Origin of the sequence: Actinoplanes subglobosus, assembly GCF_042650585.1 — a bacterium.
Lineage (GTDB): Bacteria > Actinomycetota > Actinomycetes > Mycobacteriales > Micromonosporaceae > Actinoplanes > Actinoplanes subglobosus.
Map to the genome: position 1 here is coordinate 669391 of NZ_JBHSBL010000017.1, position 113547 is coordinate 782937.

General features: G+C 69.9%; 108 protein-coding genes and 1 pseudogene (2 of these 109 cut by a window edge). 47 read left to right on the forward strand and 62 right to left on the reverse strand.

Features of this window, described 5'->3' with window-relative positions:
• The 4 genes from ACFO0C_RS21085 to ACFO0C_RS21100 form a co-directional block, all read left to right on the forward strand.
• Positions 1-1495, forward strand: the end of a protein-coding gene (locus ACFO0C_RS21085; RefSeq protein WP_378068350.1) for a sensor histidine kinase. Its footprint begins 1937 nt before the window's first position; 1495 of the gene's 3432 nt are visible here — the last part of the coding sequence; the start codon falls outside the window, past its left edge; its stop codon occupies positions 1493-1495.
• On the forward strand, positions 1492-1896 hold the full coding sequence (locus ACFO0C_RS21090; RefSeq protein ID WP_067706828.1) for a roadblock/LC7 domain-containing protein: 405 nt from the start codon (positions 1492-1494) through the stop codon (positions 1894-1896). Before ACFO0C_RS21085 ends, ACFO0C_RS21090 begins: the two co-directional genes overlap by 4 nt.
• Before the next feature lie 131 nt (positions 1897-2027).
• Entirely contained in the window at positions 2028-2405 is a 378-nt protein-coding gene (locus ACFO0C_RS21095; protein WP_093619370.1) for a DUF742 domain-containing protein, read from the forward strand.
• A 1-nt stretch (position 2406) separates the two neighbouring features.
• Positions 2407-2994: a GTP-binding protein gene (locus tag ACFO0C_RS21100; RefSeq protein ID WP_183222624.1), complete on the forward strand. Its 588-nt coding sequence runs from the start codon at positions 2407-2409 to the stop codon at positions 2992-2994.
• Positions 2995-3132: 138 nt separating this feature from the next.
• Here ACFO0C_RS21100 and ACFO0C_RS21105 read toward each other — a convergent pair whose 3' ends face one another.
• The 6 genes from ACFO0C_RS21105 to deoC all read right to left on the reverse strand — a co-directional run bounded on the left by ACFO0C_RS21105 (position 3133) and on the right by deoC (position 10662).
• Complete coding sequence (locus ACFO0C_RS21105) at positions 3133-3837, reverse strand: HAD family hydrolase (protein ID WP_378068351.1); 705 nt, start codon at positions 3835-3837, stop codon at positions 3133-3135.
• A gap of 177 nt (positions 3838-4014) precedes the next feature.
• Positions 4015-6486 carry a transposase gene (locus ACFO0C_RS21110; protein ID WP_378068352.1) on the reverse strand — a complete coding sequence of 824 codons (2472 nt, stop codon included), beginning with the start codon at positions 6484-6486 and terminating at the stop codon, positions 4015-4017.
• A 31-nt stretch (positions 6487-6517) separates the two neighbouring features.
• Complete coding sequence (locus ACFO0C_RS21115; RefSeq protein WP_378068353.1) at positions 6518-7381, reverse strand: DNA primase; 864 nt, start codon at positions 7379-7381, stop codon at positions 6518-6520.
• Between the two features lie 92 nt (positions 7382-7473).
• A complete protein-coding gene (locus tag ACFO0C_RS21120; protein ID WP_378068354.1) occupies positions 7474-8310 on the reverse strand; it encodes an aldehyde dehydrogenase family protein in 837 nt (278 codons plus the stop codon).
• On the reverse strand, positions 8303-9727 hold the full coding sequence (locus ACFO0C_RS21125) for an aldehyde dehydrogenase family protein (RefSeq protein WP_378068355.1): 1425 nt from the start codon (positions 9725-9727) through the stop codon (positions 8303-8305). The genes ACFO0C_RS21120 and ACFO0C_RS21125 overlap by 8 nt, the downstream gene beginning before the upstream one ends.
• 5 nt (positions 9728-9732) lie before the next feature.
• Entirely contained in the window at positions 9733-10662 is a 930-nt protein-coding gene (gene deoC, locus ACFO0C_RS21130; RefSeq protein WP_378068356.1) for a deoxyribose-phosphate aldolase, read from the reverse strand.
• A 60-nt stretch (positions 10663-10722) separates the two neighbouring features.
• On the opposite strand from deoC, the gene upp reads away from it, so the two are divergent.
• On the forward strand, positions 10723-11355 hold the full coding sequence (gene upp, locus ACFO0C_RS21135; protein WP_378068357.1) for a uracil phosphoribosyltransferase: 633 nt from the start codon (positions 10723-10725) through the stop codon (positions 11353-11355).
• A 140-nt stretch (positions 11356-11495) separates the two neighbouring features.
• Here upp and ACFO0C_RS21140 read toward each other — a convergent pair whose 3' ends face one another.
• Complete coding sequence (locus tag ACFO0C_RS21140) at positions 11496-11984, reverse strand: NUDIX hydrolase (protein ID WP_378068358.1); 489 nt, start codon at positions 11982-11984, stop codon at positions 11496-11498.
• Positions 11985-12242: 258 nt separating this feature from the next.
• On the opposite strand from ACFO0C_RS21140, the gene ACFO0C_RS21145 reads away from it, so the two are divergent.
• Genes ACFO0C_RS21145 through ACFO0C_RS21155 form a run of 3 tightly spaced genes read left to right on the forward strand, consistent with a single transcriptional unit; the run spans position 12243 to position 18404 of the window.
• On the forward strand, positions 12243-14372 hold the full coding sequence (locus ACFO0C_RS21145; RefSeq protein ID WP_378068359.1) for a bifunctional glycosyltransferase/CDP-glycerol:glycerophosphate glycerophosphotransferase: 2130 nt from the start codon (positions 12243-12245) through the stop codon (positions 14370-14372).
• A complete protein-coding gene (locus ACFO0C_RS21150) occupies positions 14365-17700 on the forward strand; it encodes a CDP-glycerol glycerophosphotransferase family protein (protein ID WP_378068360.1) in 3336 nt (1111 codons plus the stop codon). Before ACFO0C_RS21145 ends, ACFO0C_RS21150 begins: the two co-directional genes overlap by 8 nt.
• A 17-nt stretch (positions 17701-17717) precedes the next feature.
• Positions 17718-18404 carry a GOLPH3/VPS74 family protein gene (locus tag ACFO0C_RS21155; protein ID WP_360327448.1) on the forward strand — a complete coding sequence of 229 codons (687 nt, stop codon included), beginning with the start codon at positions 17718-17720 and terminating at the stop codon, positions 18402-18404.
• Positions 18405-18445: 41 nt separating this feature from the next.
• Here the strand turns inward: ACFO0C_RS21155 and ACFO0C_RS21160 are convergent, their stop codons facing one another.
• Positions 18446-20095 carry a phospho-sugar mutase gene (locus tag ACFO0C_RS21160; RefSeq protein WP_378068361.1) on the reverse strand — a complete coding sequence of 550 codons (1650 nt, stop codon included), beginning with the start codon at positions 20093-20095 and terminating at the stop codon, positions 18446-18448.
• 23 nt (positions 20096-20118) lie between these two features.
• Entirely contained in the window at positions 20119-22056 is a 1938-nt protein-coding gene (locus ACFO0C_RS21165; protein ID WP_378068362.1) for a serine/threonine-protein kinase, read from the reverse strand.
• Positions 22057-22262: 206 nt separating this feature from the next.
• Here ACFO0C_RS21165 and ACFO0C_RS21170 point away from each other — a divergent pair, with 206 nt between their 5' ends.
• Both ACFO0C_RS21170 and ACFO0C_RS21175 read left to right on the forward strand, forming a co-directional pair.
• Positions 22263-23828 carry an acyl-CoA mutase large subunit family protein gene (locus ACFO0C_RS21170; protein ID WP_378068363.1) on the forward strand — a complete coding sequence of 522 codons (1566 nt, stop codon included), beginning with the start codon at positions 22263-22265 and terminating at the stop codon, positions 23826-23828.
• 217 nt (positions 23829-24045) lie between these two features.
• Positions 24046-25302 carry an amidohydrolase gene (locus ACFO0C_RS21175; RefSeq protein ID WP_378068364.1) on the forward strand — a complete coding sequence of 419 codons (1257 nt, stop codon included), beginning with the start codon at positions 24046-24048 and terminating at the stop codon, positions 25300-25302.
• Positions 25303-25477: 175 nt separating this feature from the next.
• On the opposite strand, the gene ACFO0C_RS21180 is transcribed toward ACFO0C_RS21175, so the two are convergent.
• Positions 25478-26410: a DUF4349 domain-containing protein gene (locus ACFO0C_RS21180; RefSeq protein ID WP_378068365.1), complete on the reverse strand. Its 933-nt coding sequence runs from the start codon at positions 26408-26410 to the stop codon at positions 25478-25480.
• Between the two features lie 107 nt (positions 26411-26517).
• On the opposite strand from ACFO0C_RS21180, the gene ACFO0C_RS21185 reads away from it, so the two are divergent.
• The 3 genes from ACFO0C_RS21185 to ACFO0C_RS21195 all read left to right on the forward strand — a co-directional run bounded on the left by ACFO0C_RS21185 (position 26518) and on the right by ACFO0C_RS21195 (position 28838).
• A complete protein-coding gene (locus ACFO0C_RS21185; RefSeq protein ID WP_378068366.1) occupies positions 26518-27150 on the forward strand; it encodes an MBL fold metallo-hydrolase in 633 nt (210 codons plus the stop codon).
• Between the two features lies 1 nt (position 27151).
• On the forward strand, positions 27152-28027 hold the full coding sequence (locus tag ACFO0C_RS21190; RefSeq protein WP_378068367.1) for a hypothetical protein: 876 nt from the start codon (positions 27152-27154) through the stop codon (positions 28025-28027).
• 73 nt (positions 28028-28100) lie between these two features.
• Positions 28101-28838 carry an SCO6745 family protein gene (locus ACFO0C_RS21195; RefSeq protein ID WP_378068368.1) on the forward strand — a complete coding sequence of 246 codons (738 nt, stop codon included), beginning with the start codon at positions 28101-28103 and terminating at the stop codon, positions 28836-28838.
• Here the strand turns inward: ACFO0C_RS21195 and ACFO0C_RS21200 are convergent.
• Entirely contained in the window at positions 28795-30294 is a 1500-nt protein-coding gene (locus tag ACFO0C_RS21200; protein ID WP_378068369.1) for a methionine--tRNA ligase, read from the reverse strand. The two genes, ACFO0C_RS21195 and ACFO0C_RS21200, sit on opposite strands and share 44 nt — an antisense overlap.
• Before the next feature lie 217 nt (positions 30295-30511).
• Between ACFO0C_RS21200 and ACFO0C_RS21205 the strand changes: the two genes are divergently transcribed.
• Positions 30512-31474 (forward strand): GNAT family N-acetyltransferase, encoded by a 963-nt coding sequence (locus tag ACFO0C_RS21205; protein WP_378068370.1) that lies wholly within the window; start codon positions 30512-30514, stop codon positions 31472-31474.
• On the opposite strand, the gene ACFO0C_RS21210 is transcribed toward ACFO0C_RS21205, so the two are convergent.
• Positions 31471-31932, reverse strand: coding sequence for a gamma-glutamylcyclotransferase (locus tag ACFO0C_RS21210; RefSeq protein WP_378068371.1), 462 nt, complete (start codon positions 31930-31932; stop codon positions 31471-31473). The genes ACFO0C_RS21205 and ACFO0C_RS21210 overlap by 4 nt on opposite strands.
• 87 nt (positions 31933-32019) lie before the next feature.
• Between ACFO0C_RS21210 and ACFO0C_RS21215 the strand changes: the two genes are divergently transcribed.
• Entirely contained in the window at positions 32020-33420 is a 1401-nt protein-coding gene (locus tag ACFO0C_RS21215; protein ID WP_378068372.1) for an NAD(P)H-quinone dehydrogenase, read from the forward strand.
• Here the strand turns inward: ACFO0C_RS21215 and ACFO0C_RS21220 are convergent.
• Positions 33398-34039, reverse strand: coding sequence for a DedA family protein (locus ACFO0C_RS21220; RefSeq protein ID WP_378068373.1), 642 nt, complete (start codon positions 34037-34039; stop codon positions 33398-33400). The genes ACFO0C_RS21215 and ACFO0C_RS21220 overlap by 23 nt on opposite strands.
• Positions 34040-34375: 336 nt before the next feature.
• Between ACFO0C_RS21220 and ACFO0C_RS21225 the strand changes: the two genes are divergently transcribed.
• From ACFO0C_RS21225 to ACFO0C_RS21235, 3 genes are read left to right on the forward strand one after another with little or no spacing between them, the layout of a single operon-like run.
• Entirely contained in the window at positions 34376-35926 is a 1551-nt protein-coding gene (locus tag ACFO0C_RS21225; protein ID WP_378068374.1) for a circularly permuted type 2 ATP-grasp protein, read from the forward strand.
• 12 nt (positions 35927-35938) lie between these two features.
• On the forward strand, positions 35939-36877 hold the full coding sequence (locus tag ACFO0C_RS21230; protein WP_378068375.1) for an alpha-E domain-containing protein: 939 nt from the start codon (positions 35939-35941) through the stop codon (positions 36875-36877).
• Positions 36874-37740 carry a transglutaminase family protein gene (locus ACFO0C_RS21235; protein WP_378068376.1) on the forward strand — a complete coding sequence of 289 codons (867 nt, stop codon included), beginning with the start codon at positions 36874-36876 and terminating at the stop codon, positions 37738-37740. The genes ACFO0C_RS21230 and ACFO0C_RS21235 overlap by 4 nt, the downstream gene beginning before the upstream one ends.
• 16 nt (positions 37741-37756) lie before the next feature.
• On the opposite strand, the gene ACFO0C_RS21240 is transcribed toward ACFO0C_RS21235, so the two are convergent.
• The 5 genes from ACFO0C_RS21240 to ACFO0C_RS21260 all read right to left on the reverse strand — a co-directional run bounded on the left by ACFO0C_RS21240 (position 37757) and on the right by ACFO0C_RS21260 (position 44080).
• Entirely contained in the window at positions 37757-39502 is a 1746-nt protein-coding gene (locus tag ACFO0C_RS21240) for an acetyl/propionyl/methylcrotonyl-CoA carboxylase subunit alpha (RefSeq protein WP_378068377.1), read from the reverse strand.
• Positions 39503-40066: 564 nt separating this feature from the next.
• Positions 40067-40681 carry a Maf family protein gene (locus ACFO0C_RS21245; protein WP_378068378.1) on the reverse strand — a complete coding sequence of 205 codons (615 nt, stop codon included), beginning with the start codon at positions 40679-40681 and terminating at the stop codon, positions 40067-40069.
• Between the two features lie 254 nt (positions 40682-40935).
• Positions 40936-42075: a S8 family serine peptidase gene (locus ACFO0C_RS21250; RefSeq protein WP_378068379.1), complete on the reverse strand. Its 1140-nt coding sequence runs from the start codon at positions 42073-42075 to the stop codon at positions 40936-40938.
• Between the two features lie 1319 nt (positions 42076-43394).
• A complete protein-coding gene (locus ACFO0C_RS21255) occupies positions 43395-43796 on the reverse strand; it encodes a hypothetical protein (protein ID WP_378068380.1) in 402 nt (133 codons plus the stop codon).
• An 86-nt stretch (positions 43797-43882) separates the two neighbouring features.
• The gene (locus ACFO0C_RS21260) at positions 43883-44080 is read right to left on the reverse strand and encodes an acyl-CoA carboxylase subunit epsilon (protein WP_378068381.1); all 198 of its coding nucleotides are present in this window, start codon (positions 44078-44080) and stop codon (positions 43883-43885) included.
• A gap of 101 nt (positions 44081-44181) precedes the next feature.
• Here ACFO0C_RS21260 and ACFO0C_RS49040 point away from each other — a divergent pair.
• From ACFO0C_RS49040 to ACFO0C_RS21275, 3 genes and pseudogenes are all read left to right on the forward strand, one after another.
• Positions 44182-45471: pseudogene (locus ACFO0C_RS49040) on the forward strand (protein kinase domain-containing protein); the annotation flags it as partial.
• Between the two features lie 1378 nt (positions 45472-46849).
• Positions 46850-47068: a hypothetical protein gene (locus ACFO0C_RS21270; protein WP_378068383.1), complete on the forward strand. Its 219-nt coding sequence runs from the start codon at positions 46850-46852 to the stop codon at positions 47066-47068.
• 23 nt (positions 47069-47091) lie between these two features.
• On the forward strand, positions 47092-47835 hold the full coding sequence (locus ACFO0C_RS21275; RefSeq protein WP_378068384.1) for a M50 family metallopeptidase: 744 nt from the start codon (positions 47092-47094) through the stop codon (positions 47833-47835).
• Here ACFO0C_RS21275 and ACFO0C_RS21280 read toward each other — a convergent pair.
• A complete protein-coding gene (locus tag ACFO0C_RS21280; protein ID WP_378068385.1) occupies positions 47832-49394 on the reverse strand; it encodes an acyl-CoA carboxylase subunit beta in 1563 nt (520 codons plus the stop codon). The genes ACFO0C_RS21275 and ACFO0C_RS21280 overlap by 4 nt on opposite strands.
• Positions 49395-49518: 124 nt before the next feature.
• Between ACFO0C_RS21280 and ACFO0C_RS21285 the strand changes: the two genes are divergently transcribed.
• From ACFO0C_RS21285 to ACFO0C_RS21295, 3 genes are read left to right on the forward strand one after another with little or no spacing between them, the layout of a single operon-like run.
• The gene (locus tag ACFO0C_RS21285; protein WP_378068386.1) at positions 49519-50310 is read left to right on the forward strand and encodes a hypothetical protein; all 792 of its coding nucleotides are present in this window, start codon (positions 49519-49521) and stop codon (positions 50308-50310) included.
• A gap of 22 nt (positions 50311-50332) precedes the next feature.
• Complete coding sequence (locus ACFO0C_RS21290; RefSeq protein WP_378068387.1) at positions 50333-51154, forward strand: biotin--[acetyl-CoA-carboxylase] ligase; 822 nt, start codon at positions 50333-50335, stop codon at positions 51152-51154.
• Between the two features lie 4 nt (positions 51155-51158).
• A complete protein-coding gene (locus ACFO0C_RS21295; protein WP_378068388.1) occupies positions 51159-51713 on the forward strand; it encodes a PH domain-containing protein in 555 nt (184 codons plus the stop codon).
• On the opposite strand, the gene ACFO0C_RS21300 is transcribed toward ACFO0C_RS21295, so the two are convergent.
• Genes ACFO0C_RS21300 through ACFO0C_RS21310 form a run of 3 tightly spaced genes read right to left on the reverse strand, consistent with a single transcriptional unit; the run spans position 51677 to position 53571 of the window.
• Positions 51677-52234: a GtrA family protein gene (locus ACFO0C_RS21300; RefSeq protein ID WP_378068389.1), complete on the reverse strand. Its 558-nt coding sequence runs from the start codon at positions 52232-52234 to the stop codon at positions 51677-51679. The genes ACFO0C_RS21295 and ACFO0C_RS21300 overlap by 37 nt on opposite strands.
• Positions 52235-52271: 37 nt before the next feature.
• Positions 52272-52826 carry a GtrA family protein gene (locus ACFO0C_RS21305; protein WP_378068390.1) on the reverse strand — a complete coding sequence of 185 codons (555 nt, stop codon included), beginning with the start codon at positions 52824-52826 and terminating at the stop codon, positions 52272-52274.
• A complete protein-coding gene (locus tag ACFO0C_RS21310; RefSeq protein ID WP_378068391.1) occupies positions 52807-53571 on the reverse strand; it encodes a sigma-70 family RNA polymerase sigma factor in 765 nt (254 codons plus the stop codon). The genes ACFO0C_RS21305 and ACFO0C_RS21310 overlap by 20 nt, the downstream gene beginning before the upstream one ends.
• A 312-nt stretch (positions 53572-53883) precedes the next feature.
• On the opposite strand from ACFO0C_RS21310, the gene ACFO0C_RS21315 reads away from it, so the two are divergent.
• Together ACFO0C_RS21315 and ACFO0C_RS21320 are read left to right on the forward strand one after the other, a co-directional pair.
• On the forward strand, positions 53884-55689 hold the full coding sequence (locus tag ACFO0C_RS21315; protein ID WP_378068392.1) for a phosphoenolpyruvate carboxykinase (GTP): 1806 nt from the start codon (positions 53884-53886) through the stop codon (positions 55687-55689).
• A gap of 156 nt (positions 55690-55845) precedes the next feature.
• Positions 55846-56616, forward strand: a complete 771-nt coding sequence (locus tag ACFO0C_RS21320; RefSeq protein ID WP_378068393.1) for an isoprenyl transferase — start codon at positions 55846-55848, stop codon at positions 56614-56616.
• 1425 nt (positions 56617-58041) lie between these two features.
• On the opposite strand, the gene otsB is transcribed toward ACFO0C_RS21320, so the two are convergent.
• Positions 58042-58848 (reverse strand): trehalose-phosphatase, encoded by an 807-nt coding sequence (gene otsB / locus ACFO0C_RS21325; protein WP_378068394.1) that lies wholly within the window; start codon positions 58846-58848, stop codon positions 58042-58044.
• Between the two features lie 277 nt (positions 58849-59125).
• Here otsB and ACFO0C_RS21330 point away from each other — a divergent pair, with 277 nt between their 5' ends.
• From ACFO0C_RS21330 to ACFO0C_RS21345, 4 genes are all read left to right on the forward strand, one after another.
• Positions 59126-60538 (forward strand): PhoH family protein, encoded by a 1413-nt coding sequence (locus tag ACFO0C_RS21330; RefSeq protein ID WP_378068395.1) that lies wholly within the window; start codon positions 59126-59128, stop codon positions 60536-60538.
• Positions 60539-60735: 197 nt separating this feature from the next.
• Complete coding sequence (locus ACFO0C_RS21335) at positions 60736-61425, forward strand: aggregation-promoting factor C-terminal-like domain-containing protein (RefSeq protein ID WP_378068396.1); 690 nt, start codon at positions 60736-60738, stop codon at positions 61423-61425.
• Positions 61426-61544: 119 nt separating this feature from the next.
• Positions 61545-62267 carry a S1 family peptidase gene (locus ACFO0C_RS21340; protein WP_378068397.1) on the forward strand — a complete coding sequence of 241 codons (723 nt, stop codon included), beginning with the start codon at positions 61545-61547 and terminating at the stop codon, positions 62265-62267.
• Between the two features lie 44 nt (positions 62268-62311).
• The gene (locus ACFO0C_RS21345) at positions 62312-62929 is read left to right on the forward strand and encodes a rhomboid family intramembrane serine protease (protein ID WP_378068398.1); all 618 of its coding nucleotides are present in this window, start codon (positions 62312-62314) and stop codon (positions 62927-62929) included.
• Positions 62930-63363: 434 nt separating this feature from the next.
• Here the strand turns inward: ACFO0C_RS21345 and glpX are convergent, their stop codons facing one another.
• Positions 63364-64401, reverse strand: a complete 1038-nt coding sequence (gene glpX / locus ACFO0C_RS21350) for a class II fructose-bisphosphatase (protein ID WP_378068399.1) — start codon at positions 64399-64401, stop codon at positions 63364-63366.
• 90 nt (positions 64402-64491) lie between these two features.
• Between glpX and ACFO0C_RS21355 the strand changes: the two genes are divergently transcribed.
• Positions 64492-65052 (forward strand): DUF4245 domain-containing protein, encoded by a 561-nt coding sequence (locus tag ACFO0C_RS21355; RefSeq protein ID WP_378068400.1) that lies wholly within the window; start codon positions 64492-64494, stop codon positions 65050-65052.
• Here ACFO0C_RS21355 and ACFO0C_RS21360 read toward each other — a convergent pair.
• The 4 genes from ACFO0C_RS21360 to ACFO0C_RS21375 are packed head-to-tail and all read right to left on the reverse strand — an operon-like array spanning position 65049 to position 67510.
• The gene (locus ACFO0C_RS21360) at positions 65049-65252 is read right to left on the reverse strand and encodes an exodeoxyribonuclease VII small subunit (RefSeq protein WP_378068401.1); all 204 of its coding nucleotides are present in this window, start codon (positions 65250-65252) and stop codon (positions 65049-65051) included. The two genes, ACFO0C_RS21355 and ACFO0C_RS21360, sit on opposite strands and share 4 nt — an antisense overlap.
• Complete coding sequence (gene xseA, locus ACFO0C_RS21365) at positions 65252-66478, reverse strand: exodeoxyribonuclease VII large subunit (protein ID WP_378068402.1); 1227 nt, start codon at positions 66476-66478, stop codon at positions 65252-65254. Before xseA ends, ACFO0C_RS21360 begins: the two co-directional genes overlap by 1 nt.
• Before the next feature lie 9 nt (positions 66479-66487).
• Entirely contained in the window at positions 66488-67009 is a 522-nt protein-coding gene (locus ACFO0C_RS21370; protein WP_378068403.1) for a hypothetical protein, read from the reverse strand.
• 9 nt (positions 67010-67018) lie between these two features.
• Positions 67019-67510: a hypothetical protein gene (locus ACFO0C_RS21375; RefSeq protein WP_378068404.1), complete on the reverse strand. Its 492-nt coding sequence runs from the start codon at positions 67508-67510 to the stop codon at positions 67019-67021.
• An 11-nt stretch (positions 67511-67521) separates the two neighbouring features.
• On the opposite strand from ACFO0C_RS21375, the gene ACFO0C_RS21380 reads away from it, so the two are divergent.
• Entirely contained in the window at positions 67522-68565 is a 1044-nt protein-coding gene (locus ACFO0C_RS21380; RefSeq protein ID WP_378068405.1) for a 4-hydroxy-3-methylbut-2-enyl diphosphate reductase, read from the forward strand.
• On the opposite strand, the gene rmuC is transcribed toward ACFO0C_RS21380, so the two are convergent.
• Positions 68558-69691, reverse strand: a complete 1134-nt coding sequence (gene rmuC / locus ACFO0C_RS21385; RefSeq protein ID WP_378068406.1) for a DNA recombination protein RmuC — start codon at positions 69689-69691, stop codon at positions 68558-68560. The two genes, ACFO0C_RS21380 and rmuC, sit on opposite strands and share 8 nt — an antisense overlap.
• A 54-nt stretch (positions 69692-69745) precedes the next feature.
• Here rmuC and ACFO0C_RS21390 point away from each other — a divergent pair, with 54 nt between their 5' ends.
• Positions 69746-70537 (forward strand): pentapeptide repeat-containing protein, encoded by a 792-nt coding sequence (locus tag ACFO0C_RS21390; protein WP_378068407.1) that lies wholly within the window; start codon positions 69746-69748, stop codon positions 70535-70537.
• Between the two features lie 126 nt (positions 70538-70663).
• Here ACFO0C_RS21390 and ACFO0C_RS21395 read toward each other — a convergent pair whose 3' ends face one another.
• From ACFO0C_RS21395 to ACFO0C_RS21420, 6 genes are all read right to left on the reverse strand, one after another.
• Positions 70664-71203, reverse strand: coding sequence for a hypothetical protein (locus tag ACFO0C_RS21395; RefSeq protein WP_378068408.1), 540 nt, complete (start codon positions 71201-71203; stop codon positions 70664-70666).
• Between the two features lie 23 nt (positions 71204-71226).
• Positions 71227-73764, reverse strand: a complete 2538-nt coding sequence (valS, locus tag ACFO0C_RS21400; RefSeq protein ID WP_378068409.1) for a valine--tRNA ligase — start codon at positions 73762-73764, stop codon at positions 71227-71229.
• A 41-nt stretch (positions 73765-73805) separates the two neighbouring features.
• Positions 73806-74300 (reverse strand): methylated-DNA--[protein]-cysteine S-methyltransferase, encoded by a 495-nt coding sequence (locus ACFO0C_RS21405; protein WP_378068410.1) that lies wholly within the window; start codon positions 74298-74300, stop codon positions 73806-73808.
• 143 nt (positions 74301-74443) lie between these two features.
• Complete coding sequence (locus ACFO0C_RS21410; protein WP_378068411.1) at positions 74444-75904, reverse strand: DNA-3-methyladenine glycosylase 2 family protein; 1461 nt, start codon at positions 75902-75904, stop codon at positions 74444-74446.
• A 60-nt stretch (positions 75905-75964) separates the two neighbouring features.
• Positions 75965-76885, reverse strand: coding sequence for a hypothetical protein (locus ACFO0C_RS21415; protein WP_378068412.1), 921 nt, complete (start codon positions 76883-76885; stop codon positions 75965-75967).
• Between the two features lie 4 nt (positions 76886-76889).
• On the reverse strand, positions 76890-77258 hold the full coding sequence (locus tag ACFO0C_RS21420) for a peptidase inhibitor family I36 protein (RefSeq protein ID WP_378068413.1): 369 nt from the start codon (positions 77256-77258) through the stop codon (positions 76890-76892).
• Positions 77259-77511: 253 nt separating this feature from the next.
• On the opposite strand from ACFO0C_RS21420, the gene ychF reads away from it, so the two are divergent.
• The 4 genes from ychF (at position 77512) to ACFO0C_RS21440 (ending at position 79650) form a co-directional block, all read left to right on the forward strand.
• Positions 77512-78597, forward strand: coding sequence for a redox-regulated ATPase YchF (gene ychF / locus ACFO0C_RS21425; RefSeq protein ID WP_378068414.1), 1086 nt, complete (start codon positions 77512-77514; stop codon positions 78595-78597).
• 92 nt (positions 78598-78689) lie between these two features.
• Positions 78690-78929 (forward strand): hypothetical protein, encoded by a 240-nt coding sequence (locus ACFO0C_RS21430; RefSeq protein ID WP_378068415.1) that lies wholly within the window; start codon positions 78690-78692, stop codon positions 78927-78929.
• Positions 78926-79321: a hypothetical protein gene (locus ACFO0C_RS21435; protein WP_378068416.1), complete on the forward strand. Its 396-nt coding sequence runs from the start codon at positions 78926-78928 to the stop codon at positions 79319-79321. The genes ACFO0C_RS21430 and ACFO0C_RS21435 overlap by 4 nt, the downstream gene beginning before the upstream one ends.
• A 38-nt stretch (positions 79322-79359) precedes the next feature.
• Positions 79360-79650 carry a DUF1905 domain-containing protein gene (locus ACFO0C_RS21440; RefSeq protein ID WP_378068417.1) on the forward strand — a complete coding sequence of 97 codons (291 nt, stop codon included), beginning with the start codon at positions 79360-79362 and terminating at the stop codon, positions 79648-79650.
• A gap of 6 nt (positions 79651-79656) precedes the next feature.
• Here ACFO0C_RS21440 and ACFO0C_RS21445 read toward each other — a convergent pair whose 3' ends face one another.
• Complete coding sequence (locus ACFO0C_RS21445; protein WP_378068418.1) at positions 79657-80154, reverse strand: GNAT family N-acetyltransferase; 498 nt, start codon at positions 80152-80154, stop codon at positions 79657-79659.
• 62 nt (positions 80155-80216) lie between these two features.
• On the opposite strand from ACFO0C_RS21445, the gene ACFO0C_RS21450 reads away from it, so the two are divergent.
• Positions 80217-80819 carry a TetR family transcriptional regulator C-terminal domain-containing protein gene (locus tag ACFO0C_RS21450; RefSeq protein ID WP_378068419.1) on the forward strand — a complete coding sequence of 201 codons (603 nt, stop codon included), beginning with the start codon at positions 80217-80219 and terminating at the stop codon, positions 80817-80819.
• 215 nt (positions 80820-81034) lie between these two features.
• On the opposite strand, the gene ACFO0C_RS21455 is transcribed toward ACFO0C_RS21450, so the two are convergent.
• Together ACFO0C_RS21455 and ACFO0C_RS21460 are read right to left on the reverse strand one after the other, a co-directional pair.
• Positions 81035-81655, reverse strand: a complete 621-nt coding sequence (locus tag ACFO0C_RS21455; RefSeq protein ID WP_378068420.1) for a phosphoesterase PA-phosphatase — start codon at positions 81653-81655, stop codon at positions 81035-81037.
• Positions 81656-81888: 233 nt separating this feature from the next.
• Positions 81889-82338 (reverse strand): MarR family winged helix-turn-helix transcriptional regulator, encoded by a 450-nt coding sequence (locus ACFO0C_RS21460; protein ID WP_378068421.1) that lies wholly within the window; start codon positions 82336-82338, stop codon positions 81889-81891.
• Between the two features lie 199 nt (positions 82339-82537).
• Here ACFO0C_RS21460 and ACFO0C_RS21465 point away from each other — a divergent pair, with 199 nt between their 5' ends.
• Genes ACFO0C_RS21465 through ACFO0C_RS21475 form a run of 3 tightly spaced genes read left to right on the forward strand, consistent with a single transcriptional unit; the run spans position 82538 to position 85074 of the window.
• A complete protein-coding gene (locus tag ACFO0C_RS21465; RefSeq protein WP_378068422.1) occupies positions 82538-83461 on the forward strand; it encodes a G5 domain-containing protein in 924 nt (307 codons plus the stop codon).
• Positions 83462-83509: 48 nt separating this feature from the next.
• The gene (locus ACFO0C_RS21470) at positions 83510-84343 is read left to right on the forward strand and encodes a nucleotidyltransferase domain-containing protein (protein ID WP_378068423.1); all 834 of its coding nucleotides are present in this window, start codon (positions 83510-83512) and stop codon (positions 84341-84343) included.
• Positions 84340-85074: a Type 1 glutamine amidotransferase-like domain-containing protein gene (locus ACFO0C_RS21475; protein WP_378068424.1), complete on the forward strand. Its 735-nt coding sequence runs from the start codon at positions 84340-84342 to the stop codon at positions 85072-85074. The genes ACFO0C_RS21470 and ACFO0C_RS21475 overlap by 4 nt, the downstream gene beginning before the upstream one ends.
• A gap of 131 nt (positions 85075-85205) precedes the next feature.
• On the opposite strand, the gene ACFO0C_RS21480 is transcribed toward ACFO0C_RS21475, so the two are convergent.
• On the reverse strand, positions 85206-85385 hold the full coding sequence (locus ACFO0C_RS21480) for a hypothetical protein (RefSeq protein WP_378068425.1): 180 nt from the start codon (positions 85383-85385) through the stop codon (positions 85206-85208).
• A gap of 260 nt (positions 85386-85645) precedes the next feature.
• Here ACFO0C_RS21480 and ACFO0C_RS21485 point away from each other — a divergent pair, with 260 nt between their 5' ends.
• The gene (locus ACFO0C_RS21485; RefSeq protein ID WP_378068426.1) at positions 85646-86542 is read left to right on the forward strand and encodes a hypothetical protein; all 897 of its coding nucleotides are present in this window, start codon (positions 85646-85648) and stop codon (positions 86540-86542) included.
• A 9-nt stretch (positions 86543-86551) separates the two neighbouring features.
• Here ACFO0C_RS21485 and ACFO0C_RS21490 read toward each other — a convergent pair whose 3' ends face one another.
• Entirely contained in the window at positions 86552-86914 is a 363-nt protein-coding gene (locus ACFO0C_RS21490; RefSeq protein WP_378068427.1) for a PH domain-containing protein, read from the reverse strand.
• 24 nt (positions 86915-86938) lie between these two features.
• Positions 86939-87250, reverse strand: coding sequence for a 4a-hydroxytetrahydrobiopterin dehydratase (locus tag ACFO0C_RS21495; RefSeq protein WP_378068428.1), 312 nt, complete (start codon positions 87248-87250; stop codon positions 86939-86941).
• A 184-nt stretch (positions 87251-87434) separates the two neighbouring features.
• Between ACFO0C_RS21495 and ACFO0C_RS21500 the strand changes: the two genes are divergently transcribed.
• Entirely contained in the window at positions 87435-87860 is a 426-nt protein-coding gene (locus ACFO0C_RS21500) for a (deoxy)nucleoside triphosphate pyrophosphohydrolase (RefSeq protein WP_378068429.1), read from the forward strand.
• Between the two features lie 3 nt (positions 87861-87863).
• On the opposite strand, the gene ACFO0C_RS21505 is transcribed toward ACFO0C_RS21500, so the two are convergent.
• Entirely contained in the window at positions 87864-89399 is a 1536-nt protein-coding gene (locus ACFO0C_RS21505) for a long-chain-fatty-acid--CoA ligase (protein ID WP_378068430.1), read from the reverse strand.
• A 101-nt stretch (positions 89400-89500) separates the two neighbouring features.
• Here ACFO0C_RS21505 and ACFO0C_RS21510 point away from each other — a divergent pair, with 101 nt between their 5' ends.
• Genes ACFO0C_RS21510 through ACFO0C_RS21520 form a run of 3 tightly spaced genes read left to right on the forward strand, consistent with a single transcriptional unit; the run spans position 89501 to position 92624 of the window.
• On the forward strand, positions 89501-90130 hold the full coding sequence (locus ACFO0C_RS21510) for a TetR/AcrR family transcriptional regulator (RefSeq protein ID WP_378068431.1): 630 nt from the start codon (positions 89501-89503) through the stop codon (positions 90128-90130).
• Positions 90127-91539, forward strand: a complete 1413-nt coding sequence (locus ACFO0C_RS21515; protein WP_378068432.1) for an aldehyde dehydrogenase family protein — start codon at positions 90127-90129, stop codon at positions 91537-91539. Before ACFO0C_RS21510 ends, ACFO0C_RS21515 begins: the two co-directional genes overlap by 4 nt.
• On the forward strand, positions 91536-92624 hold the full coding sequence (locus ACFO0C_RS21520) for an alcohol dehydrogenase catalytic domain-containing protein (RefSeq protein WP_378068433.1): 1089 nt from the start codon (positions 91536-91538) through the stop codon (positions 92622-92624). Before ACFO0C_RS21515 ends, ACFO0C_RS21520 begins: the two co-directional genes overlap by 4 nt.
• 61 nt (positions 92625-92685) lie before the next feature.
• Here ACFO0C_RS21520 and ACFO0C_RS21525 read toward each other — a convergent pair whose 3' ends face one another.
• The 12 genes from ACFO0C_RS21525 to ACFO0C_RS21580 all read right to left on the reverse strand — a co-directional run bounded on the left by ACFO0C_RS21525 (position 92686) and on the right by ACFO0C_RS21580 (position 104191).
• Positions 92686-93279, reverse strand: coding sequence for a TetR/AcrR family transcriptional regulator (locus ACFO0C_RS21525; protein WP_378068434.1), 594 nt, complete (start codon positions 93277-93279; stop codon positions 92686-92688).
• Positions 93276-94475, reverse strand: a complete 1200-nt coding sequence (locus tag ACFO0C_RS21530) for an acyl-CoA dehydrogenase family protein (protein ID WP_378068435.1) — start codon at positions 94473-94475, stop codon at positions 93276-93278. Before ACFO0C_RS21530 ends, ACFO0C_RS21525 begins: the two co-directional genes overlap by 4 nt.
• On the reverse strand, positions 94475-95455 hold the full coding sequence (locus ACFO0C_RS21535) for a phosphotransferase family protein (RefSeq protein ID WP_378068436.1): 981 nt from the start codon (positions 95453-95455) through the stop codon (positions 94475-94477). Before ACFO0C_RS21535 ends, ACFO0C_RS21530 begins: the two co-directional genes overlap by 1 nt.
• Positions 95452-96228 carry an SDR family oxidoreductase gene (locus ACFO0C_RS21540; RefSeq protein WP_378068437.1) on the reverse strand — a complete coding sequence of 259 codons (777 nt, stop codon included), beginning with the start codon at positions 96226-96228 and terminating at the stop codon, positions 95452-95454. The genes ACFO0C_RS21535 and ACFO0C_RS21540 overlap by 4 nt, the downstream gene beginning before the upstream one ends.
• Positions 96225-96971, reverse strand: a complete 747-nt coding sequence (locus tag ACFO0C_RS21545; RefSeq protein WP_378068438.1) for an SDR family oxidoreductase — start codon at positions 96969-96971, stop codon at positions 96225-96227. Before ACFO0C_RS21545 ends, ACFO0C_RS21540 begins: the two co-directional genes overlap by 4 nt.
• A 44-nt stretch (positions 96972-97015) precedes the next feature.
• A complete protein-coding gene (locus tag ACFO0C_RS21550; protein ID WP_378068439.1) occupies positions 97016-98284 on the reverse strand; it encodes an ABC transporter substrate-binding protein in 1269 nt (422 codons plus the stop codon).
• A complete protein-coding gene (locus tag ACFO0C_RS21555; protein WP_378068440.1) occupies positions 98281-99306 on the reverse strand; it encodes a branched-chain amino acid ABC transporter permease in 1026 nt (341 codons plus the stop codon). The genes ACFO0C_RS21550 and ACFO0C_RS21555 overlap by 4 nt, the downstream gene beginning before the upstream one ends.
• Positions 99303-100181 (reverse strand): branched-chain amino acid ABC transporter permease, encoded by an 879-nt coding sequence (locus ACFO0C_RS21560; RefSeq protein ID WP_378068441.1) that lies wholly within the window; start codon positions 100179-100181, stop codon positions 99303-99305. Before ACFO0C_RS21560 ends, ACFO0C_RS21555 begins: the two co-directional genes overlap by 4 nt.
• 1 nt (position 100182) lies before the next feature.
• Positions 100183-100902, reverse strand: a complete 720-nt coding sequence (locus ACFO0C_RS21565) for an ABC transporter ATP-binding protein (RefSeq protein WP_378068442.1) — start codon at positions 100900-100902, stop codon at positions 100183-100185.
• Positions 100903-101127: 225 nt separating this feature from the next.
• Positions 101128-101835, reverse strand: a complete 708-nt coding sequence (locus ACFO0C_RS21570) for an ABC transporter ATP-binding protein (protein WP_378068443.1) — start codon at positions 101833-101835, stop codon at positions 101128-101130.
• 127 nt (positions 101836-101962) lie between these two features.
• Positions 101963-102616, reverse strand: a complete 654-nt coding sequence (locus ACFO0C_RS21575; RefSeq protein WP_378068444.1) for an alpha-ketoglutarate-dependent dioxygenase AlkB — start codon at positions 102614-102616, stop codon at positions 101963-101965.
• Between the two features lie 9 nt (positions 102617-102625).
• The gene (locus tag ACFO0C_RS21580) at positions 102626-104191 is read right to left on the reverse strand and encodes an MFS transporter (RefSeq protein ID WP_378068445.1); all 1566 of its coding nucleotides are present in this window, start codon (positions 104189-104191) and stop codon (positions 102626-102628) included.
• An 89-nt stretch (positions 104192-104280) separates the two neighbouring features.
• On the opposite strand from ACFO0C_RS21580, the gene ACFO0C_RS21585 reads away from it, so the two are divergent.
• Positions 104281-105048: a TetR/AcrR family transcriptional regulator gene (locus tag ACFO0C_RS21585; protein WP_378068446.1), complete on the forward strand. Its 768-nt coding sequence runs from the start codon at positions 104281-104283 to the stop codon at positions 105046-105048.
• A gap of 50 nt (positions 105049-105098) precedes the next feature.
• Here the strand turns inward: ACFO0C_RS21585 and ACFO0C_RS21590 are convergent, their stop codons facing one another.
• The 8 genes from ACFO0C_RS21590 to ACFO0C_RS21625 all read right to left on the reverse strand — a co-directional run.
• Positions 105099-105680 carry a GNAT family N-acetyltransferase gene (locus tag ACFO0C_RS21590; RefSeq protein WP_378068447.1) on the reverse strand — a complete coding sequence of 194 codons (582 nt, stop codon included), beginning with the start codon at positions 105678-105680 and terminating at the stop codon, positions 105099-105101.
• A 21-nt stretch (positions 105681-105701) separates the two neighbouring features.
• A complete protein-coding gene (locus ACFO0C_RS21595; RefSeq protein ID WP_378068448.1) occupies positions 105702-106658 on the reverse strand; it encodes a succinate dehydrogenase/fumarate reductase iron-sulfur subunit in 957 nt (318 codons plus the stop codon).
• Positions 106655-108550 (reverse strand): fumarate reductase/succinate dehydrogenase flavoprotein subunit, encoded by a 1896-nt coding sequence (locus tag ACFO0C_RS21600; RefSeq protein ID WP_378068449.1) that lies wholly within the window; start codon positions 108548-108550, stop codon positions 106655-106657. The genes ACFO0C_RS21595 and ACFO0C_RS21600 overlap by 4 nt, the downstream gene beginning before the upstream one ends.
• A gap of 11 nt (positions 108551-108561) precedes the next feature.
• A complete protein-coding gene (locus tag ACFO0C_RS21605) occupies positions 108562-109353 on the reverse strand; it encodes a hypothetical protein (protein ID WP_378068450.1) in 792 nt (263 codons plus the stop codon).
• 191 nt (positions 109354-109544) lie between these two features.
• Positions 109545-111002: a TldD/PmbA family protein gene (locus tag ACFO0C_RS21610; RefSeq protein ID WP_378068451.1), complete on the reverse strand. Its 1458-nt coding sequence runs from the start codon at positions 111000-111002 to the stop codon at positions 109545-109547.
• Positions 110999-112435 carry a TldD/PmbA family protein gene (locus ACFO0C_RS21615; protein WP_378068452.1) on the reverse strand — a complete coding sequence of 479 codons (1437 nt, stop codon included), beginning with the start codon at positions 112433-112435 and terminating at the stop codon, positions 110999-111001. The genes ACFO0C_RS21610 and ACFO0C_RS21615 overlap by 4 nt, the downstream gene beginning before the upstream one ends.
• Before the next feature lie 31 nt (positions 112436-112466).
• On the reverse strand, positions 112467-113078 hold the full coding sequence (locus tag ACFO0C_RS21620; RefSeq protein WP_378068453.1) for a Uma2 family endonuclease: 612 nt from the start codon (positions 113076-113078) through the stop codon (positions 112467-112469).
• A gap of 10 nt (positions 113079-113088) precedes the next feature.
• A protein-coding gene (locus ACFO0C_RS21625; protein WP_378068454.1) for a S9 family peptidase crosses the window boundary here: on the reverse strand, positions 113089-113547 show its 3' portion. 1308 nt of this gene lie beyond the right edge of the window; the window shows 459 of its 1767 coding nt (coding positions 1309-1767); its start codon lies off the right edge, out of view; it ends in the stop codon at positions 113089-113091.

Here is a 113547-nt window from a genome sequence, read left to right on the forward strand (position 1 = left end):
CGGCACCGTCGCCGAGGTGGGCCTGCCTGTCTCCGTCCTGGCCGCGGCGGCTTCCGCCCAGGTCCAGGGTCGCGGCGGCGCGTTCGACGGTGGCCCCGGCTCCGGCCTTCCGGGCTTCGGCGAGCCGCTGGCCCTGGAGAGCGGCTACCCGGGCTCCAACGGGTCGAACGGCGGCAACGGGTTCAACGGCGCCGTCCCGGCGTGGTCGGACCTCACCGGTGCGGCCCCGGCCGGCTTCGGTGGGTTCAACGGCGGCGGCTTCAACGGCAACGGCAACGGCTCGGCCAACGGGTTCCACGGTCCGCGCAGCAACGAGGTCATCCCGCCGCTGCCGTCCGGCCCGCAGGGCTTCGCCGGCCTGGACGAGCTCGCTCAGCGCCGCAACGGCGGAGACTTCCGCCCGGACGGTGACATCAACGGCTTCGGTACGACGATCCCGCGCCAGCTCCCGGCCAACCCGGAGAGCCAGGGCCGGAACGCGTTCATGCCGCCCGTCTCGGCACCGCCGGTCCCGCCGATCTCGGCGCCTCCGGTGTCGCCGGCCCCACCCGTCTCGGCCTCGCCGTACTCGGGCCCGATCGAGCCGGTCTCGGCCTCCCCGGTCTCCGGGATGCCGCTGGACCAGCGCAACTCGTTCGCCTCGGCACCGCCGGCCTGGCCGCCGGTCGCCGCGGAGCGCGAGCCCGCCACCCCGCACGTGCCGGAGAGCCTGGCCGCCGCGCTCGACATGACTGCCGAGATCCCGCGGTTCCGCCCGGAGAACTTCGAGGCGCAGCCGCACGTGGCACGGCCGGCCAACCCGCAGACGGCTCCGGTTCCGGCGTCGCCCGCGCTGCCGGCCACACCGGACCCGGCGGAGGCCCAGGCCACCGCCGCGGCGCAGATGGCCTCGGCCCGGGAGGGCGCTACCCCGTTCGCGGACGAGACCATGGAACTGCCGATCTTCCGGGAGCTGGAGTCGGCGTGGTTCACCACGACGACGCCCGGAAACGAGGTTCCGGCCCGCCCCAAGGTCTCCGGTGTCGGCGACGAATCAGTCGTCTCGCAGCGGATCCCCACCGGCGAACCGACCCGCACCGCGGGTGTGCCGCAGCAGGCGGCGTCACCCGAATCCCGCACCCTTGACCCGGCTACTGTTGGTGCCCCGGCCGCGGCGGCGGCCGGATACAGCAACGGTGGCGCTCCGGCGGCCAACCCCTGGCGGACCGCCGCTGACGACGGCTGGCAGGCGGCCCGTGCGGCTGCCGAGACGCCGGTCGAGGTCACCACAACGGCGGGCTTGCCGAAGCGCACGCCGATGGCTCAACTCGTCCCCGGCGGTGTCGACCGGGGCGGTAACTCCGTCCAGCGCCGTACGCCTGAGGGGGTTCGCGGGCTACTCTCCGCGTACCACCGTGGCGTTCAGCGCGGTCGCACCAAGGAACAATCGACCAACCTGGAGGACACTCCGGGAGGGCAGCAGCCCTCGCAGGCTGGCAAGGAGCATGAGGCATGACATCCACGCAGGATCTGGGTTGGCTTCTGGCCAACTTCGCTGACCGCGTTCCCGGGGTCGCGCACGCGATCGCCGTCTCCGCCGACGGGCTGCTCCTGGCGTCCTCGCGGGACCTTCCCCGGGACCGCGCCGACCAGTTGGCGGCCATCGCGTCCGGCCTGGTAAGCCTGACGCAGGGCGCCGCACGATGCTTTGAGGGTGGCGCCGTCCTCCAGACGGTCGTCGAGATGGACAACGGTTTCCTGTTCCTGATGTCCATCTCCGACGGCTCGTCCTTCGCGGTGCTCGCGGCGCGCAGCTGCGACGTCGGGCAGGTCGGCTATGAGATGGCTCTCCTGGTCGACCGGGTCGGTGAGGCTCTGACTCCCGCGCCGCGCTCGGCGGCCGGGGTGCTGGGCTGAAGCGGTAGTGGGCCGGGGACATCCAGCGGTTTGTCTGGGGTTTTACGGCCCGAGTAAGCTCAGCCGGCTACTGGTAAAAGCTTTGATAACCAATACACTTCGAGGGGCCGAGGGAGGGGTTGACGGTGACGATGCCTGAACGCGATGAGCCGACCGGCGCGCTGGTCAGGCCGTATGCCGTGACCCGCGGTCGGACCCGGCCGAAGCTTGAGATAGCGCTGGAAGCGCTGGTCGAGACAACCGTGCGCGGGCGTTCCGGAATGGGCCGCGGGCAGGGTGGAAGCGAGCATCAGTACATCGCGGCGATGTGCGACGGCGGCCGAGTTCAGTCGCTGGCGGAAATCGCCGCACGCATGCAACTGCCGCTCGGTGTGGCACGTGTGATCGTCGCGGACATGGCCTCTGACGGCCTGGTCGCTGTGTACGAGCCCACCTCGCTCGAAGACGAGACCGACGCGGTAGGCACGGAACTGCTGGAAAGGGTGCTGAGTGGACTTCGCAGGCTCTGACATGTCGCACCGTCCCGCTGCGGGACGCGTGACATCGGCGAAGATTGTCATCGCCGGTGGCTTCGGCGTCGGTAAGACGACGCTGGTGGGGTCGGTCTCGGAGATCACCCCACTGACCACTGAGGCGATCATGACCTCGGCCGGTGTGGGTGTCGACGACAACCGGCAGGTGCCGGGCAAGATGACGACCACCGTCGCCATGGACTTCGGCCGGATCAGCATCGACCGTGACCTGATCCTTTACCTGTTCGGCACGCCTGGCCAGACGCGGTTCTGGTTCATGTGGGACGAGTTGGTCCGGGGTGCCATCGGTGCGGTGGTCATGGTGGACACGCGTCGGCTCGCCGACTGCTTCGCCGCCATCGACTTCTTCGAGCACAGGCGCTTGCCGTACCTGGTGGCGATCAACTGCTTCGACGGCATGCAGTACCACAACGCGCAGGACGTGCGGGACGCTCTGGCGATCTCGTCCGACGTGCCCGTGGTGAGCTGCGACGCCCGTAACCGTGAATCGACGAAGAACGTCCTCATCTCGCTCGTCGAGTATGTGCTGACGATGCGTCGGACGCGGGCCACGGCTCCGGCCTGATCGAGCAGTAACACCCACCCAGCAGGTGCTCCGCTCCTAACGAAGCGGTCGAAAGCCCCGCTCTGGTCCACCGGACACCGGTCGGCCGGAGCGGGGCTTTCGCGCGCTTTCCGGCCGACCGCCATCGTATAGGAGCGATCACCCGTTGTCATGACTCGATCCCAGTAGACGGATCAGGTCATCGATCTCGTCGATCCGGTGATCAGGCAGGTAGGTGTCCGGATCGGTGCGCAGGCCGCCCACTCCCGGGTAGGCAGCGTTCGTCACCAGCACCGGGCGCATGCCGACCCGCAGGGCACCGTCGTGCTCCCGGCTCCCGCCGTCACCGACGAACCAGCACTCGCCGGGCGTCACACCCAGGCGGGCGGCGGCAGTCGCGTACAGCCGGGGGTCGGGTTTGCGGTGCCCCTCCCGCCAGGAGAAGACCGGGGCGTCGATCCGGGGCGCGTAGGCGGTGCCGGACCACGCCTCGCACAACTCGCTGGAGCAGTCACTGATGAGCCCCAGGCGGTAGTTGTGGGTTCGGAGGTGGTCGAGTACCGCGAGGGCGCCGTTACGGGGTGTACGCACCTTCTCAGCGCCCGCGTGGTGGACCGCTACCGCCCGATCGAGCCGCTCGTCGCCCGGATCGGTGCCGCACTGGCGCGCGATCGTGCGGAGAGTGTCGCGGGTGCTGCCGTAGGCGCCGACGATCCGTTCCGGGAAGCTCGTGGTCATCGCGGTCCAGAACCGGTCCCGGTCCACGCCGAGGGCGTCCGCCGTGGCCTGGAACGCCCCCTTCCGGAGCAGTTCGGCGGAAGGGTCGGTCAGAGTCCCGAAGAAGTCGAAGATGATCGCGCGCATCCCGCCATCATCAACCCCGCCAGGCGCACCCATCAGTCCCGAGATCACCGCACCCCACCACGAAAGCCCTCCGCCGCGGGGTTGGGTGGCGGCACATCCGCGGTGCGGAGGACATCTGAACGCGGAAGGCCGCTCCCCCCGAGGGGTAGCGGCCTTCCGCGTCGGTGTACCGGGTGGTCAACGACCGCCGTAGCCCGCGTTGTTGTTGCGGTACTCGTCGGCGGGCTGGCCGTCTCGGCTGAAGTCCCAGCCGCCGGCGGCCTCGCGGCCCGGGCGGCCACCCATCGCGAAGCCGCCGATCTCCTGCCCGCGGCGCCAGCCACGGAAGTAGCCGGTGGTGTGCGCGGCGATGGATGCGGCGTCCCGGACGATCCGGAGCGGGCGCTCCTCACGCAGCGGGGAGCCGGGGACCAGGTTGGCCTGGGGCACCCGCTTCGGCAGACCGGCCGACGTCTCCGCGGCGACGGCCGGGGTGGCCGCTTTCTGTGCGGCGCGCCAGCCACTGTCGTTCGGGTTGGACCAGTTGACGTCGCCGGACTCGGGGGCGCCGCCGGTGAACCACGCCGACCGGGCCGCCGCGAAGATCAGCAGGTCGCCGTCGCTGCTGTCGGCCGCGACCGGCGGCGCGGCGCTGCGGTCCAGAGCGGTGATCCGGGGCGGGCGCTCGTCGTCGACGACCCGCAGCGGCGGGGTGCCGCCGATCTGGTCGAGGCCGGGAAGGCGGGCCCGGCCGCTGCTGTTGCGCGCCTGATCGACCAGGCGCAGCGCCGGCTCCTTGGGCATCTGGAGCGGGGCCGGCTCATCCGGCATGTCCTGCCACGGCGGGCGGACCCGGCCACCGGTCGGCGAACTGACCGAGGCGGCCGCCGGCGACGGCCGCGACGAGGTCGGCCGGCTCGGCAACTCCGACGACCGCGAGGGGAGGTCGGAACGCGAGGGGAAGTCGGACCGCGACGACAGGTCGGATCGCGACGACAGGTCGGATCGCGACGAGAGGTCGGATCGCGACGAGAGATCGGACCGGGACGGGAGGTCGGAACGCGACGGGAGGTCGGAACGGGAGGGCAGGTCGGAACGGGAGGGCAGGTCGGAACGGGAGGGCAGGTCGGGGCGCACGGCCTCGTCCTTCTCACTGTTCATCAACGGCCAGTTGGCCCGCGAGCCGGGCTCCGCGATCTCCTGCACCGGCCGCTGGTTCGGCATCGGGAGGCTGAAGTCGGTGGGGCCGGCCGCCGAACCGTTGGCGGCGGGCTGCCGGGTGGACGGGCGCGGCGGGATGACCGTGCGCTGGCGCTCGGCACGGGCCCGGGTGAGCTCTGCGTTGGACAGCGTCGCGCGGAACGGCTCGCCGGCGTCGGCGGGGCTGGAGCCGGCGGGTTGCACGGACGACGGCACGGCCGGGTTGCGCGAACCCGGGACCGGGCGGGAGCCGGGCGTGATCGGCGTCATCCCGGGCGGGGGCGGCGGCACCGAGACCGGGCGGTTGAGCGGGCTGCCGGCACGGCCGGGCAGTCCGTTGGCGGCGGCCGGGGCCATCGGCGGCGGGCCGATCGGGTCGGGCGCCACCGGCGGGGCGGTCATCGGGTTCGGGACGGCCGGGCCGCTGCCGATGGAGGACGGCTCGGGACGGCCACGGCGGCCGAACCGGGAGCCGTTGTCACCACTGGGAACCGGCTGCAGCGGGGCGGGCTCGGGGCCACGGCGGGTGCTGCGACGGCCGACACCGGTGCTCTGGGCCGGCGGGGTGGCCCGGGCGGCGAGCGTGCCGACCAGGGCGGTGCAGGCGGCGTCGCACGAGCGGACGGCCGCGATCGCCTGGCGGACCGCCTCGGCGGCGGCCGGGGCGAGAGACTTGTTGACGCCACCCCGGCGCGGCGACTCGCTGATCGCCACGTGCAGGGCGGTGACGGCGGCGATCAGCTCGCTCTCGCTGCCGGCGCCGGCACGGGCCAGCTCAGCGGCGATCTCCCGGAGGAGGTGTGTCGGGTCGCCGGCCCGGCCGGTCAGACGGCCGGGCTCGGGGACCGCGTCGAGAACGGCGAGCGCCAGGTGGTGCGCGGGATCCGGATAGGCGCGGAGGGCGGCCGGGTACAGCTCGCGGAGCACCTCGCGCAGGGCGACGGCCGCGGAGTTGCGCCCGACCAGCATGGCCACGTGCGCCGCGAGGACCGGCTTGTAGCTGACCAGCTCGCGCGGTGCCGGAAGGGTCACCGCGGCGATCGCGCCGGCCTGGAGGGCCCGGGCCAGGCCGACGGCCCGCCGGGCCGCCAGCGGCGCGGAGATCTCCTCGGGGGAGTCGTCGTCGGAGAAACGCTCGGCGAAGTCGTCGGCGTCGTCGTCGTCGACCACCACCAGCGGCCGGCCGGCCGCGGTGAGGAGTGAGGTGACGACGTGGTCATCGCTGTCGGCGGCGACCGCCGCGTCGCTGAAGCCCGTCGTCCGTTCCACGAGAAGCGTTCCCAGCAGGGAGTATCCGGCCGGGTCGTCGCTGATCTCATGGACGCCGAGCAGCCGGCCTGCGTCGTCCACCACGGCGATGGTCAGTGGCGCGGCCGTGGCCGAACGCACCGAATCATCAGCCGACGCCAGACCGCAGTACACGCGCACGAGCGCCACGGCGTCGTCCTCCTCCCCGGGGGTGCCTCTCAAGGGCCAAGGATTGATAGTCCCTGGTAATCGGTCAGTCACGCCAGTCCACAGCGGCAGAGATCTTTCCGATCACGGAGCGCCAGCCCAGACTCGCCTGCTGTGCCCCGATCTTCTTCAGGCGGCGACGCCCGAAGAATCCGCCCATGCCGCCCTGCTCAGCGGTCCGGAGGGATTCGTCGAGGTCGTCGAGCGGCGAGCCGGGCGCCAGTGCCAGGATCACCGGTTTGATGCGGAGCGCGTAACCGAGGTCACGGGCCACCTCGCCGGCGTTGATGAGCAGCGGCAGATCCCATGTGTCGTGACCGCCGCGCAGGTTTTCCACCACGAGGTCGAGCTCGTAGCGGTCCTCCGGCTGCGGGTCGATGTCGCTCGACTGTACCCGCTCGGCCAGGTCACCCCAGGTGTCCAATTGTGCGAGATCGTGCGGAGCACCCGAACGAAGGAAGGAGACGAGCGATTCGGCGCTCTTGAACGCGAGCAGTCGGCCCTTGTGGCTCAGGAACATGGGCACTTCTTCGTCGTCCGCCTGGGCGGCCGGCTCGTCCTCGAAGTCGGCCGGGTCGGGCTCCTCGGCGGATTCGCCCTTGCCGTCGGCGTCCTCACCCTCGGCGAGGAGCGCTTGGTACTCCTCGTCGACGATGACCTCTTCCTCGTCCTCCTCGGCACGGCGCTTGCGGGCCTCGAAGGGGTCGTCCTCATCGATCTGGATCTCGGTCGGCGTGAGCTCGGACGCCTTCCGGTACGCCCGGAGGGTCAGGCCCACCCCACCCGGCAGGGCGATCTCCACCGGCTCGATGCGGACTTGATCCCAAAGCTCCCGCCCGGAAGACCCCTCGGTCGAGGACTTCTCCGCCACCGGCGCGGACGCCTCGGGCTCGTCGGACTGGCTGGTCACGGTGACCTCCGGGTGATCTGGGGGTGGTGGGACGGGTGACTCTGGGCACACACCCTAGTCGGCAACGCTGTGTGACAGCGTCCCCGGTGGGTTCAGTAGCCCTTCGGATGCCATACCGTCTTCGTCTCCAGCAGTGCGGTCATCGGCCGCAGGCCCGGATCGGCGGTGAAGTCGGTCGCTGCCCGGGGCCGGATCACCCTCTTCAGGGTCCCGGCGGCGGCCCGCTCGAGCTCGGCTGCCAGGTCCGGATGATCGACGCCGGTCAGGTCGAGCGCGTTCACGTCGTCGTGCGAGGCGAGCCACGGCGCGGTCTCGGCGTAGCGCCCGGTGAGCAGATTCACCACGCCGCCCGGCACGTCGGAGGTGGCCAGCGCCTCGGCCAGGGTGATCGCCACCTGCGGGCCGGCGGCGAGGACCACCGTAGTGTTCCCGGTCACGATCGCCGGGGCGATCACGCTGACCAGGCCGAGCAGCGAGGCCGGGGCGACCACGGCGACGACACCGGTGGGCTCCGGCGCGGAGATGTTGAAGAACGGGCCGGCGACCGGGTTGGCGCCCCCGGCCACCTGGGCGATCTTGTCGGACCAGCCCGCATACCAGACCCAGCGGTCGACGGCCGCGTCCACCTCGTCGCCGGGCACGCCCAGCGCGGTGAACTCGGCACGGCGGGACTCGATCATCTCGGCGATCCGGTAGAGGACCTGACCCCGGTTGTACGCCGTGGCGCCGGCCCATCCGGGCTGGGCCGCGCGGGCCGCGAGCACGGCGTCCCGGGCGTCCTTGCGGGAGGCGAGAGCCACGTTGTCGCCGTCTGCCACGAACGTCCGTCCTGACTCGCTGCGCGGGAACTTGCCGCCGATGTAGAGCTTGTAGGTCTTGCGGACGGCGAGCCGGGTCGCCGTCTCCACAGCCTTGGATGCCTTAGGCAAGGTACGCCTCCAGTCCGTGCCGGCCACCCTCGCGGCCATAACCGGACTCCTTGTAGCCGCCGAACGGCGACGCCGGGTCGAACTTGTTGAACGTGTTGGCCCACACCACTCCGGCTCGGAGCTGGTCGGCCACGGCGAGGATCCGGGAGCCCTTCTCGGTCCAGATGCCGGCCGACAATCCGTACGGAGTGTTGTTGGCCTTGGCGACCGCCTCGTCCGGAGTGCGGAACGTGAGCACCGACAGCACCGGCCCGAAGATCTCCTCGCGGGCGATCCGGTGGGCCTGGGTCACTCCGGTGAAGATCGTCGGCGCGAACCAGAAGCCCCGGTCCGGCAGCGAACACGCCGGCGACCAGCGCTCCGCGCCCTCCGATTCCCCTATTTCCGACAATTCTTTAATGCGACTCAACTGGGCCGCCGAGTTGATCGCGCCGATGTCGGTGTTCTTGTCGAGCGGGTCGCCGACGCGCAGCGTGGACATCCGCCGCTTGAGTGAGGAGAGCAGCTCGTCGGCCACGGACTCCTGCACCAGCAGCCGCGACCCGGCGCAGCAGACATGCCCCTGGTTGAAGAAGATCCCGTTGACGATGCCCTCGACGGCCTGGTCGATCGGCGCGTCGTCGAACACGATGTTCGCCGCCTTGCCGCCGAGCTCCAGGGTGAGGCGCTTGCCGGTGCCCGCCACGGTACGGGCGATCTCCCGCCCCACGTCGGTCGAGCCGGTGAAGGCGACCTTGTCCACATCCGGGTGGGCCACCAGGTAGGCCCCGGTGTCGCCGGCCCCGGTGACGATGTTGACCACACCGGCCGGCAGCTCGGCCTGGCGGCACACGTCGGCGAAGAACAACGCGGACAGCGGGGTGGTCTCGGCCGGCTTGAGGACCACGGTGTTGCCGGTGGCCAGCGCGGGCGCGACCTTCCACGCGAGCATCAGCAGCGGAAAGTTCCACGGGATGACCTGGGCGGCCACGCCGAGCGGCCGCGGGTCGGGGCCGAACCCGGCGTAGGCCAGCTTGTCGGCCCAGCCCGCGTAGTAGAAGAAGTGCGCCGCGACCAGGGGCAGGTCGACGTCGCGGGACTCCTTGATCGGCTTGCCGTTGTCCAGCGACTCCAGGACGGCCAGCTCACGGGACCGCTCCTGGATGATCCGGGCGATCCGGAACAGGTATTTCGCCCGCTCCGACCCGGGCAGTGCCGACCAGGGGCCGGACGCGCGGCGGGCGGCGGCGACGGCCCGGTCCACATCCTCCGGGCCGGCCGAGGTGACCTCGGCGAGCACCTCCTCGGTGGCCGGGTTGACGGTCTTGAAGACGTTGCCGTCCTTGCCGCCGTCGAAGGAGCCGTCGATGAACAGCCCGTAGGAGGAAGCGATCTCGACGACCGAGCGGGACTCGGGCGCTGGTGCGTACTCGAACATCGGCCTCAGTCCAGGGTGAAGTAGTCAGGGCCGGCGTAGTGGCCGGTGGTGAGCTTGGTGCGCTGCATGAGCAGATCGTTGAGCAGTGAGGAGGCGCCGAAGCGGAACCGGTCCGGGTCGAGCCACTCGTCGCCGACGGTCTCGTTGATCAGCACCAGGTACTTGACGGCGTCCTTGGTGGTCTTGATGCCGCCGGCCGGCTTGACCCCGATGACCCGGCCGTGCCGCTCCCGGAAGTCGCGGACCGCCTCCAGCATCACCAGCGTGATCGGCAGCGTCGCGTTGACCGCCACCTTGCCGGTCGACGTCTTGATGAAGTCGGCGCCGGCCAGCATCGCCAGCCAGGACGCGCGCCGGATGTTGTCGTACGTACCGAGCTCACCGGTCTCCAGGATGACCTTGAGGTGGGCGCCGCCGCAGGCCTCCTTGACCGCCACGATCTCCTCGAAGACCCTGGTGTAGTCACCGGCCAGGAACGCGCCCCGGCTGATCACCATGTCGATCTCGTCGGCGCCGGCGGCCACCGCGTCACGCGTGTCGGCCAGCTTGACCTCCAGCGGCGCCTGGCCGGACGGGAAGGCGGTCGCGACGCTGGCCAGGTGGACCCCGGAGCCGGCCAGCGCCGCCGCGGCGACCTTGACCATCGCCGGGTAGACGCAGATCGCGGCGACCGGGGGGCAGGAGGGATCGGCCGGGTCCGGCCGTCTGGCCTTGGCGCACAGCGCCCGCACCTTGCCGGGCGTGTCGGCGCCCTCCAGCGTGGTCAGGTCGACCATGCGAATGGCCAGGTCGATGGCCTTGGCCTTGGAGCTGGTCTTGATCGACCGGGTGGCGAGCGCCGCCGCCCGCGCCTCGACGCCGACCTTGTCGACCCCGGGCAGGCCGTGCAGGAACGAGCGGAGATCAGACAGACCGGCGGACACTGTCACAGTCATGAAAGGGATTCTACGCAACCCTGTGACAGTTGATCTTGATTGAACGATAGGTTGTCAGCCGTGGACGTCCTTGTCGTAGATCATCCCCTGGCCCAGACCCGGCTCACCGCGATGCGCCGCACCGATACCGACTCCGGTGTCTTCCGCGCGTCGCTGCACGAGCTGACCACCATGGTGGTCTACGAGGCGGCGCGCCTCTTCGCCGTCGAGAAGTACCCCATCGAGACCCCGGTGGCGCCCACCGAGGGCACCCGGCTGGCCAACCCGCCGCTGATCGTCCCGGTGCTCCGGGCCGGTCTGGGCATGGCCGACGCCGCGCTCGCGCTGCTGCCCGAGTCGTCGATGGGCTTCGTCGGCCTGGCCCGTGACGAGGAGACGCACGAGCCGCGCGCCTACATGGAGTCGCTGCCGGCCGACCTCACCGACCAGCCGGTGCTGGTCCTCGACCCGATGCTGGCCACCGGCGGCTCGCTGCTGCACTGCTGCCGCCTGCTCGCCGACCGCGGCTGCACCGACATCATCATCTGCTGTGTGCTGGCCGCCCCGGAGGGTGTCGAGCGCCTGGCGAGCTCGGGCCTGCCGCTGCGCCTGATCACCGCGTCGATCGACGAGGGGCTCAACGACAAGGCCTACATCGTGCCCGGCCTGGGTGACGCCGGCGACCGCCAGTTCGGCGGCATGCGCCGCTTCTGACCCCTTCATGTGGTACGGCCACCGCTCCGGCAACCGCACCAGCCACCTCCCGTGACCACCCCGCGAGGTGGCTGCGTGGTCCGGACCGGCGTGGCACTGGCGGGACTGTCCCGATTCGGCGGGGCCGGGTGGCCGTACCGCTAAAGGGTTGTGAAGTCCCAGCTCGTCGCCTTGCCGGAAGCGAACGGCATGACGCCGTGGAACACCCGGGGTTCCGGCGCGAAGACCAGGGGCAGGAAGTGGCGGTCGGACTCCCACATCGGGAGCTCGCCGGAGAGCACCCGGTCGATGCCGATCCAGTGCAGGCTGCCCTCGTCGTTCGACTCGTGCGGTGTGCCGGTCCAGGCGGTGACGCGGAAGAGGAAACCGAACCAGTTCTCGCCGTCGCGGCCGAAGCCGGGCCACGAGATCGTCCCGGCCGTCTCGATGCCGGTGCAGTCGATGCCGGCCTCCTCGTGGATCTCCCGCCGCAGACCGGCCACCACGTCCTCGCCGGGCTCCAGCTTGCCGCCGAGGCCGTTGTAGTAGCCGTAGTGGATGTCGTCGGGCCGTGCGTCGCGCCGGACCATCAGGATGCGACTGCGGTCGGGTGAGAAGACGTATCCGAGGGTTGCCAGGACTGCTCGCACCGATGCACCCTAGCCTGACAAGGGGATACGGACGATTCGGCATCAGCCGACAGGCGGAGGAAACGAGACTGTTCGTCCACTCGTGGTCGCCGCCGTGGCCGAGGTGGCTCCATCGGGCCCGAAACCCCAGCCCGCACAGCCTATCGCCGTCGCTGCGAGGTCGAAGTTAGATGGTCATCTTAATGACGGTCGCAGTTTGCGTCGATGATACTGTGGGCGCTTCCTCGACGACGTCACACGGATGGTCTGCGTCCACCTATGCCGAACTTGACCAGTTTAGTCGTGCCTGCGTGGCAAGTGCAGGGTTATCTGAACGAATGTCTGGATTCCATTCTGCGCCAGCGCAGCGTCGAAGGCGTCGAGGTCGTAGCGGTCGACGACGCCTCGACTGACCACACCGGCGAGGTCATCGACGAGCGCGCCGCCGCTGACCCCCGGATCGTCGCCGTCCACCTCGACAGCAACGTCGGCCCGGGCGCCGCGCGCAACGCCGGCCTGGACCGCGCGACCGGTGAGTACGTGTGGTTCGTCGACGGCGACGACCGGATCGCCCCGGGCGCCCTGGCGGCCGTCGAGGCCCGGCTGCTGGAGGAGAAGCCCGACGTCCTGCTGATCGGTGTGGCGCGCGAGCGCTGGAACCGCAAGGTGTCGCGGGCCGTCACGCCGAAGAAGGCACGCACCGGCGTGGACGCGCTCACCGCCGCGCCGCCGCCGCTGGGTGGCCTGGTGGTGCGCCGGCAGTTCCTGATCGACGCCGGCATCCGTTTCGAGACCGAGTGGTATGAGGACCTGGCCTTCGGTTACGCGGTCCTCGCCGCGACCGACAACGTCGCCACGCTCGAGCCGCCCTGCTACATCCGCCGGCTGGACCGGGCCGGGTCGCTGCGTGGCCGGTCGAAGCGGCACGTCGAGGCGGTCCGGCAGTGGGACCGCTCGCTGAGTCTGTCCGTTGTGGAGCAGGCCGACCCGAAGACCCGCCGCAAGGTGCTGAACCGGGCGGTCGGCGAGCTGCTCGACATCATGGAGAACGGCTCGCGCCTGCCCGCCAAGGCGCGGCGCGCGATGTTCACCGAGATCTCCCAGCTGCTGCGCAAGCACGAGACCCGGACGTCCCCGCGGCCCGGTGGCGTCGGCGGCCTGCGGCTGAAACTGCTCGCGTCCGACTCGTTCTCCGCCTACCGCCTGCTGCGCGGCGGCCGGGACGCGGTCGGCGGGGTGGCCGGCAAGGCGCGTGGCGCGTCGGGCAAGGCCAGGACGACGCTGCGCAAGGCCAACCTGCTGCGGTACTACAAGCAGCAGCTGCGGCTCCCGGTCGACGAGAACCTGGCGGTGTACGGGGCGTACTGGTTCCGTGGCTACGCCTGCAACCCGGCCGCCATCTACGAGAAGGCCAAGGAGCTGGCACCGCAGGTCCGCGGTGTCTGGGTGGTCAAGCCCGGCGCCCGCGAGGTGCCCGAGGGCGTTCCGGTGGTGCACCCGGGGACCAAGGAGTACTACCGGACGATCGCCCGGGCCAAATACATGATCAACAACGCCACGTTCCCGCCGGACGTGGTGAAGCGGCCGGACCAGATCCAGGTGCAGACCCACCACGGCACGCCGCTCAAGACGATGGGCCTGGACCAGCCGCGCTTCCCCGCCTCGCTGGGCAACTTCAATCCGGAGCGGATGCGGCTGAACCTCGCGAAGTGGGACTTCAGCATCACCGCGAACCGGCACACCACGCTGCTCTGGGACCGTCAGTTCCCGATCAAGGGCGAGACCCTGGAGACCGGCTACCCGCGCAACGACCGGCTGGCCCTGGCCGGCCCGGCCGACCGTGCCGCCGCCCGTGCCGAGCTCGGCCTCGGTGAGGACGAGCAGGTGGTGCTCTACGCGCCGACGCACCGCGAGTGGCACTCCGTCTTCACCCCGCCGCTGGACGCCGACGAACTGGCCGAGGCGCTCGGCCCGAACGTCCGGGTCCTGCTGCGCGGCCACTACTTCTACGACTCGATCGGCTTCCCGCCGCGGCACCCCCGGGTGCTCGACGTGTCCAGCTTCCCGTCGGTCGAGACCCTCGCCATCGCGTCCGACGCGATGATCACCGACTTCTCCTCGGTCATGTTCGACTACGCGGTGCTCGACCGGCCGCTGGTCATCTTCGCGCCGGACTGGGAGGTCTACAAGGCCGTGCGTGGCGTCTCGTTCGACCTGGAAGCCGACCACCCCGGCACGTTCGCCCGCACCTTCGACGAGCTCGTCGAGGCCTTCCGTACCGGCGCGATCGACGACGATGCCGCCCGGCAGGCCCGCGGCCGTTTCCGGGAGCGGTTCTGCTCCCTGGAGGACGGTCACGCCGCCGAGCGGGTCGTCCGGCGCGTCTTCCTGGGGGAACCCCTTGTCTGAGCTGGTACCCGGCCTGGTCAGTGTGATCGTGCCGATCTACAACGTCGAACCGTTCCTGCGGGACTGCCTGGACTCGCTGCGGGCACAGACCTACACCGATCTCCAGGTGATCCTGGTCGACGACGGCTCCACCGACGGCTCGCCGGCCATCGCCGAGGAGTACGTCGCCGCCGACCCGCGGTTCCAGCTGATCCGGCAGGCCAACGCCGGTCTCAGCGCGGCCCGCAACGCCGGTGTGCCGTCCGCGACCGGTGAGTTCCTGGCCTTCGTGGACAGTGACGACCTGCTCGCCGCCCACGCGTACGAGGTGCTGGTCGGCGCCTTGGAGGGTGGCGCCGACTTCGCCACCGGCGGCGTCGTGCGGCTCACCTCCCGGGGTACGCACCGCGGCGCCCCGCACAAGACCGCCATCACCAAGACCAAACTGGACGCCCACGTCTCGGTCCGGCGTGCCCTGCTCGCCGACCGCACGATCTGGAACAAGCTGTTCCGCCGGAGCTTCTACGACCAGCACGGTTTCGAGTTCCCGGTCGGCCGGCTCTACGAGGACGCCCCGGTCACCGTCCCGGCGCACGCTCTGGCGAACAAGGTCGCGGTGGTTGCCGGCACCGTCTACTTCTGGCGGTTGCGTGAGGGCGCCGTGCGGTCCATCACCCAGTCCGGCAACGACCTGCGCAACCTGGTGGACCGGTTCCACTCGATCGACCTGGCGGCCGCGGCTCTGGCCGCGGCGGGCAAGGACGAGCTGCGCCAGACCTTCCTGCGTCTGTCCATCCAGGACCAGCTCAGCAATTACTTCAAGTTCCTGCCGTCGGCCACCCCCGAGTTCCAGTCGACGTTCATGAAGCTGTCCCAGGCCTACCTCAAGCAGGTGGACCCGGCGGCGATCAGCGAGCTGCCGGTGGAGATCCGGCCGCACTGGAAACTGATCAACCAGGGCCGTTTCGACGACCTGATCGAGCTCATCGACCACGGCTACCGGCTCAACGCCAAGCCGGTCAAGGCGTCCCCGGTGGAGGCGGTCGTCCGCTCGGTCACCTGGGAGAACGGCAAGCTCGTCCTGGCCGGCTCGATCGGCTCGCCGGCGGCGCAGTCGACCCGTCCCGGCCGGCTGAAAGTGTTCTGGGCCAGCAACCCGGCCGAGGGCCGCCGGATCCCGATCTGGTCGCGTTCGCAGACCGGCGGGTTCGTGCTGCGGCTCAAGCCCGAGTCGCTGCGCTCCGGCAGTTCCTGGCAGGCCGGTCAGTGGACCATCGCGGCCGCCGTCAACCAGGGCCTCCAGCTGCGCAAGACCGTCGTGCGCGTGCCCACCGACTGGACCGAGCCGATGCCCCGGATCCCGGTGGCACCCGGCGTGTGGGTGATGCCGTACGCGGCCAAGGGCGATCTGCGGATCTCCGTGGTCAAGGCGGACGGCTGGCTCACCGGCACCCACCGGGAGGGCGACGACCTGATCCTCTCCGGCCGGCTGCGCCAGCGGCGTGACAGCGCCCAGATCCGGCTGTGCCGGGCCGCGGGCATCGTCACGCACACCGTGGACGCCGAGATCGCCGCGGACGGGCGCGAGTTCACCGCCCGTGTCCCGCTGGCGTGGATCGCCCTGGACGTCCGCGACGACAACCACGCCGAGGGCCACTACGGGCAGCGGTTCCTGCTGGAGCTGGTGACCGGTGAGACGGTCCGGCTGATGGCGGGGGACGAATTCCGGGGGCTGCGGACGGCGTACGGCAGCGACGAGGTCTTCACCACCGTCGCCGAGAGCAACCGCGCCGTCTCCATCGCGACCCGCCCGCAGGGCCCGGTCGTCACCGCCGTCCGCTGGCAGCCGAACGGCGCGCTGGTGCTCAGCGGCGACAGCCCGATCCCGGCCGAGGGCCAGCTGCTGCTCCGCATGCGGGGACGGCGCAAGGACCTCGGCCTGCCGCTGAAGGTCGTGGACGGGCACTGGGAGGTGACCGTCGACCCGGCTGGTGTCCCGACTCTCGCCGGCCGGCTGCCACTGGTCGCCGGCACCTGGGACCTGACGTTCCGGGCGCCCGGCCACCGTCACGAGACGACCACGCCGCTCGCTTTCGACACCGGCGTGCTGGAGTCCCTGCCCCTCGACGGTCCGGACAACGACGGCGTGCGGGGCCGCATGCGTGGTGGTACGAACGACCGCGCGGTTCTCGACCTGATCGTCCCGGAGACCGGCCCGGAGGAGCACGCCCGGCTGCTGAAGCGTTACTTCCCGGCGTCCGGCCGCCCCGCCCTGCGTGACGTGGTCCTGCTCGACGCCGCCCCGGGCCGCCGGTTCTTCGACGACCCGGCCGCCCTGCTCGCCGAGCTCCGGTCCCGGCCGGACGCGCCCGAGGTGCTCTGGACCGTGGACCGCGGCCAGCCGCTGCCGGACGGCGTGGAGGCGGTCTCGCTCGGCTCCCCGGCGTGGTATTCCGCGCTGGCCACCAGCCGCTGGGTGGTGACCAACGACAACCTGCCGCTCTGGTTCCGGCCCGCGACCGGCCAGGTGGTGCTCCGGCTCGCCGGCGGCTGGCCGGTGGCCCGGTCGGGCGCCCTCGCCAGCGCACACCCGCTGGGCCAGACCCTGATCGACCAGTTGCGCTCGGACGCGGCGTCGTGGACCGCGGTGGCCTCGCCGAGCCCCACCGCCACACCGGTGCTGCGTGAGGAGTTCGGCTTCGACGGGACGGTGCTGGAGTACGGCCGGCCCGCCAACGACCTGCTCTCCGCGATCGACCGGGACGCCGCGAAGGCGCACGTGCTCCAGCTGCTCGGGCTGCCGGAGAAGACCAGCCTGGTCCTGTACGCGCCCACCCGCCGCCCCTCGGACCTGCGCCGGCGTGGCGCCAGCGACCCGGGCCGGCTGCTGGATCTGCTCGGTGTGGCCAGCGCCCTCCCGGCCGACCACCGGCTCCTGGTGCGGCGTCATCCCGGTGTGCCGGACGACGTCATGGGTCAGGTCGACGGTGTCCTCGACGTGACCGCGTACCCCCAGGTGAGTGAACTGCTGCTCGCGACCGACATGCTGGTCACCGACTACTCGGCCCTGCTCGCCGACTACGCGAGCACCGGCCGGCCGGCGCTGCTCTACGTGCCGGACCTGGAGGAGTTCGAGGGCTCCCCGGGTCTCAACGTCGACCTGGAGCGGGAGGCACCAGGGCCGTTGCTGCGGGAGTCGTCCGAGGTGGCGGCCGCGTTGCAGGACATTCCGGCGATCGTCGCCGAACACCGGCATCGTGCGGAGGCCTTCGCGGCGACGCACGGTGCCGGAGGAGAGGGCGGCGCGGCGGCAAAGCTCGTCGACTGGATGATGGCGGCCGGGCGTTGAGCAACTATCGTTCGGACATGACGTCCATCCCCCTCGCCGAGGAACTGCTACTCCTCGCGTATGACGACCAGAGCGGAAAAGCGACCGGATCCCGCATCGGGCTCGATCTCGGTATGGCCGCGGCCGTCCTGATCGATCTCGCTCTGGCGAATCGAGTTGCCTACGCGGCCGACGGCTACCTCAAGGTCGTGGACGCCACGCCGCTCGGCGACCCGGTGGCCGACGCCGTGCTGGAGAAGATCACGACCGAGGAGCCGCACACGCCGGCTCAATGGCTGCAGCGCCTACGGCACCGCCTGCGCACGCGGGTGCTGGAGGACCTGTGCGCCCGCGGCGTGGTGCAGGACGTGGACGAGACCCAGCTGGGTGTCATCCACGTGCACCGCTACCCGACCACCGACCCGGCCTACGAGGCCGAGATCCGTAGCCGGCTGGCCGCCGCCCTGATCGGCAACACCCTGCCCGACGAGCGGACGGCCGCGCTGGCCACGCTTCTCGTCGCGGCGCGGATGGAGCCGGCGCTGAAGCTGCCGGCCGACGAGGCCGACCGGGCGCACGAGCGGCTCGCTGAGATCGCCAGCAACGCCGGCTTCGTCGGCGACGTCACCCTGGAGGACTCCATCGTGCGGCCCAGCGTCGCTCTGGTGGTCGCCACCCTGGGCCGGGCGATCCAGGCCGCCCTCGGGGCTCCCAAGCCGATCTGACGCCGTCTCCCGGGGCTTCGTGAAGCCCCGGGACGGCTTGTCTACACGCCGAGCGTTGCCGCGATCTCGGTGCGGAGTGCGGCGAGAGCGGTCGCCGCACGGTCGCGGGCTTCCGCATGGCCGCCTTCGGCGACCGGTTCGACCACTTCGAGGTACGCCTTGAGCTTCGGCTCCGTACCCGACGGGCGGATCACGACCCGGACCGTTGCGGTGCGGAACGTCAGCACGTCGTTCTCCGGCAGCAGGTCCACCACCTCGGTCACGGCGGCGCCGAGCAGAGTGGCCGGCGGGTTCTGCCGGGCGCGGCCCATCGCCCGCCCGATCTCGGCGAGGTCGTCCACCCGGACCGACAGCTGATCGGTGGCGTGCAGCCCGAACTCGGCGGCCAGCTCGTCCAGCCGGTCGGCCAGAGTGCGGCCCTCGGTCTTCAGCGCGGCGGCCAGCTCGGCGACGGTCAGCGCGGCGGTGATGCCGTCCTTGTCGCGGACCAGTGCCGGGGCGACGCAGTAACCGAGCGCCTCCTCGTAGCCGAACGCCAGGTCCTCGGCGGCCCGCACGATCCACTTGAAGCCGGTCAGCGTCTCCGCGTACGGCACACCCCGAGCCGCGCACAGGCGGCCCACCAGCGACGACGAGACGATCGTGGTCGCGTACAGGCCGGGGACACCACGACGGATCAGATGGTCGGCGAGCAGCGCGCCCAGCTCGTCACCGCGCAGCGGACGCCACCCGTCACCGGCCGGGATCGCCACGGCACAGCGGTCGGCGTCCGGGTCGTTGGCGATCGCCAGGTCCGCCCCGGTACGGGCGGCCAGCGCCAGCAGCAGGTCCATGGCGCCGGGCTCCTCCGGGTTGGGGAACGCCACGGTCGGGAACTCGGGATCGGGCTCGGCCTGCTCGGCGACGATCGCGGGGGCCGGGAAACCGGCGGCGGCGAACGCGGCGGCCGCGGTGGACGCGCCGACGCCGTGCATCGGGGTGTACGCGATGCCCAGGTCACGCGGGCCGTCCTCGGACAGGACCGCGGCGGCGCTCTGTACGTACCCCTGAAGGGTCTCCGCACCGAGGACCGTGCCCGGATCGCCGAGCGGAACCGACGCGGCGCTCCGCACCGCCCGGATGGCCGCCTCGATGCCGGCGTCGGCCGGCGGCACGATCTGCGCCCCGGATCCGGCCGGGCCGCCCAGGCTGGCGCCCAGATAGACCTTGTAGCCGTTGTCCTGCGGCGGGTTGTGACTGGCGGTGACCATCACGCCGGCGACCGCGTCCAGCGCGCGCACCGCGTAGGCCAGCACCGGCGTCGGCAGCGGGCCCGGCAGCAGCAGCGCGGCCCGGCCGGCCCCGGTGGCGACCCGTGCGGTCCGCTCGGCGAACTCGCGGGAGCCGTGCCGGGCGTCGTACCCGATGACCAGCGGACCGACGCCGCCCTGTGCGGCCAGCCAGCCGACCAGACCGGCCGCCGCGCGGGTCACGACCGCGAGGTTCATCCCGTTCGGCCCGGCGCGCAGCCGTCCGCGCAACCCGGCGGTGCCGAAGGTGAGCGGCCCGGAGAACCGGTCGCCCAGCTCCACCATCGTCCCCGGTAAGCCGTCCAGGACAGCGCGTAACTCGGCCCGGCCGGCCGGATCGGGATCGTCGGCGAGCCAGGCCTCGGCCCGGGCGATCAGGTCAACATCAACTTCTGGTGCCATCAGGGATTGATAGCACAGAGCCGTCACAGGTTGAGCTGGAACGTCTCCGTCATGACGTCGTAGTACTTCCGGTAGTCGGCGAACTTCGCATCCGTCGTGGTCAGGTAGAAGCTGTACATCTTGCCGCCGACCGTGGTCATCCGCCAGATGCCGTGGCGCATGTCGGCGCCCTCACCACATGTGTACTCGAACTCGGCGCCCGGATTGCCGGCGATCGTCACCTCTTGCGTGGCCAGCGACTCGAACGGGTCGGGGCAGGTCTTGCCCTTCTTCAACCCGGTCGGGGCGGTCGACGTGACGAACTTGATCGGCGTGACCTTGCCGGGCTCCACCAGGATCCGGACCTTGGTGCTCTTGTCCTCGGGATCGATGTACTCCACGTAGACGCCACCGGCCGCCCGGGTCCACCCGGCCGGCACCTGCACGCTGACCGCGGCGTTGCCCTTGTAGGCCTGCGTCTCGAAATCGGCGACGGCGGCGTTGCTCGGCTGCGGCCCGGCCTGCGGCGTGGTCGGCGCGGGATCGCCCGACCCGCTCATGGCGAAGACCAGCACCAGCACCAGGACCACGGCGGCGGCCGCGCCACCGGAGATCAGCTGCTTGTTGCGCGGCCACGACTTGAACGTGGTGACAGCCCTCTCGGAGGTCTCCTTGGCGGTGCCGACCACCTTGTCGATGACGGCGCGCCGTTTCGCCGCCGGGCTCATCACCACGGTGCCGGGGCGGGCGCCGCCGGGCTGCTGACCCCACGCCCCCTGCGGCGGGATGACGCTCGTCGTGTCCCCGCCGGGGCGGCCACTGTTGTTGGGCAGCTTGTGGGCCGGCATGGCGCCGGTCGGCACGCTCGCGCCCGGACCGGCCGGGACCGGCGGCTCGGGGGCACGGCGGCGGCCACCCTGGTTCTGCTGCTCCAGCTTGGCCAGGTGGTCGGTGAGCGACTCGCCGGGCGTCAGCATCGCGCGGCCGCCGATCTGACCGGACGGCTGCGGCGGGATCTGCTGGGTCTCGGCCGGCGCCGGGCTGACCGGACGCGGCGCGGGGACCACGGAGTAGGGGTCGGTCATCATGTGCGGCGGGTTCTTGCTGGCCAGCGGGCCGGCCAGCTGCTGCCGCAGGAGGGTGCGGGCGGTCTGCACATCCATCCGCTGCGCCGGGTTCTTCTCCAGCAGGCCCATCAGCACCGGGGTCAGCGAGCCGGCCCGCACCACGGGGGCGGGCGGGTCCTCGACGACCGAGTGCATGGTCTCGATCGGGTCGCCCTTGTCGAACGGCGGACGCCCCTCGATCGCGGTGTAGAGCGTCACGCCCAGCGAGAACAGGTCGCTCGGGGGGCCGAAGTCGTGGCCCATGGCCCGCTCCGGCGAGATGAAGTGCGGGGAGCCGAGCACCATGCCCGGCGTGGTCAGCTGCACGTCGGTCGGCATCCGTGCGACACCGAAGTCGGTGAGCACGCAGCGCCCGTCACCGCAGATCAGCACGTTGGCCGGCTTGACGTCGCGGTGCAGCACGCCGTGCGCGTGCGCCACCTCCAGCGCGCCCAGCAGCGCGATGCCGATCTTCGCCACCACGCGGGGGGAGATCGGCCCGTCCTCGATCACCATGTCGGCGAGGCTGCGCGCGTCCAGCAGCTCCATCACGATCCACGGCCGGCCGTTCTCGTGCACGACGTCGTAGACCTGCACCACCGCCGGGTGCTGGAGCGCTGCCGCGGCCCGGGCCTCGCGCATGGTCCGCTCATACATCGCGTCCCGGTCGCTCGGCGCGAGGCCGGGCGGCAGGATGACCTCCTTGATGGCCACGTCGCGACGCAACAGCGTGTCCGCCGCCCGCCACACCGTTCCCATGCCGCCGTGACCCACCGCGGCGCGCAGCGTGTACCGCCCGCCGATGAGCGTGCCCGGGGCGGCGCGTCCGCTGGGGGGAGCCGCGTTACCGCCGCTCCACGTCGGAGATTGAGTCACTGAGGATGCCACCGAGGGGGTATAGGGGCTGTCGACCAACCCCGCTATCTTGCCTGCCGTCACCCCCCGAATGAAAGTCACGACATCACTGTTCACGACACTTCGACCGTGTGTAGTGGCCGGGTGGCCGAGGGTGGGCGGGTGAGGGACGCAGGGTGGCAAATTCCTCACGGTCGGACGCCTTAACGAGCCTTAGGATCGGCCCTGTGAATGCAGAGTCAGGGTTTCCCATCAAGCCGGTGTACGGCCCTGCCGACGTGCCCGCGGGCGCCGGAGCCGAAGAGCCCGGTCAATATCCGTACACCCGTGGCGTCTATCCCACGATGTACACGAAACGGCCGTGGACGATGCGGCAGTACGCCGGTTTCGGGACCGCCGCCGAGTCGAACGCCCGCTATCACCAGCTGCTGGCGGCCGGGACGATGGGCCTCTCCGTCGCCTTCGACCTGCCCACCCAGATGGGTTACGACTCCGACGACCCGATCGCGCACGGCGAGGTCGGCAAGGTCGGCGTGGCGATCGACTCGATCGACGACATGCGGCTGCTCTTCAAGGACATCCCGCTGGACCAGGTGTCCACCTCGATGACGATCAACGCCCCCGGCTCGGTCCTCCTGCTGCTCTACCAGCTGGTCGCCGAGGAGCAGGGCGTTCCCGGGTCGGCTCTGCAGGGCACGATCCAGAACGACATCCTGAAGGAGTACATCGCGCGCGGGACGTACATCTTCCCGCCGAAGCCGTCGCTGCGCCTGGTCGCCGACACCTTCGCCTACTGCAAGGCCGAGATCCCGAAGTGGAACACCATCTCGATCTCCGGCTACCACATGGCCGAGGCCGGTGCCTCGCCCGCGCAGGAGATCGCGTTCACCCTGGCCAACGGCATCGAGTACGTGCGTGCCGCGATCGCCGCCGGTCTGGCCGTCGACGACTTCGCGCCCCGGCTGTCGTTCTTCTTCGTCGCCCGGACCACGCTGCTGGAGGAGATCGCCAAGTTCCGGGCGGCCCGGCGGATGTGGGCGCGGATCATGCGTGACGAGTTCGGCGCGAAGGACCCGAAGTCGCTGATGCTGCGGTTCCACACCCAGACGGCCGGTGTGCAGCTCACCGCCCAGCAGCCCGAGGTCAACCTGATCCGGGTGGCTATCCAGGCGCTCGGCGCGATCGCCGGTGGCACCCAGTCGCTGCACACCAACTCGTACGACGAGGCGATCGCCCTGCCCACCGAGAAGTCGGCCCGGCTGGCGCTGCGCACCCAGCAGGTGCTCGCCTACGAGAGCGGGCTGACCGGCACCGTCGACCCGTTCGCCGGCTCCTACGCGGTGGAGGCCCTCACCGACGCCGTCGAGGCCGAGGCGACCACGCTGATCGACCGGGTCTTCGAGTACGGCTCCGCCGTCGACGCCATCGAGCAGGGCTTCCAGAAGGGTGAGATCGAGACGTCCGCGTACCGGATCGCCACCGAGATCGACAGTGGCGAGCGTGTGGTGGTCGGGGTCAACCGGTTCGCCGCCGAGGCCGAGGAGAAGTACGAGCCGCTGCGTGTCGATCCGGCCATCGAGGTCGCCCAGGTGGCCCGTCTCGCGAGCCTTCGGGCGGAGCGGAACGACCCGGCCGTCCAGGATGCATTGAAAGATCTGGCGAAGGCCGCCGCGGGAAGTGTGAACGTCCTACCGTTGATGAAAGAGGCCTTGCGCCTCCGTGCCACGGTGGGGGAGGTGTGTCACACCCTCCGCGGGGTATGGGGCGTGCACCGCCCCGTCGAACGGTTCTGAGCTGCTCGACGTACTCGTAGTGTGTCGCGTCACCTCCGCGATCCACTACCCGTTGAGGGGTTGGCGGGCCGGGACGATCTCCCTGAGAGCCAGCCGGACCTCGGTCGGGGCGTGAGCACCTCTTTACGCGACCGTTACACAGCGTTACCACAAACGGGACTAAGCTGTCGCGCGTTGCGTAAACCGACGAATTTTCGAGAGTGATACGGAAGCCGACGTGACTACTGCTCTGGAGGCGCCGGAAGGCGCCGATACGTCGTGGCCCGGGCAACTGCCCGGCACCGACCCGCTCCCCGGCCGGCTGGACCGCTGGCTCGCATCGAGGGGCGCCGAGCTCGTAGCCATTCGACGGCACATCCACGCTCACCCCGAACCGTCACACTCCGAGTTCGAGACCGCCGCCCTGATCGCCCGTGAGCTGGCCGTCGCGGGTCTCTCCCCGCGGATGCTGCCGCGCGGCAACGGGGTGATCTGCGACATCGGTGAGGGACCGCGCACCATCGCGTTCCGGGCCGACATCGACTCGCTGCCGCTGCGGGACCTCAAGGACGTGCCCTACCGCAGCACCGTCGACGGTCAGGCGCACGCCTGCGGTCACGACGTGCACACCACCATCGTGCTCGGCCTCGGCATGGCCCTGGCCCAGCTCAATGAGCAGGGCCTGCTGCCCGGCCGGATCCGGCTGATCTTCCAGCCGGCCGAGGAGGCGATGCCGTCCGGTGCGCCCGAGGTGATCGCCGCCGGTGCGCTCAAGGACGTCGACGCGATCTACGCGCTGCACTGCTACCCGCAGCTGCCGGCCGGCCTGGTCGGTGTCCGCTCCGGCCCGTTCACCGCGGCCGCCGACGCGGTCGAGGTCAAGCTCACCGGGCCGGGCGGGCACACCGCGCGGCCGCACCTCACCGCCGATCTGGTGCACGCGCTCGGCAAGGTCATCGTCGATGTCCCGGCGCTGCTCAGCCGCCGGATGGACCCGCGTGCCGGGCTGTCCCTGGTGTGGGGGGCGGTGCACGCCGGGCAGGCGTTCAACGCGATCCCCGGCGCCGGCGACGTCCGCGGCACCGTGCGGGTGCTCAGCCGGGAGGCCTGGCGGGACGCGCCCGATCTGATCACCAAACTGATCCGTGAGGTGGTCGCGCCCACCGGCGCCGAGGTCGACATCAACTACATCCGCGGGGTGCCGCCGGTGATCAACGACCGGATGGCGTCGGCGGTCATCGCGGGCGCCGCCGGGGCCGCGCTCGGCGCCGACCGGGTGGTCGAGGCCGAGCTCAGCATGGGCGGCGAGGACTTCTCGTTCTACCTGGAGCACGTGCCGGGCGCGATGATCCGGCTCGGCACCGGCCGGCCGGGTTCAGACGTCCGTCACGACCTGCACCAGGGTGACTTCGACGTGGACGAGAGCTGCATCGGTTACGGCGTCCGCGTGATGGCCCACACCGCTCTGGCCGCTCTGTCCACCGGAGCCTTCTAGATCGAAACCGGCTGGGCGCCACCGCTGTCCGACGTGTGGTGAGACAGCGGTGGAACCAGCCGGTGACCGCCGCTACGCCCCGGCGGCCGCGTTGCGGCCTTGCGCCGGGCGGACCTCGCGGTGGTGCCACGGGACGGTCTGGCTTGCGGTCGAGAGCCTTCTGTCCCGTACGAGATCAAGGGGTCGAAGTGGGAGCCTCGGCAACCGGGGTGACCACCGGAGTGGTGTCGCGGCGCCGGTAGCGGCGGGTCAGGTGGATGATCGCCCACGCCGGGAGGCCGAGGGCGACGATCCAGGGCAGGAGTGCGCCGAGCACGGTGAGCAGCACGCCGAGCGAGGCCACCAGGGCGTTCCAGCCGTTGGAGAGACCGCCCAGGAAGCCGGCCGGGTCGTCATCGTCGTCGGTTACCGTCGCGTTCGGGCCGAGCAGGACCACCGTGATCGTGGAGAGCGACGTGAGATCGCCGAGCCGGCGCTTCTTCGCCTCCAGTGAGGCCAGGTCGGACTCCCGGGTGGCGACCTCACGCTCCAGCATCACCAGGTCGTCCAGGGACTTCGCCTCGGCGAGCAGGCGCTTGCCGCTCTCCACCCGCGCCTTCTGCACGTCGATCCGCGCGTCCAGATCGACGACCGCCTCGGTGACGTCCTCGGTGTTGATTCCCCGGTTCTCCTCGTCGCCGAGACCGGCGACCTGGTCGACCACGGCGGTGAACTTGTCGGCCGGGATGCGCAGTTTGATCGTCGCCGTGGACGAGCCGTCACCGCTGTGCCGCTCGTCGCCGCCGATGAACCCACCGGCGCCCGCGGCGATGCCGGTGATCTTGGCGGCCTCGTCGTTGACGTTCTGGACCCGGATCGTGATCGACCCGGTGTAGATGATTGATCGCTGATCTATCCGCAGGTCAGGAGCCTGCGCCGCGGTGTCCTTGCCCGCGGGCGGTGCGGCCGCTCCGGCCTCGGCCGGTGCCCGGTCGGCGGCGGCCCCGCCTTCCGCGCCACCCATCGCGGGCTGGGCCGCGCTGTTCCCACTGCTATCCGATGAATCGGCGCCACAACCCGCGAGCAGAAGGCCCGCCAGCAACGCCGCGATGATTCCCCGTTTTCTCATGGCAGCTCCGATCTGAGTCTTCACTGACCGTGGGACGTGCGGCGCGCACATCCCGGTTCCGGCAGACTGCGAGGTGAGCGGTCACGAAACAGCAGCGGAGGGGTCCCGTGCGGGTCACGAAGTTCACGCATTCCTGCCTACGCATCGAAGGCGCCGGTGTTCTCGTCGTCGATCCCGGCGAATTCTCCGAAGCGTCCGCTTTGGATGGTGCCGACGCGCTCCTCATCACCCACGAGCACTTCGACCACCTCGACGTCGCGGCGGTGACGAGGGCCGTCGCCCGGCGGCCCGATCTGCGGATCTTCGCGCACGAGGCGGTGCTGCCACTGCTCGCCGACGTCGCGGGGGCCACCACCGCGGTCACGGCCGGGCAGGAGTTCGAGGCGGCCGGCTACCGGGTGCGGGCCTTCGGCGGCAGGCACGCGATCATCCATCCGTACGTGCCGGTCTTCGCCAACCTCGGGTTCGTGATCGACGACGGTGCCGGCAACCTCTACCACCCCGGTGACTCGTTCGTGGTGCCGGAGGTCGCGGTGGAGACGCTGTTCGTGCCGCTGAACGCGCCGTGGGCGACGATCGCCGAGTCGCTGGAGTTCGTCCGGACGGTCCGGCCGGAGCGCGCGTTCGCCCTGCACGACGGGCTGGTCAACGAGCGTGGGGCGGCCGTCTACGGCGCGCACCTGGAGGGCTTCTCCGAGACGAGGTTCCGGCACGTGGCGCCGGGCAGCGTGCTGGACTGACGTGCTCGCCATCGATGTCGTGGTCCGGCGGCTCTACGAGGCACCGCCGGAGGGGTTCGTCGCCGCCCGCGCGGCCGCGATCGAGGAGGCCCGGCGAGCCGGCGAGCGCGAGGCCGCCAAGAGGCTGGCCGCTCTGAAGAAGCCGACGGTGGCGGCCTGGGTGGTCAACCTGGTGGCGCTGCGACGGCCGGAGCTGATCGAGGAACTGGTCGAGCTGTCGACGGCGCTGCGCGCCGCACAGCGGGAGTTGCGCGGTGACGAGTTGCGGGAGCTGTCGACCCAGCGGCGGCAGTTCGTCTCTTCGCTGGTCGAGGCGGCCCGCCGGCTGGCCGCCGAGGAGATCGGGGCCGGCGCCGGCAAGCTGCCGCTCGGGGACGTGGAGGCGACGTTCACGGCGGCGCTGGCCGACCCGGAGATCGCCGGGCAGGTGCGCTCGGGGCGGCTGATCCGGGCCGTCTCCTACGCCGGGTTCGGTGAGGTGCCGCGGCCGCGGTTGCGCCTGGTGACCGACACCGATGACGACACGGACGAGGACGCGCCCGTCGTGGCGGCGCCCGCACCGCCGGAACCCCCGAGACGCAGCCGGGAGGACGAGCGGCGACGGCGGGAGCTCGAACGCGAGCTCAACGCCGCCCGGGCCGACGAACGACGGGCCGACGGACGGCTGGAACGGGCCGAGGACGCCGAGCGGGAGGCCGGCCACGTGGTCGAGGACCTCGACGCCGAACTCGCCGAGCTGGAACGACGGCGCACCGAGGCGATCGCCGACGTGGCCCGGCGCAAACTGGCCCGCCGTGCCGCCGAACGTGAGGCGGCGGCCGCCCGCCGCCGGGTGGGCGATGTGCAGGCGGCCCTCGACGAGCTGGCGGCGACCTGAAACAGGGGAGCGTTCTCTTCGGACGATCGACGGAGATTTTCTTTAGACGGTCAAGGGGAGCAGAATCGGGCAGGTGACCCCCGAACAGGCTGCCGCCCACGCTCGCACGGGACTCGCCACTATCCTCCGGGCCTTCTCGGAGTCCCCGCGGACGCTCCAGGGCGCCCGGCTGCTCGGGTTGTCCGGCTGGGCGTATCACGTGTCGGCCCGGGCCGGGGCGCTCGGCGAGGTGCGGTCCGAGACGGTGGCCGCCGTGCTGGCGTTCATCGCGCCGGAGGCGGTCACCGACGGCTGGGAGGCGGCGGTCAAGGCGTCGGCCCCGAGCGAGGTCGCCACATGGCACCTGGGTGAGCTCTGCAAGTGGGGCGCCGACCAGCTCGGTGGCTTCCCCCGGCTGACCCGGCTGCTCGACCTGGCCGGCCGGATCACCGACCATGTGGACACCGCGGGGCTGCCGCTCTTCGCGGCGTGGCGGGCCATGCCGGCGCCGGACGGCGCACCCGGTGCCCGGGCCGCGGTGCTGCTGCACCTGCTGCACGAGCACCGGCTGGGTGTGCACGTCCTCGCCGTCCGGGCCAGCGGTCTCACCCCTCTGGAGGCGATCATCGCCGGGCCCGAGGGTGAGACCGGCGCGGTCGCCCTCGGCTGGCAGGGGCCCTATCCTCCGGCCGGGCCGCTGATCCGCCGCCTGATGTGGTCCGAGGCGGTGGCCGACTCACTGGCCGGGCAGGCCTACGCCGCCCTCGACCAATCCGAGCGCATCGAGTTCACCGGTCTGCTCGAGTCCCTGGGGCACCGGCTGGCCCGCTGATCCGGGGGAACACCGGCTCCGGGCGGCTCACCCGGTCTCCGGAGAGCAGCCGGTCGCGCAGCCGGGCCGCACCGGACGGTAGGAACGGGGACAGTTCGGCGGCGACCAGGCGACAGGCCGCTGTCAGGGCGCCCAGCACCGCGTCGCGCCGGTCGGCGGCGGCCGGTTCCCACGGTCGTTCCGTCTCGGCGTACCGGTTGCCCTCGTCGACCACGTCCCACAGGGCGCCGGTCGCGGCCCGGAAGTCGAAGTCGTGCAGCGCCCGGTCGATCCGGCCGGGCAGCCGGTCGCAGGCCTCGCCGAGCGGCCCGGGCGGCGCCGTCCCGGGCACCCGGCCGGCACAGTGCCGCCAGGCGAGCGTCAGGGTGCGGTTGACCAGGTTGCCGAGCCCGTTGGCGAGGTCGCCGTCGGCTCGCCGGATCAGCCGCTCGACGGTGAAGTCGGTGTCGCCGACCCGGGCCGGTTCCCGCAGCAGCCACCAGCGGAGGGCATCGGTGCCGTACCGGCCGGCCAGCGCGACCGGATCGATGGTGTTGCCGGCGCTCTTGGACAGTTTCGCCCCGTCCACCGACAGGTAGTCGTGGACCAGGATCGACGTGGGCAGCGGCAGCCCGGCCGAGAGCAGCAGGGCCGGCCAGTAGACGGCGTGGAACCGGACGATGCCCTTGCCGATCACGTGCGTACGCTCGCCCGGCCCCGCCCACCAGCACTGATAGGCCGGATCACCGTTACCGTAGCCGAGTGCGGTCACGTAGTTGGCCAGGGCGTCCCACCACACGTAGACGACCTGATCCGGGTCGCCGGGTACCGGGATGCCCCAGCCGGCGGCCCGGGACGCCGGACGCGAGACGCTGAAGTCGGTGAGACCGGCTCGGACGAACGCGAGCACCTCGTTGCGCCGGGCGGCCGGCTCGATCCGCAGCCGCCCGGATTCGAGGATCTCCAGGAGCCGGCCGGAGTAGCGGGAGAGCCGGAAGAACCAGTTCTCCTCGGCGACCCGCTCGGGGGCCACCCCGTGCTCGGGACAGAGCCCGCCGGGCAGCTCGCCGGCCGTCCAGAACTGCTCGCAGCCGGGACAGTAGAGCCCCTCGTAGGTGCGCCGGTAGAGGTCCCCGGCCGCCGCGCACTCCCGCCACAGACGCTCCACCCCGGTCGCGTGCCGGGCGTCGGCGCTGGTCCGGATGAAGTCGTCGAAGGAGAGCCCGAGCGGCTCGCGGAGCGCGGCGAACCGGGCGGCGTTGGCGTCGACGAAGGTGCGCACGTCCACACCGGCGGCCCGGGCGGCGGTGACGTTCTTCAGGGCGTTGTCGTCGGTCCCGGTCAGGAACCGCACCGGGTGCCCGCGCAGCCGGGCGTGCCGGGCCAGCACGTCGGCCTGCACCAGTTCCAGCGCGTGCCCGAGGTGCGGTGCCGCGTTGACGTAGGGGACGGCGGTCGTCACGTAGAAGGTGTTCATGATCGTCTCTTTCCGCCCGGTCCCGGACGGGGAGACGGCGAGCAGCGCCCCGACGGGACGGGGCCTGCTCGTGGGAGATGGTCAGCGCACGGCGAGGAGCCCCGGGAAGGGGCGCATCATCGACTCACGGCGCGGCTGCATGCGGTCATGGTAGGCGTACCGGCCGGACCGCGAAACTCGTTTGGCAGAGCCGTGCGCGCCGTGGTCCGATTCCCACATGACGGAACTTCCCCAGGGCTGGACCACCCGCCGGCCCACTCTCGACGACGTGCCCGCGATCCTCGAGCTGGTGCACGCCAGTGACATCGCCGCGGTGGGGGAGCCCGACTACAGCGCCGACGAGGTCCGCGAGGACCTCACCACGCCGAACACCGACATGGCCCGCGACTGCCTGCTCGCCCTCGACGACACCGGCAGGATCGTCGGCTGGTCGTTCCCCGGTAACTCCACCGGCCGGGCCCGCGACATGGCCAACGTCTACTTCTGGCCCGGCAGCGGCCTGCCCGCTCTGAAACCGCTGCTCGACCTGCTGATGGTCCGGATGACCGAGCGGGCCGCCGAGTTGGGCCACGACGTCTACGAGGTCCGGGCCGGCGCGATCCCCGGCGAGACCGAGCTGATCGAGGCGCTGACCGAGGCCGGTTTCGTCTTCCTCAAGCAGTTCGCCCGCATGCAGATGTCGCTCGACGGGGTCTCCCCGGTCGCGCCCGAGCCGCCGGCCGGCATCACCGTCCGCCCGGTCCGCCACGAGGACGAGGCCGAGATGCGGGCCTTCCACGCGGTCATCGAGGACGCCTTCGTCGACTCCGACCACCTGGCGATCCCGTTCGACGGCTGGCTCGAGCAGGTCACCAAGCCCGGTGTGCCGTTCGGCGAGTGGTTCGTCGCCGAGGCGGACGGCCGGATCGTCGGTGCCCTTCAGTCCAGCGACGGCGGTGAGGACACCGACGAGGGCTGGGTGAAGCACCTGGCGACGCTCCGGGCGTACCGCAAGCGAGGTGTCGGTGAGGCCCTGCTGCGCCGCGCGTTCGCGACCTACGCCGCGAACGGGCGGCCCAGGGCCGGTCTCGGTGTCGACCTGGCCAACCCGACCGATGCCGCGAGCCTCTACTTCAAGGTCGGCATGGACGCGCTGTACCGGGCCAACATCTACCGCACCACGGTCAAGGCGGCGAGCTAGATCTCCGGCGACGCCGTTCCGGTGGGCCGGCCGCGCAGATCGGCGACGTAGTCGTCGGGCGCGCCGGCCTTCTCGGCCGCGTTGGCGATCTCCGAGAGGTACCACGCGGTCGGCAGGCCGCCCTCGTAGCCGGCGAAGACGTAGACCCACGCCGGTACGTCACCGTCGAGCGTCGATACACGCACGGTTACCTTCTGGTACGCCCCCGCGGTCACCCCCTCGACCTCGTCGAGCTGTGACGCGTCCCACGGATGCACGTCGTAGACCGAGACGAAGACCCGGTCGCCGGGCGACTCGACGATCGTCGTCACCGCCCCCTCCCAGCCTATTTCGCCCTCACCGGCGAAGGTGAGGCGCCATCCTTCGACCCACCCCACGCCGACCATCGGCGAGTGCGGACAGTAGGCCCGCATGCGGGCGGGATCCAGGTTCGAGCCATACGCGGCGTAGTGACGCACGGCGACGACGATAGTCGTAGCGAGCGGTGGTGAGAATATGAGGAGTGCGTGTCGGCACGTCTAATGGTTTTTGGAGGTCGGTTTGTCGTGAGTCGGATCGTGATCATCGGTGGGGGACCGGGCGGATACGAGGCGGCTCTGGTCGCCGCTCAGCTCGGGGCGGACGTCACGCTCGTCGAGGCGGAGGGTCCGGGCGGCGCATGTGTGCTCACCGACTGCGTGCCGTCCAAGACCTTCATCGCGAGTTCCGAGGTGATGACCGGTTACCGCCACGAGGAGCGGTTCGGCATCCGGTCCTCCGGGCTGGCCGGGGTCAGCGTCGACGCGAAGGCGGTGAACGACCGGGTCAAGAAGCTCGCCCTCGCCCAGTCCGGTGACATCCAGACCAAGCTGATCAAGGCCGGGGTCGACGTGGTGCACGGCCGGGCCCGGCTCGGCGAGGACCGGCTCGGCCACACCCACCAGGTGCTGATCACCCCGCACGGCGGGGAGACCTACGCCGTCGAGGCGAGCACCGTGCTGCTGGCCACCGGTGCCACCCCGCGGGTCCTGCCCACGGCCCGGCCGGACGGGGAGCGGATCCTCGACTGGCGCCAGGTGTGGGACCTCGAGGAGCTGCCCAGCCATCTCGTGGTGATCGGCTCCGGCGTGACCGGTGCCGAGTTCGCCAGTGCCTACCTGGCGATGGGTGTGAAGGTGACGCTCATCTCCAGCCGCGAGCGGGTCATGCCGCACGAGGATGCCGACGCCGCCATGGCGATCGAGCGGGTCTTCCGTGAGCGGGGCATGACCATTCTCAGCCAGTCCCGCGGCGACGCCGTGGAGAACACCGGCGACGGCGTGCGGGTGACGCTGTCCGACGGGCGGATCGTCGAGGGCTCGCACTGTCTGATGGCGGTCGGTGCCATCCCCAACACGTCCGAGCTGGGCCTGCGGGAGTACGGGGTGGACATCGCCGACGGCGGCTACGTGACGGTGGACCGGGTGTCGCGTACCAACGTCCCCGGGATCTATGCGGCCGGCGACTGCACCGGCGTCCTGCCGCTCGCCAGCGTCGCGGCCATGCAGGGCCGGATCGCGATCTGGCACGCGATGGGCGAGGCCGTCGCCCCGCTGCGGCTGCGGACCGTGTCGGCGAACGTGTTCACCGACCCGGAGCTGGCCACCGTCGGTGTGTCGCAGAACGAGGTGGACTCCGGCCGCTTCCCGGCGCGCCAGGTGATGCTGCCGCTGACCGGCAACGCGCGGGCCAAGATGTCCGGGCTGCAGGACGGTTTCGTCAAGCTGTTCTGCCGGCCGGCGACCGGGCAGATCGTCGGTGGTGTCGTGGTGTCACCGAAGGCCAGTGAGCTGATCCTGCCGATCACCATGGCCATCGAGAACAATCTGACCGTCGATCAGCTCGCGCACACCATCACGATCTACCCCTCGCTCTCCGGGTCGATCGCGGAGGCGGCGCGTCAGCTCATGCTGCACGAGATTCAGTAGCGGTCCGCCCGTCCTTCTGACCGCCGAAGAGGGCCAGTGCCCAACCGGCTGTGCCGAACACCACAGCGGCGACGGCGGCCAGGGCGAACAGCCGCCAGGCGGACTGGGTGATCGCGGTGCCCCCGAGGTGCCCGACCAGTCCGCCGTAGGCGGCCCAGGTCAGCGCGGCCGCGCCGTCATATCCGACGAAACTGCGGATCGGGTAGCCGGTGCGGCCCGCGTTGTAGCCGGAGGCCATCCGCCCGCCTGGCACGAACCGGCACAGGAGCACCACGAGCGGGCCCGGCCGGCGCAGCCCGCGGGTGAACCGCTCGGCCGCCCGCCTGGTCCGGGACTCGGTGACCTCGTTGCGGGGCGTGAACCGGGTGACCAGTGCGCCCAGCCGGGAGCCGGTCGAGCGGCCCAGCACGAACGCGATGCTGTCGCCGGTGAACATCCCGGCCGCGCCGACCGCGATCACCAGGGCGAGCTCGAGATTGCCGTACACCGTCAGGGCCCCTGAGGTGATCATGATGGCCTGGATCGGCACCACCGGGACCAGAGCGTCGACCGCCAGGAACGCGAACAGGGCGAGATAGGCCCACGCCGGTGTCGCCAACAGGGGCAGCAGGTCGGTCATCGATGCGGTCACCTCACGGCATAGGGACTCCCGGCATTCTGCGCGAGACGTGCTGAGAGAGTGCTGTGTTCACAGCATGCGCTCGGCCCTTAACTTTCTGCGGTGATGCGGGACACGCTACGGGCAGGCAATCGGGGACGTGCCCGGTTCACGCCGGTCGCCGGGGAGCGGCGTACGGTTGACGTGCCCGCGTCGCAGCGTCGGCGCGCAGCCGCGGGCCGTCGGTAGGTCCCGTATCGGCGGCCCGCCCCTGATCACCACGGGGGCGGCCGGCGCAGGAGACGAACTTGTGACGGCCGAAACGCCCGCGCAACGAACCGCCCCTAGATTCCAGCCATGGCGGATCTTTTCGAGGAGTACCGCCTCGGCCCCGGCTGGGACGAGATGTTCGCCGAGCTGGGCGTGCCCCGGGAGAGCTACGAGGCGCTGCACGCGACACTGCAGCCACTGTCGAGCGCGGAACTGGGCGTGCGCGCCGAGGTACTGGCCCGGGCCTTCCTGGACCAGGGCATCACCTTCGCGCTCAAGGGCGTGGAACGGCCGTTTCCCCTGGACATCGTGCCGAGGATCATCGCGGCGCAGGAGTGGCGCTCGGTCGAGCTGGGTGTGGCTCAGCGGATCCGGGCCCTGGAGGCGTTCCTGGCCGACGTCTACGGCACCGGCCAGGTCCTCGCCGACGGCGTGGTGCCGCGGCGCATCATCGCGACCTCGGCCCACTTCCTGCGCGCGGCGGCCGGCATCAACCCACCCAACGGGGTCCGCGTCCACGTCGCCGGCGTCGACCTGATCCGTGACGAGCAGGGCACCTTCCGGGTGCTCGAGGACAACGTGCGGATCCCGTCCGGGGTCAGCTACGTGATGGAGAACCGCCGGGCCATGGCCCAGGTGCTGCCCGAGGTGTTCGCCGCCAGCCGGATCCTGCCCGTCGAGTCGTACCCGGCGATGCTGCTGCGGGCCCTGCGTGCCGCCGCGCCGGCCGGTGTCAACGACCCGACCGTCGTGGTGCTCAGCCCCGGCGTTTTCAACTCCGCCTACTTCGAGCACTCGCTGATCGCCCGGGAGATGGGCGTCGAACTCGTCGAGGGCCGCGACCTGATCTGCGTCGGCAACGGGGTGGCCATGCGCACCACCGCCGGCGAGCAGCGGGTCGACGTCATCTACCGGCGCATCGACGACGACTTCCTCGACCCCGTGCACTTCCGGGCCGACTCGGTGATCGGGGTCGCCGGCCTGCTCAACGCGGCCCGCGCCGGCCGGGTCACGATCGCCAACGCGGTCGGCAACGGCGTCGCCGACGACAAACTCCTCTACACGTACGTGCCGGAGCTGATCCGGTACTACCTGAACGAGGAACCGCTGATCCCCAACGTCGACACGTACCGCCTCGACGAGCCGGGAGTCATGGAACACGTCCTCGACCACATCGGCGAGCTCGTCCTGAAACCCGTCGACGGGGCCGGCGGTGCGGGCATCGTCATCGGATCCCAGGCGATGAACCACGAGCTCGACGCGGTACGCGAGAAGATGCTCGCCAACCCGCGCGGCTGGATCGCCCAGCGCGAGGTGAAGCTGTCCATGGTCCCGACACTGGTCGGTGACCGGCTCCGCGGCCGGCACGTCGATCTGCGGCCGTTCGCGGTGAACGACGGCGAGAAGATCTGGGTGCTGCCCGGTGGCCTCACCCGGGTCGCGCTGCCCGAGGGCGCGCTCGTCGTCAACTCCAGTCAGGGCGGCGGCTCCAAGGACACCTGGGTGCTGGCCTCGCCCGACGACACCATCCCGTTCGAGGTGCCGCACCTGCCCGCCGACCCGGCGCCGCTCGCCGCGGCCGGCCGGCCGGACCCGGGTCCCGGTGGCGCCGACATGGCCGAGCAACAGCAGCAATAAGGGGGTACGGGCATGCTGAGCCGGATCGCGGAGTCCCTCTACTGGATCGGGCGGTACGTCGAGCGGGCCGAGGACACCTCGCGCATCCTCGACGTCCACCTCCAGCGGATCCTCGCCGACCCGTGGACCAACGAGGAGACCGCTGTCCGGTCGCTGCTCGGGGTCATGGGGATGGCGGTGCACGAGGGGCCGTACACCTCGGGCCGGGTCGTTGATCTTCTCGGCCTGGACCAACGGAACCCCAGCTCGGTGGTGGGCGCCCTGGCCGCCGCCCGGGAGAACGCCCGCGGCTGCCGGGAGATCATCTCCTCGGAGATGTGGGAGTGCCTCAACGCGACCTTCCACGGGCTGCCCAGCGTCCGCCGGACCGTCGAGCAGCAGGGCGTGCACGCGTTCTTCCGCTGGGTGCGCGACCGGTGCGCGGTCATGGCCGGCCTCACCGACGCCACCATGAGCCGCGACGAGGGCTGGAAGTTCCTGGTCCTCGGCCGCAACGTGGAACGCGTCGACATGACGGCACGGCTGCTGCGCACCCACGAGCGCGCCGGCGGCAGCATCCCCAGCTGGCTGACGCTGTTGCGGTCCAGCGGGGCCTGGGAGACCTTCCTGCGTACCTACCGCGGGGCGCTCGACGACCGGCACGCGGCCGAGTTCCTCCTGCTGGACCGGCTGTTCCCGCGGTCGGTCTTCGCGGCCCTGTCGGCGGCCGAGAGCTGCCTCGCCGACCTCGAACCCGACCCGGGCCGGGCCGGCGTGGCCACCGACGCGCAGCGCATCGTCGGCCGCGCCCGGACCGGACTCGAATTCCGCGGCGCCGACGAGCTGATCAACGACCTGGGGCCGGTGCTGGCCAGCCTGGAACGCACCTGTTCCCAGGTCAACGAGGCGGTCTCACGCCGCTACTTCCGGCAGACGTCGGCCGTTCTCTGGACCAGTGGAGCCGTGGCATGAGTTCACCCACCGTCGACAGCTGGCGGCTCAAGATCAAACACAAGAGCGGTTTCGCGTACGCCGGACCGGTCTCGTCGTCCTACAACGAGGCCCGGATGTGGCCCCGCAACGAGGCCCGGCAGGCCGTCCTCGACGCGAAGGTCGAGGTGTGGCCGCCCGCACGCACCTACAAGTACGAGGACTACTGGGGTTCGATCGTCACCGCATTCGACGTGCACGCCGCCCACGAGTCCCTGACCGTCACCGCCTCGTCCACGGTGGAGACCCTGCCTCCCGGCGACCGGATCCCGGCCGGCGCCAGCGCGTCCTGGGACGACGTGGCCCGGCACGCCGACCGGTGGTACGAGCTGATCCTGCCGACCCGGCGCACCGGCCTCGACGACGAACTCGACGCCGTCGTCGCCGACCTGCGCGGACGCCACGGCAGCCCGCAGGAGGCGGCGATGGCCGTCTGCGAGTTCGTGCGGTCCGAGGTCGCCTACGTGCCCGGATCCACCGGCGTGCAGAGCGACGCCCTGCACGCCTGGGCCCAGCGCTCCGGCGTCTGCCAGGACATCAGCCACCTGACCGTCGGGATGCTCCGGAAGATGGGGCTGCCCGCCCGGTACGTCTCCGGCTACCTCCACCCGAAACCGGCAGCGGCCATCGGGGAGAGCGTCGTCGGGCAGAGCCACGCCTGGGTGGAGTGGTGGGCCGGGCGGTGGACCTCCTACGACCCGACGAACGGGGTACCCGTCGGCGAACGGCACGTCGTCGTCGGCCGGGGCCGCGAATACGACGACGTGCCGCCGCTCAAAGGCATCTACTCCGGGCCGCAGAGCACCGGGCAGGGCATCGAGGTGACGATCACCCGGCTGCGGTAGCCGGTCTCACCGGTAGCTAGTTGATCTCGCAGATCGCGGTGCCGGCCGTCACCGTGGTGCCCGCCTCGACGGACAGGCCCGCTACGGTGCCCGCCTTCGGGGCCTGCAACGGCTGCTCCATCTTCATCGCCTCGATCACCACGATCGTGTCACCCTCGGCGACCTCGTCACCGTTCTGCACGGCGACTTTCACGATCGTGCCCTGCATCGGGGCGGTCAGGGCGCCCGTGGCCACCTTCGCCTGCGCTTTACCCTGGGCGCGAGCCGGTGTCCTTCTGGGTGTGGCAGCGGTAGCCGTACCGCCGCTGAGGTTTTTGGGAAGACGGACCTCGATGCGCCGCCCGCCGACCTCGACCACGACGGTCTCGCGTTCGTCCTTCTCGCCGTCCGGCGCCGGCGGCGCCGCGAACGGCGGGACCTCGTTGACCCACTCCGTCTCGATCCAGCGGGTGTGCACGGTGAACGGCTCGCCGGTGAACGCCTCGTCGCGGATCACCGCCCGGTGGAACGGCAGAACCGTGGCGATACCCTCGATCACCGTCTCGTCCAGCACACGCCGCGACCGCTCCAGCGCCTCCGCCCGCGTCGCCCCGGTCACGATGATCTTCGCCAGCATCGAGTCGAAGTTGCCGCCGATCACATCCTTCTCGACGACACCCGAGTCGACGCGCACACCCGGCCCGGATGGCCAGACGAGCCGCTCGACGGTGCCAGGTGCCGGCAGGAAGCCACGCCCCGCGTCCTCCCCGTTGATCCGGAACTCGATCGCGTGACCACGCGGCTCCGGATCCTCGGTGAACCGCAGCGCCTCGCCCGCCGCGATCCGGAACTGCTCCCGCACCAGATCGATGCCGGCCGTCTCCTCGCTCACCGGGTGCTCGACCTGCAGACGTGTGTTGACCTCCAGGAACGAGATCGTCCCGTCCTGGCCGACCAGATACTCCACCGTGCCCGCGCCGTGATAGCCGGCCTCGCGGCAGATCGACTTCGCGCTCTCGTGGATCTTCCGGCGCTGCTCGCCGGAGAGGAACGGCGCCGGAGCCTCCTCCACCAGCTTCTGATGGCGGCGCTGCAACGAGCAGTCACGGGTGCCGACCACCACCACCGTGCCGTGCGTGTCGGCCAGAACCTGCGCCTCCACATGCCGCGGCCGGTCCAGGTAGCGCTCCACGAAACACTCGCCACGCCCGAACGCGGCCACCGCCTCCCGCGTCGCGCTCTCGAACAGCGCCGGGATCTCCTCGATCGTCCGCGCCACCTTCAGCCCGCGGCCACCACCGCCGAACGCCGCCTTGATCGCCACCGGCAGGCCGTGCTCCTCGGCGAACGCCACGATCTCCGACGCGTCCACGACCGGATCAGGGGTGCCCGGAACCAGCGGCGCGCCGGCCCGCTGCGCGATGTGCCGCGCGGTGACCTTGTCACCCAGATCGCGGATCGCCTGCGGCGTCGGCCCGATCCAGGTCAGATCCGCATCGAGTACGGCCTGCGCGAACTCAGCGTTCTCCGACAGGAAGCCGTAGCCCGGATGCACGGCGTCGGCACCGCTTCGCTTCGCCACGTCGAGCAGCTTGTCGATGCGGAGATAGGTCTCGGCGGCGGTCTCACCGTCCAGCGCGAAGGCCTCGTCGGCCAGGCGCGCGTGTGGCGCGTCCCGGTCGCTGTCGGCGTAGACGGCGACGCTCGTGAGGCCGGCGTCCTTGCAGGCCCGGATGACCCGGAGGGCGATCTCGCCACGATTGGCGATCAGAATCTTCCGCACGGCTATGAGCCTAACGGTTACTCAGGTCGTTCCGGACCGATGAATACTCCCGAATCCGGATCTCCGCCCCTCAGCCGCCAAGTTAATCCCGGTTCGCCGATTTTGGCCGCCCAGCGCGGTGCATGATCTCACTCGGCACCGCTGTGTGCCGCACCTTCGCCCCGCCGATCAGGCTAGTCGCCGACCGAACCGTTCCTCCGGCCCCATCGTCCGAACCGTGATTCCCAACACCCGTCACTGCCCCCCGGGCTACCTATGGCGGCTGGCTTACCGTGCTTGGTTGATTGGGTGGCGGTCTTGGCCATCGTGCCTGGTTGGTGGCTCGGTTACCGCACTCCGGCTGTTCGGGCGGGGGTCGGTCGCCGTGTCCGGTTGTTACCTGGGTGGTCAGCGCGCCCGAACGCCGGGTGGCCGGTCGCCGAGCCCGCGTCGGCCTCCGCGTCCGGCCGTGTGGGCGCGGTGGGACAGCCCAGAGTGCGATCTGGGTGCGCTCGCTGCCCTCATGGCGGCGGCGAGGCCACCCGGATCCTGTTGTGGGTGCTGTAGCCGCCCGAGGAGGCGGAGTCAGCGCCGCCAGAGGGAGGTGATCGGAACGCTCATGTCAGCTAGAAGACGACGCAGCAACGGCAGCGACAGCCCGATCACGTTGCCCGGGTCACCCTCGATCCGTTCGACGAATGCCCCACCGCGCCCGTCCAGCGTAAACGCCCCCGCCACCTGAAGCGGTTCGCCAGACGTCACATAGGCCTCGATCTCAGCATCGGTGACATCAGCGAAATGCACGGTGGTGGTGCCGACGGCCTCGGCCTGAAGCCCACTGACCAGCCCGGTCAGATGATGCCCCGTGTGCAGCACCCCCGACTTGCCGCGCATCGCCATCCACCGCTTGACCGCTTCGTCAGCGTTGGCAGGCTTCCCGAACACCTCACCCTCGAACGCCAGCACCGAATCACACCCGAGCACCAGAGCGGCCGGATCCGCCGGAAGATTGGCGGCCACCGTCCGTGCCTTCATCCGGGCAAGGGCAAGACTGGTCGTGTAGGCGTCATCAGCCTCCACGACACTCTCGTCCACGCCACTGACGATCACCTCAGCATCGATCCCGGCCCCGGTGAGCAGAGCCCGCCGCGCAGGGCTGGCCGAGGCGAGAATCAGGCGATAAGCGATGTCGGTCTGCACGACAAACGAGCCTACAAGCCCCAGCGATGTAAAACCGCGAGCAACCGGCGTGTTTCAGCCACGTTCTCCACCGAACCCCTGCTCCGAGGCTCATCGCCTCTAAGTAGGCATTCCCGCCGTGGCCTCCACACTTCCGCCGCTGTGATCTCCCGAGCATCCGGCGAGTTCCCGCCGCTGTATTCCCGCGTGCGCTGCTTGCTCGTGGCCCAGCCAGGGAGATTGCCGGCGGGTCCGTACACGGTGAGGGACAGAACTCAGGAGGCGTCCCGTCGCCGCCGCCGAACAAGAACGGCGAGAACTACTCCGACGGCGATGACCACCGCCCCGATCCCAGCAATGAGTGAAAGATTGGAGCCAGAGTGTTTCGGCAAGGCCGCATCCGTTGAGGCGCCGCCCCCCGAAGGTGCAGAAACCCCAGCCGTAGAAGTTCCGGTAGTAGCCGGCGCCGCCGTTCCGGAAGGATCGAGTGGGGGCACGTCAGCAGTCAAAGCCTTGACGATGTTGAGAACCCCATACCCACACTCGTCATCCCGCCCCGGTGGCCCGTTGTCATCGGCAGTCGAGGTAAGTCGATGAATAACTTCAGGCGCAGAAAGGCTAGGAAACTTAGCCCGAACCAGCGCAGCCGCCCCCGAAACAATCGCCGTTGCCTGGGATGTGCCTCGGCCTTTAGCGTACTTATTTTCGAGGTCGGTTGTAACCATATCAACGCCTGGGGCGCAGATTTCCACCTTTGGATCTGTAACTGAAAAATCGGCTACATTTCCGTCTCGCCCCACTGCGCCGACGGCAAGTACATCCGTCATCTCTGCGGGGTTGGCTATTGATGGGTCTTCAGACTTGTTTCCAGATGCTGCTACGACAACGGCGTCTGATCGGACCGCCTCGGCTACGGCCTCGTTAAGTTCGCGAGAGCGGGCGACGGATCCGGAAACATTAATTACATCTGCATCGTGCGTGGCGGCCCATTTAATTCCGGCAGGTATACCCAAGCCATTTGGCTTCTTTCCGGCCGCTCGGACGGGAATAAGCGAGGCTTTGGGTGCAATTCCGATTGCGCCGTTACCTGCTTCGTGTCCGTGTGCGGCGATGAGTCCAGCCATCCTTGTTCCGTGACCATTTTCATCGTTCCTCCCTGTGCCGTCGCCGCCTGGGCTAGTATCGGTTCCCCTCCGTAGATTTTGTGAAAGGTCACGGTGTGGCGAAATGCCGGTGTCGACAACTGCAACGGATACGCCGGATCCTTGGGTTATACGATGCGCTTGCGCTAGATCTAGATAATCGACGAACCATTGCTCATCTCGAACCTTATCTGCAAATGCAGGGGTTGATGGACAAAGCGTTACAGCGACTGCGATGATAACGAGCGTCGCTGACTTTCTGGAGATGGTCACCTATCGGCCGCCAATGGTGGGGCCGGGGTCAATGCGCTGTTCTGCAGATGGGAGTAGGATGGGTTCCATCCCTACTCCTGTCTCCCACGGGTTGTCCGGATCCCAGCGTTTGGAGCGTTGATCTTCGTCGGTTTTCGATGTTAGGCGTTGCGTCGGCCTGGTAATTGACTCCTGCCCAATAAGGCCGCCAATCGGATTTGTTCGCAGGCTGCCGCGCGCCGATCCTCCCAGTTGTCCGGCGCGTCCCGATGGCGTTCCGCTAATTGGGGGGGAGCCGCCAATCACTCCTCCATTAAGGGGTGATATTCCTCTACTTCCTGATGAGGGCGGGGCCGTGCCTATGGGGGGATTAGCCGTTGTCGGGGTTCGTGGAGTTGTTGTAGGAGACGTGTTTTGGGTAGGCGTGAAATTCGTTGAGTCAGGTGAGCCGGGAGCTGGCGTAAAAGTAGACGGTGTTTGCGGGGTGCTCCCGAGGCTCGGCGAAGGCTTCAGCGGCTGCTTAGTTCCGCCCAGAATAGGCCCGCTTGACGGCTTTTTCTCCGGCGAGGGCTGCTCGGGCTTGCCAGTCCCTTGGCCGGGAGTGGTACCGGGCGTGCTGACAGTGGTGCTTCTCGCCCTACCTGTATTGGCGGATGCAGTTGATCGCCCAGGGGATCCCAAGCCAGTGGGAACTATAGGACTGGCGCCGCCTGGGCCTAAAATTTCATTGGCGTCGTCGCGAATTATGTTCGGGTTGTATGGCCTTGGGGTGGTGAGGGATGTCTGAGCGGTTGCGAGTTCGGCGGTCAACCCAGTCATGAGCTTCGCCGCCTGTATCTGCAACTCCTCCTGCCGACCTGCCGCAATCGGAGACGGCGGGGGTGGAGGCGCGACAGCCTTTCCGTAGGCTCGGGGCCGATCGCGCATCTCTTGTTCGTAGGCCGCAAGTTTCTGCGTGTTGGCAGCGTGTTCCTGATGGATTGCTTCCATCTTTCGCTTGGCGTCGTCCACGGCGGCGATGGCCGCTGTATAAGCCGTGTGATTGGCAATCGCAGCCTCGTACGTCTCAGTAAGACTCTCTATGAGATTGTCAAGACGATCGACGTAGTTGCGGGATGCTTTGTTGCGTTCAGGCGGCCAAGCTGTGATCAACTTCTCCTTATACTTCTCTACCTGCGTTCGATGCATCAGGACAAGCTCGTAGGACTGACGCCATCCCTGCATGGCTTGCTGATGCGGCAGGTTGTCGTGGTACTGGAGCATGCCCCACAGGTCTGGGACCTGCATGTAGGAGAACCTCGCCGAACGGTCGCCGCCCCCGCCGCCATCCCACTGCACCATCAGAGCGTCCCGTTCCCCTCGAAGGCGGCCTGAACGTCGGAAAGTTTGGCCCGGGAGAAGGCGTCGGCGCCGCGATACTTCGCGCTGATCTCTTCTGCTGATGTGGCGAACTGGTAGGTCCCAGCGATGTAGGAGTCGACGTTCCGGAAGGTCGCGTCTTGGACCTGTCGGTGTGCCCCGAGGAACAGGTACAGCTCGTAGAACTCGCCGTTGGTCGGGAGTTCAGCGAGCATGTTGGCAGCGGCGCGGTCGGCGTGGGGCATGTAGTTCTGTTCGAGGTCGGCCCGAAGGCCTGCGGCGAACTCCTCCATGGCCGCGATGTCCGCCTCGATCCCATCGATGTCGGTGAGGTCGTAGTTGTCGACCGAGCTCCGGTACACAGGCTCGTTGTCTATAGGCATCGGCGAGCCTCCCATCGACAGACGGCGAATGACTCTTGGAGGTTATCGAATCCTCGCGTCGGCTACCGCCCCCTGTGGATGGCCGTTCAGCGCGGCAACCCCGCCGTTCGCCAGGTGCGGGGGTGGGCTCCGGGCCGGGAGGAGAGGAGCCAGTCTGAGGGGGCTTGGGGCGGCGTGGGGTAATTGACCGAAGTGGATCGAGATGCCAGGATGGCGGCCAGCGCCGCCACCTCATGATCGTCTAGGCTTCCCCGTACGACGCTGACCAGCGGTTCCTCATTCATCAACCGAGCGTACGACGTAGGGCCGGAGATCCGGTGACACGTGTCCCACACTCGGCTGATCAATTCGCGGCCGCTCGACAGAACCAGGTATTTTCTGCGTGATGTCTTCTTCTCCCCCTCTCGTTGTCGCTGATCGGTACCGGCTCATCGCGCCGCTCGGTCAGGGCGGGATGGGACGTGTCTGGCGGGCGACCGATGTCGTCCTGCACCGAGAAGTGGCGATCAAGGAACTCGTGCCGCCCCCGGGGCTGACCCCAGGCGAGCGGCAGGAGATGCGTGAGCGCTCCCTTCGCGAGGCGCGCGCCATCGCCCGTCTTAACAACATCAACGTGGTGCGCGTCTTCGACGTGCTCTCCACCGACGCCGACCCGTGGATCGTCATGGAGTACGTGGCCTCGCGTTCTCTCCAGGACACCCTGGCCGCGGACGGGCCGTTCAACGCGCTGCGCACCGCCGAGATCGGCCTGGGTGTGCTCAACGCCCTGCGTGCCGCGCACCGCAACGGTGTGATGCACCGTGACGTCAAGCCGGGCAACGTCCTGCTCGGTGCCGACGGGCGCGTGGTGCTCACCGACTTCGGCCTGGCCACCGTCCCGGGTGATCCGAATGTGACACGGACGGGTCTGGTGCTCGGCTCGCCGGCCTACATCGCGCCGGAGCGTGCGCGGGACGGCACGGCCGGTCCGGCCGCCGATCTGTGGTCGCTGGGTGCCACCCTCTACGCCGCTGTGGAGGGTGCGTCGCCGTTCGCGCGCCCGTCGGCGATCGCCACGCTGGCCGCGCTGGCGACCGAGAACGTGCCGGTCGCACGTAATGCGGGGCCGTTGAAACCGGTGCTCAACGGCCTGTTGCGCAAGGATCCGGCGCACCGCATCAACGCGGAGGAGGCGGAGCGGCTGCTGTCGCGGGCCGCCGGCCGCCGCGGCAAGATCACGTTCCCGATGAGCCCGACGATGCGCCGGCCGGGCGTGGGCCGGGAGCGGCCCTCGCTGCCGAGCGGTCCGGGTGGCCCGCCGGTTCTGCCCGGTTCCGGGTGGGCGACCGCGACGGGTTCGGCCCCGGTCGTACCGAATCCGCGCCCACCGGTGGCGAAACCCGCCGAGGGCCGCCCTCCGCATTTCGCCGCGGGCAAGGCCCAGGTCGGCGGCACACCGCCGGAGGCACCGCGACGCGGCGGCCAGCCCCTCGACCCGACGCGCCTCGACACACCCCCGGTCAAGGACGATCTTTCTGGTACGGGTGACGCGCCCCCATCCGGCGAGGCGCGATCCTCGCGTCCCAGCGGGCTGCAGAGCTCCCGTCCGGGTGTGGTTCCCGCAGGTCAGCCGTCCACGTCGAAGCCCGCCCCCGAGGAGGCCGCCGGCAGCAACGCGCCCACCAACGCGTTGCGTACCGGGTTCACCGCCGCCGACGTGGCCGCCAATCGGCGTAAGCAGGCCGCCCCCGAGCACGAGCGTTCCCTCGCGCAGGCGACGTCCGGGTTCCCCGTGGTGACCCCGCGCAACGCCCCGGCCGAGGCCGACAAGGACGGCGAGGCCCAGGCCACCACCGTGATGCCGGCGGAGAAGCCGGTCACTGAGGAGAAGCCGGCCGACGCGGAAGCCGTCGAGGTGACGAAGACCACAGAGGCCGACGAGCCGGAGACGGCCACCGCCGAGCCCGAGACGGTCGACGAGCCGGTGGAGCAGCCCGCACCGGACGCCGCCGAGGAGAAGGCGGAGACGCCGGAGGAGGCCGGGGCGGCGGAAGCGGCCGACAAGGCGGACGAGGTGGAGGAGGTGGCCGACGACAGGACGTCGGTGGTCGCCGCGCCCGCCGAGAAGACGTCACTGCTCCTGCCGGCGGCACGACCACGGCCGGCCGCAACCGACGACGACAAGACGTCGGTGGTCGCCATGCCGCCGCGCCGACGGATCGTCACCGCCACCGAGCCCGCCACGCAGGTGGTCGGCGACCTCACCACGGAGCCCGGGTTCTCCCGGCCGAGCCGTCCGGCGTGGACGCCCATGCAGATGCGGCCGGTCGCTCGCCGTACCGGTGGGATAACGATTCTCGGCACGACGCTGACCCGCCGCCAGGCCGCCATCGGCTTGGGCATCGTCCTGACGTTCCTGCTGCTCGTCGGCATCATCGTGGTGCAGGCGTTCGGCGATGACGACACGCCCGGCAAGGACGTGACGCAGGCCGGCCCCGGCGCGTCGGCCCCGGTGGTGCCGGGCGGAGGCAAGTCGGAGGCCCCGAAGCCGAGCGACGTTTCGTCTCCGAGCCCGGTCAAGCCGACTTCGGCGCCGCCGTCACCCAGTTCGGAGATTCCGGCGGGCTGGCGTGTCTACAACGGCAGCGGCTACAGCTTCTGGGTTCCGGAGAGTGTGTCGGGCGGTGGCGGCGGTACCGGGACGACCCTCGACTGGGGCAATGGCCGGCAGATCCGTATCGACCTCGTGCCCGGTAAGAACGACCCGGTCGAGTATCTGAGGAGTGACGGCAACACCGGCTACCGGAAGGTCGGCCCCACGCAGGTCGACTTCAACGGCGTGCCGGCGGCCGACCTGGAGTATTACCGCAGCGCGAGCGGCGGCACCCAGCAGCGCGTGCTGCGCCGGGTCTTCGTCGTGAAGAACCAGACCTACGTGCTGACCTGGTACACGGTGGCCGACGACTGGGAGGCCGCGAAGGCCGACCGGGAGAAGGTCTTCCAGGGATTCAAGGCGAAGTGAGTGGGATCCGTGATGTTGGGTAGTTATCCAGCATCACGGATGGAGGTACACCATGAGCTGCCGACGGCACGGCAGTAAGCCGACGATCGCACTGTGGATGCTGGTGGCCGCGGCTGATGTCGCGATCATCGTGGCGTCCACCGGTCTGCTCGCTCTGATGCTGGTCCTGACCGTTCTGGCGGTGACCGCCACGGCCGGTGTGTACGCCGCCAGGTCACTGGCGAACCGCGAACCCGAGCCGGTGAAGGCCGTGGCCAGGCGACGCGCATAGCGGGATCGGCTACAGTCCCCGGCGTGTTGTCGATCGACGGTGTGACTGATCTCTGGGACCAGTTGTTGGGCGCCCAGCCCGACCCGCCCGGGATGCTGGTGCTGCTCACAGCGGTGGCCGGTTTCTTCGCGGTGGCGGTCCGGCCGGTGTGGCGGGTGGCCCGCAACGCCGTCACGATCGCCCATGAGGGTGGTCACGCGCTGATCGCTCTGCTGACCGGGCGCAAGCTGAAAGGCATCCGCCTCGAGTTCGACACGTCCGGCCTGACCCTGTCGGCCGGCCGTCCGACCGGCATCGGCATGATCCTGACCCTGCTCGGCGGCTACATCGCGCCGTCGCTGGTGGGTGTGCTGGGTGCGTGGCTGCTCGGCGGCAACCGGATCACGCTGCTGTTGTGGCTGGCGGTGGCGCTGCTGCTCCTGATGCTGATCAACATCAGGAACCTGTTCGGGGTGATCTCGCTGCTGGTCACGGGCGCGATCGTGTTCGCCGTGTCCTGGTATGCCGAGCCCGAGACGCAGGCGGCTTTCGCGTACGCCGGCGTCTGGTTCCTGCTCTTCGGGGGTGTCCGCCCGGTCTTCGAGCTGCAGAGTCTGCGCGGCCGGGGCCGGATGCGCGATTCGGACGCCGACCAGTTGGCCCGGCTGACCCACCTGCCGGCGCTGTTCTGGGTCGGCGTCTTCCTCGTCGTGAACCTGATCGCCCTTGTCTCCGGCGCGTTCCTGCTGGCCGGTCAGTGGCTGCCCGAGGGCGGACTGAGCCTCTAGAGCGGGATGTTGCCGTGCTTCTTCGGGGGCAGGGTCTCCCGCTTGGTGCGTAGCATCCGCAGGGCCCGGGTCACCTGGATGCGGGTCTGTGACGGCTGGATGACCGCGTCGACGTAACCGCGCTCGGCCGCGATGTACGGGTTGGCCAGCGTGTCCTCGTACTCCTGGATGAGTTCGGTGCGCCGCTGGGCCGGGTCCTCCGCGGCGGCCAGGTCGCCCCGGTACAGGATGTTGACCGCACCCTGCGCGCCCATCACGGCGATCTGCGCGGTCGGCCAGGCGAAGTTGACGTCGGCGCCGAGGTGCTTGGAGCCCATCACGTCGTAGGCGCCGCCGTACGCCTTGCGGGTGATGACGGTGACCTTCGGGACGGTTGCCTCCGCGTACGCGTAGATCAGTTTCGCCCCGCGCCGGATGATGCCGTCCCATTCCTGGCCGGTGCCGGGCAGGAAGCCGGGCACGTCCACGAAGGTCAGCACCGGGATGTTGAACGCGTCACAGGTGCGCACGAAGCGGGCGGCCTTCTCGGACGCGGCGATGTCGAGGGTGCCGGCGAGGCTCATCGGCTGGTTGGCGACGATCCCGACCGGCCGGCCCTCGACACGGCCGAAGCCGACCACGATGTTCTGCGCGTAGAGCGCCTGGACCTCGAGGAACTCGTCGACGACGGTCTCCACGACCTTCTTGATGTCGTACGGCTGGTTCGGCGAGTCCGGGATCAGGGTGTCGAGCGCGTGATCGTCGGCGCCTTCCTCGAGCGCGGAGAACACGATCGGCTCGTCGAGGTTGTTGCTGGGCAGATAGGAGAGCAGCGCGCGAACGTACTCCATCGCGTCGTCCTCGTCGCTGGCCAGGTAGTGCGCGTTGCCGCTGCGGGTGTTGTGGGTACGCGCCCCGCCGAGCTCCTCCATCCCGACCTCTTCACCGGTGACCGTCTTGATCACGTCCGGCCCGGTGATGAACATGTGCGACGTCTGGTCGACCATGACGGTGAAGTCGGTGATCGCGGGGGAGTAGACGGCACCGCCCGCACACGGGCCCATGATCAGCGAGATCTGCGGGATGACGCCGCTGGCCCGGACGTTGCGGAAGAAGATGTCGGCGTAGAGGCCGAGCGCGACCACGCCCTCCTGGATGCGGGCGCCGCCGGAGTCGTTGATCCCGATGATCGGGCAGCCGATCTTCATGGCCAGGTCGAGGACCTTGACGATCTTCTCGCCGAAGACCTCGCCGAGGGACCCGCCGAAGACCGTGAAGTCCTGGGAGAAGACGCAGACCTGGCGCCCGTCGATGGTGCCGTGGCCGGTGACGACGCCGTCGCCGTACGGCCGGTTCTTCTCCAGGCCGAAGGCGGTGGACCGGTGCCGGGCCAGCTCGTCGAGCTCGACGAAGGAGTCCTTGTCGAGGAGCATCTCGATGCGTTCGCGGGCCGTCTTCTTGCCGCGGGCGTGCTGTTTCTCGATGGCGCGTGCTGATCCGGCGTGCACGGCCTCGTCGGTGCGGCGGGCGAGTTCGGCCAGCTTGCCGGCGGTGGTGTGGATGTCGGGCTCTGTCGTCACGAAGGTCTCCACCCTCTGAGCGATCGTTAAGGCAACGATCAGCATCGTAACCGGGCCACGTCGCACACGGAGGGCGTCGCTACGCGTGCGTTTCATACCCAATGCCCCATTCGTTACTACCGGCGTGACGAACTGGATGACCGCGGCTGGGCTCGCCTTCATCGCAGGCGGCCTCGCCACACTGATCAGCTTCCGCACCGTGATCTTCAGTGGCGGTGCTCGCCGGGCGAACTCCCCTCGCCGACGGCGCCCGGAAGCCACCGCGAGGTCCCTGCCCGGACCGCAGGTGACGGTGGAGGCGGCCGCGCGCGGTGACGGAGAGCCCCGGCCCGAGCGCAGGCGCAGGCTGGCAGCCGCCTTCAGCGGCCGGCCGGCGGACGGCGAGGCGAGCCCCAGCGGGCTGGCCTCGATCGGGCTGGCCGACGACGAGGACCTGGCCGACGACGAGTATCTGGGCGAGCCGCCGTACGACGACGACGAGCGACTCGGCTACGAGAACGGCTACCCGGAGGACGAGCTGTGGCCGCCGCGCCGGCGCCGCAGGGACCCGGAACCGGACGGGCCGGCATGGGCGCGGCGCGACATCGAGAGCCCGGGTGGCTACGGCGGCCGTTTCACCGACCCGCCGCAGCCCGGTGACTACTGGACCCCCCTGCCCGACGACCTCTTCGACCCGCCGGAGATCGCCGCGCTGCCGCCGGTGCCCGACTACGAGCCCGCGACCGGCTTCGACCTGCCGGTGGTGCCGCCGATCGGCCCGGCGCCGGAATGGCCGCCGCGGGAACCACGGGTGAACCTGCCGCAGTCGTGGGCCGAGCGCGACGCCCAGCCCCGGCCGGTCCAGGACGAGCCCGAGGAGCGGCCGAGCCCGCGCCCGCGGCCCTATGTCAGCAGGCACAGCGCGGGGCCGCACTGATTCACCCGGCTAGGCTGCCGGGATGGCTTACACCGAGCTCGACCGGCCGCCGTTGTCCACACGGGCACTGAACCGTGCTCTGGTCGTACCCGGTGGATTCTGGTCGAGGATCGACGTGCGGGAGGAGACCGGCTCGACGAACGCCGACGTCGCGGCGGCGGCCGCGTCCGGCGAGCCGGAGGGTCTCGTGGTGGTGGCCGAGAGTCAGGTCGCCGGACGCGGCCGGCGAGACCGCCAGTGGGTGTCGCCGCCGCGGGCCGGGCTCACGGTCAGCATGCTGCTGCGGCCCGGTCCCGGTGTGCCGGCGTCGGCGTTCGGCTGGCTGCCGCTGCTCGCGGGGGTGGCGCTGGTCGAGGCGGTGGCCCGGGTGGCCGAGGTGGACGCTGCTCTGAAATGGCCCAACGACCTGCTCGTCGGCGAGCGCAAGTGCGCCGGGATCCTGGCCGAGGTGTCCGGTGACGCCGTGGTGATCGGCGTCGGTCTCAACGTCAGCACCCGCGCCGACGAGCTGCCCGAGACGACCGGTGTGCCGGCCACCTCGCTGCTCGTGGCCGGCGCCGACAAGCCGGATCGCAGCCCCTTGCTCAAGGCGCTGCTGCGGAGCACCGCCCGGTGGTACGAGGGGTGGCGAGAGGCCGGCGGCGACGCCGAGATGTGCGGCCTGCTCGCCGCCTACCAGCGGCATTGCGCGACGATCGGCCGCCGGGTGCGGGTGCTGCTGCCCGGTGGCGGTGAGCGTTCCGGCGAGGCACTGGCCGTGGACCGGGACGGCCAATTGGTGATCCGTACGGAGGAAGGCGCCGATTTCCGCGTCTCGGCGGGGGATGTCCTGCACGTACGCTGACGGCGTGGCGTTCCCGGAGGATGTTCTGGCGGACGAGGAGGAGATCGTTCTCCATCTGCGTCCGCACTGGAAGGCAGTGGTGCTGCCGGCCGTCGTACTGCTGCTGGCCGTGGCCGGTCTGATCATGGGCCTGGTGCTTCTCCCGCCGACCGACGGCGGCCGGATCGGCCTGCTGCTGGTCGCCGCGATCATGCTCTACTACGGCGGCCGGTACGGGATGTATCCGCTGCTCGACTGGCGCTGCACCGAGTACGTGCTGACCGGCGAGCGGCTGCTCATGCAACGGGGAATCGTCGACCGGGAGCGCCGTGACCTGCCGCTCAACCGGGTCAACGACCACACGATGGCCCAGTCCCTGCTGGACCGTCTGCTCGGCAGCGGCACGCTGACCATCGACTCGATCGGGGACCAGCGGGCCGTGCTGGCCGGGGTGCCCGCCGCCCAGCTGGTGCAGAGCACCCTCTACGAGCTGATCGAGCTGGCCCCGGCTCCTGTCGAGGACGAGGAGGAAGAGGAGGAGCCTCAGCGGGGGTCGAGCTCCGGCCGCAGATCCAGGTGAGCCACGCTGCCCGGCTCGTCGATCGCGCTCAGCTCGGCGAACCCGGCGGTCGCGTCCATGTCGGTGATGGCGCCCTCGTGACCGTCGACCGGCGGCTTCAGGAAGACGAACGTCCGGTACGCCCAGAAGCGGAAGATCGTGGCGATGCCGATACCGAGGGTCGTCATGCCGAGCAGCAGGAACTTGTCGTCGTGCTCGGAGAGGCCGAACCCGTACTTGCCGAGGTAGGTCATGCCCGACTGGATGACCATGCCGACCAGATTGAAGCCGAAGAACAGCGTGTACTCCCGGCGGAGGGCGGTCCGGGTGTGGTGGCGGTAGGTCCAGTAGCGGTTCGCCACGTACGCCAGGGTGGTGGTGATGACCGTGGCGAGGACACTCGCCTTCACCGGCCCGATCGGCATCGCCACCCAGTAGATCGCGAGATAGAGCAGGGTGTTGCCGGCGCCGATGATGCCGAAGGCGAAGGCTTCGGGGGCGAGCCGGCGGAGGCGTTCCGTCAGCATGCTGGCTGAGGGCATTGGGCAACCTTACGGGAACGGGGGCGATTACGCCGAGTCACTGTGAAACTGGCGCCGGGGCGGCGGTGACCCGGAAGACGAATCGGCGGTAGGACCAGAAGCGGAACATGGTACCGAGGACTGTCCCGACGCCGACGCCCGCGATGTTGTCGGCGAGTGGGCTCTGCAGCTGCGGCCAGATCTGCCCGAGGCCGTAGTGGCTGATCGCGAGGCATGCCAGAGCGATACCCAGGCCGATCAGGTTCAGTACGAAGAACGTCGTGTACTGCCGCGCCATGTTGGTGTGCTCACCGTCACGCCACGTCCAGAAACGGTTGCCGAAGAACGCGATCGTGGTGGCCACGATGGTGGAGACGGCCTTGGCGGTCAGCGTCTCCAGCCCGCTCGACAGCAGGATGTTGAAGAGCACGAAGTCAACGGTGAAGGCGATGCCGCCGACCACTCCGAATTTGCCCAACTCGCGGACGAGTCCCGTGATCCGGGTGCGCAGGGTGTTCGCCTGCGGATGTTTGGGGGGCACGGATCCGAGGGTACCGGCGCGGGTCACCCAGCGCCGTCCTCGTTGCCGGGTCTTAACCGGACGTCTCGGCATGGTGACGCTGGCGATACGGGGCGTGACGGAATCCGTCGACCTCGCGGATCTCGGCCAGCCTGTTCCGGCATTCCGAGCACCATCCCAGGTGGCCGCGCATGCGATGTGCGTCACGCGGGGCGAGCCGTCCGCGGAGCTGGCCGCCGAGCCGCTCGCCGGCCCAGCGGCATTCCGGATGGTCGGCCACGGCCACGTGCTGCTGCAGATAGAGGCTGCGCAGTCCCTCGCGTGCGCGATGGGCGAGGACGGCCACCGCGTTCGGGGTGAGGCCCATCCGTGGCGCCAGCTCGGCCGGTGTGCTGCCCTCCACCTCGGTCTGCCACAGCACGTCACGCCAGCGCTCGGGCAACTGCCGGAAGGCGGCCGCCGCGAACGTACGCTCCAGCCGGTCCAGTGCCGGGTCGGTGAACGGTTCGCCCGCGTCGTACCGGGTCAGGTCGTCGGTGAACTCCAGGCGCCGGTCCCGTCGCGCCCGCTGATATCTGAGGTGGCGCATGGTCGTGTGCAGATAGGCGCGGAACGCCACCAGCGGCCCCCGGCCGGCGCGCAGCGTCGCGAACACCTTGGCGAACGTCTCGGCCACCAGGTCGTCGACGTCGGCGCGATCGTGGACCAGTCCGAAGGCGAACTTGCGGGCTGCCACGTGGTGGCGCTCGTAGAGCGTCCCGAACGCGGCGGTGTCGCCGGCCCGGACCGCGGCCAGCAGGCCGGTGTCCGAGTCCGCGTCGGTGCCCGGGATCGTCATTCCGCCTCCTGTGGCAGGAACTGCGAGGAAAGCCCGATTAGGCGAAAGTCTAAGCCGATAAGTCCTATTTGTGAAAGTTGTCGAGAGTGACGGTGTGGCTCGGCCGGATCGGGCCGGCTTGCGCACAGTTGCGCTTTGCGGCGAAGAATCGCTCGTCTGCGAGCAAAGCAACCAAAGATTGTGCGGTTGTCCACAGATGCAACCGATGAACTCAATGCTCAGTCGGGCTTACGCTGACGTGACTCCCCCATGACAGAGCCGGTTTATCCGGTTGATCAGTCATAGGTCAGTGCCGACCGAAGGAGCTTCACCTTGACTCAGCCCCCTACCTCGCACCCGCGGTTGCTCGCGTGGATCGACGAGGTCGCCGCCCTGACCACACCCGACCGCATCGTCTGGTGCGACGGTTCCGAGGCCGAGTGGACCCGTCTCACCGACGAGCTCGTCGAGTCCGGCGCCCTGGTGCGCCTCGACGACGAGAAGAAACCGAACTCGTTCTGGGCGCGCACCGACCCGTCCGATGTGGCGCGCGTCGAGGAGCGCACCTACATCTGCTCGGTCGACGAGGCCGACGCCGGTCCCACCAACAACTGGATGGACCCGGCCGAGATGAAGCAACTGATGACCGGGCTGTACCGGGGATGTATGACCGGCCGGACGATGTACGTCGTCCCGTTCTGCATGGGCCCGCTCGACGCGGCCGAGCCGATGTTCGGCGTCGAGCTGACCGACAGCCCCTACGTGGTGGCCAGCATGCGGATCATGACCCGGATGGGCGCCGAGGTCCTCAAGGTGATGGGCGACGACGCCGACTTCGTCCCGGCACTGCACTCGATCGGCGCGCCCCTGACCGAGGGGCAGCAGGACGTCGCCTGGCCGTGCAACGAGACGAAGTACATCTCGCACTTCCCGGAGACCCGGGAGATCTGGTCGTTCGGCTCGGGTTACGGGGGCAACTCGCTGCTGGGCAAGAAGTGCTTCGCGCTGCGGATCGCCAGCGTGGCCGCCCGCGACGAGGGCTGGCTCGCCGAGCACATGCTGATCATGAAGCTGACCTCGCCGGAAGGTGTCGTCCGGTACATCGCCGGCGCGTTCCCGTCGGCGTGCGGCAAGACCAACCTCGCGATGCTGGAGCCGACTCTCGACGGGTGGAAGGTCGAGACCGTCGGTGACGACATCGCCTGGATGCGGTTCGGCGAGGACGGCCGGCTGTGGGCCACGAACCCCGAGTTCGGCCTGTTCGGCGTCGCGCCCGGCACCGACTTCCACACCAACCCGAACGCGATGCGCACCCTGGCCAAGGGCAACTCGGTCTTCACCAACGTGGCGCTCACCGACGACGGCGACATCTGGTGGGAGGGCATGGGCGAGCCGCCCGCGCACCTGACCGACTGGAAGGGCAAGGACTGGACGCCCGAGTCGGACGCCGTCTCCAGCCACCCGAACAGCCGGTTCTGCACGCCGATCGAGCAGTGCCCGATCCTCGCCGACGAATACCATGACCCGCGGGGCGTACCGATCGACGCGATCCTCTTCGGCGGCCGCCGCAAGACCACGATCCCGCTGGTCAGCGAGGCCCGCGACTGGGTGCACGGGGTCTACCTGGGCGCCACCCTGTCGTCGGAGACCACCGCGGCCGCGGTCGGCCAGGTCGGTGTGGTCCGGCGCGACCCGATGGCGATGCTGCCGTTCATCGGCTACCACGCCGGCGACTACTTCCAGCACTGGATCGACATGGCCAAGGGCGCGTCCGGCGACGCCGCCAAGCTGCCGAAGGTCTTCTACGTCAACTGGTTCCGGCGCGGCGACGAGGGCCAGTTCCTGTGGCCCGGATTCGGTGAGAACAGCCGTGTCCTCAAGTGGGTCGTCGAGCGCCTCGACGGCAAGGCCGACGCCGTCGAGACCCCGATCGGGCACGTGCCCACCCCGGAGGCGCTCGACCTGACCGGCCTGGACATCGACCCGGCCGACCTGGCGGCGGCGCTGCGGGTCGACCCGGCCGAGTGGCAGGCGGAGATTCCGCAGGTCACCGAATGGTTCAACAAGTTCGGCGACAAGCTCCCGGCCGTACTCTGGGCCGAGCTCGACGCGCTGAAGGCGCGCCTCGCCGACGCCTGACAACCGGACGGTCCCGCCCGCGGCAACGGCGCCCGGGCGGGACCGGCCGGTCGGCGGACCGCCCGATCGCACGATCGGGCGCATCCTCGTTGCGGACGGCCCCATGGCGCCCCGCCCCGCTTGAGCCTCTGGCGGGGGTGGCTACGCTTTGGGGTGATGAGTCTGCGTTCTCTGGTCTACACCTTTTACGAGCGGCGGCTGGCGGGGAAGCTGGCCGGCAAGCCCGTGCCCAAACACATCGGCGTGATGTGCGACGGCAACCGCCGGTGGGCCCGGGAGATGGGCTTCGTCGACCCCAACGACGGCCACCGGGTCGGCGCCACCCGCGTCAAGGACCTGCTGACCTGGTGCGACCAGTCCGGTATCGAGCACGTCACGCTCTACCTGCTGGCCACCGACAACCTGCGCCGCGCCGCCGCCGAGCTGGACCCCCTCGTCAAGATCATCGAGGACCTGGCGACCGAGCTGGCCGAGGAGGGCAACCCCTGGCGGCTGCGCATGGTCGGCGCCCTCGACCTGCTGCCCGCCGCCACCGCCGCCACCCTGAAGGCCGCGCAGGAGAAGACCCGCGACCGCTGCGACGGCGTCGAGGTCAACATGGCGGTCGGCTACGGCGGCCGTCGCGAGATCACCGACGCGGTCCGCTCCCTGCTCTACGAGCACGCCGCGACCGGCGGCACCATCGAGGAGCTGGCCGAGATCCTCGACGTCGAACACATCGCCGAACACCTCTACACCCGCGGCCAGCCCGACCCCGACCTCGTCATCCGCACCAGCGGCGAACAGCGCCTCTCCGGTTTCCTGCTGTGGCAGTCGGCCCATTCGGAGTTCTACTTCCACGACGCCAACTGGCCCGACTTCCGCCGCATCGACTTCTTGCGGGCGTTGCGCTCATACGCCTCCCGCCAGCGCCGTTACGGCGCCTGACCGGCCCCGCTCCCCGTCCTCCGGGCGCCGTCCGCTCCGCGGCCACCACGCGCCCTTCTTCCGTCCGGCGATGACGTTCCGCTCCGAACCCACGTCCCGGTCCACGGCCCCCTGCGCCCACTGCCGGTCCACGTGTCACCTGCGCCCTGCCTTCCGGTCTGACGCCGCTTGCGGCCCACCTTCCGGTCCGCGGTCGCTTGCGGCCCACCTTCCGGTCTGCGGTCGCTTGCGGCCCACCTTCCGGTCTGCGGTCGCTTGCGGCCCACCTTCCGGTCCCTGGTCACCTCGCGCGACCCTCCGGCGGCACCGTCCGGCGCGACCTTCCGGCGGCACCGTCCGGCGCGACCTTCCGGCGGCACCTTCCGGCGGCACCTTCCGGTCCGCGCATATCTCTCGGTCCGAGATCGCTTTGCCCTCCGCGCCTACCTCTCGGTCCCTGATCAGCGTTGCGGCCCGCGGTGTCTTACCGCCGATCCCTTTCTTGTACGGCCGGCTGGCCCACCGAACCCACCCCGCCCCTGGCTACCACGATGCGCGAACCGTGGCCGTCGCCCGGTCCGTGGTGGTTGCGGAGGTAACCAGGCGGCCGGATTTCGTTGTCATGGCCACTTGTAGTCTGCGCTGATTGCGGCAACAGCGGTGACGAGCGCATACAAAGGCGTTGTGTGGGCTTCTGTCACCGCGATGGCGTGTTCAGTCCCATGAGGATCTTTCATCGCTGATGTCCCGGGACATGACAATCGCCGTGGCGAGGATAGCGCGCACGATCCGTGCTCCGTGTGCGTTGATCGTCGCTTACGGCGACGGTGAGATCGCACGATCCGCGACTGTGTGCGCCTATCGTCCCTCGTGCGACGTCGACATGGCCGGCGAGACGGGTGCCGTGCGTGTGACGTCGACATGGCCGGCGAGACGGGTGCGGTGCGTAGGCAGGCCGCCGGTGCGGCGACCACCACCGTATGCCGAGTTCGCCCGGCCGATCTAGGCCGATACACCACCGAATGCGGTGGTCAATCGGTCAAGATCCGGCCGGGCAGCCCGGTGAACGTCCTGGTCAAGGCTCCGGTCGGGTGGCGCCGAGCCGGGAAGACGAGTGGTGCCAGGAATACAGCGCTGACGGCGTGGCGCCGCATCCGCACGGGCTGACGGCGTGGCGCCGCATCCGCACGGGCTGACGGCGTGGCGCCGCATCCGCACGGGCTGACGGCGTGGCGCCGCATCCGCACGGGCCGGCGGCGTGGCGCCGCATCCGCACGGGCCGGCGGCGTGGCGCCGCATCCGCACGGGCCGGCGGCGTGGCGCCGCATCCGAAAGGGGCTGTGAACACAGGTCTCCGGATGATGCGGTGACCGTGGACGTCGCGTGGGAAGCACGGGACGTCCACGTGGTGGGGGGGGCGACCCACACCCGCACCCACCAAGGGGGTCAGAAGCGACCCAGGCCCTCGGTGAGGAAAGCGGCCACCGCGTCGGGGGACTCCAGGGTCAGGTCGGCGGCGCTGGAGACCTCGGCCCCGGTCTCGGGGTTGGCGACGGCGACGGCCATGCCGAAGAAGGCGGGGTCGACGGCCTCGCGGGCACGCAGCGCGTCGAATGCCTTGATGTCGGACATGTCGTCACCGAAATACCAGGCGCAGCCGGCGTTGCGGACGCCCTCGGTGATGACCACGCCCTTGTCCTGGTCGACGGGGGGTTTGAGCTCGACCACCATGCGACCGTGCTGGATGCGCAGGCCGAGCCGCTCGGCCTGCTCGTGGGCCCACCGCTCGACGGCGCGGGCCTGGTCGGGGGCGGTGCGGTAGTGCAGGGCCACGGAGAGCCTCTTGTACTCCACGAGGATCTCGGCGGGCAGCTCGGTGCGGGCCAGCTCGGCGAGGTCGGACATCGCGGGCACGAAGTCGAGGGCGGCCGGCTCGGTGACGACCTGGCCGTCGTGCCACACCTCCAGGCCGTAGAGGCCGTGCAGGTCGACGTTGTCGAGGCTCTCGAAGCGGGATCTCAGGAAACTGACCGGACGGGCCGAGACGATCGCCACACGGGCGACCGAGTCGGCCAGACGCTCCAGGACGCCGAGCACTTCGGGCACCGGCTGTGAGGCGTCCGGGTCGTCGGTGACGGGTGAAAGGACACCGTCGAAGTCGAAGAAGAACGTCGTCGCGGAGGCGCGTGAAGCGGTGAACGCCCACGCCTCGTCGGTGGTCAGCGGGTGTATCGGGCGCGCAGTCTCTGCCACGGGAGCCAGATTACCCGCGGATGGTCCTCTTTTAAGCCCGCCGATTTCGGTCCGAGGCGAGCGTCACCCTTCGGTGCCCGATTTTGCGCACTACCGCGGGACGTAGTTGACCGCTAGCGTTTGAGTCATGGCACGGGGTCGTCCCGGGCCAGCCGGTCGGCCCGGACCTGCGACGACTGCGCCACGGGGACCGCAATCCGACCCCGTGCAGAGGGCCGGCGACCGGTAGGTGGCGGACCGCGGGCGTACCGGGTTGCACGCCCGCTGGAGCAGGCCTGTGACATCTCGCCGTACCGATGCCGGGGTCGACCAGAACCCGGCCGAAAAAGTCTCCAGCAGCCGTGCCACGACGGGTCGTCGTAAGACCCGGGACAGGCACGCCGACGCGGAACCCGCCACCGCCGGCAGGGTCTTCGTTCTGGACACTTCGGTCCTGCTGTCCGACCCGGCGGCTTTCCGCCGGTTCACCGACCACGAGGTGGTCGTGCCTCTCGTGGTCATCTCCGAGCTGGAGGGTAAACGTCACCACCCCGAGTTGGGCTGGTTCGCCCGGCAGGCGCTGCGGATGCTGGACGAGCTGCGGATCAAGTTCGGCCGCCTGGACCAGCCGGTGCTCTGCAACGACGAGGGTGGCACGCTGCGGGTCGAGCTCAACCACGCCGACCAGAGCGCGCTGCCGCACGGCTTCCGTAACGACTCCAACGACACCCGCATCCTCTCGGTGGCGCTGGGCCTGGCCGCCGAGGGCCGTGAGGTGACGCTGGTCAGCAAGGACATGCCGCTGCGGGTCAAGGCGGCCTCGGTCGGTCTGACCGCCGACGAGTACCGGCACGGCCAGGCCAGCGACCCCACCTGGACCGGGATGGCCGACCTGGAGCTCTCCGAGGAGCAGGTGGTCTCGCTCTACTCCGGCGACGAGCTGGAGGTGGAGGAGGCGGAGAACCTGCCGTGCCACACCGGCCTGGTGATCCATTCGCCGCGGGGTTCGGCGCTGGCCCGGGTCAACCCGGACAAGTCGATCAAGCTGGTCCGTGGCGACCGGGACGCGTTCGGGCTGCGGGGCCGCTCGGCCGAGCAGCGGGTGGCGCTGGACATCCTGATGGACGAGCAGATCGGCATCGTGTCGCTGGGCGGCCGGGCCGGTACCGGTAAGTCGGCTCTGGCGCTCTGCGCGGGCCTGGAGGCGACGATGGAGCGCAACCGCCACAAGAAGGTGGTGGTGTTCCGCCCGCTCTACGCCGTCGGCGGCCAGGAGCTCGGCTACCTGCCCGGCAGCGAGTCGGAGAAGATGTCGCCCTGGGCGCAGGCGGTCTTCGACACGCTCGGTTCGGTGGCGCATTCCAACGTGGTCGACGAGGTGATGGCCCGCGGCATGCTCGAGGTGCTGCCGCTGACCCACATCCGGGGCCGGAGCCTGCACGACGCGTTCGTGATCGTCGACGAGGCGCAGTCGCTGGAGCGCAACGTGCTGCTGACCGTGCTCTCCCGGATCGGGCAGAACTCGCGGGTCGTGCTGACCCACGACGTCGCCCAGCGGGACAACCTTCGGGTCGGCCGGCATGACGGTGTCACGGCGGTGATCGAGGCGCTGAAGGGTCATCCGATCTTCGCGCACGTGACCCTCACCCGGTCGGAGCGTTCGCCGATCGCCGAGGTGGTGACCGACCTGCTGGAGGAAATCCCGCTGTAAGAGATCGTGAGAACGTCAGCGTGGCTGCTTCGTGCCGGATTCACCCGGTAAGTCGTGTGACTAAAGTCACATAGCCGCGCTGGCGTTTCACATCCACTTCACGTTGCGCCATGGTGTTCGGCGAGCAACATGCGGCGCGATCCGCCCCGACGGGGTGTCGACGCGCCGCTTCCTTGCCCCCGACGAAGGGAATCTTCGTGAAGCGGCTCTGGAGCCGGATGGGTGTCCGTGCGGCCTCGGTCGGTCTTCTCGTTCTGGGTCTCACCGGTGGTGTGTACCTGGGTCAGAACCGGGACGTTCAGCAGCAGAGTGCCGACGCGCAGCTGGTGCTGAAGGCCAACGAGGACGAGATGCGCCTGCTGAAGGCGCGTCAGGCCGATCACGCCGCCGCCCGCGCGCACCGCGTGGTGGCCGAGGAGGCCGCCGCCGCGAAGGCCGCCACCGAGGTTCAGTCCGCCGCTTCCAAGGCGCGCAAGCTGGAGAAAGAGGTCATCGAGGCCAAGGAGGCAGCCGAGGCCAAGAAGGCCGAGGAGGCCGCCGGTCCGGTCGTCTACACCGGTGAGATCCCCGAGTCCTGCAACGAGTACAGTGGCAGCCGCAAGATCGGGTGCGCGCTGATGCTGGACGCCGGCTTCGGTCTCGACCAGTTCCCGTGCCTGGACAAGCTGTGGAAGAAGGAGAGTGGCTGGAACTACAAGGCCCTCAACAGCGGTTCCGGGGCGTACGGGATTCCGCAGGCCCTGCCCGGCAGCAAGATGGCGTCGGAGGGCTCGGACTGGAAGACGAACCCGGCCACCCAGATCAAGTGGGGTCTCGGCTACATCAAGGGCCGCTACGACACTCCGTGTGGCGCGTGGAGCCACTCGCAGAACGTCGGCTGGTACTGACGATCCTGGTGACGGGGCTGCGCGGCTTTCTGCGCGGCCCCGTTTCGCTGTGATCAAATGTCCACATGGTCCGGAAAGCGGCGTATTTTTTCCTGATTTTCGCTCTCACGGGTACCGATGTGCCCGCGTGGGCGGATTCCGGACACGCACCGGCACGTGACGTGGTCGGTGGCAAGATCGCCGGCAGCGGGAAGTTCCCCTGGGCGGTCCGGCTCTCGATGGGTTGCGGTGGCGCCCTCACCGCGCCCCGGGTCGTCCTCACCGCCGGGCACTGCGTGGGCCCCACTGGCCCCAACGACAAGATCACCGTGACCGCCGGGGCACCCGACCTGGACTCGAGGTCCGCGATCGCCGTCAAATCGGTGGAGGTCTACCGCTCCCCGGATTTCGTCACCGAGACCAGCGGCGACGACTGGGCGGTCGTCCGTCTCGAGAAGGAACTGCCACTGCCCATCCTGCCGCTGACCCCCGACGACACCGACGAGGGCACGTTCACCGTGATGGGCTGGGGGCAGACCAGGGAGTCGGCGCGGCAGCAGGAACGACGGCTGCACTACGCGACGGTGCCGACGATCCCCGACGAGGAGTGCGCCGCCGCCTACCGCAAGGCCGGTGTCGAACTGGTCCGCGACGAGTCCATCTGTGCCGGCCGCCGCGGCGTCGACACGTGTCAGGGCGACTCCGGAGGGCCGATGGTGCGACGGGACCGTCTCGGCCGGTGGGTGCAGGTCGGCATCGTCAGCTGGGGACTCGGCTGCGCCCGTGACGGCTACTTCGGCGTATATACACAGATCGCCAAGTTCCGCGACGACATCCGGGCCGCGGCCGGTCGTCTCGGCTGACCTCCGAGTGGCCGCGCTGGCCTGCTCCTGCCACCATCGACAGCATGGCTTACGGGTGGGCAGCAGGCGCACGCACGGACGAGGCGGGACGGTTCGGCACCGAGGCTTTCTACGCGTCGCTCGGGCGCGCCTTCGTGACGATGTGTGCCGTCATCCCGGCCCTGTTCCTGATCGAAGTGATCGACATCGCCCTCGGCCCGGGGACCCTCGATCTGGCCGGCGGCATCATCCCCCGCTCGCCGGCGGGCATCGACGGCATCCTGTTCAGCCCGTTCCTGCACGACGGATGGGAGCACCTCTACGGCAACGCGGTCCCGCTCATCCTGCTCGGCACGTTCGTCCTGGCCGGCGGCGCGCGCCGGTTCATCTGGTCGACGGTGCTGATCATGGCGGTGGCCGGGGTCGGCGTCTGGTTCATCGGCGACGCGGGCACCGTCGTCGTCGGCGCCAGCGGCGTCATCTTCGGCTATCTCGGCCTGCTGCTCGCCCGCGGCGTCGTCGAGCGCAGCTGGTGGCACTTCGCGGTGGCCGCGTTCATCGGGCTTCTCTACTGGTACCAGCTGTTCAACGTGCTGCCCACCGACCAGCGGATCTCCTGGCAGGGACATCTGCTGGGCCTGCTCGGCGGCATCGTCGCGGCGTTCATCTTCCGTCGCCGTTAGATCCTTTTCTGGTACGGCGTGAGCCGCCCCGGAAGCCAGGCCGTCGCGTGGCTCCCGCGCGACGTCCGCGGCACTCCGGACCGTGACACGACCGGCGGGCAGAATGCGGCCCCCACCGCCCCACGACGCCCCGCAGCCTGTGTCGTCCCGCTACGTGGTGACCTGTGGCGTGCTCCGTGCCTGATGTCACCACTTTCCGGCTTCAGTTTTGATACGTGGTGATTTGTGGTGGCTTTCATGGGTGGGGTCGCATCCTGCCGTGTGGTGGTGTGCGGTGCGTCCTGCACCGCACACCACCACATGGCCACCGCATTCAGCCCGGCGGTCGCGCTGCGGTCCGGAGTGCCGCGGACGCCGCGCGGGAGCCACGGGACGGTCCACGTTCCGACGGGTGCGGGCTAGCCGTACAACAGCAAGGTTTTGACCGGAAACGATCAGATTGTGGGGTCGCCGAGCGGGACCGTCGGCAGGTGCCCGTCGAAGTCGACGGCCGAGTAGAGGGCCAGTTTCTCCAGGCGGTGGTAGGAGTCGATGACCCGGATCGTGCCGCTCTTGGACCGCATCACGATCGACTGGGTGTGCGCGCCGCCGGAGCGGTACCGGACGCCCTTGAGCAGGTCACCGCTGGTCACGCCGGTCGCGACGAAGAAGCAGTTGTCGCCGGTGACCAGGTCGTCGGTGGTGAGGACGCGGTCGAGATCGTGGCCGGCGGCGATCGCCTTCTCCCGCTCGGTGTCGTCGAGAGGCCACAGTTTCGCCTGGATCATGCCGCCGAGACATTTCAGGGCACATGCCGCGGTGATGCCCTCGGGGGTGCCGCCGACACCCATCAGCACGTCGACGTCGGACTCCAGACGGGCCGCCGAGATGGCACCGGCGATGTCACCGTCCGAGATGAACTTGATGTTGGCGCCGGCCTGCCGCACCTCCTCGACCAGCTTCGAGTGCCGCGGACGGTCCAGGATGCACACCGTGACGTCGGACACGCTGGAGCGTTTCGCCTTGGCGATACGCCGCAGGTTCTCCTTCACGCCCGCGTCGATGTCGATCACGTCGGCACAGTCCGGGCCGACAGCGATCTTGTCCATGTAGAAGACGGCGCTCGGGTCGAACATCGCGCCCCGCTCGGCGACCGCCAGCACCGCGATCGAACCGGGCATGCCCTTGCTCATCAGGGTGGTGCCGTCGATCGGGTCGACAGCGACGTCCACCTCCGGCCCGGTGCCGTCACCGACCCGCTCCCCGTTGAAGAGCATCGGCGCTTCGTCTTTCTCACCCTCACCGATGACGACGACGCCGCGCATCTGGATCGAATTGATGAGCTTGCGCATGGCGTCGACGGCGGCACCGTCACCGCCGTTCTTGTCGCCTCGGCCGACCCAGCGACCGGCCGCCATGGCGGCGGCCTCGGTCACGCGGACGAGGTCGAGGGCGATGTTGCGGTCGAGATCCTGGGGGACTCGTGCGGGCACGGCGGCCTCCTCGCGACGTTGCGGGGTGTGATTCCTCCGATCCTGGCATCCGAGGACGTGCCAAGTCCCGTTTCAGCGACGTGGTTAACAATGGGGATCGTGGAACCTGCCTCCGAATCGCCCGCAGCGGCCTCCCCGCGCCTGTCGCCCCGGGAGGGGCGCCGCCCGCGCGACATGATCCTGTCCCTGCTGGTGCTTCTCGTGCCGATCGCGCTGTTCCTCACCTTCTACCGGGTGGTGCTGGAGGGCGACCGGCCGATCGCGGTGGACCCGACGTCGTCCATCGAGCTCGCCACCCGCGAGTTCCCCGTCGCCCAGCCGGCCGGGCTCGGCGACGACTGGCACGTGACGTCGGCCAACTTCCGCCGCGAGGACGGCGGGGCGACCCTGCGCCTCGGATACGTCGACCCCGACGGCCGGCCGATCCTGCTGGTGCAGAGCAACGTCGCGCCGGCCACGCTCGTCCCCGCCGAGGTCGGCCCGCAGGGCGAGCGGATCGGCGCCTACCGCACCGACGAACGCACCTGGATGCGTTACCGCGGCCGGGAGAGCGAGACCGCCCTGATCGCGACCGAGCAGGCCAGCACCATCGTGATCATCGGCGACGGCGCCGACACCACCAACCTGGAGAAGCTCGCGGCCGCCCTCTAACCGTCGGATCTGGCCGCCCGGGCCGCCTCGATGCGCTCCCGGGCACCATCCAGCCAGCGGTGACAGACGTCGGCCAGCTCCTCCCCGCGCTCCCACAGCGCCAGCGACTCCTCCAGCGTGCCGCCGCCCTGCTCCAGCCGCTCCACCACCGACGCCAGCTCGGTCCGCGCCTGCTCGTAGGACAGTTTCTCGTCGCTCATCAGCTCTCCATCACTGCTGCTCGAAGCTCGCCCTCGGCGAGCCGGATCCGAAGAAGGTCACCCGCGGCCACCTCGTCCGCGGCACGGACCACCTGCCCGTCCGGGCGCTGCACGATCGCGTAACCCCGCTCCAGCGTCTTGGCCGGCGACAGCGCCCGCAGCCGGGCCACGGTGTGCTCCAGAGCATCGTCGGCCCGGCGGATCCGCTGCTCCAGACTGCGGCCGGCCCGGTCACGCAACGCCGACACCTCGACACCCCGCTGACCGAGCAGCGCCTCCGGCCGGGCCAGCACCGGCCGCGACCGCCACGCCTCGATCCGCTGCCGCTCCCGGTCGATCAGGCCCAGCACCGCCCGGTCGAGCCGGCCCCGGGCCTGCCCGATCAGCCGCTGCTCGTCGGCCAGGTCCGGCACGATCCGTTTCGCCGCATCGGTCGGCGTCGACGCCCGCAGGTCGGCCACGTAGTCGAGCAGCGGCGCGTCGGTCTCGTGGCCGATCGCGCTCACCACCGGCGTGCGGGCCGCGAACACCGCCCGGCACAGCGCCTCGTCGGAGAACGGCAACAGATCCTCGACACTGCCACCACCACGGGCGATCACGATCACGTCGACCGTGTCGTCACCGTCCAGCACCTTCAGCGCGTCGATGATCTGCGCCACCGCCGTCGGGCCCTGCACCGGCACGTTGACCACCCGGAAGTCGACCGACGGCCAGCGACGACGCGAATTCATCAGCACGTCACGCTCGGCCGCGCTGGCCCGCCCCGTGATCAGGCCGATCCGGCCCGGCAGGAACGGCAGCCGCCGCTTGCGCTCCCGGGCGAACAGGCCCTCCGCGGCGAGCAGCCGTTTCAGTTTCTCCAGGCGGGCCAGCAGCTCGCCGATGCCGACCTGGCGGATCTCGTCGGCCCGCAGGCTCAGCGTGCCCCGGCCGGGATAGAACTCCGGCTTGGCGTGCAACGTCACCCGGGCGCCCTCGGCCAGCTCCGGCGCACCCGCATGCAGCACGTCATGGCTGGTCGTGACGGTCAGGCTCAGGTCGGCCGACGGGTCACGCAAGGTCAGGAAGACCACGTTGGAACCGGGACGGCGGCTGATCTGCGCGACCTGGCCGTCGACCCACACCCAGCCGAGCCGGCTGATCCACGCCGTGATCTTCTGACTGACCACGCGGACCGGCCACGGCTCGTCGGCGGAACTGCGCGGCGCGCTATCGGGCTCGTTCACCCGGCCAGATTACGTAAGCCCACCGACATTTTCGCTGCGCGCCGGCGGCCCGGCGACGGCGTCGTACAGGCTCAGGTCCACCGGGACCCGCCGCTCCGGCAGCGCCCGCTCGGTCAGCGCCAGCGCCACCACCGCCAGCAGGCTCGCGCAACCCCAGAAGATCAGGTCGGCACCCAGATACAGCGGGTCCACGTGCAGGCCGCCACCGGCGCCCAGGAACGGGAACGGGTACCCGTGCCGCCCCGGATAGTTCTCCATGCAGCACGCCGACGTGTCCGGCGCCAGCGTCGCCACGAACACCACCACGATCAGCACGGCCGCCGCCACCCAGCCACCCCGGCTCGGCCGCGGCCTCCGCCGCAACAGCAACAGGACTCCGCCGGCGGTGATCACCAGATGGAAGATCAGGTACGCGCCGGTCAGCCCGCCGTCGAACTCCACGGCCAGATTCAGCAACCCGATCCCGACCAGGAACCAACCGGACATCACACGGAGCACGGCCGGAATCGATGGCCACTGCTCAGCGCTCATGAACAGGGATTATTCCGCCCGTTCCGGTGTCCCGCGCCGCTTTTGGGCACGGGCGGCAAGACCGACCAGACAGATCAACACCAAGCCGGTGTACGCCCACACGGTCACGTCCGCGAGCAGCCGGAGCACGTCGACGCCCCACCCGTCCTCGACCGCCCGCCGCCGCGCCTCTCCGGGACTGTCCGCCAGACCGCCACGGCCCAGCCACTCGAACGGCCAGCCCCGGCCCTCGAACCAGCCGTACATCCCGCCCGTGCTGACCGACCGCACGGCCAGCCCCACCGCCGTACCGGCCAGTCCCGCCACCACGGCGCCGGCCGCGACCAGCCGGACCGGCAGCCGGATCCGCCGCCACAGCAGCAGCACCAGACCGCCCCCGGCGATCGCCGCACCCGCGAAGACATGCCGGTCGACCGCCACCGTCAGGCTCATCACCAACCAGAACATGCCGAAGGTGAGACTCAGCTGACCCACCGTCAACCGAAGGATGCGACCCGTCATGACCGGGCAGTATGCACGACCTGTGCCGCACATCTCGCCGCAGGCGGGGTGCGGGTGCGGGCACGTACCATGGCCGGGTGACTGAACCTCGTAAGCGGGTGTTGCTCGCCAAGCCGCGTGGCTACTGCGCCGGTGTCGACCGCGCCGTGCAGACCGTCGAGGAGGCGCTGAAGCTCTACGGCGCCCCGGTCTACGTGCGCAAGCAGATCGTGCACAACAAACACGTGGTCAGCACCCTCGAAGCGCGCGGTGCGATCTTCGTGGAGGAGAACTACGAGGTCCCCGAGGGCTCGACTGTCGTCTTCTCCGCCCACGGTGTCGCCCCCGAGGTCCACGAGCAGGCCCGCGAGCGCAACCTCAAGGCCATCGACGCCACCTGCCCCCTGGTGACCAAGGTCCACCACGAGGCCAAGCGCTTCGCCGCCGAGGACTACGACATCCTGCTCATCGGCCACGAGGGCCACGAGGAGGTCATCGGCACCGCCGGCGAGGCGCCCGCGCACATCCAGCTCGTCGACGGCCCCGACGACGTCGACAACGTCGTCGTCCGTGACCCGGCCAAGGTCGTCTGGCTGTCGCAGACCACCCTGTCGGTCGACGAGACGATGGAGACCGTCGCCCGCCTCAAGACCCGTCTGCCGCTGCTCCAGTCACCACCCAGCGACGACATCTGCTACGCCACGTCCAACCGGCAGCACGTGATCAAGGAGATCGCGCCCGACTGCGACGTGGTCATCGTCGTCGGCTCCACCAACTCGTCCAACTCGGTGCGCCTCGTCGAGGTCGCCCTCGGCGCCGGAGCCCGCGCCGGCCACCTCGTCGACTACGCCTCCGAGATCCAGGACGAGTGGCTCGACGGCGCCACCACGGTCGGCGTCTCGTCCGGCGCCAGCGTCCCCGAGGACCTCGTCATGGAGGTCCTCGCCCACCTCGCCGACCGTGGCTTCGGCGAGGTCACCGAGTACACGACGGCCGAGGAGCGCCTCACCTTCTCCCTGCCGCAGGAGCTGCGCCGCGACATGAAGGCCGCCGCGGCCGCCCGCGCCGCTAGCTGAACTCGGGGGCCTGCGGCTGACGGGGAGCCGTCTCCACCTGCACCGGTGGGAACAGCTCCTCGTCCGAGACACCCATCTCGGCCAGTTTGCGGGCGCTCACCAGCACCCGCGACTCCAGCGACCCGACCGCCCGGTTGTACGCGGTCACCGCCCCGCCCAGCGCCGACCCCAGCTTGTCCACATGATCACCCAGTGTGGACAGCCGGCCGTACAGCTCCCGCGCCAGGCCGTGCACCGCCGCCGCGTTCCTGGTCAGCGCCTCCTGCCGCCACGAGTAGGCGACCGTCCGCAGCATCGCGATCAGCGTCGCCGGTGTCGCCAGCACGATGTTGCGCCGGAACGCGTGCTCCATCAGCGCCGGATCCCGCTGCAACGCCGCATCCAGGAACGGATCCGCCGGCACGAACAGCACCACGAAATCCGGCGTCGACTCGAACGCCGACCAGTACCGCTTCCCCGACAGCGCGTCCACATGCGCCCGCAGATGCCGGGCATGCTGATCCAGATGTCCGTCCCGGGTGTGCTCGTCACGGGCCTCCATCGCCGACAGATAGCCCTCCAGCGGCGCCTTCGCGTCCACCACCACCGTCCGCCCGCCGTGCAGCCGCACCACCAGGTCCGGCCGCACCCCGGAATCGTCGGTCGACGCCGTCACCTGCTCCGCGAAATCACAGTGCTCCAGCAGCCCGGCCGCCTCCACGATCCGACGCAACTGGTGCTCACCCCACCGGCCCCGCACCTGCGGCGCCCGCAACGCCGACACCAGCTGCCGCGTCTCCGTCCGCAGCTCACCGGAGACCGCGCCCATCGCCCGGACCTGCTCCCGCAACTCCGCATACGCGTCGATCCGGTCATGTTCCAGCTGGGCGACGCGATCCTCGTACCGCCGCAAGGTGTCGTGCAACGGCGCCACCGCCCGCGCCACCGCCTCCTGCGACTGCGCGGTCGCCTCATAGGACAGAGCCCGCAGCGACTGCTCCAGCCGCTGCTCACCATCGCGGGCGGCCTCCACGGTCGCCTCCAGCCGGGCGATGTCGGTCGCCGCGCGGGCGCGCGCGGCCAGCCAGCCGACCGCCGCGCCGGCCGCCAGACAGAGAAGAATCACGGCCAGTGTCGAGAACGTCACCTTCGCAGATTGCCAGACAGGTCGCTCATGACATGCGGGGGTACCGTGGGAAACATGAAAGGCGTGTTGCTGATCCTGCTCATCGTGGTGCTCGCCGGCCTGGCCATCGCGGCCACCCAGCGAGGCGGCAAAGCCCGCCGGCAGACCGAGCTCGACGACGCCCGGGCCGACGCCCAGAGGTGGTATGAGCGGCTCGGCGGCCAGGTCATGAACCTCACCTCCGAGGATCCGGCGGCACGTCAGGCGCTCGCCGACGCGAGCGAGCGATACAACGCGGCCGGGGGCCAGCTCCAGACCGCCAATTCGGTCCGGCAGTTCCAGCTCGCCCGCGAGTCGGCACTGGAGGGTCTCACCTACGCACGGGCGGCACGCCTGGCCATGGGCCTCGACCCGGGCCCCGACCTGCCGCCGCTCAGCTCCGCCCACAACACCGGCCGGATCACCCACGAGCGTGAGGTGACCGTGCAGGGCCATTCGTACAAGGCGGGCCCACGCCCGGGTTCCGACACCCCCTACTACTACCCGGGCGGCCGGGTCGAGGGTCGCCCGGTCCCGTCCGGCTGGTATTCGACACCTGTCTGGCGGACCGCTCTCGGCGCGGGCGCCGGCGTCCTCGGCGGCATGCTGATCTTCGACGCCCTGTTCTCCCCGGAGTTCGGCGACTTCGGCGGCGCCGATTTCGCGGGCGGCGATTTCGGCGGCGCCGATTTCGCGGGCGGCGACTTCTCTGGCGGCGACATCGCGGGCGGCGACTTCTCTGGCGGCGATTTCAGCCCCGGCGATTTCTCCGGCGGCGATTTCGGAGGCTTCAGCGATTTCGGCGGCGGTGGAGGCTTCGACTTCTGACGCCGCCCACCCAACCGCTCACCTCACAGACCCATTTCCGTAGCATCCCGGACTTTCACGGCGTCGCAGATTTCCACAGCGTCCCGGACTTTCACGGCGTCCCGGTGCTCAGCGAGCTCCGAGCCATCAGCGGTGCAGGTGGCGGTTGATGGCTCGGCGCAGCGCTCGTGGGCTCGGCCAGATCTGCGTCAGATCGGCGGTGAACGCCGGGCCGCGCGGCGTGTCCGTCAGCACCGGACCACCCGTACCGCCCTCCTGCACCGGATGGACACTGTCGAGGTCCCGCGGAACCACGTCGAGAACCGTCCGTAGCCCGTCCCGCCGGATCACCACAGCCGCGATGTCCGCCCAGTCCAGCAGCACCGGATCGGAATCCTGCGCGGCCAGCTCCAGACCACCCGACGACACCCGCACCCACGTCGGCAGAGCCGCCCTCGCCGAAACCGCATACGCCCCCGCCACGGCGGCGCCGACGAGCACCGCCTGCGCGGCGGTCACCCACCACGGGTCCCCGCTGTCACCGGCGACCCACCCCACGACGGGGGAGACCGCCAGATAGGCGACCATCAGCACCGCGAACACCATGACGAAGGTCCGGGCCGGCGACGACCGGAACAACACCGCGTCCCGGGCCGGGGCCCGGACCTCCTCAGGGGCGATCGACATGCCTCCTATGGTGGCCGCCCCGCTCAGAATGCGCAGGCGATCACAAGCTCTGGGGTGCGGTCCCGGAGCAGGTCCAGCTTCCCGATCCGCGCGGCGGCTCGAAAATCACCGTCGATCGACTCCAGCCGGTCCAGCAACTCTGCCGGCCCGAGCGCCTCCGCCAGTGGAACCTCCGTCTTCATCGACAGCTTCCGATCAGACTTGGCCCGGCGGACCTGCCGCAGAGCCTCACCGGCCAGATCCAGCAGCGTCGGATCACTCTCCGGTGCCACCCGGGACAACTCGTACCGGGTCGGCCACGTCGACCGGTGCACCGACCCGTAACGCCACCACGACCAGATCTCCTCGGCCACGAACGGCAGGAACGGCGCGAACAGCCGCAACAGCACCGACAGCCCCGAGGCGAGCGCCGCCCGCGCCGAGTCACCGGCCGGGCCCTCCGCGTACGCCCGGTTCTTGACCAGCTCGATGTAGTCGTCGCAGAACGTCCAGAAGAACGTCTCCGTCGCCTGCAGCGCATCGGTGTGCTGGTAGTCCTCGAACGCCGCCGTCGCCGTGACGATCACCTCCGCCAGCCGGCCCAGCATCGCCCGGTCCAGGGGTTCGGTGACCGGCTGCCGCAACGCGTCCGCCGCACCCAGTCCCAGTGCGAACCTCGACGCGTTCAGCAGCTTCATCGCCAGCCGACGGCCCACCTTCAACTGGGCCGGCTCGAACGCCAGATCAGCACCCGGACGACCGCACGCCGCCCAGTACCGAACAGCGTCCGACCCGTACTGCTCGAGCAGTTGGATCGGTGTCTCCACCTCGTTGCCCAGCGACTTCGAGATCTTCTTGTGGTCCGGGTCGAGAATCCACCCGGACAGCACCGCCCGCTGCCACGGCAGACCGCCGGTGAGCTGGCCGGCCCGCAACACCGACGAGAACAGCCAGGTCCGGATGATCTCCTGGCCCTGCGGGCGCAGATCCATCGGATACGTACGGGCATGCAGCTCCGGGTCGGTGCTCCAGCCCGTGACGATCTGTGGACTCAACGACGACGTCGCCCACGTATCCATGACATCCGGGTCGGCGGTGAAACCACCCGGAACATCCCGCTGCTCCTCCGACCACCCCGGCGGGCAGTCCGACGAAGGGTCGACCGGCAACGCCGCGTCATCCGGCAGAAGCGGCCGCTCGTAGTCGGGCTCACCGGCGGCATCCAACTCGTACCACACCGGAATCGCGACACCGAAGAACCGCTGCCGGCTGATCAGCCAGTCACCGGTCAGGCCACCGACCCAATGGTCGTAGCGGTGACGCATGCTCTCCGGAACCCAGCGCAACTCCCGGCCACGGGCCAGCAACTCCTCCCGCAACCGTTGATCACGCCCGCCGTTGCGGATGAACCACTGCCGGCTCGTGACGATCTCCAACGGCCGGTCGCCCCGCTCATAGAACTTGACCGGATGCGTGATCGGCGTCGGCTCACCCAGCAGATCACCGGACTCCCGCAGGAGCCGGACCGTCTCGGCGCGCGCCGCGTTGACCGTCAGACCGGCCAGCCCTTGATAGGCGGCGACCGGGACACCCGCCGGAGCATCCGGCAGGAACCGGCCGTCACGGCCCAGGACGACCCTCGTCTCCAGAGCCAGATCCCGCCACCACGTGACATCGGTCAGGTCGCCGAACGTGCAGACCATCGCGATACCCGTACCCTTGTCGGCTGCCGCCAGCGGATGGGCCCGAACCGGGACCTCCACGTCGAAGAACGGCGTGCGGACCGATGTGAGACCCGCGAAGCGGGGATCACCGGGATGGTGAACCAGTGCGACACACGCCGGCAGCAGTTCCGGCCGCGTCGTGTCGATCTCGACCGGACCGTCCGGCCCGTGGAACCGCAACCGGTGATAGGCGCCCGGCCGCTGCCGATCCTCCAGCTCCGCCTGCGCGACAGCCGTCCGGAATCCGATGTCCCACAGCGTCGGCGCCTCCGCCGAATACGCCTGACCAGCCGCGAGGTTCGCCAGGAACGCCCGCTGCGAAACCGCCCGCGCCCGCTCACCGATCGTCGTATACGTCAGGCCCCAGTCGACCGACAACCCGAGCCGCCGCCACAGCGCCTCGAAACCCTTCTCGTCCTCGACCGTCAACCGGCCACACAACTCGACGAAATTTCGCCGCGAGACCGAGACCGGATCCTTCGGCGCCTTCACCGGCGGCTCCCACGACGGGTCATAGGGCAGCGACGGATCACATCGGACACCGAACAGGTTCTGAACCCGGCGCTCGGTCGGCAGGCCGTTGTCGTCGAACCCCATCGGATAGAAGACGGCCTTGCCACGCATCCGCTGGAACCGCGCGACCGTGTCGGTGTGCGTATACGAGAAGACGTGCCCGATGTGCAACGAGCCCGATACGGTCGGCGGAGGTGTGTCGATCGCATACACGTCGGCCCGCTCCTTCGAACGGTCGAACGCGTATGTGCCCTCCTCCTGCCAGCGCGGCGCCCACTTCTCCTCGAGCCCGTCCAGCGACGGCCGCTCGGGGAGACCGTGACGGCCGATTCCCGTATCAGTCATGCCGGTCAGCGTAGGACCGCCACCAACGCGCCGCCATGCGATTAAGCGGCCGACTCGTGCTGCAACAGCCACTCCTTGACGTGCAGACCCCAGCGGTAACCGCCGAGCGACCCATCCGTCCGCAGCACCCGATGACACGGCGTGAACAGGGCCACCGGATTGCGGGCACACGCCGCCGCCGCGGCCCGCACCGCCGCCGGCCGGCCGGACAACTCGGCGAAACCCGTGTAGGTCACCGGGGCACCCGGTTTGATGCCCCGCATCACCCGCCACGCGTGCGACATGAACGCGCCTGCCGTGTGCTGCTCCACCTCGATCGCGTCGATCGCGGTCAGGTCGCCCTCCAGATAGGCCCGGACCGCGGGACCCACATCACCCGGATCACCCGGGCGCGCCGGCTCCAGCAGCACCGGATGCACCAGCTTCAGCAACTCGGCCACATCGGTGGTGAAACCGGCCGCGCGCACCGCCCCGGTCTTCGTCACCACCACGGTGAACGAGCCGGCCGGGGTGTCCAAAGTCGAATGCAGCAACATCGTTGTCTCCTCGTTCGGGGGCCTACAGCGTGACGTCTTCTCGCGGTCCGTGCGCCACGGAACGGCTGATCTGTGGATAGCCGCGGAGGCACTTCCAGCAATGTGGACAACCGTCCGGCCGGGTGCGCCGACGGGTAGGTTCGTTACGCGGCACGCCACAGGCGGATCAGTGCATAGGAGCGCCACGGGCGCCAGCGTTCGGCGTACGACGAAAGGGTTTTGGCAGTGGCGGGCAGACCGAGAGCCTCCGCACCACGGCGGGCCGCCAGGTCGGTGGGGAGGAAGACGTCGGGGTCGCCGATCGCGCGCATGGCGACATAACCGGCGGTCCAGGGGCCGATGCCGGGCAGCTCGGTGAGGCGTGCCACCGTCTCCGCCCGGTCGGCTGTGGGGTCGAGGTCGAGCTTGCCGGCGGCTACCGCCTCGGCCAGAGCGCGGATGGTGGAGCGGCGGGCCGTGGGCATGCCGAACGCGGTGTCGGGCAGGGCGGCTATGACGTCGGCCGACGGGAAACCGGCGAGGTCCGCGGTGGTATCGGTTTGGGGGATGGGGGTGGGTTCCCCCGAGACAGCGACGGCGGCCGCCCGCAACATCCGCCCCAGCGTCGTCCGAGCCCCGGCCACGCTCACCTGCTGACCCACCACAGCCCGGACAGCCATCTCGAATCCGTCGACGGCCCGCGGCACCCGCACCCCCGGCTCCGCCTCGACCGCGGCGGCCAGCGCCGGATCCCCGCCGAGCAGCCCGTCCACCGCCACCGGATCGGCGTCCAGATCGAACAGCCGCCGGCAACGCGCCACGGCCGGTGCCAGATCCCGCACGTCATCGAGCCGCAGCGTGGCATGGACGACCCGGTCCCCGGGTCGCAACGACACGGTCCCTGCCCCGTGCGGCAGGTTCAACCCTCGCCGGTACGCCCCATCCGTGACCGCATCGACGCCGGGCAGGGTCCGTCCGGCGAAGAACGTGAGCAGCGACTCCGCGTGCAGCGGCGGCCGGTACGCGAGCCGCAGATTGACGACCCCCGCCTCGGCCCGTCCGGCGGGCCGTTTCTCCCGCATCTGGCTGGGTGACCGCGCATACACCTCGAGCATCGTGTCGTTGAACTGCCGCACGCTGCCGAATCCGGCGGCGAACGCGATCTCGGCGAGCCCGAGGTCGGTCGTCTCGACGAGGATCCGGGCGGTCTGGGCGCGCTGGGCTCGCGCGAGCGCGAGTGGCCCGGCCCCGAGTTCGGCGGTGAGCATCCGGTTGAGGTGCCGTTCGGTGTATCCGAGCCGTCCGGCGAGTCCGGGAACGCCTTCCCGGTCGACGATGCCGTCGCCGATGAGACGCATGGCACGGCCGACCGTGTCGGCGCGGGTGTCCCACTCGGGGGAGCCGGGTGCGGCGTCGGGCCGGCACCGGCGGCAGGCACGGAAGCCGGCCCGTTGTGCGGCGGCCGCGCTGGGGTGGAACGCGACGTTCTCGCGTTTCGGTGTGACGGCCGGGCAGGACGGCCGGCAGTAGATGCCGGTGGTTTTCACGGCGGTGTAGAACCAGCCGTCGAACCGCTGGTCACGGCTGTCGACCGCCCGGTAGCACCGTTCGAAGTCCAGTTCCATGGCTTCGAGTCTGCGCCGCCGCCGGGCTCACGGCTGGCGGGTTTCGGACATGACCGTGGTTCAGGCGATGGTGGCGGCCTGTGTCGTGGCGGAGGCCCAGGCGGCGCGGAGTGCGGCGTGGGTGGCGGTGAGTTCCGGCGTGGTCAGTTCGCGTTCGGCCTGGTCCTGCGCGGCCTGTACGACCTCCGCCAGTTTCGTCGACTGTTCGCAGCGGCTGTCGTCGCGGGCGACGCGGAGTTCGTACTGTGCGACGGTCTTGCGGGTTTCGGAGGTCGTCGCGGCCTGCCAGCGGTCGATGATGTCACCGCGCGGGCCTTGCAGGTCGCTGTAGGTGTGCCCGGCCTTCGTCATGCACGACGACCACTCGACCACGGCGCCCTTGACCGTCGCGGCCTCGGTGACGCGGCTGATGACCTCGTTGGTGCTGGCCTCGGCGTGCGCCCACAGCCGGTCCCAGTCGTCGCCGCGCAGCGTGCGCTGGGCGGTGTAGCCGCATCCGTCCGTCATGAACGTGAGCTTCGCGCCGCCGGGGATCTCCACGGTGCGGGTGTGGCCCGGCGTACCGCTCAGGGCTGCCTCCCACGCCTGCCGTTCCTTCGGGTCGAGCGCGGCGAGGGCGTCCTTGTTCGGGTTCGGCGGCAGTCCACCCGAGCCGTTGAGGGCCTCGCCGACGATGCCGTACCCGTCGGCGCGGGCGCGTGCCGGGTCGAGCAGGGCGTACGGGTTCGCGGCGGAGGAGCGGGTCACGTCGGCCGGGGGGATCGGCTGGTAGTCGTGGCCCTTGGCGCGCATGCAGTCGCGGATCAGGGATTCGGTCGCGATGTGGACGAGGCGCTGATCGGCGGGGGCGGGATAGGTGATGGCGCCGAAGGGCCGTGGTCCCGGGACCGGTGTCAGGGCAGGGGTGGGGCCGGGCGCCGACGTGCACCCGGCCGCACTCCATGCCAGCATCGCCACGATCAGCGAGCTGAGGCGACGCATGAGGTCACACGCACCACTTGTTAGAGGCGATGTTGTTGTACCAGGGTGTGGTCTGCAGCTGCTGGATGAAGTGGTCGCGGCTGATGGTCACGCCCGTTCCGGTGTAGCTCTTGCCGGAGAAGATACGGACGTTGCAGTCGTTGCCGTTGTTGTAGACCGAGTGCGCGTTGTTGAACGCGTAGTACTGCAGCAGGTTGGTGTTGTTGGCGTAGACCTGGCCGCGCGTGCCTTCCATCCAGTCGATGGTGTAGGCGCACAGGGCACCGGAGGGGCAGTCCTCCCCGAGGCCGGCCTGTGCGGGGCCGGCGGCGATGCCGGAGGCCACGGTTGCTGCGGCGACGGTCAACGACGCCATGAGCAGACGGAAACGCATATTCAGTTCTCCCCGTTGTTGGGAGTGCGGCGGAACCGCGCTCCCGGTTTCGACCGATGTCGATCATCTGGTCGGCATGGATTCTCGGGGTCTCCCCCGTGGATCGTCAAGGTCTTCGATGTCACAAACTGGACCGAGTGTCAATCCAGGTTGACGATGGCCGACCGTGGTCGACGTCTGTGGGTCAAGGTGGTCAAGGTGGCCGCCGAACTGCGGAGGTTCCTCCGATGACGCTTGCGTAGACTGGCGTTCCGTGAGCCTCACCATCGGAATCGTCGGCCTGCCCAACGTCGGCAAGAGCACCCTGTTCAACGCCCTGACCAAGAACGACGTGCTCGCCGCGAACTACCCGTTCGCGACGATCGAGCCCAACGTCGGCGTGGTCGGCCTGCCCGACGAGCGGCTGAACAAGCTGGCCGAGCTGTTCGGCAGCGAGAAGATCCTGCCCGCGCCGGTGAGCTTCGTCGACATCGCCGGCCTGGTCCGCGGCGCGTCCAAGGGGCAGGGCCGGGGCAACGCGTTCCTGGCCAACATCCGTGACGCGTCCGCGATCTGCCAGGTGGTGCGCGCGTTCTCCGACCCGAACGTGCTGCACGTCGACGGCAAGGTGTCCCCGGCCGACGACATCGAGACGATCAACACCGAGCTGATCCTCGCCGACCTGCAGACGGTCGAGAAGGCGCTGCCCCGCCTGCAGAAAGAGGCGAAGCTCAAGAAGGAGAAGGCGGCCACGGTGGCCGCCGCCGAGGCCGCGTTCAAGCTGCTCAACGACGGCGTCACCCTTTACCAGGGCGCCGGCGCCGCCGGCATCGAGCTGGAGCTGCTGGCCGAGCTGCACCTGCTGACCACAAAGCCTTTCCTGTACGTGTTCAACGTCGACGAGACCGAGCTGGGCAACGAGGCGTTCCTCGATGAGCTGCGTGCCCTGGTCGCCCCGGCCGAGGCCGTCTTCATGGACGCGAAGATCGAGTCCGAGCTGATCGAGCTGGACGAGGCCGACGCTCTGGAGCTGCTCCAGTCGACCGGCCAGTCCGAGCCCGGCCTCAACCGTCTGATCCGGGTCGGTTTCGACACGCTCGGCCTGCAGACCTACCTGACCGCCGGCCCGAAAGAGGCCCGCGCCTGGACGGTTCCGGTCGGCGCCACCGCCCCCGAGGCGGCCGGGGTCATCCACTCCGACTTCCAGCGCGGTTTCATCAAGGCCGAGATCGTCAGCTATGACGACCTGGTCACGGCCGGCTCCATGTCCGCGGCGAAGGCCGCCGGCAAGGTCCGCATGGAGGGCAAGGACTACATCATGAAGGACGGCGACGTCGTCGAATTCAGATTCAACGTCTGATCGTGGCCTGCTGAGGGGCTGTGCCGGGGCCGGTCCCGCGCGGCCTTCTGTGGGCTCGGTCGGTGCTGGTAACACCGTGGTATGGTCGATGGATGGCGCGGACGAAGAAGGTCACGATCACGCTGCCGGTGGAGTTGTTGGAGAGCATGAGGTCGCACACCGACAACGTCTCCGGCTATCTCACCGAGCTGGCTGAGCGGGCTGAGCGGCGTAGGCTCCTCCGTGAGGAACTGGACCACTACCAGGACGAGTTCGGCGCGTTCACCGACATGGAGATGGCCGAGGCTAGGGCGCTCCTGCATGGTGACGAGGAGATCAGGCGCGCGGCGTGAGCCTTGAATCGCTGGTGCTCGACTCGCAGGGTCTGTCCGGGTGGGTCGACCGCGATCGTAAGGTGATGCTGTTGCTCGAGCAGGCCGAGCGCGACGGGGTCGACATCGCGATGTCCGCCGTCACGATCATCGAGGCCTCCCACTCCGGTGTGGACGTCGCGCGGATGAGCTGGCTGTTGTCCCGGATCCGGGTGGAGCCGGTGACGAAGGAGAGCGCCCGGCGCAGTGCGGGGCTTCTGAAATCGGTGGGGCTGCATGGGCACAAGTACGCCATCGATGCGATGGTCGCCGAGGTGGCGCTGCGACTGCCCGGTCCGGTGGCGGTCCTGACTTCTGATGTCGACGACATGGTTAAGCTGTGCGGGCGGCGGGTCCGCGTCATCAGTCTGTAGGCGGCGTTCGCTCTTGGAAGCTGGTTCAATGACTCACCGTGGAGTGGGTTTTCGACGGTGAGATCATCGAGTGGCGTGGGCCGGCGCCCTTCTTCTTCGTCGCCATGTCCGAGGCTGACAGCGCTGAGCTCAAGGAAGAAGCCCGATCGCTCATCTACTGGGGCCAGGTGCCGGTGATGGTCGTGCTCGGGGGCACCGAGTTCCGGACTGCGCTCTTCCCGAAGGACGGCCGGTACCTGGTGCCGCTCAAGGACGCCGTCCGCAAGGCCGAAGGCGTCGGCGAAGGCGACCATGTCACGGTCACCCTGCGCCCGGCCGTCAAATCCTGACATCCGTCAAGGGCGCGGGCGGGATGAGACCGGTAGCGAATTACCAGGGGTCAGCATCCGCTCATAACAGACCGAGAGGTCGGAGCCGATGTAGGCGCCGAAGAGCGGGATCTCGTGGTATCCCTCGCGCTCGTAGAACCGCATCGCGTCCGGCTGGGCCGGGCCGGTCTCCAGTCTGATCGTGGTCCAGCCGTGATCCAGGGCGGCGGTCTCCAGGGCTCGCAGGATGGCGGTGGAGATGCCGCAACCGCGGGCGGCCGGAGCCACATACATGCGCTTGACCTCGGCGGTTGCCGGGTCCAGGCGGCGGAGGGCGCCGCACCCCACCGGGTCGCCGTCGGCGGTCAGCGCGACCAGGAACAGGTCGATGTCGGCTGCCGACGGCGGGGTGCCGGGCTCGTGGTCGGTGGTGCCGTAGCGGGCGTCGAGCTCGGATCGCTGGGCCGCGCGGAGTGCGGCGCCGGCGGGGTCGTCCCAGGGGCGGGGTTCGATGGTCCAGAGCATGGCATCCTCCATTCGGAACGGATGTTACGGTAACAGCTGTTACGAGTGAGGGGGTGCGACGCGTGTCACGTACCGCGGATCGGTCGGCGCAGGGCGAGGCGCTGTCCCGGGCGGTGTGGAGTGTGCTGGCCGGGCAGGGGCTGGAGCGGCTCACCGTGCGGGCCGTCGCGGCGGCCGCGGGGTGTACGACCGGGCTGGTCATGCACCGGTTCCCGAACCGGCAGGCGCTCCTGCTGCACGCCCGGCAACTGCTCCACCAGGTGACCCGGGCCCGGGTCGAGGCGCTGGAGGTGGAGGCGGCGACACCCCGGGCGGCGCTGCGGGCGATCCTGCACCAGGGGATGGCTGTCGACGAGCAGACCCGGCAGGAGGCGATCGTGTGGATGGGCTTTCTGGCCGCGGCGGTCGCCGACGAGGAGCTGATCGCCGAGCACCGGCGCAACAACCGGGCCTGGCGGGAACGGGTCGAGCGACTCACCGCCGCCGCCGCTCCGGAGTGGACGGCCGAGCGGGTGGCGACGGTCGCCCTGGCACTGATCGCGATGACCGAGGGGGTGGCCGCCTATGCCGCCGCCGATCCGGACGCCTTTCCCGCGGCCGACCAGGAACGGATGCTCGATGCCACCCTCACCGCCTACGGGCTCGCCGCCGAGCGCAGATCTTGACTTCTTTTCCACCGGAGGCGGTGGTCGATCGGTCAAGATCGCGGGCGGCGGGCGGCGGGCGGCGGGCGCGGGCGGCGAGTGGCGGGCGGCGGGCGCGGGCGGCGAGTGGCGGGCGGCGGGCGCGGGCGGCGAGTGGCGGGCGGCGGGCGCGGGCGGCGAGTGGCGGGCGGCGGGCGCGGGCAGAGGTGGCCGGCTGGGCGGTGATGGGTGGCGGGTCAGCGGAGCAGTGGGAAGACCGTGCCGGCGATGAGGGCGCCGACCAGGGCTCCGGCGACCACCTGGGCCGGCGTGTGCGCGGTCAGCCGGACCCGGGCCCAGCAACCGAGCAGTACCAGTGGCGCACCGATCAGGGCGATCTCGCCGTAGACGGCGGTCAGCGCGGACACCGTGCCGGCCGCGACGCCGGCGTGGATGGACATCTTCCACCAGTGGGTGACCAGGGCGAACGTGGCCAGTCCGACGCCGCCGGCGGTGAGCAGGGCGAGGACCTCGCGGGGTGCGCCCAGAGCCAGCATCAGGACCAGGCCGGCGATCAGCGACGCGGTGCCGAAGAGCAGCGGGATCCGGCGGTCGGCGCGTTCCGGGATGTGGTGGTTGGTGAGGCGGCCGCGACGTACGCCGTGCAGCACGTAGCCGAGCGGGATGACCGCGGCGAACAGCGCTCCGGGCAGCCCCCACCAGCGGGACACGCCGGGGGTGTCGCCGGCGTGCCAGCCGACGGTGAGCAACAGGACGGCGACCAGGACGGCGGGGGCGAGCACCTCGGAGACGACGATGGCGATCCGGTCGAGGGCGGCCGGCGTCGTGCGGGTGTCGTCGGTGGCAGCGTTCAGCACGGGTAGATCATCGCAATCGCGAGGCCCCGGCCCGGCGGCACGAAACGCGGAGGCTGACGTAATGCGCCAGAAAAACCGGCACGACGAAACGCGCAGGCCAGCCGGAATGCGCCAGATGAACGGTCAAATGGTGCGAAATGCGGAGGAGGCCGGGACGAGGGAGGGCGTGCGGCGGGGAGGGCGTGCGGCGGGGAGGGCGTGCGGCGGGGAGGGGTGCGGCGGGGAGGGGCGCGTCAGTGCTCGGCGGCCATCGCGGCGAACGCGCCGGCCAGACGGCCCAGGTCGATTCCGTCGAGGTGGTCGAAGATGTGCCGGCGGACGCTCGCCAGATGGGTGGGCCATGCCTCCCGGAGCCGCTCCAGCCCTTTCTCGGTGAGGACCGCGTTGGCGCCGCGTGCGTCCTCCTGGCAGCGGATGCGACGCAGGCAGCCGAGCGACTCGAGTTTGGCGGCGAGCCGTGTCATCCCGCTGAGTGACATGTCGCACGCGGTGGCGAGTTCGCTCATCCGCAGGGAGTGGCCGGGTGTCTCGGAGAGGTGGCGCAACACCGCATACTCACTCGCGGACATCCGCTGCTCGCGCATCAGGTCGGCGTCGAGGGCACGCGGCATGACCAGCAGGAACCGGCCGAGGGCGCGCATCACGGCCTCCTCGTCCGGGCTGAGAGGCACAGGCGCGGGCATGCGGTCGATCGTACGGCCGCGGCGCACGTCCGGCGGCTGTCGACTTTGCGCCTCGCCGGGGCAACGCGTGGCGATGGTGTCGGGGCGCGGGAGTCAGCATTTCGGGTGACGGGTGGTGACTTGCCCGCGCGCCGTGGAGAGTGACAATGCTTTGGTGCAAAACCAGACAACTAGTGACTCTTGGCAGCATTTGCTCGAAATGCCACGAAAGTCTTGGTGGGCCCGACTCCCGTTCGGCGTCCGGATGACCGCCGGTGCGTGCGCGATGTTCGTGATCGTCGGTGGTGGTGTGGCCGGCGCCGTGTCCACCATGACCGCTCCGGAGCCGGCCGGCGTCACGGCCCAGGCCATCGACGCCGACCTCGGCGCACCACGGCTGGAGGAGAGCCCGGAGGTGGTCAGCCGGGCCGCGGCCGCCGCCGAGCCGCTGCCCCGCCGGCACGGGGAGACCCCGGTGCCGCCCGCCCCGCCGCCGGTGGCGGAGAAGCCGGCGGCCGAGAAGGCGCAGCGGGCGACGACGACCGATCAGCTGCGCCGGGACCGGGTGGCCGACGACCGCGCCGACCGGACCGGGCCGCGTCCCGCCCGTACCCTCGCTCAGGAACCCGCCCTGCGCCGCGCGGCGGCCGCGCCGGTCGTCACCACCCGGACCGACGTCGAGACCCGGTCCGTCCCGTTCGACACCCGGGTGATCCGGGACCCGTCGATGCTCCGCGGCACCCGTCGCGTCGAGAAGCCGGGTTCGGCCGGCGAGCGCACGCTGCGCTACCTCGTCACGCTGACCGGTGGCAAGCAGACCTCGCGCAGGCTACTGAGCAGCGCGATCACCGACGAACCGCAGGACCGGGTGATCGCGGTCGGCTCGGCACGCCGTCCCGTCCCGGACGTTGACGTTGACGTGGACTGCGAGCAGATCCTCGGTATCTGCCTGCCGTTCGCCCGGACCGCCGCGGTCTGCCCGGCCGAGGGACCCGCCGACCCGGTCGTTCCCGCGCCCGCCGTGGCGGGTGGCTCCGGCGACGTCCTGATCGCCGACGAGGACCTGGACCTGCTGGGCCCGGACGGGATCGCCGGGCTCGAAGCCATGGACGCGACCCGCCTGGAACCCGTCGAACTGTGTTGACGGTCACCGATTGTTGCGCCGGAGCCGTGAGCGGAACACGGTGACGACATGGCGCTGACCGACACCCAGCTGACCGATCTCGCCCACCGGCTGCTGACGGCTCCCGGCGTTGTCGGTGTGGTTCTCGGCGGCAGCCGGGCCAGGGGCACCCACACCGAGGACTCGGACACCGACCTGGGCCTCTACTACCGTTCCCCGCTGGACACCGCGCGGCTCGGTGAGCTGGCGAAAGAGGTTGCGGGGGCGGGTGCCGGAGTGACCGCGACCGGTGGCTGGGGGCCGTGGGTGGACGGCGGCGGCTGGTTGCGGATCGACGGGCATGCCGTCGACTGGATCTACCGGGACACCGATCGGGTGCACCGCTGCTGGGCCGACGCCGAGCAGGGGCGATATGCCTTCCACACGCAGGCCGGCCATCCGCTCGGGGTGCCCGATTTCTCGTACCCCGGCGAATTGGCTCTCGGCCGGATCCTCGCCGATCCGACCGGAGAGCTGGAGCGGCTGCGGCGTCGCGCCCTGATCTTCCCGCGCCCGTTGGCGGAGGCCCTGGTGAGCGGGATGTGGGAGGCCGACTTCCTGATCGGGGTGGCCCGCAAGGCGGTGTCGCGCGGCGACAGCGCCTACGTCGCCGGATGTCTGTTCCGGATCGCCGGGGTGTGCGCGCACGCGCTGCACGGCGCGGCCGGCCGCTGGCTGGTCAACGAGAAGGGCGCGGTGGCCGCGGCCGGATCGCTGCCGGGCGCGCCCGAGCGGTTCAAGCCGCGGATGGACGCGGTGTTCGCCGCCGTCGACGGCGATCCGATGCGGCTGAGCACGGCGATCGACCTGGTCGCCGATCTCGTCCTGGAGACCGCCGACGCGTGCGCGATGATGCTGCGGTGACCGCCGACGTCCCCACCATTCTCGCCACCAGCGCCTTCCTGCGTTCCGGCGGCCGTGGCCCGCTGGACGTGCGGCCGGGCCGGGCCCACTATCTGGCCGCCGAGCTGGCGAACGCCGCGAAGGCGCCGCGTCTCTGCTTCCTCGGCCAGGCCGGCGGCGACGCCGAGGCGCGGATCGGCGCCTACTATGCGGCGTTCGCGGGCACCGTCTTCACCGCCTCGCACCTCCAGCTCTTCCCGATGCCCAACGTCACCGACATCCGGGCGCACCTGCTCGCCCAGGACGTGATCTGGGTGGGCGGTGGCAGCGTCGCGAACCTGTGCGCGGTCTGGCGGGTGCACGGCGTCGACGAGATCCTGCACGAGGCGTGGCAGGCCGGGGTGGTGCTCGGCGGCGTCTCGGCCGGCTCGATCTGCTGGCACGTCGGCGGCAGCACCGACAGTTTCGGCCCCGAGCTGCGCGGATTCACCGACGGGCTGGGGTTCCTGCCGTTCAGCAACGGCGTGCACTACGACGCCGAGGAGCGGCGGCGGCCGCTGATGCACGAGCTGATCGGGTCCGGCATGCTGCCGGACGGCTACGCCACCGACGACGGCGCGGGGCTGATCTTCCGGGGCACGTCACTGTCCGAGGCGGTCGCCGATCATCAAGGGCCGCGGGGGTACGAGCTGAGGCGCGCCCCCGACGGGACGGTGACCGAGACGCCGTTGCCGACCCGCGTCCTGACCTAGGCTTGAGGCGTTGGGACCTCCGGAGTCCCACCGTTCGTGAGTCTTAGGAGAGCCTGATGTCCGACCGGACCGTCAAGGGCGGCGAAGGCGGCAGCTGACGCCTGTGCTGTGGTTTCGCCGCGGTGCCGGTGTCAGTGCAGGGCGACCGTGGCGAGACCCACCAGCACCGCGGACAGCAGCATCGCGACGGCGAAGATGGCGTTGTGCCCGATCAGCAGACGCCGGTGGGGCTGCCCGCCCTCACCTCCGCCCGGGAACGACACGGCATCGAGGTCGTGCCCGAACATCTCGGCCCGGTATCTCCGGGTCATCGGCCGTCGCAGGTGGGTCAGCACCGGGGATCGCCTCCGGGGGGTTGAGGATCGATTCTGGTGGAACTCCCGGTAGCATGCTGCGGTCCGGAAACCGTGGGCAAGAGGGCACCGCGAAAAAACAGTCGAGGGTGGGCCGGTCTGGCATGGCCGCTCCACTGATCGGACAGGGGATATCGGGCGATCAGCCGTCCCCAAGCGATGCCATTCACTCTTTATGAGGATTTGTCGGTAACGATGGTTTCGTCATCATTGGGACGATGCCGGAGACTCCGACGATCTCTCACACCCTGTTCAGGGGCACCCTGAACGTCTCGGTCGTGCTCATCGGCCTGGCGTCGGGCATCGCACAGCTCACCGGGCTGCCGATCCGCCTCGCCCAGTGGGCGCTCACCGCGGTCTTCCTCGCCTGCCTGCTCTACTTCGTGGTCCGCCTGTGGCAGGTCGCCTTCGTCGTCAAGATCCGTGAGCTGAAGGCCGACCTGCAGGACTCCACCCGCCTGCTCACCCTGCAACAGGCCGGGCACCAGCACTACCTCGACGCCATCCAGCGGATCAGCGACCGGGAGAAGCCGCTCTACTCGGAGATCCTCGAAGTGCTCGTCACGATCGGCACCGACGACGACAGCGACCGGATCGTGGAGAAGCGGATCACCACCCCGGAGCCGTTGGTCACCAACCGCACCATGCGGCCGATCGTGCCGACCGGCACGGACCGGCTCACCCGGCTCGACGAGATCGCGTTCAAGACGCTGCGCCCGGCCGGGGGCAGCATCACCGCGCTGCCGCTGGAGCAGAGCCGGCTGTTGCGGGTCTGGCTGATCTTCGAGCCGGCGATCACCGCACCCACCGAGTGGCAGGTCGAGTACCGTCCCCGCGGACTCTGGGGCCCGCTGCGTGAACGCGGCTGGGACCAGCTGGTCTGGGAGGACCGGTTACCGATCGCGAGTGGCAGCTCGGCGGCGTTCACCCTCCAGGTCACCTTCAGCTTCCCGGAGAGCGATCAGCCACCGAGCGTCAAGGAGCGGCAGGGGTACGGGCGGTTCAGCGAACCCGAACGCGATCCCCGCGGCCGTTGGGAGGTGGTGTGGCGGGACGAGAAACCCGCCGGCCGCCGGTACGTATGGGATCTCACGCAGGCGGTCGGCGGGCGCTGAGAAGGAGTGTCAGGACGCCTGGCTGAGGATCAGGTTGTGCACGTGGTGGGCCTTGTCCGAGCCACGGAACTCGATCTCGTACGTGGCCGTGCCGACCGCGATGGCGATCGTGCCGGAGGAGAAGAACTGGCCGGCCCAGCTCTTGTTGCTCACCACGCTGACGCTGCTGACCCGCGAGTAGGGGATGCTGGTGATCGCGAACCGCTTCCCGACATAGGACTGGTCCTGGATGATGATCCGCCGGTTGGTGAGGCCGATGAAGCCGGTCCCGGCGCCGATCGCGTCGTAGACCGCGATGATCTGCTCGCCCTCCAGAAGACCGTCCTGGATCTGCTCGAGCTGACCCTTGTCGTCGTAAACCACGTCAGTCATGCGGCGCAGCGTAGTCCGGCCGGATCATGGCCTCTCGACCACGGTGCGATAGAAGTCCTCGATCCGGGCCGCCAGCGTGACCTCACCGTCGGTGATGGTCGCACCGTCCTGGGAGCCCAGACAGATCTGTGTGTGACCGTTGATTCGCCGGATGGTTGGTCGTATGTGAAGAGTGTCCGCCGCCACCTTGATACGTTCGGTCAAGGCGGCGTGCTGACTGTCGTCACACGCCAGATCGCGGCGCAACCGGTCGCCGTCACGGGTCCAGCCGCTCAGCAGAGCCAAGGCGTCGCTGAGATAATCCGAGCCGGTGTCCCGGCGTCTTCTCGCCCGCACTCCCGCACCCCCTTAGGCTTCGTTGCCGGCTTGTGGCCGAACTGTCGCCGGATCGTCATGGTCGGTGTCCCACAGTTTCGTCCGTCCGGCCACCCGTGTCCACGCCCACATATCCGTGTTTGCGTGACGATCAGGGCACCACCGGGCAACCTGAACGATGAAGTTTCGTGAGATCTTGGATCGCATGCGGCCCGAACAATACGTCAAGCCGGCGCCATCACCCAGGGTGATCGTCGCGGCTGTGATCATCACCGCGGGGCGGGTGCTCGCCTGCGAGCGCAGCTCACCGCCGGAAGCGGCCGGGCGCTGGGAATTCCCCGGTGGCAAGGTCGAGCCGGGAGAGACCGATCAGCAGGCGCTCGCCCGTGAGTGCGCCGAGGAACTGGGCGTGCGCGTCGAGGTCGGCGCCCGGGTCGGCCCGGACGTGCCACTGGCCCACGGCCGTGCCGTGCTCCGGGTCTACGCCGTCGAACTGCTCGGCGGCGACATCCCGGAGGCGCTGGAGCACCGCTCCATGCGCTGGCTGACCGTGGACCAGCTGGACAGTGTCCCGTGGCTGCCCGCCGACGTGCCGATCGTCGCCGAGCTGCCACCACTGCTTCGTTCTTGAGGATCAGCTGTACTGCTTGCGCAGCTCCCGCTTCAGCACCTTCATGCTCGGGCCGAGCGGCAGCGACTCGGTGAACCGCACCTGACGCGGGTACTTGTGCTTGCCCAGCCGCTCCTTCGACCACTCGATCAGCTCGTCCTCGGCCAGACCCTGGTCCTCGAGCACCACGACGGCGCAGATCTCCTCGCCGAGCGTCTCGTCGGCCACCCCGATCACCGCGACCTGCTGGATCGACGGGTGCCGGGCCAGGACCTCCTCCACCTCGCGCGGGTAGACGTTGAAGCCGCCGCGGATGATCAGGTCCTTGGTCCGGTCGACGATGCTGATGAAGCCCTGCTCGTCACGGACACCGAGGTCGCCGGTCCGGAACCAGCCGTCGACCAGGGCTTCGGCGGTCGCCTCCGGCCGGTTGAGGTAACCGGCGAAGACGTTGTGCCCGCGGATCACGATCTCCCCGAGCTCGCCGTCGGGCAGGAACTCGATGCGCTCCGGGACCTCCGGGCGGGCGATCTCCACCTCGACACCCCAGATCGGGTGCCCGACCGTGCCGGGCTTCGCTCCGAACGAGGGCTGGTTGGTGGTCGCCGTGGGTGAGGTCTCGCTCAGGCCGTACCCCTCCCAGATGGTCGAACCGAAAGCCGCCGCGAACTTCTCCAGGACCGCCACCGGAAGTGACGCACCGCCGGAGACGCACAGCTTCAGCTGTGGCAGGCGGTCGGCCTTGGCCGCCGCCTCCAGGAGTCCGATGTACATGGTCGGCACGCCGTGGAAGATCGTGACGTTCTCCCGGATCATCAGCTCGATCGCGGCCTCGCCGGTGAACCGCGGCAGCAGCACGAGCGTCCCGCCGAGCCGGAACGTCGCGTTCATCCCGACCGTCTGGCCGAACGTGTGGAACAGCGGCAGGCAGCCCATCACCACGTCGTCGCCGGTCAGCGGGTGCACGTCGAAGACGTTGACAGCCGCGTTCATCACCAGGTTGAGGTGCGTCAGCAGGGCGCCCTTCGGCTTGCCGGTCGTGCCGCTGGTGTAGAGGATCACCGCGACGTCCTCCGCCTCGACCGTCGCATAGGTCCGGATCGGCTCCAGCCCGGCCGAGATCTGGTCCAGGCGCGGTGGGTACTGCGGCAGGTCGGCCGGCAGCGGGCCGACGTTGGCCAGTGGGGTGCCCGTCGCGGCTGCCGCCGCCGCACCGACCTGGAGGAACGCCGAGTGCGTGACCAGCAGCTTCGCGCCGCTGTCGGCCAGCACGTAACCGACCTCCTCGGCGTTGAGCAGCAGCGACACCGGCACGATCCGGGCGCCGACCGACAGCGCGGCGTAGTAGACCCGGGGGAAGTCGGCCACGTTCGGGATCATCACGGCCACCGTGTCGCCGCGGCCGATACCCAATTCCGTCAAACCTGCTGCGTACGACCGGGTCTGCGCCCACAGTTCGCGATAGGGAATCCGGCCGCCGGCCTCATCGACGATCGCTACCTTCTCGGGGTATCGGCGTGCGGCCTCGGCCAGAACGGTGGCGAGGGAAAGCGTCGTCATGCTGATCTCCCTTAGTGATGTACGTCGCAGCTGTGCTTAAACTAGCGGCGTAAGTTTTTACACGTCCAGTGTTGATTTCGTCTTTCTTCAGGAGTTCCCCTATGGCCCGCCCCCGGCAAGCCCTCCTCACCCGGGAGCGCATCGTCGAGGCGGCCGCCGCGCTCATCGACGCGGAAGGGATCGACTCGTGCTCGATGCGGCGCCTCGCCACCGAGCTGGGTGTGCAGGGGCCGTCGCTCTACAACCACTTCGCCACCAAGGCGGAGATCGTCGACGCGGTCGCCGAAGCCGTCGTCGCGCAGGTCGACATCTCCGTCTTCCGGGGCAACGACTGGCGCGAGGCGCTACGGCTGTGGGCGAAGTCGTACCACGCCGTGCTCGCCGCACACCCGAACATCGTCCCGGTACTGGCCACCGGCCCCGGTCGCCGACCGGCCGGGCTGGCCATGGCCGAGGCCGTCTACGGCGCGCTGATCGAAGCCGGCTGGTCCCGGGCCCGGGCCACCCACATCGGCGCGCTGATGCGATACCTGATCACCGGCTCCGCGCTCGGGTCGTTCGCCCTCGGCTTCGAGGCCGACCCGGAGCTGTACGACCGCTTTCCACACCTGCACCGGGCCCACGAACTCGCCGCGCATCGCGACGCCGTCGACGAGGGCGCGTTCGAGCTCGGGCTCGACCTGCTGATCAACAGCCTTTCCGACCGTTACGACCAGGGGGTACGCCGATGACGTCGGTCTTCCGTGATGAGCACTGGATCGGCGGCGCCTACGTGCCGGCCGCCTCCGCAGAGCGCATCGGAGTCGAGAACCCGTACACCGAGGAGGTGTTCGGGCATGTGCCGGCCGGCACGGCCGAGGACGTCGACCTCGCCGTCTCCGCCGCCCGGGCAGCCTTCGACGGCTGGGCCTTCGGCCTGACGCCGGCCGAGCGCGGTGCGGCACTGAGCCGGCTGCACCGGGCACTGACCGCCCGCGCCGACGAGGTCGCCCGGATCGTCGGCCTCGAACTGGGCACCCCGCTCAAGATCGCCAAGGCGGTTCAGGCCGGACTGCCCCTCACCGTCCTGGCGGGGTATGCGGAACTCGCGACCCACCCGGCGCAGGAGGAGACGATCGGCAACTCGCTCGTCGTCCACGAGCCGATCGGCGTGGTCGGCGCGATCACCCCGTGGAACTACCCGCTGCACCAGGTCGTCGCGAAGGTCGGCGCGGCACTGGCGGCCGGCTGCACGGTGGTCCTCAAACCGAGCGAGCTGACGCCGCTCACCGCCTATCTGCTGGCCGACGCGTTCGCCGAGGCCGACCTGCCGCCCGGCGTGTTCAACCTGGTCGCCGGCACCGGACCGGCCGTCGGCTCGGCCATCGCCGGCCACCCCGGCATCGACATGGTGTCGTTCACCGGCTCCACCCGGACCGGCGCCGCGATCAGCCACGCCGCCGCCGACCGGATCGCCAAGGTGTCGCTCGAACTCGGCGGCAAGTCCGCCAACGTCATCCTCGACGACGCCGACGTGGTCAAGGCGGTCAAGGTCGGCGTCGGCAACGCGTTCCTCAACAGCGGCCAGACGTGTACGGCGTGGACGCGCATGCTCGTCCACCGCGGCCACTACGACGAGGCCGTCGAACTGGCCGCCAAGACCGCCGCCGGGTACACCGCCGGCGACCCGTTCGACCCGGCCACCCGCGTCGGGCCGCTCGCCTCGGCCGCCCAGAGGGACCGGGTCCGCGGCTTCATCGAGCGCGCCACCGCCCGGCTCGTCGCCGGTGGCCTCGACGCTCCCGTCCCCGGCCAGGGCCACTTCGTCGCGCCGACCGTGTTCGCCGACGTCGACCCGGACAGCGAGATCGCCCAGGAGGAGATCTTCGGGCCGGTGCTGTCGATCATCCCGTTCGGTGACGACGACGAGGCCGTCGCGATCGCCAACAACTCGAAGTACGGCCTGGCCGGCGCGGTCTGGGGCTCCGACGAGCGGGCGCTGGCCGTGGCCCGGCGGCTGCGCACCGGCGCGGTCGACGTCAACGGCGGCTCGTTCAACCCGTTCGCCCCGTTCGGCGGCTACAAGCAGTCCGGTATCGGTCGTGAGCTCGGCGCCTACGGGCTGACCGAGTTCCAGCAGGTGAAGGCGATCCAGCGATGACCGTTTACATGACCGGGCTGGTCGTCCGGGACGCCGGCGTGCCCGCTTCTCTCGCCGAGCTCCGGCTTCCCGAGATCGGGCCCGGCCAGGTGCGGGTCAAGGTCCGCGCGGCCGGGGTCTGCCACTCCGACCTGTCCATGGTGAACGGCACGCTCCGGCCGCCGCACCCGCTGGTCCTCGGTCACGAGGCGGCCGGCGAGGTGGTCGAGATCGGCGAGCACGTCACCCGCACGTCCGTCGGCGACCACGTGGTGCTGAACTGGCAGCCGGCCTGCCGTAACTGCTGGTTCTGCGACCACGGCGAACCGTGGCTGTGCAGCACCTCGCACGGGGTCGCGGCCCTGTCCAACGGCATCACCCTGGACGGTGACCCGGTCCACGTGACTCTCGGTGTGGGGGCGTTCGCCGAACAGGTCGTGGTTCCGGAGAACGCGGTCATCCCGGTCCCCCGGGAACTCGGGTTCGATCTCGCCGCCCTGCTCGGCTGCGCCGTCCTCACCGGGACCGGTGCGGTCCGCAACACCGCCCGGGTGGCGCCCGGCGAATCGGTCGTGGTCATCGGCCTCGGCGGGGTGGGCCTGTCGGTCGTCACCGCCGCCCGGGCCGCCGGCGCGGCACAGGTCATCGCGGTGGACGTCACCGAGGCCAAGAAAGGGCTGGCCGAGGCGGCCGGGGCCACCGACTTCGTGGTCTCGTCGGACAACCTCTCCAAAGACATCCGGGCCCGCACCGGCCGGCTCGGCGCCGACCACGCCATCGAGTGTGTGGGCCGGGCCTCGACGATCCGGGCCGCGTGGCGGGCCACCCGGTCGGGCGGGCAGGTCACCGTGGTCGGGATGGGCGCCGCTGACGACATGGTGCAGCTCAGTGCGCTGGACATCTTCTCGTCGGCGCGGATCCTGCGGGCCTCGGTGTACGGGCAGGCCGACACCGACCTGGAGGTTCCGGCCCTGGCCCGGGACGTCCTCGACGGCAAGCTCGACCTGGGCCACCTGATCACCGACCGCATCACACTGGCGGAGGTGCCGGCCGCCTTCGACCGCATGACCCGAGGCGAGGGCGCCCGCTCGGTGGCCCTCCTCTGACGGGCTCTCGGCATGACAGGTCCCCGATCGGGCAGTTCCGCCCGATCGGGGAACCGTCGGTCTAGCGGGCTCCGGCCGGGCTGATCAGGGCCGTGACCACGCGGGCGAGTGCCGCGCGGGCGCTCTCCACCGGCAGTCCCATGGCGTCACGCCACGTGGCCCAGGTCGGCCACAGGCTGGCCGCGGTCAGCGCGTTGAGCAGCTCCTCGTCACTGCCGATCTCGGTCGGGAAGGTGGTGGTGAGCTCCTCCCGTACCCGCGAGGTGTGCAGTTTGCGGTAACGCTGCAAACCGGACGAGAACGGCTCCTTCAGCGCCGAGGCCCGCGCCGCGGGCCCGATCTCCTCCAGCAGACGGGCCCGCTGATGGCAGAACGCCTCGATCCGCTCGGCCAGCGGCAGATCCGCCGGGATCGGCCGGTACGACGCGTCGCGCTGCTCCAGGACCCGCTGGCCGCTGGCCGCCATCAGCGCTTCCATGTCGGCGAAGTGGCTCCACAGGGCGCGCAGTGACACCCCGGCCAGCTTGGCCACCCGATCGGCGGTGGGACGCATGTCCCCCTCGCCGATCAGCTGGAGGTGCGCGTCGATGATCGCGTTGCGGGTCCGTTCGGACCGCGCGGTGCGACCGTCGACGCGCGTGGGTGGGTTGGTCACGAATTACTCCGGTAACGCTTGAGCTCACGATGGGCCAGGGACCGCTTGTGCACCTCGTCGGGCCCGTCGGCGAGTCGCAGCATACGGGCGCTGGCGAACAGCCCGGCGAGCGGGAAGTCCTGCCCGAGCCCGGCCGCGCCGTGCGTCTGGATGGCCTTGTCGACGATCCACTCCACGGTGGACGGCACCACGATCTTGATGGACTGGATCTCGGTGTGCGCGCCCTTGTTGCCGACCGTGTCCATCAGCCAGGCGGCCTTGAGGACCAGGAGGCGGGCCTGCTCGATCCGGACCCGGGACTCGGCGATCCAGTCCTGGATGACGCCCTGCTCGGCCAGCGGCTTGCCGAACGGCGTCCGGACCAGCGCCCGCGTGCACATCAACTCCAGCGCGCGCTCGGCCATGCCGATCAACCGCATGCAGTGGTGGATCCGGCCGGGCCCGAGACGCGCCTGGGAGATCGCGAAACCGCCGCCCTCCTCGCCGATCAGGTTGGTGGCCGGGACCCGTACGTCCTCGAAGATGACCTCGGCGTGGCCACCGTGGTCACCGTCGGTGTAGCCGAGCACCGTCATGCCCCGCTTGACCGTCACGCCCGGGGTGTCCCGCGGCACCAGGATCTGGCTCTGCTGCAGGTGCCGGGGCGCGTTGACGTCAGTCTTGCCCATCACGATGAAGATCTTGCAGTTCGGGTTCATCGCGCCGGTGATGTAGAACTTGTGCCCGTTCACGACGTAGTCGTCGCCGTCGCGGTCGATCCGGGTGCCGATGTTGGTGGCGTCGGAGGAGGCCACCTGGGGCTCGGTCATCGCGAAGGCGGACCGGATCTCACCGGCCAGCAGCGGCTCGAGCCACCGCTGTTTCTGCTCGTCGGTCCCGAAGTCGGCCAGGACCTCCATGTTGCCGGTGTCCGGAGCGGCACAGTTCAGCGCGGGCGGGGCGACCGCCGGGCTGCGGCCGGTGATCTCGGCGAGCGGCGCGTACTGCAGGTTGGTGAGGCCGGCGCCGTGGTCGCCGGGGAGGAAGAGATTCCACAGGCCGGCCTCCTTGGCAGCGGCCTTCAGCCCTTCCAGCGCCGCCGGCGGTTCCCAGCCGTCGCTGTGGAACGTGGCCTCCGCGGGATAGACGTGCTCGTCCATGAAGGCGAGCAGCCGCTTGCGGTAGTCCTCGGTCTTCGCGTCGTACTCGAAGTCCATCAGTGTCCTTCCAGCGCTCGGTGGCCCTGCTCGACCAGGGCGGGAACCATGGCCCCCACGGTGTCGAAACCAGGACCGACCGTCTGACCCTTGGTGTAACGGAAGTGCACGCCCTCGAGGATGACGGCGAGCTTGAACGCGGCGAAACCGACGTACCAGTGCAGGTCGCTGACGTCGCGCTTGCTGCGCTCGGCGTAGCGGGCGGCGATCTCGTCGAGCGTGGGGTGCCCGGGGATGTCGATCGGCGCGAACGGCCTCCCGTCACGCTCCAGCAGCGGCCGGCCGGCGTAGATCTGCATCAGGGCCAGGTCACTGAGCGGGTCGCCCAGTGTGGACATCTCCCAGTCCAGCACCGCGTTGACCGTCAGCTCGTCACTGACCAGCACGTTGTCCAGCCGGAAGTCGCCGTGCACGACAGCGCCGGGGCCGCCGGCCGGGATGTCGGTGGCCAGCCGGGCGTGCAGCTCGTCGATGCCGGACAACTCCCGGCTGCGGGACGCGTCGAGCTGCTGTTTCCACCGGCGGACCTGCCGGGCGTTGAAGCCCTCCGGCTTGCCGAAGTCACCGAGCCCGATCGCCGCCGGGTCCAGTGAGTGCAGGTCGGCGAGGGTGTCGACCAGGGTGAACGTCAGCGCCCGGAAGTCGATCTTCTCGATCAGCGCGGCGTCCCGGTAGATCGTCCCGTCGACGTGCTCCATCAGGTAGAACGGCGCCCCGATGACCTCGGTGTCGGTGCAGAGCCGCACCGGTCTCGGCACCGGGAACCCGGCCTGGGAGAGCGCGTCGAGGACCTTGTGCTCGCGCACCATGTCGTGCGCGGTCGGCAGCACGTGCCCCAGCGGCGGCCGGCGCAGGACCCAGCGGTGGGTGCCGTCGGTGAGCGCATAGGTCAGGTTCGATTTACCGCCCGCGAACATCGTCCCGGAAAGCGGCGGGCTGCCCAGATAGGCCTGGAGTTTCTCCAGGTCAAGGCCCTTCACTTCGACTCGAATCCGCGCTGGAGTTTGTTCATGCCCCCCAGCCAACGGTCCGGATCGCTCGCGCGCAAGCGGTAGTAGCCCTCGACCTCAGGATGCGGGAGGATCAGGAACCCGCCGTCCTCCAGCGAGCCGGCGACCAGGTCGGCCACCGCCTCCGGCGCCAGCGCGCCCTCGGCTAGCAGCGACGCCGCGCCACTGCCGCGATCGTTGCCGCGGGTCAGCATGTCGGTGCGGACACCCTGCGGGCAGAGTGCCTGCACGATCAGACCCCGATGGGCATACGTGGCACGCAACCACTCCGCGTAGGCCAGCGCCGCGTGCTTCGTCACCGAGTAGGTGGCGCTCCCCAGCAGGGTCAGCAGACCGGCCGCGCTCACCGTGATCAGCAGCCGTTTCGGTTCCCCGCTGTCCAGCCAGCGCGGCAGCAGGGCCCGGCTCACGTAGACATGCGACATCACGTTGACCCCGAAGTCACGCTGCCACTGGGCGTCGGGTGTCGTCTCGTCCCCGGCCGACAGCACCCCGGCGTTCGAGCAGAACAGGTCGATCCCGCCCAGCTCACTCCAGGCCGTGTCGATCAGGTGCCGTACGTCCTCCTCGCGGGCGGCGTCGCCCGGAACCGCGATCCCGCCGATCTCGCCGGCGACCACCCGGGCCGCCTCCGCGTTCAGGTCGTTGACCACCACCTCGGCGCCGTCGGCGGCGAACCGGCGGGCCAGCGCCGCCCCGATCCCGCCACCGGCGCCGGTGACCACCACGCGTTTGGGGCTCACTGGACGGCCCCGGTGAGGGTGAGGCCACCGTCGATCACGATGGTCTGCCCGGTGATCCAGGAGGCGTCCGGCGAGCAGAGGAACGCCACGGTGCCGGCCACGTCATCGGTGTTACCGAGCCGTTGGAGCGGATACGTGGCCGCCACCTCCGCCTCCCGCCCCTCGTAGAGGGCGGAGGCGAACCGCGTCTTCACGACCGCGGGCGCGACCGCGTTGACCCGGATCTTCGGGGCCAGTTCGACCGCGAGCTCCTCGGTGAGGTGGATGAGGGCGGCTTTGGTGGTGCCGTAGAAGGCGATCCCGGGTGCGGGGCGCACCCCGGAGACCGAGGAGATGTTGACGACCGAGCCGCCGCTGTCGGCCAGGCCGCCCCGCAGCGCCTCCTGGATCCAGCCCAGCGTGCCGATCAGGTTGACCTCGGCCATCTTGCGGGCCGCGTTGAGGTCGAGGGTGGCCAGCGGCCCGTACGCCGGGTTGATCCCGATGTTGTTGATCAACGTGGTGACCGGACCGAACTTCTCCGCCACGGCGTCGATCACGGCGGTCCGGTGCGCCGGGTCGTCACCCTTGCCGGCCACGCCGATCGCCACCTCGGGGCCGCCGAGCTCCTTCACGGCGGCCTCGAGAGCATCGGCGTCACGGCCGGTGACGGCGACTCGCGCCCCCTGGGTGATGAGGCGTTGCGCGATGGCGAACCCGATTCCCCGGCTTGCTCCGGTCACGATTGCTACCTGGTCGGCCATCGCTCAACCTCCTGAGTCGTGTTTTTGCAGTCTTTGTGCAGATATTACGCGGTGGGCACGCCACTCTGCGGCGGAGTCACGGCCTGTCCCTGGTACGCCGTGACCGGCCCCTCCGCGTCGTCGGTGGTGTACGGCGTACCGAAGAACACCGCCTTACCTCCCTCGACCTTGGTGAGCTGAGCTCCGCCGTACCCCGAGTGGTCCGTGGCCGAGAACCGCAGCGGAACCAGGCCGGGGCCCTGGAAACCGTTCTTCGTGACGGCTTCGAGCAGCTTGTCGCGGGTCACGTCCTTGCCGGCGGCCTGGAGCGCCTGCACGAACAGATATCCGACCGACATGCCGTACACGATGTTGTTGTCGAACTCGGCGTTGCCGTTGTGCTCCGCGTTGACCTTCTTGAACAGCTGGATCCACGGGTTCGCGTCGTCGGTGTTCAGCGGCAGGTAGTTGGTCGCCACCACGCCTTCGAGCAGCGGAGCCCCGGCCCCGAGCGCCTTGCCGACGGTGGTCGGGTCGGCGCCGACGTTACTGACCACGAACTGCGGTTTGAACGCAATCTTCGCAGCGGTTCCGATCGACAGGGCAGTGAAACCGGGCACAGTCGCGAGTACCACGACCTCGCAGCCGGCGGCCTTGAGCGCACCCATCTGCGGCCCGACGTTCGGATTGCTGGTCACGTAGCTCTCCTTGGCCGCGACCGCACCGAGGACCTTCTCCACGCCGGCCAGGCTGTCCCGGCCGAAGTCGTCGTCCTGACCGAGGAAGCAGGTCTTCTTCCCGGCCAGGTTCTCCTTGATGTACGTGCCGAGAATCTTGCCCTCGACCGTGTAGTCCGGGTTGAAGCCGAACGTCCCCGGATACTTGTCGGCCTGGTTCCAGCTGCGGCTGCCACTGGCCACGAAGAGGTCGGGCACCCGGTTGGTCTTGAGGAAGTCGAGCACGCCGGTGTGCGTGGGAGTGCCGAGACCGTTGAGGACCGCGAAGACCTTGTCCTGCAGCACCAGCTCGCGCACCACGGTCTGGGTGTTCGCCGGGTTGTAACCGTCGTCCTTGATCTTGTAGGTGATCTTGCGGCCGTGCACACCGCCGTTCGCGTTGACGTAGTCGAAGTACGCCTTGGTGGCCGGCGCGATCTTCGAGTAGCCGCCCGCGGCCGGACCGGTCAGCGGCATGTGCGTGCCGACCACGATCTCCGTGTCGGTCACCCCTGGCACGTTCGCGCTGCCCGAGTTGTTGCCGCCCCCGCCGTCGTTCGTGCAGCCGGCGGTCGCCAGCAGCACGACGGACAGGGCCGCCGTCGCAATGCGTTTCATCGGTTCCTCCTGATCAGGCGTGAAATTCGGGATGGGATTGACGCGAGGCCGCCGGGGGCGGCGAGCATGACGACGACGAGCACGACACCGAAGACGATCAGCGCGAGGTTGCCCTCCAGCCGCTGCGAACCGGTCTGCTCACCGACGGATTGGGCCAGCGTGGGCAGCACCACCAGCAGCAACGCGCCCCACAGCGCACCGAAGAGGCTCCCCAGCCCGCCGATCACGATCGCCATCAGCAGGAAGAGGGAGAGCGTCAAGGGAAAGGCGCCCGGCGACACGCTCTGCGCGAGGTAGGCGAACAGGGCGCCGGCGACGCCGGCGCAGGCCGCACTCACGACGAAAGCCAGCACCTGGGTACGCGCGATGTTGATCCCGGCCAGCTTGGCGGCGGTCTCGTCGTCCCGCACCGCACGCAGGTCCCGCCCGAACCGGCCACGCACCAGCAGCGCCAGCAGCAGCACCACGACCAGCGCCGCCGCCCAGCACAGCCAGGCCTGCCACTGCTCCATCGGGTACTGCTCCGGTGGCGGGTTCAGGTACACCGAGAGGCCCTGATCGCTGTTGAACGTCTCGTCGAACGTGCTCGTCACCGACGGGACCACGATCGCGACGGCGAGTGTCAGGCCGGCCAGGTAGGGACCGCGCAGCCGGGCCGCGGCCAGCCCGATCACCGCCCCCACCGCCGTGGTGACCAGCACCGCGAGTGCGAAGCTGACCGGCAGGTTCTCCCACCTGTTCTGTGCCAGCGCCAGCGTGTAGGCGCCGGTCGCCATCAGCGCGCCGTGCCCCAGCGACAGCTGTCCGTTGAGTCCGGTAAGGACGGTCAGGCCCGCGGTCACGCAGAAGTAGGCACCGACCGTGGCCAGCTGATAGTTCCGGAACGGTGGCAGCACGTAGGTCAGCGCGACCACCAGGACGGCGCCGGCCGCGATCACGAACACCGGATGCACCCGCCGGCGGCGCCTCGCTCCGGGGCGTGCCGTCGTCGTCGCCTCCGGCCGGGCCTCGATCGCGGTCATGCCACCCTCGCCTTCGAGCTGGAGAACAGTCCGCCCGGCTTACCGAGCAGAACCACGACGAGCAGGGCGAGAACCGCCATCGGCGCGACCGTGACGTCGATGTATCCGCTGACGTACGACAGGAGGACACCGACGATCAGCCCACCCACGACGGCGCCGATCGGGCTGTCCAGTCCACCCACGACTGCGGCCGCGAACGCGGACACGAACACCACGTCCATCGCCGTCGGGTGTACGCCCAGCTCGGTGGGGACGACCAGGATCGCGGCGAGCGAACCGACAGCCGCCGCCAGTGCCCAGCCGAGGGTCAACATGCCGCCCACCGAGACGCCGAGCAGCCTCGACACGTCCGGGGCGAAGGCCGCCGCGCGCATCCGGAGCCCGACGGCCGTACGCGTGAAGAGCAGCGTGAGTGCGACGACTACGGTGCCCACCGCGCCGAAGACGAACAGGTCGTACCGGGACAGCATCGCCACCCCGCCGACCTCGAACGCGTCCCGGCTGAACGGCGTCGCGAACGGCAGGAACTCGTTGCCGTAGACGATGCCCAGCGTGCCCTGGATGATCAGGACCAGCCCGAGCGCGACCACCACCCCGTTGAGTGGTGACGAGTGGTCCACGAACCGCATCACCACCCGCTCGACGGTGACGCCCAGCGCCAGCCCGGCGAGAAGTGCCGCCGCGAACCCGAGCCAGTACGACCCGGTGGCGTTCGTGACCGAGTACGCCACGTAGACCGTGGACACCGCCATCGCGCCCTGCGCGAAGTTGACGATCCGGGCGGCCCGCCAGATCAGCACCAGGGCCAGCGCGAACGCGGCGTAGACCAGTCCGCGGCTGAGCCCGTCGAACGTGAGATAAACGAACTCGCTCATGTCAGAACCCCAGATACGCGTGACGGAGGTCGGCGTCGTCACGGAGCGCCGACGCCTTGTTGCGCACCACCACCCGGCCCAGCGACAGCACCACGCCCTCGTCGGCGATGGAGAGTGCGCTACGCACGTTCTGCTCGACCAGCAGAACCGCCAGCCCGGTGCGTTCCCGCAGGTCACGTAGCAGGGTCATGATGTGGCGGGTCACTTTCGGGGCGAGGCCCAGGGACGGCTCGTCCAGCAGCAGCAGCCGTGGCCGCCCGATCAGCGCCCGGCCCAGCGCGAGCATCTGCCGCTCCCCGCCGGACAGTTGATGGCCGGCGAAGGTCCGGCGCTGCGCCAGCGACGGGAACAGGTCGTAGACCTCGTCGAGTGCGGCCTTCGCGTCCGCCCGGTCACGCCGCCACAGGCCACCGAGCCGCAGGTTCTCGTCGACGGTGAGCTCGGTGACCACGCCCCGGCCCTCCGGGACGTGCGCGATGCCGCGCCGCACGAGATGCTCCACTCTGGTGCCGGCCAGGTCGTCGCCGTCCAGCAGGACCCGGCCCTGGCCGCAGCGGACCAGGCCGGACAGGGTACGCAGGAGGGTCGTCTTGCCCGCTCCGTTCGCCCCGAGCACGGCGACGATCTCACCCGGCCGGACGGTGAGGTCCACATCGTGCAGGACGGGTGCCGCGCCGTAGCCGGCGGTGAGCCCTTCGACCTGCAACAACGCGCCGCTCATCGGCTCTCTCCCGCCGACTCCGGGGTATGGGTGATCATCGGCGCTCCTTCCTTCGGGGCCGCTCATGGAGATTTTTCGGGTATGCCGCGGAGAGCCGGGAGGTGACCGGCTTTCCGGATATGCGAAGTCAGAGGCCGGTCCGGCCCCTGGCGATATGGGTGTTACCGAGATCAGTGCTGAGAGTGGTGCCGGGAAACCGGTGCTGCGGACCCTGCCGGGACTGGATCAGGCCGCCGCGCCGAGGTAGGCCTCGGTGACCTTGGGATTCGCGCTGATCTCCGCCGGAGAACCGAGCGCGATCGGCTTACCGAAGTCGAGGACCAGGATCTCGTCGCAGACCGACATCACCAGGTCCATATGGTGCTCGACCAGCAGCACGGTGGTGCCGGTCTCCTTGATCAGTGCGCCGAGCCAGGCGATCTCGTCGGCATCCAGGCCACCGGCCGGCTCGTCGAGCATCAGCACCCGTGGCTTCGCCACCAGGGCGCGGGCCAGCTCGATGCGTTTGCGGATCGCATAGGGCAGTGCCCCCGGATAGGCATCGGCATAGCGCGCGACGCCGCACCGCTCCAGGGCGGCGAGCGCCTCAGGCTCCGCGTGCCGATGGCGGGCGCCGACCATCACGTTCTCCAGCACGGTCATGCCGGCGAACTGGCCGACCCCCTGCAGTGTCCGGGCGATGCCCAGGCGGCTCAGGTGGTGTGGGCGGGGCCGCCAGGGGTGCCCGTCCAGCGTCAGCGACCCGGAGGTGGGCTGAACGAAACCGCTGATGACGTTGAAAAGGGTGGTCTTGCCCGCCCCATTGGGCCCGATGACGCCGACGATCTGGCCCGGCGCCACGCGCAAGGACACCTTCTCGAGGGCGGTCAGGCCGCCGAAGCGGACCGTGATGTCGTGGAGCGCAAGCTCCTTGAACTGGGGATATGTTGACATGACCGCCTCGCCGGACCGGTGGAAGTCCTGTAAGGGAGATGGAGCATCAACTATTTACACTTGGAGTGTAACTTTCTCGGCGGACTCGTCAACCACTTGCAATGTCCGCGTTACTCAAGACCTCTGATCAGGCCACTCCGGCTGGTCGGAACTGCACGCTGACACGTGGTCCGACCGGCTTCGCCGTCTTCGGCACGGCATGCTCCCAGGTGCGCTGACAGGAGCCACCCATCACGATCAGATCGCCGTGGCCGAGGGGGAAACGCAGCGTCTCGTGGCCGCCGGCGCGCGGGCGCAGCAGCAGGTTGCGTGGTGATCCGAACGAGACGATGGCGACCATCGTGTCCTCGGTCGCAGACCGCCCGATGGTGTCACCGTGCCAGGCCACGCTGTCGCGGCCGTCGCGATAGAGGCACATGCCCGCGGTCACGAACTCCTCGCCCAGTTCGTCGGCGTAGTGCCGGTTGAGCTCGGCCCTGGCCGCGGTCAGCGCGGGATGTGGCAGGGGCTCCCGCGGGCCGAACCACCGCAGGAGCCGGGGGACGTCGACGACGTCGTCATACATCCGGCGGCGCTCGGCCCGCCAGTCGATGCCGAGCAGTGCCTCGAAGACCGTGTCCGACCCGTGCAGCCAGCCGGGCAGCACGTCGGCCCACGCGCCGGCGGTGAGCTGATGCCGGGTGAGGCGGCCGGTCAGTGACGCGACCGCCTCGACCGGCCCGGACATCAGGCCGGGCCCGGACGTCAGATCGAGCAGGGAAGGCTGGTAGGCGCTGGTCATGCCGCCATGTTAGTACGTGCGTTCGATTCCGGCTGGTCCCCTGGGTGTCCCTGTGGACAACGGAGTCCCTGTTTCCGCTTCTGTGGACAACGGATCGGCACCCGCCGGAATCGTGGCAGGCTTCGGGCGCAGAACCGCGGCGGCCAGCACCGCCGCCGCGACCCCGCCGACCACACCGATCAGAGAGGTGACCGCGATGGCGTCGACGAAGGCCGCCCGTGCCGCATCAGCCAGTCCCGCGTCCCCCGTCGTGGCCGCGACACCGAGTGCGTCACCGAGCGAGTCCCGTGCCGGGCCGGCCGTTCCGGACGGCATTGCCGCACGATAGGCCGTGGTCAGGACGCTGCCCAGGATCGCGACGCTGAGCGCCGTCCCGACCTGCTGCACCGTGTCGTTGACCGCCGACCCGACACCGGCCCGCTCCGGGGGCAGCGCGCCGAGCAACGTCCCCACCGCGGCCGGTGACGCGACGCCGCTGCCCATGCCGATGATCACCAGGGCGGCCGCCAGCTTGAGGTAGCCGTCCGCCGGGTCCAGTGATGCCAGCACCGCGAAACCACCCGCCACCAGGAGCAACCCGGCCGACAGGGCCACCCGCGCCCCGAACCGTTTGTCGACCAGCACGCCGACGCCGTTGAAGGCCATCGTCGTCACGATCATCGGGATGAACGCGGCGCCCGCTCTGATCGGCTCGTATCCGAGGACGAACTGGAGGTACTGCGTGATAGCCAGCATGACACCGCCGGCCGAGAACGAGAGCAGGACCAGGGAGAGGCTGGCGCCCCGGAAATTGCGGTCGCGGAAGAGTGACAACGGCAGCATGGGCTCGTCGACGCGGCGTTCCCAGAGCACGAAAGTGACGAGGGCGATCAGCGCGACGACGAAACCGCCGGTCGTGCGAGCCGACTCCCAGCCGTGCCCGGGCGCCGAGATCACGCCCCAGACCAGGGCGGTCATGCCGATCGTGGAGAGCAGAGCGCCGACCGTGTCCGGGCGGGTGGCCGGGCCCTTCGACTCCGGGATGATCGCCAGCGCGGCCACGATGCCCAGGACCGCGATCGGGATGTTGAGCAGGAAGACCGAGCCCCACCAGAAATGCTCCAGCAGCAGGCCGCCGAGCGTCGGGCCGCCGAGCGCGCCGAGCATGAGCACCGAACTCCAGATGGCGATCGCCTTCTTGCGCTCGTCCTCGCCGAAGACCGTGGTGAGGATGGCGAGCGTGCCCGGCATCAGGAAGGCGGCACCGAGGCCCATCAGGCCACGGACCGCGATCAGCTGGCCGGGGGTCTGGCACAGGGTGGCCAGTGCCGAGGCGCCACCGAAGACGACCAGGCCGACGACCAGGCCCAGGCGGCGGCCGTGGCGGTCGGAGAGGCTGCCGGCGGTCAGCAGCACGCCGGCGAAGACCAGGATGTACGCGTCGATGATCCACTGAATGTCGGCGGTGCTCGCGCCCAGGTCGCGGATCAGCGACGGGATCGCGATGTTGAGCACCATGTTGTCGACGACGACCACGAGCAGGCTGAGGCAGAGAACGCCCAGGATCAGCCAGCGACGTGGATGACGATCGGCCATCGAAACTCCTCTCTCGTACAGCGTTCGGGACAGCTCGAACACTGTACCAGTGGACTCGAACAGTGTACGAGAACCCTTAGGATGACCTCATGCCCGACTTCACCGACTCGGTGTGGACCCGTCCCGCCCGTGCCCGCACCGGTCAGCCGACGCTCAGCCGCGAGCAGATCGTCCGTGCGGCGATCGAGTTGCTCGACGCCGAGGGCACGGCCGGACTGAGCATGCGACGGCTCGGCGCCCGGCTCGGCTCCGGTGCCACCTCGCTCTACTGGCACGTCGCCACCAAGGACGACCTGCTCGAGCTCGCCGTCGACGACGTGATGGGGGAGGTCTACGTACCGGAGGCCGATGATGCGCCGTGGCGGATCGGCGTGTCCGTGATGGCCAGTGGCATGCGGGCCATGCTGCTACGGCATCCGTGGGTGATCGGGATGCTCGGCGTGCGGCCCACCATCGGGCCCAATGTGATGAAGATGAGCAACCGGAGCGTCGGCCTGCTCTCCGCGGCCGGGTTCACCGGGCCGACGCTGTCCCACGTGTACTCACTGATCACGGCACACGTGATCGGCGCGGCGACCACCGAGGCCGCGGTCGGTGCGGCGGTCAACCGGTCCGGGCAGTCCGCGGCCGAGCTGCGTAGGAGCCTGGAGCCGTTCATGGAGAAGGCGGCGGAGGAGTTCCCGGAGTACGCCCGGTGGCGTGGGGAGAGCGGCGTCGTCGAGATGGAACCGGACCAGGTCTGGGATCAGAGTTTCACCTTCGGCCTCGACCGCATCCTCGACGGGCTCGAACTGTGGCTGTCCCGCGGCGGCGACATCTCCGCGGGCGAAGGCGGCGTTGCCACACCCGGTGGCTGAGAGGCTGGCCGGCTGCCGGGACGAGCCGGCGGTCGAGGTGAGGCCGGGCCTCAGGCGGGTGTGGGGTCGGTGGCCAGGCGGGCGTGGGCGTGCATGTCGTGCCAGCCGTCGGCGTGCCGGGCCTCGCTGCGCCTGGTTCCCTCCGGCAGGTAACCGCATCGTTCGGCGACGCGGCACGATGCGGTGTTCGCTGTGGAGTGGCTCAGTTCCAGGCGGTGCAGGCCGAGCTCACCGAAGCTCCACGCGGTCAGCGCCGCCAGGGCCCGTGGTGCCAGTCGCCGGCCGCGCGCCTCCGGTAGTACCCAGTAGGAGATCTTCGCCAGCCCCTCGGCGAAGTCGATGTGGCGTAGCCCGATCTGGCCCACGACGTGGTCGTTCTCGGTGATCGCCCAGCCGGCGTCGGACTCGGAACGCCAGCGGGGTTCCCACTGGGCGATCCACTCGCGGGCCTCGTCGGGGTTCAGGCTCCGGCAGTGCCAGCGCTGGATCGCGGGGTCGGCGAACGCGGCGACCACGACCGTGACGTCCGGCTCCTGCCAGGGCCGCAAGGTGAGACGGCCGGTCTGGATCTCCGGCTGCTCCCTGGCCGACAGCGTTCCGGCGGGGAGTGCGGGCGTGGTCAGAAGAGGCACGCCCGCACTGTATGGCACCCGCTATTTTTCGGGGTCCGGGTGGTGGTAGGTGACCTGTTCCGGAGGGAGGGGGAATTCGATGTCCTCGCCGAAGGGGGAGAGGCCGCCCTGCAGGGGCGCGGCGAGTTCGGCGATCTCCATGTGGCCGTCGGGACCGACCGGTGCGACCTCCGGGAGGCGGGCACTGGACAGCGACGGGTTGACCGTGGACGGTGCGGCCGGGCGGTCGAGCTGGTCGCGGCGGAGGATCTTGCGACCCAGCCAGACCAGCGGGTCGTAACGCCGGTCGACGACGCGTTCCTTCATCGGGATGATCGCGTTGTCAGTGATCTTGATGTGCTCGGGGCAGACCTCGGTGCAGCACTTGGTGATGTTGCAGAACCCGAGACCCTGGCTGGACTGCGCGTACTCCTTGCGGTCCTCGAGCGAGTCGAGCGGGTGCATGTCCAGCTCGGCGGCCCGGATGAAGAAACGCGGGCCGGAGAAGGCGGGCTTGTTCTCGTCGTGGTCGCGGATCACGTGGCAGGTGTTCTGGCAGAGGAAGCACTCGATGCACTTCCGGAACTCCTGGCTGCGTTCCACGTCGACCTGCTGCATCCGGTACTCGCCGGGGGCGACGCCGGCCGGCGGGGCGAACGCGGGCGTCTCCCGTGCCTTCTCGTAGTTGAAGGAGACGTCCGTGACCAGGTCACGGATCACCGGGAAGGTCCGGATCGGGGTGATCGTGACGGTCTCGTTCTCCTCGAACGTCGACATCCGGGTCATGCATCCGAGCCGCGGCTTGCCGTTGATCTCCATCGAGCAGGAGCCGCACTTGCCGGCCTTGCAGTTCCACCGGCAGGCCAGATCGGGCGCCTCAGTGGCCTGCAACCGGTGGATGATGTCGAGGACGACCTCGCCCTCGTTCACCTCGACGTCGAAGTCGCGCAGGTCGCCGCCGGACGCGTCACCGCGCCAGACACGGAATCGGCGTTTCACTCCGCCTCCCTCTCGGTCAGTTCCTCATCGGTCAGATACTTGGCCAGCTCACTGCGCTCGAAGAGATCGAACAACTCGTCCCGCATCCGGGGCACCGGCTTGCGCTCCAGATGCACCTCGCCGGTCTCCTCCAGCGAGCAGACCAGGTTGACGCGCCGCCACTCGGGGCTCATCTTCGGGAAGTCCTCGCGGGTGTGGCCGCCGCGCGACTCCTCCCGCTCCAGCGCCGCCTTGGCCGTGCACTCCGAGACGACCAGCATGTTGCGCAGGTCGAGAGCCAGATGCCAGCCCGGGTTGTAGCGCCGGCCACCGGTCGCGCCCACGTTCGCCACCCGGACCCGCAGCTCGTGCAGCTTCTTCAGCGCGTCGGAGAGTTCGCCCTCGCGCCGGATGATGCCGACCAGGTCACCCATCACCGCCTGCAGATCCTGCTGCAAGGTGTACGGGTTCTCGCCCCCCTCACGAACCAGAGGCGCGAGGGCCACCTCGGCCGCGGCCGCGACGTCGACCCTCGACACCTTCGGCCGGGCCGGCAGCGCGTCCACGTAGGCCGACGCGTGCTCCCCGGCCCGCTTGCCGAAAACCAGCAGGTCGGAGAGAGAGTTGCCACCCAGCCGGTTGGAGCCGTGCATGCCGCCGGACACCTCGCCCGCCGCGAACAGCCCCTGAACCGTGCCGAGGGCCGCGCCGGTGTCCGGCTCGACCTCGACGCCACCCATCACGTAGTGGCAGGTCGGCCCGACCTCCATCGGCTCCTTGGTGATGTCGACGTCGGCCAGCTCCTTGAACTGGTGGTGCATCGACGGCAGACGCCGGATGATCTGCTCGGCCGGCAGACGGGTCGAGACGTCCAGGTAGACACCGCCCGCCGGGCTGCCGCGACCGGCCTTGACCTCGCTGTTGATGGCCCGGGCCACCTCGTCGCGGGGTAACAGCTCGGGCGGCCGGCGGTTGTTGTCCGGGTCGGCATACCAGCGGTCGCCCTCCTCCTCGGTCTCCGCATACATCTTGCGGAAGACGTCGGGGACGTAGTCGAACATGAACCGCTTGCCGTCGGAGTTGCGCAGCACGCCGCCGTCGCCACGGACCGACTCGGTGACCAGGATGCCCTTCACACTCGGCGGCCAGACCATGCCCGTCGGGTGGAACTGGAGGAACTCCATGTTGATCAGGGTCGCCCCGGCGCGCAGCGCCAGCGCGTGACCGTCGCCCGTGTACTCCCAGGAGTTGGAGGTGACCTTGTAACTGCGGCCCACCCCGCCGGTCGCCAGCACCACCGCCGGCGCCTCGAAGAGCAGGAACTCGCCGGTCTCCCGGTAGTAGCCGAACGCGCCGGCCACCCGGTCGCCGTCGAGCAGCAGCTCGGTGATCGTGGTCTCCTGGAACACCCGGATCCGCGAGTCGTAGCTGCTGGTCTCGGCGAAGTCCTCCTGCTGCAGCGACACGATCTTCTGCTGCAGCGTCCGGATCAGCTCCAGGCCGGTACGGTCGCCGACGTGCGCCAGGCGCGGGTACTCGTGGCCACCGAAGTTGCGCTGCGAGATCTTGCCGTCCTTGGTCCGGTCGAAGAGAGCGCCGTACGTCTCCAGTTCCCAGATCCGCTCCGGCGCCTCCTTGGCGTGCAGCTCCGCCATCCGGAAGTTGTTCAGGAACTTGCCGCCGCGCATGGTGTCACGGAAGTGGACCATCCAGTTGTCGTTGCTGTTCACATTGCCCATCGCGGCCGCGGCGCCACCCTCGGCCATGACCGTGTGCGCCTTGCCGAACAGCGACTTGGAGATGATCGCGGTGCGTTTCCCGGCGAGCCGGGCCTCGATCGCCGCGCGCAGGCCGGCGCCACCGGCCCCGATGACGACGACGTCGTACAGGTGTCGTTCGATCTTCGTGCTCATCGCCCGCCCTTTCAGTTGATGATGCGCAGGTCGGTGAACCACTCGGCGGCGAGACCCATGATGTAGAAATCGGTCAGCGCCAGCGTGCCGAGCGTGATCCAGGCCAGCTGCATGTGGCGGGTGTTGAGCTTCGACACGAAGGTCCAGAAGCGGTAGCGCACCGGGTGCTTGGAGAAGTGCTTCAGCCGGCCGCCCGCGATGTGCCGACAGGAATGGCAGGACAGGGTGTACGCCCACAGCATGATCACGTTGACCCAGAGGATCACGTTGCCGAGCCCGAGCCCGGTCGTCTGTGCGTGCACCGCGTCCCACGTGTTGATCACCGAGATGATCACCGCGGCGTAGAACGCGTACCGGTGCGCGTTCTGGAAGATCAGCGGGAACCGGGTCTCACCGGAGTAGCTCTTGTGCCCGTCCGGCACCGCACACGCCGGCGGCGACAGCCAGAACGCCCGGTAATACGCCTTCCGGTAGTAGTAGCACGTCAACCGGAAGAGCAGGAGGAACGGCAGGGTGAACGCCGCCTCCGGGATGAGGAAGAAGCTCGGTAGTGGAGTGCCGAACATCGCCGCGTCCCCGCATGCATCCGTTATGCAGGGCGAATAGAACGGCGTCAGATAGTGGTAGTCCGGTACGAAGAACCACTTGTGCATGAACACCCGGACGGTGGCGTAGGTGACCCACGCGCCCAGGCCGATAAAGGTCACCAGCGGCGCGAGCCACCACCGGTCGGTGCGCAAGGTCCGCGCCGCGATAGCCGCGCGCGCCTTGCCGCCGCCCGGCGTCGTTGCCGTCGTCGTCATTCCATCTCCCTGACAGTGCCGTGTGCAGGGTCGCGGCGTGACGACGTCAGGGCAGGCTGAAGCCCCACTCCGCCGACGCGCCGCGACAGTGATGTGGGGCACACGTTACGCCGAAGGTCTGACTCTTTGCGGACTGGGTCACAAAAACCTCATCCCGCCGGGCAAAGATCATCGCCTATGAAGTAGATGATCTATCCCGAGGCGTTGCCGGTGACGTTCCACTCGGCCAGATGCAGGGCCGGAGCGGCATAACGGGCACGCCCCCACGACTCCGGCAACAGCACCGTCTCGGCCCCGATCCCGAGCACCCGCCCCTGGCCCAGCGCCCGCGGATAGGACTGGGTGAACCGCACGTTGCTCACCGCCGACGTGACCTCACCGTCCTCCACCAGCCACACCCCGTTACGGGTCAGGCCGGTGATGACCAATGCCTTCGGGTCGAGGACCCTCGTGTACCACAAATCGGTGATCAGCAGACCCCGGCGCATCCCGGCGACCAGCGGCCGGGCCGAGTCGGCGATCGAGCCGGTGCCGCCCGCCCCCGGTGTGGCTCCGGGCACCGGCGCCGCCTCCAGCCGCAGATGCGTGGCTTTCGGACCCCATGAGCGGGACGCCGGCGAGGCATGCCCGGTCGACACGGCACCCGCCAGCGCCGCCGACGTGCGGTCGTGTGCCACCGCGGTGGTCACCCCCTCACGGACCAGCACCAGCGGCCGGCGCGGAGTGCCCTCGTCGTCGAACGGCAGATCGGCGGCCGGCTCCTCGCGGCTGCCGAGCGGCTCGTCCACGATGGTCACCGACGGGTCGAACTGCTCCTTGCCCAGCTCGGCGAAACTCTGCTGATGGTGGTGGGCCTTGCCGTCGAAGCCGAAGATCGCGAAATTCTCCAGCAGGTCACGGACCGCGTCGGGCTCCAGCACCACCTCGTAACGGCCCGGTGGCAGCTCGACCGGGCCACGGGCGGCCCGTGCCTTCGCCGCGGCCCGGGCCCCGAGCACCGCGCCGTCCAGATCGGCCAGCCGGGCGGCCGCCAGCCGGGCCACCCCGTCGGCCCCCTCGCAACGGGCGATGCCGTCCATCGCCGCCTCCGCCGTCCGCCCCTCGACCGCCTGGCCCGCGCTGTTGGCGAACGCGGCCGACACGTAGACCGTGCGGCAGTAGCCGGCCGTCTCCAGCCCACCGGCCGCCTGCACGAAGTCACCGACCCGCGCGGCGCGCTCGGCCGGGTCGGCCCGCGCGGTCGCCTCGTCGAACCCGAACGCCAGCCCGGACCGCTCACCCGACCCCGGATGGCCGGCCGACAACCGCAACGCCGCCGGCGGGGCCAGGCCCGGCCAGGATCGGTCGACAGGCGACACCCGCACCGCCGCGAGTGTCCGCTCGACCAGCGCGCGCAGGCCGTCGGCGCTGGTCACGGTGGTCGAGCCGCCGGCCGTCCGCCCGTCGGCGTGCAGGCGCAACCGGACGCCGGTCGTCGCCGACGCCACATTTTGATGGATCGTCGAATTCGCGAAACGGGTCAGCGCCTCGGCGTCGTGCCGGACGTTGACCTCGGCCTCCGCCGACCGGCCGCCCAGCTCCCGCACAATCTCGATGACCCGGGCCGCCAGCTCCAGCTCGGCCCCGGCCCGACCACCCTCGCCGCTCATCCCCGCACCCCCACCCGCACGTTGGTGAATCGGGCCGGCGCCGCCGGATGCCCGGTGTGCCCGATCTGGCCGGGCTGGCCCTTGCCGCAGTTGGGCGTGCCCCACGCGATCGTCTCGCTCGACAGCATGTCCATCGACTGCCAGAACCTCGGGCCGATCCCGGTGTAGGTCGGGTTGCGCAGCATGCGGCCCCGCTTCCCGTTCTTGACCTCATAGCCGATCTCGCACCCGAACTGGAAGTTGAGCCGGCGGTCGTCGATCGACCAGGACCGGTTGACATCCATGAACACGCCGTCGTCGGTGGCCGCGATGATCTCGTCGAGGGTGTGCGGGCCCGGCTCCAGCCCGACATTGGTCATCCGCACCATCGGCAGCCGGGACCAGCCGTCCGACCGGACACTGCCCGCGTAATCGAGCCCGGCGATCGCCGCCGAGTCACGCCCGGCCAGCACACCCACCCACAGGCCGTCGCGGACCGCATGCCGTTTCGCCGCCGGGGTGCCCTCGTCGTCGAAGCCGAAACTGCCCAGCGCGCCCGGGAACGTCGGGTCGATCGTGATGTTCATCAACTCGGAGCCGTAGCGCAGCGAACCCAGCCGGCTCAGATCCAGCCAGCTCGTGCCGGCGAACGCGGCCTCCCAGCCGAGGATCCGGTCGAGCTCGATGGCGTGCCCCACCGACTCGTGGATCTGCAGCGCCAGCTGCTCGCCGCCGAGGATCAGCGTCGTATCGCCGGACGGGCACAGCGGCGCCGTCAGCAGCGCCCGCGCCTCCTCCGCCATCCGCGGCGCGTTGCCCACCAGGTCGATCTCGTCGACCAGCTCCCAGCCGCTGGTGCCGAACTGGCCACGATGGGACGGCCACGACCGGCGCTGCACCTCACCGTCACCGATCGCGATCGCTGTCACGCCGGCGCCGCACTCCCGGATGTGCTGGTCGATGCGGTGGCCCTCACTGGAGACGAACCACTTCCTGGTATCCCAGATCGCGTAGTTGGCCTCGGCCACGTCGGCACCCGCGGACTTGGCCGCCTCGGTCGCCCGGACCAGCAGGTCGCCCTTTGCCGAGAGTGGCACCCCGAGCGGATCGATCACGCAGTCGGAGGCCCAGCTCGCCACCACCGGGCGGGCCGGGACCAGGTCGGCCGGAGGGCCCGGGACCGCGGCGCTCGCGGCGGCGATCTGCGCGGCGCGCCTCCCGGCCGCCCGCGCGGACGGCTCGGTCAGATCGGGAACGGCGTAGAAGCCCCACCCGGAGCCGACCAGGGCCCGCACGCCCAGCCCGGCACTCTCGTCGAAGCCGAGATCCTCGACGTCACCGTCACGGGCCGACATGGTCTCTGATCGCCGCACCATCACCCTGGCGTCGGCATAACGGGCGCCGGCGTCGAGTGCGGCCTGCACCGCCGCCCCCGCCTCATCGAAGTGGGTCATGACCCGACCCTATGCGCCGGGTGCGACAGTTTCAGCGAGGCGGCAGCAGATCCGCCGGATCGATGGTCGCGACCACGGGCTCGGTGAGCTCCAGCAGCTCGCCGGGAGCGGCCTTGGCATGCTCCGTGTACCGATCGCCGTCCAGGCGGAGGAGGTGGAAGGTCTCGATCCGGGGATCGATCAGCAGGTACCACGGGATTCCAGCGTTCGCGTAGTGGCGCATCTTCTGGACCGTGTCCGCCGACGCGTTGGACGGCGAGATGACCTCGCAGATCAGCTTCACCACGGGGGCGTCGAACACCCGCTCCCCGAGATTGAGCTCTGTGGTGATGAGGAAGTCGGGAATGCGGATGTGACCGGGGCTGAGGCGAATACCCAGGCCAGGAAAGACGTGGAGTCCAGCGTTGCGGGCTACGTGATACAGGGCGACTACAAGTTTGGTGACGATGTGCTGATGGCCTCCGGTCGGAGTGGGGATCACTACCAGGCTCCCGTCGAAAAGTTCGATGCGCTCGAGCGTTTCGCCGATGGCCAGATACTCCGACTCGGTCCAGTAGTGGTCCTCGAGGTGGAGGAGGGCAGTCGTCATGGCGTCGTCTCCCGTCTTGTCGGATGGAAACTGTCCCACATCAACATGCTCCATGACAACCCTCCTAGTGACTACCTCCCCGGAGGAAGGTTAGCTCCTCCTCGAACGTCACGGCAGTCCGCGACGGGAAACCGTCCAGTTCGACGCCGACGAGCAGCACGTCCGGGGAGGTTCCGGCCTCGCGCAGGGAGTGGTGGGCGTAGACGTCGGGGGCGTCGCCACGGTCGCCCAGGTAACGCTCGGACACCGGCCCCGGCAGGTCGGCCCAGTCGATCACCGGCCGGTGCGCCACCGCCCGGTGGAAGATCTCCGGCCGGCGCAGCACACCGAGTGCGGCCAGCCAGCCGCCCAGCCCGCGGCCGTGCACCGCGACCCGGGTGAGGTCGAGGTCCGGATGTTTGCCGTGCAGGGCGTGCAGGGCGTCGGCCTGGTCGCCGAGCATCACGTCGGCAAGGCGCCGATGGACCGCCTTCTCGAAACTGGGGGCCACTCCGGGCGTACCCCGCGAATCGATGCTGACCAC

Coding starts and splice junctions, on each gene's coding strand:
- ACFO0C_RS21605 (WP_378068450.1), bottom strand. CDS start 109,353: ATGACGACGACGGCAACGACGCCGGGCGGCGGCAAGGCGCGCGCGGCT.
- ACFO0C_RS21470 (WP_378068423.1), top strand. CDS start 83,510: ATGGCGCTGACCGACACCCAGCTGACCGATCTCGCCCACCGGCTGCTG.
- ACFO0C_RS21180 (WP_378068365.1), bottom strand. CDS start 26,410: ATGAGAAAACGGGGAATCATCGCGGCGTTGCTGGCGGGCCTTCTGCTC.
- ACFO0C_RS21555 (WP_378068440.1), bottom strand. CDS start 99,306: ATGACCGCGATCGAGGCCCGGCCGGAGGCGACGACGACGGCACGCCCC.
- ACFO0C_RS21415 (WP_378068412.1), bottom strand. CDS start 76,885: ATGCGTCGCCTCAGCTCGCTGATCGTGGCGATGCTGGCATGGAGTGCG.
- ACFO0C_RS21360 (WP_378068401.1), bottom strand. CDS start 65,252: ATGAGCGACGAGAAACTGTCCTACGAGCAGGCGCGGACCGAGCTGGCG.
- valS (WP_378068409.1), bottom strand. CDS start 73,764: ATGACTGATACGGGAATCGGCCGTCACGGTCTCCCCGAGCGGCCGTCG.
- ACFO0C_RS21585 (WP_378068446.1), top strand. CDS start 104,281: ATGCCCGACTTCACCGACTCGGTGTGGACCCGTCCCGCCCGTGCCCGC.
- ACFO0C_RS21100 (WP_183222624.1), top strand. CDS start 2,407: ATGTCGCACCGTCCCGCTGCGGGACGCGTGACATCGGCGAAGATTGTC.
- ACFO0C_RS21570 (WP_378068443.1), bottom strand. CDS start 101,835: ATGTCAACATATCCCCAGTTCAAGGAGCTTGCGCTCCACGACATCACG.
- ACFO0C_RS21485 (WP_378068426.1), top strand. CDS start 85,646: ATGCCGGAGACTCCGACGATCTCTCACACCCTGTTCAGGGGCACCCTG.
- ACFO0C_RS21615 (WP_378068452.1), bottom strand. CDS start 112,435: ATGACCCACTTCGATGAGGCGGGGGCGGCGGTGCAGGCCGCACTCGAC.
- ACFO0C_RS21530 (WP_378068435.1), bottom strand. CDS start 94,475: ATGGACTTCGAGTACGACGCGAAGACCGAGGACTACCGCAAGCGGCTG.
- ACFO0C_RS21610 (WP_378068451.1), bottom strand. CDS start 111,002: ATGAGCGGCGAGGGTGGTCGGGCCGGGGCCGAGCTGGAGCTGGCGGCC.
- ACFO0C_RS21310 (WP_378068391.1), bottom strand. CDS start 53,571: ATGACGATCCCGGGCACCGACGCGGACTCGGACACCGGCCTGCTGGCC.
- ACFO0C_RS21505 (WP_378068430.1), bottom strand. CDS start 89,399: ATGACGACGCTTTCCCTCGCCACCGTTCTGGCCGAGGCCGCACGCCGA.
- ACFO0C_RS21465 (WP_378068422.1), top strand. CDS start 82,538: ATGCCACGAAAGTCTTGGTGGGCCCGACTCCCGTTCGGCGTCCGGATG.
- ACFO0C_RS21345 (WP_378068398.1), top strand. CDS start 62,312: ATGGCTTACGGGTGGGCAGCAGGCGCACGCACGGACGAGGCGGGACGG.
- ACFO0C_RS21160 (WP_378068361.1), bottom strand. CDS start 20,095: ATGGCACCAGAAGTTGATGTTGACCTGATCGCCCGGGCCGAGGCCTGG.
- ACFO0C_RS21420 (WP_378068413.1), bottom strand. CDS start 77,258: ATGCGTTTCCGTCTGCTCATGGCGTCGTTGACCGTCGCCGCAGCAACC.
- ACFO0C_RS21565 (WP_378068442.1), bottom strand. CDS start 100,902: ATGAGCGGCGCGTTGTTGCAGGTCGAAGGGCTCACCGCCGGCTACGGC.
- ACFO0C_RS21560 (WP_378068441.1), bottom strand. CDS start 100,181: ATGAGCGAGTTCGTTTATCTCACGTTCGACGGGCTCAGCCGCGGACTG.
- ACFO0C_RS21355 (WP_378068400.1), top strand. CDS start 64,492: ATGGGGATCGTGGAACCTGCCTCCGAATCGCCCGCAGCGGCCTCCCCG.
- ACFO0C_RS21490 (WP_378068427.1), bottom strand. CDS start 86,914: ATGACTGACGTGGTTTACGACGACAAGGGTCAGCTCGAGCAGATCCAG.
- ACFO0C_RS21380 (WP_378068405.1), top strand. CDS start 67,522: ATGCACGACCTGTGCCGCACATCTCGCCGCAGGCGGGGTGCGGGTGCG.
- ACFO0C_RS21480 (WP_378068425.1), bottom strand. CDS start 85,385: ATGACCCGGAGATACCGGGCCGAGATGTTCGGGCACGACCTCGATGCC.
- deoC (WP_378068356.1), bottom strand. CDS start 10,662: ATGACTGTGACAGTGTCCGCCGGTCTGTCTGATCTCCGCTCGTTCCTG.
- ACFO0C_RS21270 (WP_378068383.1), top strand. CDS start 46,850: ATGAGCTGCCGACGGCACGGCAGTAAGCCGACGATCGCACTGTGGATG.
- ACFO0C_RS21145 (WP_378068359.1), top strand. CDS start 12,243: ATGCCGAACTTGACCAGTTTAGTCGTGCCTGCGTGGCAAGTGCAGGGT.
- ACFO0C_RS21390 (WP_378068407.1), top strand. CDS start 69,746: ATGAAAGGCGTGTTGCTGATCCTGCTCATCGTGGTGCTCGCCGGCCTG.
- ACFO0C_RS21305 (WP_378068390.1), bottom strand. CDS start 52,826: ATGCCGAGACGTCCGGTTAAGACCCGGCAACGAGGACGGCGCTGGGTG.
- ACFO0C_RS21575 (WP_378068444.1), bottom strand. CDS start 102,616: ATGACCAGCGCCTACCAGCCTTCCCTGCTCGATCTGACGTCCGGGCCC.
- ACFO0C_RS21550 (WP_378068439.1), bottom strand. CDS start 98,284: ATGAAACGCATTGCGACGGCGGCCCTGTCCGTCGTGCTGCTGGCGACC.
- ACFO0C_RS21510 (WP_378068431.1), top strand. CDS start 89,501: ATGGCCCGCCCCCGGCAAGCCCTCCTCACCCGGGAGCGCATCGTCGAG.
- ACFO0C_RS21445 (WP_378068418.1), bottom strand. CDS start 80,154: ATGCTCTGGACCATCGAACCCCGCCCCTGGGACGACCCCGCCGGCGCC.
- ACFO0C_RS21090 (WP_067706828.1), top strand. CDS start 1,492: ATGACATCCACGCAGGATCTGGGTTGGCTTCTGGCCAACTTCGCTGAC.
- ACFO0C_RS21620 (WP_378068453.1), bottom strand. CDS start 113,078: ATGGAGCATGTTGATGTGGGACAGTTTCCATCCGACAAGACGGGAGAC.
- ACFO0C_RS21260 (WP_378068381.1), bottom strand. CDS start 44,080: ATGAATGAGGAACCGCTGGTCAGCGTCGTACGGGGAAGCCTAGACGAT.
- ACFO0C_RS21105 (WP_378068351.1), bottom strand. CDS start 3,837: ATGCGCGCGATCATCTTCGACTTCTTCGGGACTCTGACCGACCCTTCC.
- ACFO0C_RS21220 (WP_378068373.1), bottom strand. CDS start 34,039: ATGACCGACCTGCTGCCCCTGTTGGCGACACCGGCGTGGGCCTATCTC.
- ACFO0C_RS21155 (WP_360327448.1), top strand. CDS start 17,718: ATGACGTCCATCCCCCTCGCCGAGGAACTGCTACTCCTCGCGTATGAC.
- ACFO0C_RS21205 (WP_378068370.1), top strand. CDS start 30,512: ATGACGGAACTTCCCCAGGGCTGGACCACCCGCCGGCCCACTCTCGAC.
- ACFO0C_RS21320 (WP_378068393.1), top strand. CDS start 55,846: ATGAGTCTGCGTTCTCTGGTCTACACCTTTTACGAGCGGCGGCTGGCG.
- ACFO0C_RS21255 (WP_378068380.1), bottom strand. CDS start 43,796: ATGCCTATAGACAACGAGCCTGTGTACCGGAGCTCGGTCGACAACTAC.
- ACFO0C_RS21370 (WP_378068403.1), bottom strand. CDS start 67,009: ATGAGCGCTGAGCAGTGGCCATCGATTCCGGCCGTGCTCCGTGTGATG.
- ACFO0C_RS21125 (WP_378068355.1), bottom strand. CDS start 9,727: ATGTTCGAGTACGCACCAGCGCCCGAGTCCCGCTCGGTCGTCGAGATC.
- ACFO0C_RS21200 (WP_378068369.1), bottom strand. CDS start 30,294: ATGAACACCTTCTACGTGACGACCGCCGTCCCCTACGTCAACGCGGCA.
- ACFO0C_RS21500 (WP_378068429.1), top strand. CDS start 87,435: ATGCGGCCCGAACAATACGTCAAGCCGGCGCCATCACCCAGGGTGATC.
- ACFO0C_RS21300 (WP_378068389.1), bottom strand. CDS start 52,234: ATGCCCTCAGCCAGCATGCTGACGGAACGCCTCCGCCGGCTCGCCCCC.
- ACFO0C_RS21095 (WP_093619370.1), top strand. CDS start 2,028: ATGCCTGAACGCGATGAGCCGACCGGCGCGCTGGTCAGGCCGTATGCC.
- ACFO0C_RS21580 (WP_378068445.1), bottom strand. CDS start 104,191: ATGGCCGATCGTCATCCACGTCGCTGGCTGATCCTGGGCGTTCTCTGC.
- ACFO0C_RS21460 (WP_378068421.1), bottom strand. CDS start 82,338: ATGCCCGCGCCTGTGCCTCTCAGCCCGGACGAGGAGGCCGTGATGCGC.
- ACFO0C_RS21225 (WP_378068374.1), top strand. CDS start 34,376: ATGGCGGATCTTTTCGAGGAGTACCGCCTCGGCCCCGGCTGGGACGAG.
- ACFO0C_RS21395 (WP_378068408.1), bottom strand. CDS start 71,203: ATGTCGATCGCCCCTGAGGAGGTCCGGGCCCCGGCCCGGGACGCGGTG.
- ACFO0C_RS21230 (WP_378068375.1), top strand. CDS start 35,939: ATGCTGAGCCGGATCGCGGAGTCCCTCTACTGGATCGGGCGGTACGTC.
- ACFO0C_RS21410 (WP_378068411.1), bottom strand. CDS start 75,904: ATGGAACTGGACTTCGAACGGTGCTACCGGGCGGTCGACAGCCGTGAC.
- ACFO0C_RS21375 (WP_378068404.1), bottom strand. CDS start 67,510: ATGACGGGTCGCATCCTTCGGTTGACGGTGGGTCAGCTGAGTCTCACC.
- ACFO0C_RS21520 (WP_378068433.1), top strand. CDS start 91,536: ATGACCGTTTACATGACCGGGCTGGTCGTCCGGGACGCCGGCGTGCCC.
- ACFO0C_RS21515 (WP_378068432.1), top strand. CDS start 90,127: ATGACGTCGGTCTTCCGTGATGAGCACTGGATCGGCGGCGCCTACGTG.
- ACFO0C_RS21405 (WP_378068410.1), bottom strand. CDS start 74,300: ATGTTGCTGCATTCGACTTTGGACACCCCGGCCGGCTCGTTCACCGTG.
- ACFO0C_RS21545 (WP_378068438.1), bottom strand. CDS start 96,971: ATGGCCGACCAGGTAGCAATCGTGACCGGAGCAAGCCGGGGAATCGGG.
- ACFO0C_RS21290 (WP_378068387.1), top strand. CDS start 50,333: ATGGCTTACACCGAGCTCGACCGGCCGCCGTTGTCCACACGGGCACTG.
- ACFO0C_RS21235 (WP_378068376.1), top strand. CDS start 36,874: ATGAGTTCACCCACCGTCGACAGCTGGCGGCTCAAGATCAAACACAAG.
- ACFO0C_RS21600 (WP_378068449.1), bottom strand. CDS start 108,550: ATGAGCACGAAGATCGAACGACACCTGTACGACGTCGTCGTCATCGGG.
- ACFO0C_RS21430 (WP_378068415.1), top strand. CDS start 78,690: ATGGCGCGGACGAAGAAGGTCACGATCACGCTGCCGGTGGAGTTGTTG.